This is a genomic window from Variovorax sp. GW821-FHT09D05, from assembly GCF_059416325.1.
Genome location: NZ_JBWKOZ010000005.1, coordinates 466329 through 576774 on the forward strand (window position 1 = coordinate 466329; position 110446 = coordinate 576774).

Here is a 110446-nt window from a genome sequence, read left to right on the forward strand (position 1 = left end):
CCGGGGCTGGCCTTGGCCTTGGTGGCGAGGTCGGCGAAAGTCTTGAGCGGCGAGTTGGCATCCACTACCAGCGCGAGCGGCGCGGCGTTGATCTGCGTGATGGGAATGAAGTTCTTGATCGGGTCGAAGCCGGGCGCCGCATACAGCGTGGGGTTCACGGCCATGATCGACACCTGCGAGGTGAGCACGGTGTAGCCGTCGGGCTTGGCGTCGGCCACGGCCTTGGCGCCGATGTTGCCGCCCGCGCCGCCGCGGTTGTCGACCACTGCCGCCTGTCCCATGATTTCCGGCAGGCGCGTGGTCACGAGGCGTGCGGTTGCATCGTTGCCGCCGCCGGGCGGGAAGGGCGAGATGAACTTCACCGTCTGCGACGGATAGCCGTTGCGCGGTGCGAGCGGTTCGGCTGTGGCTGGCTGCAAGACGAGCGCCGCGAGCCATGCGGCGGCGACGGCAAAACGGGCAAGGTGCGGGATGCGGCTGGCGAACGACATGACGGAACTCCTGGAATAGGAACGGACAAGGACGAACAGAAAGCGAAAGCCGGGCTCAGGCGTGCGATGCGGCGGTGGGAAGGCGGAAGGCGGCCCGCTCCTGCGCATCGAGCTGCGCGACGAGGCCGGTCTCCCATGCGAGGTAGCGGCGCGCGGCTTCCTTGTTGCCGTCGTGCCGGTCGTGCACGAAGAACAGGTAGTCGATGCAGTCGCTGTCGGCGGGCAGCGCGGGCGTGGCCTCGACGGGCAGTCCTGCGGCGCGCCATGCGGCCATGCCACCGGCCAGCAGCAGCGGCGCGGGCGAGTGGCCTGCGAGCTCGGAGGCGGCAGCCCATGCCGCAAGCGCGGCATCGTCGGCGACCAGCACGAGCTGGCGGGTCTCGCTCTTCACGTCGCCTGCGAGGCGAGGGCGAATCGACCAGCGCGCCTGCGGGATATGGCCGGCGCGAAACTGCATGCTGCCGCGCAGGTCGATCACCGCCACCTCGTTGCGCTCGATGCGCGCAGCGAGGGCCTGCGTATCGATGGTGGCCAGTGCGGGTGCACCCGGCGCTGCAGCAGGCGCGAGCGAGAGGCCACTCGCCAGCCCGCCCTCGAGCACGCTCGCGTCATGCCCCATCTGCCGCAGCCAGCTCGCGATGGTCGGTGCGCGCACGCCGTCGTTGTCGAACAGCACGAGCCGGGCACCGCGCACGCCGAAGTACTGGTCGCCTGCCTGCATCAGTTGGCCGCCGGGCGTGTGCTGCGCGCCGGGCAGGCTGCCGGCCGCGAATTCTTCCGGCGTGCGTACGTCGCACAGGAACAGGCTGCGGCTCGTGTCGGCGGCCCATTGCTGCACGGTCTGCGCATTCACCGCCGGCACGTCGAAGCGGGCGGCCAGCGCTTTCGCGGCGGGGCGCAGGTCGGTGTTGCCGCTGTCGTCCGCATAGCGCCGCGTGCCGCCATGCTCCAGCGTGTGGTCGCCCAGGTACCAGCCCTGCGTGCCGTTCTCCAGCGCATAGACGGGGTTGGGCAGCCCGAGGTTGATGAGCGTCTGCGCGCCGATGATGCTGCGCGTGCGGCCCGCGCAGTTGATGACGATGGGCGTGGTGGTGTCGGGCACCAGCTGGCGCACGCGGTAGGCCAGCTCGCCGTTGGGGCAGCAGGTGGCGCTGGGGATGTTCATCTTGTGGAACTCGCTGACGGGGCGGCCGTCGAGCACCACGACCTTGTCCTTGCGCGCCAGCATCTCGGCGAGCTGGTCGGCGCTGACGCGGGGCGTGTGATAGACCTCTTCGGCCAGTTCGCCGAAAGTCTTCGAAGGCAGGTTGACGCCCGCGAACAGCACGTAGCCCGCGGCCTTCCATGCGCGGGCGCCGCCTTGCAGCACGTGCACGTCGGTGTAGCCCAGCACGGCCAGCCGCGCGGCGGCGCGTTCGGCCACGTTGGCATCGCCTTCGTCGTACACCACCACCCGCACGCCGCGGCGCGGCACGAGGCGCGGCGCATCGATTTCCAGCCGGCTGAAGGGCAGGGGAACGCCATAGAACAGATGCGCCTCGCCGTACTGGCCGTGCTCGCGCACGTCGAGCAGCGCGATTTCGCCGCCGTCGTGCAGCCAGGATTTGAGGGTCTTCGGATCGATGAAGGAGGTCATGAGAGCAAGTCGTTGGGACGAACGAAGTCCTGCGAGGCCGCAGCGCGCGGCCCGCATGAGGAAAAGGAAAGCCGGAAAGGGAGCGCTTAGCGGCGCGTCTGCACGCCGATGCCCATGGTCTGGTACGTGCCTGCTGCCAGGTCGTAGGCGGTGCGCTGGTTCAGCGTTTCGAGCGCGCGGCCGTACATGTGAAGGTGGCGAATCACTTGCTCGCCCTGGATCTCGACCGAATGGATGTCTTCAGGCATCAGCGCGATGCCCTTGCCCGGCGCGACGACGACCAGTTCGGTCTGCTTCAGCTTGCCCACGCCCGGCACGTTGCCGTCGTCGGTGCGCTCGTACACGCGGTTGTGCTCGGTGCCCTCCACGGCCGCGATGCAGGCCCAGGTCGTGTGGTTGTGCGGCACGATCTTCTTGCCCGGGCGCATCACGTTCAGGTACAGCGCGTAGCTCTGGTCCGGGTCTTCGGCGATCAGGTAGCGGGCCTGGTGCTCGCCGGCCTCGGGCGGCGGGAAGTCGGCGGCGCCCCAGTATTCGGTGTGCGCGGCCAGGTCTTGCAGCGAATCGAGCACCACATCGAGTTTTTCGCGGGTGGCTTCAGCGCCGCCGATGGCTTTCTTCATGTCGGCGATGGACGCCTCGACGGCCTGGCGGCGTTGCTCGGAAGGGGTGCTCATGCAGTTTCTCCAGTGGGGTTGCCTGTTTGGTGTGCATTCACTGTAGTGACGGGGGCGTGACGCAACAATCCAAGCAGAGCAGGAAACACATCAATAAAATTAATGTATGCCCACGCTCGATCTCGAACTGCTGCGCTCTTTTGCGGCCGTCGTCAGCCTCAACAGCTTTGCGGCGGCGGCCGTGCACCTGGGGCGCACGCAGTCGGCCATCACGCAGCAGATGCAGCGGCTGGAGGAGCAGATCGGTCATCCGCTGTTCGCCAAGCAGGGGCGGCAGAAGCGACTCACGGAGCACGGCGAACGGCTGCTCACCTACGCGCATCACATGCTGGCGCTGAACGACGAGGCGCTGCGCAGCCTGCGGCAGGGGCAGCTCGAAGGCAACCTGCGCATCGGTGCGCCGCACGACGTGGCCGAGACCATGCTGCCGCTGCTGCTGACCGAGGTGGCGCGCACCTCGCCGCTGCTGCAGCTCGACATCCACATTGGCCGCAGCCCCTATCTCATGACATCGCTCAAGAGCGGCGAGGTCGACATGATCATCTCCAACCGCGCCGACGAGCAGTCGCAATTCGAAGGCGTGGTGCTGCGCACTTCGCCCACCGTGTGGCTGTGCGCCGCGAGCTACGTGCACGACCCGACGAAGCCGGTGCCGCTCATCATGGCGGACGGGCCCAGCATCTTCCGCCGCATCGGCCACGAGGCGCTCGACGCGGCGGGCGTGGCCTGGACGCCGCGCTACACCTCGTCGAGCCTGATCGGCATCAAGGCCGCCTTGCGCGCGGGGCTGGGCGTGACGGCGCGCGGCGTGGAGCAGCTCGACGCGGGCTTGCGCGTGCTGGGCGCGGGCGACGGCATGCCGCGGCTGCCCGACCTGGCGTACTACCTCTATGTGCGCAGCCATGTGGTGAACCCGGTCACGCGGCAGGTGTTCGAGACGCTGAAGAAGCACCTGCGGCTGCCGCGTACCGACATGCCGGCGTAGGGCTCCTGCTGTCGCCTACATCATTGCGTAGCTGCCGCGCCCGCCCTGCTTGGCCCGGTACATGGCCTTGTCGGCCGTGGCGAGCAGGTCTTGCGGCGTTTCGCTGCCGCTGCCCAGGGCGATGCCTATCGACACGCCGATGACCATGCTTGAATGCTCCAGCTGCAGCGGTTGGGCAATCGCGTCGATGCATCGCCGTGCCAGCGTCAATGCGGCCTGTTCCGCGGGCTCTTCGAAGTCGGTGGCCAGCAGAACGAATTCGTCGCCGCCGATGCGCGCCACTGTGTCTGTGGGCCGCACCAGGGCCCGCAGCCGGTGTGCGATTTCCCCGAGGGCCTTGTCGCCCGCTTCGTGGCCGAATGTGTCGTTGAGGTCCTTGAACCCGTCGAGGTCGAGGTAGAGCACGGCTACCTGCTGCGCGCGCTGCCTGGCATGGACCAGCGCCTGTTGCAGCCGCTCGTCCAGCAACTTGCGGTTGGGCAAGCCTGTCAATGTGTCGTGGTGGGCCAGGCGAGCCAGCGCCTCCTGGTTGTCGAGCAGCTTGGCCAGCAGCCGGTTGAAGGCTTGCGTCAGGTGCCCGATCTCGTCGTTGCGCACCACCTGCAGCGGCGTCAGCGCGAGTTCGCCGCGGGTCATGCGGTCGGCCTGGTCGGCGGCGCGCAGCAGTGGCCGCAGCAGCCACGCCATGATCAGGCCGATCACGACGAGCACCGCCGTCACGGCGGGCGCGCGTTGCTGCAGGATGAAGGTCTGCATGCGCGACACCGGGGCCAGCGCTTCTGAAACGGGCAGCCTCGCCACCACGAACCAGCCGCTGTTCGGCACCGAGGCAATGGCGGAGATTTCTTCGATGCCCTTGGCGTTGCGCGTCGTCCCGCTGCCGCGAAAACCCGCCATGGCGCGGTCGTGCAATGGGTTCACGCCGTCGGGCGGGGTCGGCGTGAGGGACATCGAGACGTCCGTGGAGGCGACGAAGATGCGGTCGCGCGGCGAGATCACCAGGATGCCGCCGGCCTGGCCCACGCGCCCCTCTTGCAGGTGGTCGAGCAGGCCATCGGCCGAGAGGTCTGCCGTGCCGAGCAGCACGGCGACCACCTGGCCGGCACCGTTGCGGATGGGTGCGGCCATGGGCAGGGCCGAGTGCTGAGAAGCCGTGGACCGTGGGCGGCCTACCGCGCGCTTCCCGGCGGATGCGGCTGTGAATTCCGGACCGCCCGTTTCCAGCTGTACGGCGCTGTCGCGCCCGTCGAGTCGTTTGCCGGTGACATCGGTGACCACCAGGCCGAGGGGGAAGAAGGCGCTCAGCGCGCTGCGTTCCGCCAGCCATGCATGCAGCTGCTCGGGCTGCGCCAGGAGTTCCGGCGGCAGGGCGCCAGCCAGGCGCTCCAGGAACGACAGCCGTTCGTCCAGGTAGTTGTCGACATCGCGGGCCACGTAAGCGGCCAGCGCCATCTGCTGCGTCGCCACCGATTTCGTCAGGTCTTCCCGCAGGAAGCGGGTGAGCTGGATGTAGCTGGCGGCGGTGCCCACGACTGCCATCGCCAGACCCATCACGAGGAGACGAACGACCAGGCTATTGGCGGATTTTCGGAGATTCACTCTGGCTGCGGGTCGAGAGGCGGTTAGGTGCGGGACTGTATCCGAAGCGCTCCTGCGGCCGCCGACGGCGCGACCAGAGGAGGGCCGCGCCCATGGCCAGCACCAGGAAGCCGCCGAAGCCTGCCAGCGTCGGCAGCAGCGGCGCATCGAAATACAGCAGCGCGCCGTACACCCCCAGCATCGCCAGCGAGGCCAGGCTCTCGTTGAAGTTCTGCACCGCGATCGACTGGCCCGGGTGCATGTACAGCAGCCCGCGGCTTTGCAGCAGCGCGTTCATCGGCACCAGAAGCAGGCCCGCGAGCGTGCCGATCACCATCAGCAGCGCGGCGGCCACGGCGGGCTGCGTCACCAGAGTCATGAGCAATATCACGGCGCCCAGTGCCATGCCGATCGGCAGCGCGCGCAACGCACGCCCGAGCGGGAACCAGCGCGAGGCACCGACGGCGCCAGCCGCCATGCCGATGGCCACCGCGATCTGCAGCAGCGCGCCCTGCGACAGGGTGAGCCCCAGCCGCTCGGCCGCCCAGCGCAGCACCAGAAACTGCAGCGTGGCCGACGCGGCCCAGAAAAGGCTGGTAACGGCCAGCGAGATGCGCGCATCGGCATCGCGCCACAGCAGCGCCAGCGAGCCCCCGAAATCACGAAGCAGGCGGCCCGGATGCGCCAGCGCCGCGCGGTCGCGTGCCGGGCTGTGCGGAATCGCGAGCGTGCAGGCGGCGGCCAGCAGGTACACCGCGCCGATGGCGGGCAGGGCAAGGCCCTTGCCGACCAGCGTGCTGCCCAGCGCCACGCCGAACAGGATCGACAGCACCGTGCCTGCCTCGATCCAGCCGTTGGCGGCGACCAGTTCTTCTTGCGGAATCAGCTCGGGCAGGATGCCGTACTTGGCCGGCGAGTAGGCCGCGGCGCCAAGGCCGACCAGCGCGTAGGCCACCAGCGGCTGCACCTGCCACAGCAGCAGGGCGCAGCCGCCCAGCTTGATGAGGTTGGTGGCCATCAGCACGCGGCCCTTCGGCGCCGCGTCGGCCACGGCGCCTGCGAAGGCGGCGAGCAGCACGTAGGAAAGATAGAAGAACAGCCGCAGCGCGGGCGTCATCCAGCCGGGCGCGTGGCGCTGCATGAGCAGGTCGATGGCGACGATCAGCAGCGCGTTGTCGGCCAGCGAACTGAAGAACTGCGCGGCAACCACCGAGCGCAGCGCGCGCTTGGACCGCGCGCGTGGGGCCGCCGCGCTCACGCGGTCATGCCGAAGAAGTGCTGGCGGTAGCGCGGCGACACCTCGTCCACGCGCAGCATCAGCGGCAGGTCGGCGGTGTTGAAGGCCACGTCGAGTGCGGGCGGCCCGAGCAGGCGTGCGCCGCAGCGCAGATAGCCCTTGATGAGCGGCGGGGCGGCGGGAGGCGCTGTGTCGCTGTCGGCATCAGCGTCTGCCCCGTTGTCCAGCGGCAGCGCGACGCGCGGCTCCACGCGCCAGCGCTGCTCGACCAGGTGCGTGCGGCACAGCCGGTGCCACAGCCGCGCGGCCGTCGCGCCCTGGTCGTCGAGCCCGATGCTCGCGCAGCCGATCATGGTGTCGAGCGCGTGGTCGACCATGTACTGCCCCAGCGCTGCCCACAGCGCCATGATGACGCTGCCCGAGCGCCACTCGGCATCCACGCACGAGCGGCCCAGCTCCAGCGCGCGGCCGCGCAGCGGCGCGAGCGGCGACAGGTCGAACTCGGTGTCGGTGTAGAAGCCACCCGCGCGATGCGCCGCCTCGGGCGTCAGCACGCGGTAGGTACCGATGAGCGGGCCGGGGCCGTGCAGCGGGTCGATGGCGCGCACCAGCAGGTGGTCGCAGAAGGCGTCGAAGCGGTCGACGTCGAGCCCGGGCGGCGTGCCTTCGGGTGGCGTGAGGCGCGCGCCCATCTCCTGCCCGAACACGCGAAAGCGCAGGCGCTGGGCGTCGCGCACGTCTTCTTCGCAATCGGCCCAGCGGGTTTCCAGCACGGGCGCAGCGGCCGCGAGTGGCGTGGGCGAACGGTGGGGCAGGGCGTGCGTGGCGGTGATGTCCATGTGCGTGCGGCAATTCACTCAGTTGGAGGGCGGGTAGCGGTCGACCAGGCGGTTCTGCCGCCGATTGAGCCGTGCGAGCGCGAGCAGGCCGATGGGCCGCACGCCGGCCTTGCGCTGCGCCGCGCCAATGGCGAACAGCAGCCGTTGCTTGGCGAAGACCATGCGAAAGCCTTGCACCACGCCGGTGTCGGGGTCCCAGGCCTCGATGGCTTCGGAGCCTGCGCCGTTGATTTCCATGATGGTGAAGCCGCGCCCGGCGCCGAGTTCGCGCAGGCTCTGGTAGCGCACGTCGAAGCGCCCGAAACGGAAGTCGGGCATGTCGCGCGCGATGGCGTCGATGGCGCGCACGAGCTCGGGCGTGATGAGCGCCGCGCCGTCGCGATAGAGGCCGCCCACGCGGGTCGAGCCGATGGTGGCCAGCCGCACCTGCTGGCCGGCCGCGGGCACGCTGTCGGGCGGCACGCTGCATTCGTGGCGCGGCGAGCGCGCGATGCGGCGGGCGCGCGCGTCGGCCGCCACGAGTTGTGCCACGGTGCTGCGACCGTCGCCCGTCACGCGCGGGAAGTAGCGCAGCGCCAGGCCGATGATGCGGCCTTTGCCAGTGTCGGGGTCGCGCGCATAGAAGATGCCGGCCTCGCCTTCCTGTGGCAGGTAGCGCTGCAGCACGACCGTTTCACCGCGAGGAAAGACGGCCAGGTAGGCCAGCAGCGCTGCCATGTCGGACAGCAGGCGCACGCCGTAGCCGCACAGGCCGAGGTCGGGCTTGGCGACCACTGGAAACGCGAGGCCGCCGTTGGCCATGGTGTGCCGCAGCGAGTCTTCGGTTGCCGTGCCGTCGTTGAACACCGCGCAGTAGTCGGCCGTGACCGAGCGCGCCAGCGCCCCCATGCCGCGGAAGTATTCGAGCTTGCCTTCGCCCACCAGCCCGCCGGAAGTGAGGTGCGGGTTGGCCGCCGATGGCACGGTGGCGCCGCCGTAGCGCAGCGACAGCCACAGCCACTGCATCACCAGCGGAACGCAGATGAGCCACTTGGGCATGCGCTCCAGCACGCTGCATTCGCGCACCACGGCCAGCCGGCCGGTGTCCACGCCGAAGTCGAGCCCGGCGGCCATCACGCGGCCTCCGTTGCGCGGGTGGCAATGAGGCCGACTGCGGCGATGCGATCGATGTGCGCATACACCGGCCGCTCCAGCTCCTCGCCGAACACATCGGGGTCGATCTCGGCATACGACCTGTCGAAGCCGGGTGCTGCGAGCAGGGGCTGCAGTTCGGCAAGGAACGGGTCTTCGCCATCGACCATGGCCACGCCTGTGTAGAGCAGCAGTTGCCCGCCCGGCGCCAGCCGCTTCAGCGACTCGGCCGCGATGCGCACGCTGAGCGCTCGCCCGAGCCGCGTGCCGCCGTGGCGGTAGGCGCGCTGCGCGCCGTCGTCGAGGTAAGGCGGGTTCGACACGATGAGATCGAATTCGCCCTCGACCGCCGACAGCGCATCGCCTTGCGCGAGCGTGACGGGAATGCCGGCCACTTCCGCATTGATGGCCGTGTACTGCAGCGCAAGCGGGTTGATGTCGTTCATCACGACGGTCGCCTGCGTGCCCATGGCCGCCAGCCCACGCGCCACCGCGATGCCGCCCGCGCCGCTGCCGCAACCCACGTCCAGCACGCGCACATGAGGCTGCGCCTTGCGCCGGGCGAGCGCGTGGTGGAGAAAGCGCGCGAAGCGGCTGGTGTCCGGCCCGAAGAACACCGCGTTCTCCTCGACCGTCGGATAGGCCGAATGAAAGAACAGGTCGTCGCCCAGGCTGGCGATGCGCACGGTGCTGCGCAGCAGCGAGCCCGTGTGCCGCACGATGCCGGCACGCTCCATGTCGGCCAGCAATTCCGGCGGCACCGCGCGCGCTTCGAACGACAGGTTCCAGCCGAAGATGTCTCGCAGCGTCGCGCCCGGCTCGCGCCCGCGCCGCGCGAGCACGCGCTGGTGGGTCAGCGGGGTGACCGTGGTGAATCGGTAGCCCGTGGCCGCCACCTGGCGCAGCACGCCGGCCGCGTTCAGCATGCGGTGGCCTCCTCGGCGTGCCGCAGTTCGGCGGTGTAGCGCTCGAAGCAGCGTTCGCCGCAGACAAGGCGCATCAGCGCGCCTTCGGCGATGAACTGCCCGCAGGCCGGATCGGCCTCGACCAGCGGCCGGATCACTTCGCGGTTCCATGCGCGCGAATGCGACACGTCGAGCGCCGCATGCAGGTCGAAGTAGGCGCGCGCGCGGCCGCTCAGGCCCAGGCGGCGCATGCCGGCCGCCACTTGCTTCACGCGCCCGGGCGCCGTGAGCTCGATGACGCCGAGCGCGCCTATGGAGTGGTAGCCGTAGCGGCGCGTGGTCGCCAGCCCGACCATGGTGTTGGCGAGCGCGAGCGACTCCCACACGGTGGTGTCGATGGCCGGGTGCAGGTCGAGCTCGCGCACCATGTGCTCCAGCATCTGGCCGTGCATGGCGCTTTGCTTGCCGTGCCCCATCTCGTCCCAGAAGTTGCGCGCGCATTCCAGCTTGGGCTGTGGCGGCAGCTTGACCTGGGTGTAGGCCAGCAGGTCTTCGAAGCCGGCTTCTCCCGCGGCCTCCTGTGTGAGGAACCAGCGCATCTGCGGCAGCGTGGCCTCGTCGGCCAGCCAGTCGAACAGCGGGTGATGCTGGCCGGGGCCGGTGTGCGCCAGCGATTCGAACCAGCCGATGAAGTGGCCCGCGTTGCCGGCCGATGCCGCTGCCGCCTGCACCGAAGCGCGCAGGGCTCCGAGGTATTTGCCTTCGAGCAGCCGGCACGCATGCTCGCGGGCAAGGTCGTCCTGCCACTCGGGCGAGGGGCTGCCGAGCCTGAGTCGCTCGGCGTTGAACCGCGCCAGGTGCCGGTGAAGCTGCGTGTTCGCGTCGGGAGTGTCGTCAGGAGACATGGCCGATCCTCGTCATCCGCTGGGCAAAAGAATCAGGTTGCGCCTTTGCAACGCGGCTGTCCGTCAGACAGTGCCTACAGATTCGCCCCTCGGCGCGGGGGATCGGGGGAGATCGGCCTCAGGTCGCCCAGATGCGCGGCGTGGCCGCGGGCAGCTGCCACAGCTCGCTGCGCCATGCCTGCCAGACCTGGCGCAGCAGCTGCATCGCGGGCTCGACCACGGGTGCCAGAACCCGCAGCACGACCACTTCGGGGTGCGGGCTGGTGGCGCCGGCGCTGTCGAACAGCGGGCTTGCTTCGAGCAGCGTGCGGGCTTGTGCAAGCAAGGCATCGCGCCGGGCGCGCGCCACCGGCGAGCCAGCCACGAAGAACAGCGAGGCCATGCAGCGGTGGCCGCCGAGGCCGATGGGGCTTTGCAGCAGCCGGTGGTCGGCCGCGTCGATGCGCCCGCGCTCCAGCCACACGCCGGGCACCTCGATGTGCTGCAGGTAGGTGCCGCGCTCGAAGGGCTGGTTGGCGTTCGGCAGGCCGAGCGCGGTGACGTCCCAGCCGATCAGCTCGGCGCCGGGCGCGACCTCGATGGAGAGCCGGTTCTCCGCCTGGCAGCCGCTGTAGCAGATGGCTTCGAGCGGCAGCCATTCGAGCCGCGCGCCGGCCGCGAGGCGGATGCGCGTGCGCTGCAGCGCCAGCTCGCCTTCGGAGCGGTAGAAGCGCGAGGCGCCGGGCGTGGTGATCAGTCCGTGACTGCCGTCGGCGGCCTCGATGTCGATGTCGAGCGTGTCGCCGCCCACCAGCCCGCCCGGCGGATGCACCAGCACGTTGTGGCAGACGGTGTCGCCCTCGGGGTACAGGCTTTGCAGGATGCGCAGCGGACCGTCATGGCGAAAGCGGGCGACGGTGCGGGCGGCTTCTTGTTGGTAAGCGAGATGGAGACGGGCGTGCCAGGGCATGCAGCGAGTCTAGTGCGCTCGCTTGCGGTGTCTCAGATCTTCCAGGCGCCGTCGTGGGCCGCACTCGCTTCGTCGATCAGCGCCGGCCCGATGCATTCGATGGGATGCGGCGAGGCGCGGAACACGTCGCGGCACGACAGCTCGGCATCGCGCTGGTCTTGCCGCTCGCCACGAAACACGCGCAGCCGCTCGGCATCGATGCCGAACACCACGCGCCCGATGTTCGACCAGAAGATGGCGCCGGCGCACATCACGCAGGGCTCGCCCGATGCGTAGATCGTGGCGCCCGCGAGTTCTTCGCGAGAGAGCTTGCGCCCGGCCAGCGCGCGCAGTGCGTTGACTTCGGCATGGGCGGTGCAGTCGCCGGTTTCGGCATTGCTGTTGCCGGCTTCGGCCAGTACTTCTCCGGCGGCGGAGACGATGACCGAGCCGAAGGGCCGGTTGCCCCGGCGGCGCGCTGCATGCGACCAGACGATGGCCTTGCGCAGGTAGCGCCCGTCGCGTTCGTCGAGCGTGGTTTCGGCGGGATAGGTGGTGGTGTTGTCGCTGTTGGAGTTCATGCCTTGGGGAGGGAGCGTTCGCTGCGCGATGGAAGCATTGAAGTGTTGAAGATGGCGTCGGACGCGGGCTTGACCTTGAGGCCGAAGACATCGGCCACTTCGTCGACCTGCTGTTCGAGCGTGAGTTTCTTTATATCGCCAAGACCGTGGCCGCGCGTGTCGGCCGCGCCCACGTATTGCGCGGTGATGCCCCAGCGCTCGAGTTCGATCTTCTCGTCGAGGATGGGCTCACGCTGGCGCATGGCCGCGATGCTAGGCGCTGGATTGGCAAAGGTCTCGACGATGGCGCGGTTGCTCGCGCGCAGAAAGGCCGCCACTACCTTCGGGTTCTGCGCGATGAGGTTGCTGCTCGCGAGGATGGCGTTGCCGTACAGGTTGACGCCCGCGTCCGCGTACTTGAGCACCGACAGCTCCTCGGGCTTCATGCGCGCGAACAACGACACGGCCGAGTCGTGGAAGTAGGTGGCGGCGTCGACGTCGCCGCGCACCATGACGTTGTCGCGTGCGCTGAAGTCGGTGGTCTGCCACTGGAAGGCGTCGCCGCGCATGCCTTGCTTGCGCGCGACCATCGGCCAGGCGCGGCGTGTCGATTCGACGGCCGCCGCCGCGACCTTCTTGCCCGCGAGGCTCTTGAAGTCGCCGGTCACGCCGCGGTCCTTGCGGCCGATGATCACGAACGGTGCACGGTTGTAGTACTGGTACACGGCCTGCACCATCGGCGTGCCGGGGTTCTGCGCGTTGAACTCGACCAGCGAGCTGATGTCGCCCAGCCCCAGCTGGTAGACGCCGCTGGCAATGCGAGTGATGGAGGCGACCGAGCCGGCGCCGGTGTCGATGCTCACGTCGAGCCCCTCGTCCTTGTAGTAGCCCTTGGCCAGCGCCAGGAAGAAGGGAGAGGTCTGCCCGTTGATGCGGAAGTCGAGCGTGAACTTTAGCGGGGTGAGCTTGCCGTTGCTGCCTTGAGCGAAGACGGCAGGGGCGGCAAGGGTGGCGGCACTGGCCGCGAGGAAGGATCGACGTTGCATGTGGGGCCTCGGAAGCTTCGGGTCTTGAATCCCCCTGCGCAGGGCAGAAGGCGTTTCAAGAGCAATTTCCGGGCGGGCGCACGTTCGTGGTGCGTGCGCTGCTGAACGCTTCTACTCTTGCAGCAGGTCATGCACGACGCATGCCAAGGGCCCTTTCGAGCATTTTGCTCGGGCATTGAGGGTGAGGGCTTGGAGGGGCAGCCTGGCCGGGCGCACAATCCGGGCGCGCAATTTGCAAGGCATGTTGCGCAGAGTAGAAGCGTTCAGCCGCGCGATGCCCCACGCATCCAGGCAGGAAATTGCTCTTTCACGTTCGTCCCCACGCAACAAAGAAGGAGTCCGCGCATGCTCGTTACCCAACAACCCGTCTTCCGCAAGTTCTGGCATGCCGTCATGCCGCTCACCGAACTGGCACAGGGCCCGAAGCCTTTCAGGCTGCTGGGCGAAGACATCGTTCTCTTCATCGATGCCGACGGCCAGCCCGCTGCGCTGCGCGATCGCTGCTGCCACCGCACCGCGAAGCTGTCGAAGGGCTGGTGCGTGGACAGCGAAGGCCAGGCCTGCGGCACCGGCGCCATCCAGTGCGGCTACCACGGCTGGACGTACGACCGCAGCGGCCAGGTCATCCGCATTCCGCAGTACGAAGCAGATCGCAAGATCTCGCCCGAGTACCGCACCGCTGCCTACCGCTGCACCGCGCGCTATGGCTATGCATGGGTGGCGCTCGAAGAGCCCATTGCCGACATTCCCGCCATTCCCGAATTCGACGACCCGGGCTACCGCACCATCTTCCAGTTCTACGAAGAGTGGCAGACCAGCCCGATGCGCGCGCTCGAAAACTCCTTCGACAACTCGCACTTCAGCTTCGTGCACCGCGCCACCTTCGGCGTGGCCGCGAGCCCGAAGCCGAGCAAGTACGAGCTGGTGGAAAACGAATCGGGCTTCTATGCCGAGACGGTCATCGAAGCGACCAACCCGGTGAAGTTCCATGCGATCAGCGGCGTGACCGACCCGATCACCACGCGCCACATGCGCAACGCCTACTTCCTGCCGTTCTCGCGCCGGCTCGACATCGAGTACCCGAGCGGCGTGCGCCACATCATCATCAACTGCTTCACGCCCATCGACGATGGTCGCATGCAGCTGTGCCAATGGCTGTTCCGCAACGACACCGAGGCCGATTGCACCGCGCAGATGCTGATCGACTTCGACGATGCTGTGACGCGCGAGGACAAAGACATCCTGGAATCGACCGACCCCGATGCGCTGGTCGATACGCGCCGGCGCGGCGTGGAGTACTCGATGGAGTCGGACCGGCCCGGCATGCTGATTCGCAAGCACCTGATGCAGCTGCTTGCGAAGCATGGCGAGGCGGAGGTTTATCGCGGCATGAGCAGTGCCGTGATTCCGATTGCAAAGGCCGCCTGAGCGGCCTCCGCATCAAGCAGGAGCAGTTGCCGGGTTCGGGCGCGTTGCGCGCGACGAGCCCTGTTCGTAGCGGTCCATCGCAAGACCGTCGGTGCGGATCTCCGGCCGCTGCCCCATCACCATGTCGGAGATCAGCTTGCCCGAGCCGCAGGCCATGGTCCAGCCCAGTGTGCCGTGGCCCGTGTTGAGGAACAGGTTGCCGTAGCGCGTGCCGCCGACGATGGGCGTGCTGTCGGGCGTCATCGGGCGCAGGCCGGTCCAGAAGGTGGCGCGCGGTACGTCGCCGCCGGGGAACAGGTCGGTCACGACCTTCTCGAGGGTGGCGCGGCGGTTGGGGTTCAGGCGCAGGTCGAAGCCGCCGAGTTCGGCCATGCCGCCCACGCGGATGCGATTGTCGAAGCGCGTGACGGCGACCTTGTAGGTCTCGTCGAGCACGGTCGATTGCGGCGCGAGCGATTCGTCGAGCAGCGGCACGGTCAGCGAGTAGCCCTTGACCGGGTACACCGGGATGTCGAGGCCCAGCGAGGCGATGGCGGCGCGCGAGTAGCTGCCGAAGGCCATCACGTAGCGGTCGGCCGTAAGGATCTTGCCGGTGGTGGTGCGTACGCCGGTGATGCGATTGCCGTCCGTCTCCAGTCCGTCGATGGTCTGGCCGAAGCGGAAATCCACGCCCAGGCCGCGCGCGATTTCTGCAAGGCCGCGCGTGAACAGGTGGCAGTCGCCGGTTTCGTCGTTGGGCAGGCGCAGGCCGCCTGTGAGTCGGTCGCGCGCGCCAGCCAGCGCGGGCTCGACGCCGGCGAGCGCATCGCGGTCGAGCAGTTCGTAAGGCACGCCGCATTCTTCGAGCACCGCGATGTCGCGCTGCACCGCGTCGAGCTGCGCCTGCGTGCGAAACAGCTGCAGCGTGCCGCCGGTGCGCTGCTCGTACTGCAGGCCGGTGTCGGCGCGCAGCTGCTGCAGGCAGCCGCGGCTGTATTCGGCCACGCGCATCATGCGTTCCTTGTTCACCGCGTAGGCCTCGGGCGAGCAGTTGCGCAGCATCGCGGCCATCCAGCGCAGCTGGAACATCGTGCCGTCGGGGCGAATGGACAGCGGCGCGTGCTTCTTGAACATCCACTTGATCGCCTTCAGCGGAATGCCCGGCGCAGCCCACGGCGTGGAGTAGCCCGGCGACACCTGGCCGGCATTGCCGAAGCTGGTTTCCTCGGCGGGGCCGGCCTGCCGGTCGAGCAGGGTGACCTCGGCGCCCGAGCGCGCGAGATAGTAGGCCGTGGTGGTGCCGATCACGCCGCCGCCGAGAACGATGACTTTCATGGTGTATTCACTGATTCAGATGGAATGAGTGGAATCTAAAGTGCACAATGCAGTGGATTCCATTGTTTTTAGACGTTTGGCAGTGAAATACACTGCCGCCAATCGTCCAAAGCCGCGCGCGAAGTGAAATGCCCGAACTCGACCGAATCGACCGCAAGATCCTCGACCTGCTTCAGCGCCAGGGCCGTGTTTCCATGACCGAGCTGGCCGAGCACATCGGCCTGTCGGCATCGCCCTGCGCCGAGCGCGTGAAGCGCATGGAGCGCGACGGCGTCATCACCGGCTACCACGCGCATGTGTCGCCCGAGGCGCTGGGCAAGACGCTGCTGGTGTTCGTCGAGATCAAGCTCTCGGCCAAGTCCGGCGACGTGTTCGACAAGGTGCGCAAGGAACTGCTGCACATGCCCGAGGTGCTCGAATGCCACCTGGTGTCAGGCAGCTTCGACTACCTCGTGAAGGCGCGGCTCAGCGGCATGAGCGAGTACCGGCACCTGCTGGGCGACATCCTGAAGAAGCTGCCGGTGGCGGCCGAGTCGCACAGCTACGTGGTGATGGAAGAAATCAAGGAAACGCTGATGCTGGCCGTCGACCGCTGAACCGATGAGCACGAACCACGACATTCCCGACATCGCCATCCGGCCCTGGCGCCTCGACGACTTCGACGCGGTGAAGGCCATCCTCGACGACACCTTCGCCGGCACCTGGCTGCCGCAGCTCACGCCCGAGGCCGCGAAGGCCTACAAGGAGAGCGGCGAGCCCGTGGGCTACATCGACGAGATGGGCCCCGCCTTCTTCGTGGCGGAGATCGACGGCGAGGTGGTCGGCATGGTCCATTGGGAGCACGACTTCGTGCATGCGCTGCACGTGCCGGCAGAGCACCAGCGCAAGGGCATCGCCCGTGCCCTGATGGCCTTCGCCGAAGACGGCATGCGCGCCGACGGCGTGGCGCTCGCGCGGCTCGAAACCGACACCTTCAACACGCAGAGCCAGGGCTTCTACCTCGCGCTCGGCTACCGCGAGGCCGACCGCTACCCCGATCTCGAATGGCACAGCGGGTTCACGACCATCCTATACGTGAAGACGCTTTCCTCCTGAACCGCAACTCCCTACCAAGGACACCTGCATGACGATCTCGATCCACCGCGACGGCACCACCGGCACGCGCCACATCCTGAAGATCCGCAACCACGAGATTCCGGTCGATGCATCGCCCGCTGGTGGCGGCAGCGACGCCGGCCCCGAGCCGCATGACCTGTACGACGCATCGCTCGCGGCCTGCAAGGCGCTCACGGTGCTGATCTATGCGCGGCGCAAGGGCATTCCGGTGGAAGACATCGAGGTCGTGGTCGACCGCGACGACAGCGAAGAGCGCAAGGGCGTCTACCGCCTCAAGTCGGGCCTGCGGCTGAGCGGCGACCTGACGGAAGCGCAGCGCGACGAACTGTTGCGCGTGGCCGGCAAGTGCCCTGTGCACAAGCTCATGACCGAGGTGAAGACCGAGATCGAGACCGGCTGGGCGGACTGACCGGGTTGGGTCAATGCAGCACGCGGTAGGTGCGTACCGCGCGCAGCAGCGCCCACAGGCCGGCCTCGGCCGGCACCTTCTTCTCATTGAACGACACGGCGATGTACACATCGTCGGCCGGCACGTAGGCCACGATGCTCGTGAAGCCCTCGATGCCGCCGCTGTGCCCGAGCATCAACCCGGGGCCGTCGGGCACGTCGTAGAGCTGCACGCCCATGCCATAGAACGCGTTGCTCCCGGCATAGGGCCCGAGCATGGCGGGCATGCCGGTGAACATGCGGTGTACCGCTTCGCCGGGCAGCACCTTGCCCGCGAGCAATGCGTGCCAGAACACCGCGAGATCGCCTGCGGTCGATGCCAGCGCGCCTGCGGCGTAGGGTGTGGCGTACTGGTCCGGCGCGTCGACTGGTCGGCCGGCTGCATGGCCCATGGCGACGGGCAGTTCGACGCCCGGCTTGCGCATGGCCGTGTGCTTCAGCGCAAGGGGCTTGATGAGCCGCTTCGTGAGCACGTCTGCGAACGGCGCGCCGTCCACCTTCTCGACGATCACGCCGAGCATTGCGTAGCCGGTGTTGGTGTAGCTCCAATTCGTGCCGGGGCAGAACTGCGGCTTTTGCGACATGCCGAGTGCGATGACGTCGGCGGGCGTGCGGTAGGCCGCTCCCAGCGACGGTAGCGCGTTGAAGCTCACGAGGCCGCTGGTGTGGCGCAGCAGTTGCTCGATGGTTGTGAGCTTCGCATTCGGCGCGTCGGGAAACCACTTGTCTATGGTGTCGTCGAGCCTGAGCTTGCCTTCCTCGACGAGCTGCAGCACGACAGCGGCCGTGAAGGTCTTGGCGGTGCTCGCGACCTGAAAGGGCTGGTCGGGCACGACGGGTTGCGGCGGTTCCTTGCGCGCCAGGCCGCGCGTGGCGGACCAGATGCCTTCGCCGGGAATCGCGACAGCCACGCTGGCAGCGGGAATGTGCGCGAGCATCTTGTCGAGCGCGTCGCCGAGTGCCTTCTGCAGCTCGACAGGCAACTCGCCGTCGATGGAGCGCTTGAAGTCCTTCTGCCATACAGCTTCGGGCGCCGAGCGCATCGGCGGGCCGGCGTAGATGGGCGAGGGCGCGCACTGCGCCTGCGCGAGGCCCCACGCCACCGACGTGGCCAGCAGAACGGCCGATGAAATCTTCCGCAACGACATTCGGTGCTCCCGGTGTGCCGGCCTACTTGGCCGCTTCGGCTTTCGCGCGTGCGGTTTCAATGCGCTTGGCATTGCGGTCGCCCCAATCGGCCAGCGGCCCGAGTGCCGCATTGAGCGTGGCGCCCAGCTTGGTTGCCGAGTACTCCACGCGCGGCGGCACTTCGTGGAATACCTCCCGATGGACGATGCCGTCGGTCTCGAGTTCGCGCAGCTGCTGGATGAGCATCTTCTCGCTGATGTCGGGCAGCAGCCGCTTGAGCTCGCCGAAGCGATAGGCCTGCGCGTTCAGCTCCCAGAGGATGACGGCCTTCCATTTGCCGCCGATGACGTCGAACGCAGGCCCGATGCCGCAGTTGTAGGGTTTCTTAGATTTCATTTCTTATCCGTGGAATGCCCCGTAAATACCCAATACATACGTTTTGGTAAGTACCTGACTTTATTGTAGGTACTTGACCATATGGAAGCGAAATTTCTACGATTCGACCATCTTCACAGACAGTAGTCGAATCGTCATGAACAACAAGCGAGTTTCCGTTCTGGGCCTGGGCTCGATGGGTTTCACCATCGCGCAGCTCTATCTCGATCAGGGCTATGAGGTCACGGTATGGAACCGCACGCCCGGCAAGGCCGATGCGCTGGTCGCGAAGGGCGCTGTGCTCGCACGCGGCGCGGGCGAGGCGTTGCGTGCGAGCCGCGTCGCGGTGATGTGCGTCTACGACTACCGGGGCGCCGATGCGATCCTCGCGCTCGACGGAGTCGCGGCCGCCATGGACGGCCGCCTGCTGATACAGCTGACCACCGGCAGCCCGCAGGACGCGCGCGATGCAGAGGTCTGGGCTCACCGCCACGGCGCTGCGTATCTCGAAGGCGCGATCCAGGCCGCGCCGGATCAGATGGGCCGGCCCGATACGCCGCTGCTGGTGTCCGGCGCAAAGCACGTGTTCGACGAGGCCGAGCCGTGGCTGAAGGTGCTGGCCGGCGGCATCGTCTACCTGGGCGAGAAGGCGAGCGCCGCGGCGGCCATGGACCTCGCCACGCTCTCCACCATCTACGGCACGATGCTCGGCTTCATTCACGGCGCACGCATCGCCGAGCACGAAGGCTTCGACGTGGCGGAATACGGCCGCATCGTCGCGGGCATCATGCCGACCTTCGCGGGTTTTCTTCAGCACGAGGGCTCCGTCATCCAGTCGGGAGATTTCAGCATCTCGCAGAGCCCGATGCGCATCTCGGTCGAGGCAACGCAGCGCATCCTGCAGGCGGCGCAGGCGTCGGGCATCAACACCGAGTTTCCGGCCTTCGCCGCGGGACTCTTCCAGCGGGCCGATGCGGCAGGGCTCGGCGGCGAGGAGCTCGCTGCGTTGATCAAGCTGCTGCGCGCTTGAAAGGCATCGGCATGGCTCAAGCCCATGTCATGAACTGGATGGCACGCAGCACATCGGCCTCGCGCTCCATGAAGAAGTCGGTGTGGTTGCTGTTGTCGAGGGTCAGCCGGTTCGGGGTGTTGAGCGCCGCCACGAGCCGGTTCGAATTCGTGATGGCCGCGCTACGGATCATGCGCACGTAGTCCGAGGCATCTTTCTGCGTCTTGGCATCGAGCGGCAGTTCCAGCCACGGGAACATGTCGCGGGTGTCCGCAGGCAGGGCGGTCACGACCAGCGAAGGTGCGCGCACGGCCTTGTAGTCGGGCGAGAACGAGTGGGCGGCTGTTTCCATGGCGTCATTCACTTCGCTGGGTGTGTTGAGACTCACGCTTCCGTCGGCATGAATGTCGAGGCTGTCGCGCAAGTTCGCTTCCAGCACAGGCCACCAGTTCTTCGAATTGCGGCGGGAGAAGGCGATGGCAGCCTGCAGCGAGCGGCCGTTCTCCGGCTTCGGTTTGGGTTCTTCGAGCAGTGAGTTCGTCGGTACGTCCTCGCCGCCACTGTCTGCGCCCACCGTGTAATCGAAGGTCGTGTCGAGATAGATCAGGCCCTGCGTCCGTTCGGGATACAGGCCCGCGAAGCGCGTGAGCTCGTTGCCTGCGATCGAATGGCCGCCCAGCACCGCGCGCCGTACGCCGAGGGCGTCAAGCACGGCCTTCAGGTCGGCCACGAGCGTGTCCACCTCGTAGTACTGCGTGGCGGTCTTCACGGGCAGCGGCTTGTCCGAGAGGCCGTAGCCGCGGCGGCTGATCGCGATCACGCGCGACTTGGCGGCCAGTGCGGGTGCGAGGCCGTCGAAGCTGCGCGCGTTGGCGCCAAGCCCGGGCAGAAATACAAAGACCGGGCCGGTGCTGCGGGGCGGCTGCCAGTCGCGCACCTGCAGCGAGACTTCGGGCGAGCTCGAGACCTTGATACGGCGGTCGATGACGGAGACTTTGCCTTCGCCACTGTCGTTCCTTGGGCTTCCATCGCCAACACCCGGGTTGGTGTTCGGGGGGGCATCCGGGTTGGCACCTGGGCCGGCAGCGGCGGGAGCAGCAGGACTGGCATCCGTGCCAATGCCGGGCCCGATGCCAACGCCGCCGCGGCCGCCGCCACCACCGCAGGCGGCGAGCCCTGCAGCACTGGTCAGTGCCATGGCATGGAGAATGTCCCGCCGCCGGAGGCGGTTGCGATCCGGCTGGTCGCGAGGGGCCAGGAGGGTGGGCGATCGATTCACGTCGGTGTTCCGTTTCTGTGTGGTGAGGAGTCGCTCCAGTGTCCGGGCCCCACCTGAAGGGCTGCTTCGGCATTCATGAAGATTTCCTGAAGTGCTTCACCGGCGTGTCGCTGATACTCCGGCCACATTCCGGAAACGGAGTGGTTCGTTCACGTGGAGGCTCATGAATCTCTTGCTTGTTGAGGACGACCTTGACCTGGGCAACGGCGTGCGCATCGCGCTGGCCAATCAAGGCATGGATGTGGTGTGGGTCCGCAGACTCGACGACGCCTTGCGCACCCTCGACGGCGGCACCTTCGACATGGTGCTGCTCGACCTCGGCCTGCCCGACGGCGACGGGCTCGACCTGCTGTTCCGCCTGCGCCGCGACCGGCAGATATTGCCGGTGCTGGTGCTGAGCGCTCGCGACGCGCTGACCGACCGGCTGCGCAGCCTGGACGACGGCGCGGACGACTATCTCGTCAAGCCCTTTGCGCTGGCCGAGCTGCTGTCGCGCGTGCGGGCGCTCGCGCGGCGCAGCTACGGCTTCAACGACGAGACCATCCGCATGCGCGGCCTGGCGCTGCACGAGCCCACGCGCGGCGTGATCGTCGATGGCGAGCCGGTGGAGCTTTCGCGCTGCGAGTTCGACCTGCTGGCCTTGCTGCTCAAGCGCACCGGCCGCGTGGTCACGCGCCGCGTGATGGAAGAGCAGGTGCTGCCCGGTGGCCAGGCCAACGGCAGCAATTCACTCGAAGTGCATATCTCCAACCTGCGCAAGAAGATCGGCCAGGGCTACATCCGAACGGTGCGCGGCATCGGCTACGTGATCGACGTGCAGTCGCTCGTGCGGAGCACGCAGAAATGAGGCAGGCGCTGGCGCAGCGCTGGAAGAACTGGAAACAACCTTCCCTGATGCGGCGCCTGCTGCTGGCGCAGATGGGCGTGGTCGCCTTGCTGTGGACCATGGCCATCGCGTTGCTGCTGTACGACTCCTACGACGACCCCGAGCTGCTGAAGTTCGACAAGATCTTCCAGTCGGTGATTGCAATCGCGAAGAACACGGCCGACCAGCCCGACAAGCAACAGGAAACCCTGGCCGCCTTCGAGGCTGCGCTGCTCGAAACCATGGGCGACGGCGACGCCGCTTCGGACACCTCGCCGGTGCTGCAGGTCTGGCAGGGCGACAAATTGATCTACCGCTCGACGGCGGCCGTGCCTGTCATTCTGAATACCGTGCCGAACCGCGTCGAGACCGTGAAGGCGGGCAACCGCGAGTGGCGCGCGCGCACGCTGGCCTCGCCCACCTCGGACGTTCGCGTGATGCTGGCCGAGCCCAGCGTCTGGCGGTTGACGGTCACCGTGATGTACCGCGGCTACTACCTGCTGCCGCTGGTCATCAGCTTGCCTTTTCTGGTGTTTCCCGCGTGGCTGTCGGTGCGCCTTGCGCTGCGGCCGTGGCGCCGGGTGAGCCAGGAAACCGCTGAGCGCGGGCCGGCCGACCTCACGCCGCTGTCGTACGCGCCGCCGCACAAGGAACTGCAGCCGCTGGTGCAGAGCATCAACAGCCTGCTGCAGCGGGTGCGCGACAGCACTTCGCGCGAGCGCAGCCTGATCGCCGACGCCGCGCACGAGCTGCGCACCCCGCTGGCGGCCATGCGAGTGAATGTGGAGGCGCTGAAAGAGCAGAGCACCGACGAACAGCAGCGCGAGCTCATGGGCAATCTGCTGCGCAGCAACGACCGCGCGGCGCGGCTGGTGGGGCAGCTGCTGCAGCTCATGCGCAGCGACGCGGTTTCGGACAACGCGCTACCCGTGATGCTGTCGCTCGACGCGCTGGTGCAAGACCGGCTGGCCATGATCGAAGGGCTGGCCAGCGCCCGCAACGTCGAGCTGGAACTGGTGAGCGAAGACCGCGTGCCGGTGCTCGGCGAGCGCGAAAGCCTGGTCTCGATGATCGACAACCTCATCAACAACGCCATCAAGTACAGCCCGCCGGGGAGTACGGTGGTCGTGCATGTGGCGCGCGAGGGCACCCAGGCACTTCTGACGGTGGCAGACGAGGGGCCCGGCATTCCGCCCGCGTTGCGCGAGCGGGTGTTCGACCGCTTCTTCCGCAATCCCGACCAGAGCCAGAGCGGCAGCGGGCTGGGGCTGGCCATCGTCAAGTCGGTGGTCGACCGGCACTGCGGCGAGGTCGCGCTTGGTGAAACCGCGCACGGCGGCCTGCTGGCCACCGTGCGGCTACCGCTGGCCATGGCCGATACGCCGCAGCCAATGCTCTGCAGCTGAAACCTCGCCCGGCGCACGGCCAAAGGACCAGGGCAGGGCCAATTTGGTGCAAAGAATTACACTACCCGGTGCTGTTTACAGGACACTTTCCAAATGAAGTGGGTCATTCTTGCCATCTTCGCGCTCAGTGCGCTCTACGTTCATTTCCGCGGCCAGGTGCGGCATCGCTTCTTCAGACAGCTCTCTGATCACTCGACCTTCCTGGCCCCGTTGAACGTCTTCATGTACCTTTTCTCGAAGGTGCCGGGTACGCCGTACCTGTCGCCCGCGCAGTTCCCCGAGATGCGCGTGCTCGAAGAAAACTGGGAAGTCATCCGCGAAGAAGCGCTGGCCATGCGCAATGGCGGCAGCATCAAGGCGTCGAGCCAGTTCAACGACGTGGGCTTCAACTCCTTCTTCAAGAGCGGCTGGAAGCGCTTCTATCTGAAGTGGTACGACGAGGCGCATCCCTCGGCCGCGGTGCTGTGCCCGCGCACCACAGAGCTGCTCAAGGGCATCGGCACCATCAAGGCCGCGATGTTCGCCGAGCTGCCGCCGGGCAGCCGCCTCGTGCGCCACCGCGACCCCTTCGCCGGTTCGTTGCGCTACCACCTGGGCCTGTGGACGCCGGGTGTCGAAGGCTGCTACATCGACGTGGACGGCCAGCGCTATCACTGGCGCGACGGTGAAGCCGTGGTGTTCGACGAAACCTTCATCCACTACGCCGAGAACACGACCGACCACGACCGCGTGATCCTGTTCTGCGACATCGAGCGCCCGCTGAAGTACCGCTGGGCCAGCGCCGTGAACCGCTGGTTCGCGAAGAACCTGCTGGCCGCCGCCAGCTCGCCCAACGACGCGGGCGACAAGACGGGCGGTATCAACCGCGCCTTCAAGTACATCTACCAGATCCGCGTGATCGGCAAGCGCCTGAAGGCTTGGGACAAGCGCGTGTACTACCTCGTGAAGTGGGCCATCTTCGGTGGCCTGGCCCTCTGGATCTTCTGGTAATGCCGGCTTTTCACGGCTTTCGCTGAAGGCCGAAGGCGGTTGCGAAGGCCTCTGCAACCGCCTCGACATTGCGGCTGCCTTCGTCCGAGTTTCGCCAGACCAGCGAGAGCTTGCGAAACGGAGCACGACTTCCCAGGCCCACTTCGCGCACCGCATAGGCATCGACCAGCGGACGCCTGGGCTGCGGGACGACGGAAACTCCCAGGCCCTGGGCGACCATTGCAACGATGGCGTCCATCGAGCGCAGCTCCATCACGCAGCGCGCATCGGGTTTCAGGCTGCGCACGTATCGCGCGGCGACGCGTCCTCCCGAAAGAGACAGGTCGTAGCCGATCCAGTCGTAGGCTTCCAGCAGTTGCCTGACGGTTTTACCGGAGGCATTCGGCGGCGCCAGCAACACGTAGGGCTGGCGGTGCAGCTCCCGCCAGACCAGCCGGCGCGAGCCGCCGGCTTCCGGCCTGACGAGCAACGCGACGTCGAGCCGCGCCGCCTTGAGCTCCGAGATCATTTCGTCGCTGTCGTTCAGCGGGGGAACCACCACATCCAGCGACGGATGCTTCCGGCGAAGCTCATGCAGCGCCTGCGGAAGCACGTCGCTCTGCATGCTGGTGATCACGCCGACCCTGATGCGGCCCGCCACTTCCACCACCGGGCGGGAGCGAAGCATCTGCAGCCGGTGGGAGAAGTCGCCCACCGCGCTCACTACCTCATGGGCAAAGACCGTTGGCGCCACCACGCGGGTGGAGCGGTCGAACAGCGGCTTGCCGAAATACTGCTCCAGCTGCTTGACCTGCAGGCTCACCGCGCTCGGGCTGCAGCCCACGACGCCGGCCGCGGCGGTGAAGCTGCCCTGTTCGAGGATGGTGCGCAGGGTGACCAGCATCGTGAGATTCATGAGAAATCCTCACAGTTGATATTTGTATATCTCGCTTTACTCATTTTATGGCGGGCCTAGGATTCGCTGAATTCATTCAACCTGCCCGATCGGAACCACCCGCTCATGAACGACATCCGACGCCATCGTCTCGCGCGCGCCAGGAGCCTGGCATGCACCTTGGGGCTCGCGCTTGCCGCAGCGCATGCGGCCGCCGCGGCGTGGGTGCCCGAGCGTCCCATTCACCTGGTCTCGCCGAGTCCCCCAGGTGGGGGCACGGATGCCGTCTGCCGCCTGCTAGCGGCCAAGCTGGGCGAGCAGGCCAAGTGGCAGGTCGTCGTCGACACCAAGCCCGGTGCCGGCAACAACATCGGCCTGGAGTTCGGCGCGAAGTCGCCGCCCGACGGCTACACCGCCGTGCTGGGCGAAACCAGCAACCTGACGGTCAACCAGTTCCTCTACAAGAAGCTCAGCTTCGATCCCTCGAAGGACCTCGCGCCGGTTGCGCTGGTCGGCACGGGCGTGTCGGTGCTGGTGGTGAATGCCTCCAGTCCGTACGACAGCCTTGCTTCGCTGCTGGCGGGCTCGAAGAAGAAGCAACTTGCGTACGCATCGTCCGGCAACGGAACCGTCGGGCATCTGGTGGCCGAGAACCTGCGCGTGACGGCGGGAGCCAGCGTTTTGCATGTGCCTTACAAGGGCGGTGGCCCGGCCATGACGGACATGCTGGGCGGACAGGTCGACTTCTACATCTCCTCCCTCGTTTCGGCGCTGCCGCTCATCAAGGACCACAAGCTGCGGGCGCTCGCGGTGACTTCGGGAGCGCGGGATCCATCGCTGCCTGACGTTCCCACCTTCATCGAGAGCGGTTTCAAGGGCTTCGAGTACTACACGCTCTACGGCGTCGTCGTGCCCGCGAAGACACCGGAGAACATCGTCCGGACCATGAACACGGAGATCAACCGGGTGCTCGATTCGGCGGATGTCCGGGCCAACCTCGCCGCGCGCGGCATCTACGTGCGGACCGGAACGCCGGAAGCGTTCAATACATTCCTGAACAGCGAGAGAAAAAAATGGGCGGAGGTCGTGAAGGCGACCGGCGCAACTGCCGAATGACCCAAGACAGCATGTATCCGCCGGTGGACCTTCGCAGCGACACGGTGACGCTGCCCACAGAGCAGATGTATGACCGCATCGCCTCTGCTCCTCTCGGCGACGACGGGCTCGACGGCGACCCGACCGCGCTGGAGCTGGAGGCCGAGGCCGCCCGACTGCTGGGCAAGGAGGCCGCGCTGTATGTCCCGAGCGCAACGATGGCCAACCTCCTTGCCATCCTCGCCCAGGCCGGGCGGCAGGAAGTCGTGCTTGCCGAAGCGGCATCGCACATCTACGTGACCGAGCGCGGCGCGGCCGCGCTAACCGGGTCGTTCTATCAGGGCATTGCCGGCGTCGACGGCGTCATGGACCTGGGCTTGCTCGCGCAGGCCTTGGGGCCGGGCCGCAACAAGCTGCGCACCGGGCTCGTCTGTCTGGAAACTTCCCACAACAACGCCGGCGGGGCGGTGCTGCCGCTCACCCACATGCAGGCGGTGTTTGCAGTGGCCAGGGATGCGGGCGCTGCCGTCCACCTGGACGGCGCACGTTTGATGAATGCGGCAGTGGCACTGGGCGTGCCAGCTGCGGAGATCACGGCCTTTGCCGATACCGTTTCGCTGTGCCTGTCCAAGGGCCTGAGCGCGCCCATGGGGGCCGTGCTTGCCGGGCCGGCGGACACCATTCAGCGTGCCAGGTGGCACAGAAAGCTGCTCGGGGGCAGCCAGCGCCAGGTCGGGATCGCCGCGGCCGCGGGGCTGGTTGCCATCACCACCATGGTGGGCCGGCTTGCGGACGATCACGCGGTCGCGCGCCGTCTCGCTCACGGAATCGGCCAGCTCCGTGGGCTTACCGCCAACGAGCCGCAGACCAACATCGTGCAGGTCGACGTGAGCGCCACCGGGCTCGACGCGGCTCAGTGGGAAGCCGCGCTGCGCAAGCTGGGCGTGCTGGCCCGGACTTGGGGCAGGCACAAGCTGCGCTGCGTCACCCATCGTCATACAGGCGAGCGCGAAATTGACACGGCCCTGGAGGTTTTCAGGTCCGTCGCCGCGAGCGCTGCCTGACGCCCTCCGGGCTCAGGCCTCGGTCCACACCAGCCAGTCGCGCGTGGTGCCGGCCCAGCTCACGGCGGCCGCGAGCAGCGTGCCGCCGAGCACATCGAGCAGCACGTGCTGTCGCGTTGCCAGCGTCGAGTAGACGATGCCGAAGGCCCACAGCAGGTTCAGCACGCGCAGCGACACGGGCGCCTGCACGCTGCGAAGCTGGCGCTCCAGCAGCACGGCCGTGAGCACCGCGAACGCGACGTGCAGCGATGGAAACGCATTGCCACCCACGTCGGTGGCCTTCAGAAACTGCAGAGCCGGGTACTGCGCCCAGTCGACCGCAAACACCGGCACCGTCGTAGGAAAGAGCCAGAACACCACGAGGCCGACGGCGGCCATGATGGCGGCGTCGCGCGCACAGGCCCAGAGCTCTGCCTTGTCCTTCGCGAAGGCCGGCGCCAGCGAGATGTAGAACCACAGCGAGCCGTAGAGCACCATCGCGTCGTCGCTCACGCCCACCCAGTGGTCGAGCCGCGTGAGCGGCATCACCATCGGCTCCGATGGCGGGTTGTGCATCACCCAGAAGTACACGACGAAGAAGCCCGAGATGCCGACCGTGGTGCCGATCATCTTCACCACCCAGAGCGTGGCGATCCGCTGGCCCAATGCCACGTACCAGGGCACGAAAGGGTGGAGGGAGGAAGTCGCCGGGCGGGAGGTCATGCAGTGCTCCAGCTTATGCAGCTGCATTGCGTGAACATTGCGCTTTCTGCAATGAGCTGCAATGAGGCCTCTCCTAGAATGGCCCGCTTCTTTTTTGCACACAGCCCTTGTCGCACCCCTCATGAGAATCCTGCTCGTCGAAGACGAAGTCGACCTGGCGCAAGCCCTGGCCTCGGCGCTGCGGCAGAACCAGGCAGTGGTCGACGTGGCGAGTTCGCTGCGCGAGGCCGAGGAGGCAGCGTTGTCGGCGCAGCACGACGTGATCGTGCTCGACCGTGGCCTGCCCGATGGCGACGGCCTCTCGCTCGTGGCCTTCCTGCGGCAGAACCACATCGCCACCGCGGTGCTGGTGCTCACGGCCATGACCGACGTGGCCGAGCGCGTGCTGAGCCTCGACGGCGGTGCGGACGACTACCTCGCCAAGCCCTTCTCGATGGACGAACTGATGGCGCGCGTGCGCGCACTGGCGCGGCGCCCAGCAGTGCGCGCGAACCTCGTCATGACGCTCGGGCAGCTGCGCTTCGACCATCACACGCGGCAGGCCCATGTGGGCGATCTTTGCCTCACGCTGCCGCGACGCGAGCTGCTGGTGCTCGAGGCACTGCTCGAACACCGCGGCCGCACTGTGCTTCGCGAGGCCATGCAAGACCGTGTGTACGGCCACAAGGACGAGATCCAGTCGAACGCGCTCGACACGCATGTGTCGCGGCTGCGCTCCAAGCTCGACAAGGCCGGTGCGCAGGTGGAGATCCATGCGATCCGCGGTGTCGGCTACCTGATCTGCGCGGCCCGCATGGCGGCATGACATGACGCTGAGCCTGCTCTCGCTGCGCTGGCGGCTGATCTGGAGCCTGATCCTGCTGCAGGTGGTGGTCGGCTCGCTGGTGATGGGCGGCTTTCTCGGGCTGGCCTGGGTGCTGGGCCGCGTGGTCGACGAGACCGGGCAGGAGACCGTCACAGTGATCCAGCGCGCGCTGGCGCGCGGCCCCGATGGGCAACTGGTGGTCGAGCCGACGGCGGAAGTGCAGCGCCTACAGAAGGCCGACCCGCCGTTCTGGTTCATCGCGCGCGATGCCCACGGCTCGGAAGTGCGCAGTGGCGACGTGCCGCCTGTCTATTCCACGCTTTTCAACGCGCTCGGCGACATGGAGCGCATGGCCCTCAACCCCGAGGACGACAACACCCGGCCCAAGGCCCGCTTCGAGCGCGCGCAGACGCGTGCGGGCCTGGTGGCCGTGATGGTGCAGACCGGCGGCCCGCTGACGGTGAGGAACACGCTCAAGGGCACGGGCATCGCCTTTCTCTTTCTGGTGGCGCCGATGGCGCTGGTGACCTGCCTCGGCGTGATCCTGGCCACGCCCTTCGTGGTGAAGCGCGGCCTCAAGGGCGTGGTGGCTACGGCCGAGCATGCCGAGAGCATCGACGTGCACGAGCGCACCACGCGCTTGCCGCTGGCCAACGTGGCCAGCGAAATCCGCCCGCTGGTCAACGCCGTGAACCGCGCATTCGACCGGCTCAACGAAGGCTACGACCGGCAGGAGCGCTTCCTCGCTGACGCCGCACACGAGCTGCGCACGCCGATCACCACGCTGCAGATCCATCTCGAAGGCCTGCAGGACGGCCCGCTCAAGGTGAAGCTGATGCAGGCCTCGGCGCGGCTCGCCACGCTGGCCGAGCAACTGCTCGACCTCCAGCGGCTGGACCACGTCGCGGTGCACGACCAGCAGCAGGTCGACCTGAAGGCGCTGTGCGAGCGCGTGGCGGGCGACATCGCGCCGCTGGCGATCATGAATCGTTGCACGCTGTCGGTCGATGCGCCGCAGCCGTTGTGGGTGCGCGGCGATGCGCCCTCGCTCGAACGCGCGCTGAGCAACCTGATCCAGAACGCCATCGAGCATGGCGGGCAGGGCTGCGACATCCAGGTGCGGCTGTGGGAGCCATCGGGCTTCGAGGTGCTCGACTCCGGGCCCGGCATTCCGGCAGCGGACCGCGAGCGCGTGGTGGCGCCGTTTCACCGGCTCGTGCCGCGCGGGCGCGGCGCGGGGCTCGGGCTGCATCTCGTGGCCGAGGTTGCGCGCCTGCACGGCGGGCAACTCACGATCGGGTCGAGCGAGTCGGGCGGGGCGAAGATGCGGCTGGAGCTGAACCTCGAAGCATGAAGATCTGCCCGCCATGAATGCCATCGACCGGCTGCCCGAACCCACGAACCTCGCCGGCGCGCGAGCGCTCATCGCGCGCGTGCACGCATTGCTCGATGCCGCAGGGCTTGCGATGCGCGCACCGCCGCCCGAGCCCACCACCTGCTGCGGTCGCGGCTGCAACGGCTGCGTGTGGGAAGGCTGGCTCGCTGCCGTGGCTTACTGGCGCGACGAAGCTTCGCTGCTGCTCGGCTGATGGCTCAAACGATGCCGGCACCAAGGGCCGGAAACACATCACTGAACAACAAGCCGATCAGCTGCTGCCCGGCGGGCGTGGACCAGTCTTGCGCGATTTCCGCCATCAGCGTGTTGGTGGCGGTGAGCACCACGCCCGCGTCGTGCATGCGCTGGCGGGAAAACTCTTCGGACAGATCGCTGGGCGAGCCCGATGCATCCATCACGGCCTGCACGGCAAAGCCTTCGACTGCGGCGTCGATGGCCGGGAAGATCAGGCAAACGTCGGTGGTGACGCCCGCCATGATCAGCTGCTTGCGCCCGGTTGCGAGCACTGCGTTGCGGAAGTCGGGATAGGCCCAGGCATTGACCACGCCAGGGCGCTTGATGCGTGCAGCGTGCGCTTCGGGCAGGATCTCGGCGATCTTCGGAAGGATCGGGCCCTGGGCGTGGTCTTCCTGGCTGGACGTGATCACGGTCGGGATGTTGAGGATCTTTGCCATCTTGGCCAGCGCAATCGACTGCTTGGCCGCGAGTTCGCTGTCGATGTTCTTGATCAGTTGCATCGTGCCGACCTGATGGTCTATCAGCAGCAAGGCGGTGTTGTCGGCGGTAAATCGTTCGATCTTCATGGTGTAGCTCCAGTTCGGCTTCTGCTTCAGGCAGCCTCGGCCGCAGCCAGCGCCGGATAGTCGATGTATCCCTTGGCGGTCGGCGGTGCGAAGAAGGTGCTGCGGTCGGCTGCGTTGAGCGCGGCGCCCACGCGGAAGCGCTCCGGCAGGTCGGGGTTCGCAAGGAAAGCGCTGCCGAACACCGTTGCGTCGGCCTTGCCTTCGTGCAGTGCGCTTTCGGCGCTGTCCTGGGTGAGGCCGCCGCCGATCAGGTATGCGCCTTCGAAGCGCGGGCGCAGGAGGGCGTGGTAGTCGAACTGCGCACCGAAGAGGGTGACATGCAGATAGGCCAGACCCCAGCCGCGCAGTTGTTCGACCAGGTGGGCGTAGGTCTCCTGAGGCGCAGCATCCGTGATGCTGTTGAAGTTCATCTCCGGCGAAATCTTGATGCCGACGCGGTCGGCGCCGGCCTCTGCGGCCATCGCATCCAGCACGTCCAGCACAAAGCGGGCACGGCCTTCGACCGAACCGCCGTAGATGTCCTGGCGCTGGTTGCTGCCGGAAGAGAGGAACTGCTCAGGCAGGTAGCCGGAGGCTGCGTGCAGCTCCACGCCGTCGAAGCCGGCCTCAAGCGCGCGGCGGGTGGCCTGGCGATAGTCTTCGATGACGTCGGCGATCTCGAGCAGGCTCAGCTCGCGGGGCGTGACGAAGTCGACCTGACCGGCAGGCGTCCACGCCTGGCCCTCGGGCTTGATGGCCGAAGGCGCCACGGGCGTCGCGCCGTCGAGCAGCGAGGGATGCGAGATCCGGCCGGTGTGCATCAGCTGCATGAAGATGCGGCCGCCGCGAGCGTGCACGGCCTCGGTCACCTTCTTCCAGGCTGCGACCTGTGCCTCGGTCTCGATGCCGGGCGTGTGCACGTAGCCCTTGCCCATTGCGGACGGGAACACGCCTTCGGAAATGATCAGGCCGGCGCTGGCGCGCTGGGCGTAGTAGGCGACCGTCAGGTCGCTCGGGACGCCGTCGCCGTCGGCGCGGGAGCGGGTCATCGGGACCATGACGAGGCGGTTCGGCGCAATGTAGCGGCCGATGCGAACGGGGGTGAACAGTTGGCTCATGGTGAATTCCTTGGGTTGTGCGGTGCGATGGACGCATCTTTGATTAATCTGCTTAAGAGATAAATACGTCAAAATGGCTTTCATTGATCCATAAATGGCGCAATCAAGATGGAACTGTTGAACGACATGGCCTTGTTCGTGGAGGTCGCCCACGCGAGGAGCTTTCGCCGCGCGGCCGATGCCTCGGGCGTGCCGAGTTCGACGCTGTCCAGGCGAATCAGCGGACTGGAGAAAGCCATCGGCCTGCGGCTCTTGCATCGCACGACACGCAAGGTCGAGCTGACGGAGGCGGGGCAGCTCTACTTCGAGCGCTGCCGGCGCATCGTCGAAGAAGCGCGCATCGCTCACGAGCAACTGGGCGAGATGCTGGCGCAGCCCAGCGGCGTGCTGCGCGCGTCGCTGCCGGTGGACTTCGCCACCATCTACATGGCACCCCTGGTCGCGGAGTTCGCTCGTCGCTACCCCGGCATCAGCTTCGAGTTCGATCTCACGCCGAGGCGGGTGGACCTGGTCACCGAGCCTTTCGACGTGGCCATCCGCATGGGCGAGCTCGCGGACTCGAACCTGATCGCCCGGTTGCTCGCGCGACTACCCGTGCAGGTTTATGCCTCGCCCCGCTACCTCGAGCTGTCCGGCGAGCCAATGCACCCGAGCGATCTGGCGCGACACGAGTGCCTGGGCCTTCCCAAGGCAAACAAGTGGACGCTGCAGCGCGAAGGAGAGGTCGTCGAGGTCGAGGTGGGAGGACGGTTTCAGGTGAACAGCGTCGGGATGTTCCGGCGCCTGGCGACCCTCGACCTGGGCGTGATCCTGCTTCCGCAGGAGATCGCTTCCGAAGATGTCGCGGCAGGTCGCCTGCGACTGGTGTTGCCGCAGTGGCACGGCACCCCGACTTCCGTCTATGCGCTCACTGAAACCCGCCTGCTGCCCGCAAAGACCCAACGCTTCATCGAGTTCCTGCACGAGCATCTCGGGCAGCGGCCTCGCGGGGCCGAGTGAGCAAAGGGCGCTCGCGTTACTTCGGTGAATCTCCCGCTGGCGCCGTGTCCTTCAGGTGCTCCAGGAACCATCGCCCGGCAGGCCCCGGCGGCAGGTCTTTGCGGTACACGGCAAACATGGCAATCGGCGGCGTGGTGGGTTGAAAGGCCTCCAGCTGCAGCCGGGTCAGGAGCCCTGACTCGATGTCGCTGCGCACCATGGCAAGCGGCATGTGCCCCCAGCCAAAACCCGCGCGAAGAAACGCATGCTTTGCGCCCAGGTCTGCGAGCCGCCATATCGATGAAGTGAACACGCCGAAGCTCTTGCCGCTGGTCAGCGAGGTGCGATCCGTCAGGACGAGTTGAACGTGCTGCTCCAATTCCCGCGACGCGATGACGCGTTTCTGTGCGGCCAGCGGGTGCGAAGAGGCAGTCACGGTCACCATCGGAACGTCGAGCAGTTTCTCGGCATCGAGCTCCTCCGGAACGAGGGGCATGGACCCCATGATGCCGATCCTGCAGCCGCGCTGGAGCACGGGTTGCGCCACGGCGCCCAGTGCCTCGACATAGAGGCGCAGCGGCGTGTGCGGAAACGCGGCCCGAAAGAGACCGACCGCCACCGTCAGCGAGTCCATGGGGTACATGACATCGACCACCACCGACAACTCGGGTTCGAGCCCTTCGGAGATCGTGCGCGCCGTGGCCTTGAAGCCGTCCATGCCGTGGACCACGGAGCGGGCCTGCGCAAGCAGAGCGGTGCCTTCCTCGGTGAGCTTCGGATAGCGCCCGCTACGGTCGAAGAGCTGCACATCGATCTGCCCTTCGAGGTTGGCCAGCGTCTGGCTCACCACCGACTGGGCCCGGCGCAGCCTGCGCCCGGCGGCCGAGAAGCTGCCCTCATCGGCGGCCGCAATGAAGGTGCGCAGTTGATCCATTGAAACGCCGTCCAGCATCTATCGCTCCCATCGATGAAACTCCCGGGAAAATATCTGCTTCCCCGCTGGGTGTCCAGCGAGTTGCCAGGATCGATGCGTTCACAGGATCAGGGCACGAGGATGATCGCCCCCGACTTGCGCCGGGCCGCGATGTCCTCGTGCGCCCGTGCCGCTTCGACGAGCGGATAGCGGGCCACGTCGAGCGTGCCGAAGACACCCTTGCGGTACGCGTCGAACACCTCGCCGGTCGCCTGGGCCACGGCACCTTGCACGTGCTGCGCCATCGGCCCGCCCACGATGCGAACGCCGCGAGCGGCAAGGCCCGCCCGGTCGATGTCTGGCGCGCCGGAAGCCGCGCCGATGGTGACGATGGTTCCTCCATCGCGCACGGCCGCTGCCGATGCTGCAAAAGTGGCCTTGCCGACGAACTCGTAGACCACGTCGACGCCTTCGGGCGCGATGCTTCGAATCTGTGCGGCCAGGTCGGCGTCGCCAGAGAGCAATACGTGATCGATGGTGCCTTCGAGCGCTGCTCGCTTCGACTGCGAGCCCACCGTTCCGATGACGGTGGCGCCTTTTGTCTTGGCCCAGCGCGAGATCATGGTGCCCACGCTGCTCGACGCGCCTTGCACCAACACCTTCTCTCCTGCCTTGAGCTGATGGAAGCCGTTCAGCCCGGCCCAGGCAGTCAGGCCCTTGGTCAGCACCGTGACGGTCTGTTCCGAAGAGAGATCGTCAGGCACCTTGAGTAGCGCGGCTGCATCGACCAGGCGCACTTGTGCGTAGCTGCCCGGCGCGAGGAAGTAAGCCATGCGATCGCCGACCTTGACGTCTGTGACGTCCGGCCCGATGGCCTCGACGATGCCGGCGCCCTCGACCCCAGGCACTGAGGGCAGCGGGACGGGCATCACGCCCTGGCGAAAAGCGGTGTCGATGAAGTTGACGCCGATGGCCTCGTGGCGCAGGCGAACCTGTCCGGGCCCCGGCATGCCGACGTTGTCGTCCTCGACTTGGAGGACTTCGGGAGAACCGTATTGATGGAAGCGGATGGTGGTGGTCATGTCTTTCTTTCGGGTCAAATCACGGCGAGCAGGCCGCCATCGACGAGCAGCGCAGTGCCCGTCACATAGCTCGACAGGTCCGAGCCCAACCACGCGACGGCGTCGCCGATCTCGGAAGGTTTGCCAAGGCGCCGCAGTGGCGTGCGCAGGCGAAAGCCTTCTGCAGCCTCTGCAATGCCGGGGCTCGTTCGCAGCAGGTGCGTGTCGATCGTTCCCGGGGCGACTGCATTCACACGGATGCCATCCGGCCCCAGTGCATCGGCCAGCGACTTGGCCATCAGGACCACGCCGCCCTTGCTGGTGGAGTAAGCCACCGTCATGCCCGCGCCCGAGATGCCGCCCATGCTGGCCATGAGAACGATGCTCCCGGCCTTGCCCCGTGCCTTCATGCTGCGGGCTGCCGCCTGCGCGCTGAACAGCGTTCCGTCGAGGTTGATGCCCATGAGCCGGCGGTAGTCCGCCTCTGCAACGTCGAACCCGTCGGCGCGCAGCGTGATGCCCGCATTGGCGACCATCACATCGACGCCGCCGAACTCGTCGGCTGCTTTCAGAAGGTCGTCGACCTGTGCCCGCTGGCTGACGTCTGCGCGATGAAAGCGCGCCAGCACGCCCAGCTCCTCGATCTCCTCCATCGTGGTGCGGCCTCCTTCGCGGGGCTCTGGCGTCACGTCCGAAACGACCACCGCTTTCGCTCCGTGCCTTGCGGCCTGCACGGCGACTGCCTTGCCGATTCCGCTTGCGGCGCCGGTCACGACGACCACCTTGTCCTGAAGAATGTTGGTGTTCATGACTTGTCTCCTGCGGCGCGGGGCCATGCATCCAGCTGTTGAAGCACGGAGAAGAGATTGGCAACACCCCAGTGCTCCGTGATCTTTCCGTTCTGCACGCGCATCGCGTCCACGGTTTCGAAATGGATCGCGCGGCCGGTCGGCGCGATGCCGAGGAAGGTTCCCTGCTGCGTGCCGTGATAGGTCTTGTAAGTAGTGACGACATCGCCATCGGCGCGTTGCCAATGGATCTCGGCGTGAAAGTCGGGGAACGCCTCCCGCAGGATGCGATACAGGCCCAGCGCACCGGCCTTGTCGGGCGTGCAGTTCGGCTGTGGCGTGTGGTCGAGGAAGTCGTCCGAGAACAGCTCGTCGAACAGGGCCCAGTTTCCGCGCCCTTGCACTTCTTCGGTATTGCGGCGAACGACGGCCTTTGCCATCTCGCCTGCATTCAAATTGCTCATGGTGTTGCTCCTTGTCGGTTCGGTTTGTTCAAAGTTCGAAGCCGCCGATGGTCATTCCACCGTCGACGACCAGCATCTGGCCCATCACGTAGCTCGCGGCATCGGAGGCCAGCCACACGGCGGCGGCGGCCACCTCCGCGGGATGACCGCCTCGCTTGGCAGGAATCGCGGTGGAAACCAGCTTCGCGAAGGCCGGGTTCTGGTCGCTCGCGACCTTCACCATCGGCGTTTCCGTCCAGCCGGGGGCGAGGGCATTGACCCGCACGTTGTGCGCGGCGTTTTCCATCGCGGCGACGCGCGTGAGGCCGTGCACGCCGTGCTTGGAAGCCGCATAGGCGCTCATCCCGCCGGGGCCCGTCAGTGCGGCCACGGACGCCGTGTTCACGATGGCGCCGCCGCCACTTTTCTTGATGAGCGGCAGCTCGTGCTTCATGCCGAGAAAGACGCTGCGCAGGTTGACTGCAATCACCTTGTCGAAGTCTTCGGTCGGGTAGTCCTCGATGCGTTGCGCCTTGCCGGTGATGCCGGCGTTGTTGAAGGCCACGTCGAGCCGGCCGGCCTCGCGTTCGATGCGTGCAATGGCGTTGGCCACTTCTTGCTCGACGGCCACATTGGCGATGAGCGCGCGGGCCTTCCCGCCGATCTCGGTGATGAGATCGATGGTTTCGGCAAGGCCGTGCTCGCTCAGGTCGGCGGCATACACGAGGCCCCCTCGTGTCGCGAAGGCCTTGGCGGCCTCCCGGCCGATGCCGGAGCCCGCACCCGTGACGAGTACCACCCGTCCTGCAAAGTCGTTGGAGACCATGTCTTTCTCGCTTCTACAGATGGAGGGTGCGGGTGCTCAGGCAAAGAGCTTCGCGGCGGTCTTGGCCACCAGCTCGCCCTGATGGCGCGCGCCGGCCAGATCGATCGCCGTCGGTTGCCGCGAGCCATCGCCGCCTGCGACGGTGGTGGCACCGTAGGGCGCGCCGCCGACGATCTCGTCGACGCTCATCTGGCCCTGGTGGCTGTACGGCAGGCCCACGATGGTCATGCCGAAATGCAGCAGGTTGGTGATGATCGAGAAGAGCGTGGTCTCCTGGCCGCCGTGCTGGGTGGCCGACGACGAGAAGGCCGCACCGACCTTGCCGTTGAGTGCGCCGCGGGCCCACAGCCCACCGGCCTGGTCGAGAAAGGCGGCCATCTGGGAAGACATCCGGCCGAAGCGGGTGCCGGTGCCTACGACGATGGCGTCGTAGTTCTCCAGATCGGCAACGCGCGCGACGGGCGCTGCCTGATCGAGCTTGAAGTGCGCAGACTTTGCGACCGCTTCGGGAACCGTCTCGGGGACGCGTTTCACGTCGACCTGGGCGCCGGCTTCACGCGCACCAGCGGCAATGGCCTCGGCCATCTTTTCGATGTGGCCGTACGACGAGTAATACAGAACGAGGACTTTGGGCATCTCTGAATCTCCTGGTTGGACAGCTCGGCGAGCTGCATGACCTGAAGATTAGGGATGCGCGATCTATCCAGGAAGCCTGTTTGTTTCGATGGAATATATCGGTCGAATAGATGGATGCGACGTCACGCGATATCGGTGGAGCGAGTCAGGACCTCGTGCTTCGTCAAACTCGTCTGCATCGCGTCGAGCTTTGCGCTTACCAGCCCGAGCGCGTCGCTGCCGATCAGCAAATGCTCCGGCGGCTCCGGCATGTTCACCAGAGTGAGGATCGCATCTGCAGCCCTGTCCGGATCGCCCAGTTGTTTGCCGCTCTTGTCCATGCGCGATTGCCGGATTGGATCGAACAAGCTGTCGTAGTCGCTGATGGAACGCGCGCTGCGCACCATCGAGCGGCCAGCCCAGTCTGTCCTGAAAGATCCTGGGGCAACAGCAGTGACTGCGATGCCCAGGCCCTTCACTTCCTTCGCCAACGTCTCGGAGATCCCTTCGAGGGCGAACTTGCTGCCACAGTAGTAGCTGATGCCGGGCATCGTGATGTAGCCACCCATCGACGTGATGTTGATGATGTGGCCGCGCCGACGCTGACGCATGAACGGCAGAAACGCCTTGATGACTGCGACCGCACCAAAAACGTTGACGTCGAATTGGCGGCGCATTTCATCGAGAGACGATTCTTCCAGGATGCCCTCGTGACCATACCCTGCGTTGTTGATCACGACATCCACTGGCCCGATCTCAGCTTCGACGACAGCGGCGAGTGGTGCGACAGAGTCGAACTGCGTCACGTCGAGCAGCTTCACATGAGCCTCCCCGCGAAATTGCCTGCCGAATTCGGTTGCTGCCTGCTCGGTACGAACGGTTCCGACGACTCGGTGGCCCGCCCGCAATGCGGCGTTCGCAATGGCGCGGCCGAGGCCGCTACCGACGCCCGTAATGAAGAAAGTCCTGGTGTTTTGCATGCGTCGATCTTAGAAATAGAGGGCGCCCGGAGCCAGTCGCAATCCTATGTTTGGCTTGCCTATTTCTATGAAGTCCAACCGCTCTCGGTTACTTTTTGCCAGGGTTGATGCACAGTACGATGAATGAGTAAATCGCGCGCATCAACCATCGACCGCGCTGGCAGACTCCGCGAGGAGCGCCAGGCCAGCATGGTGGCGCTCTTGAAGCGGCTCGCACCTCGAGAGGGCTACACGCTGACGGCGCTACCGGACGTGCGTTTCCTGCGCTCCGATCGCCCATTGGCCTCGACCCCTGTGCTCTACGAACCCGGGATCGTCATCGTCTGCCAGGGACGCAAGCGCGGCCTCTGGGCAAATCAGGTCTACCTCTACGATGCCCAGCACTACCTCGCGGTGTCCGTGCCGGTGCCGTTCACCATGGAGACCGACGCCAGTGCCGACGAGCCTCTGCTCGCGATTTACTTCAGCCTCGATCTCACCGTCCTCGCGGGTCTTGCGTTGCAGGTTGATGAACTTATCGAGAGTTCGAAGACGGCACCAGTCGGCATGTTCTCGACGCCGATCGACGACGCATTGATGCAGACCGTTCTGCGATTTCTCGAGGCGATGAGTTCGCCCGTAGAGGCTGTGTTGCTCGGGCCGGCGATCGTGCGCGAAATCTACTTTCGGGTGCTCATCGGGGAACAGGGAGCATCGATGCGCGCGGCGCTGGCCAGCCAGGGGCAGTTCGGAAAGATCGCCAAGGCCGTGCGGCGCATCCACACCACGTTCGGCGACCGTCTTACCGTCGACCGCCTGGCTCGCGAGGCGGGCATGAGCATCCCGACGTTTCACACTCACTTTCGTGCCGTCACCCAGAGTTCTCCGATGCAGTACCTCAAGTCGGTACGCCTTCATCAGGCGCGCCTGCTGATGTTGCGAAATGGGAAGACCGCGTCCGCGGCGAGCATCGAGGTGGGATATGAAAGCGCGTCGCAGTTCAGTCGTGAGTTCAAGCGCTTCTTCGGGCTCACTCCGAGCGATGAGGTTGCGCGCCTGAAGTCGAGCTTCGCGATGCCTCCTTTGCCGGGGAAGCAGGGGTGGGTGACGTCGCATTGATCGACGCGGCCAGATTGCTGCAAAGTGGCCGTCTGGCAAGCATCCTGAAAGCCGTTCTTCGCGAACGCCTGCTCCTGGCTGCTAGGCCCGAGCAGGCTTGCCTGCCGGTTGCCGTCGGGTGAGCGCCATGTTAGCCGTCATCATGGCCGCGACCAGCGTGACCAGCCACGAGACGTACACCCACAGCAAGAACATGGGGAGCACTGCGAACGCCCCATATAGCGCCTTGTACGTTGGCACTTTGACGAGGTAGGTGGTGAAGCCGCGCTTGCCGAGCTCGAAAGCCACGCTGGCGATCAGGCCGCCTGCGAAGGCGTCGCGCAGCCGTACCTTGGTGTTCGGAACGAGGTAGAACATGCTCGTCAGTACGGTCACGCCGAGCATGAGCGGCCCGAGGTCGAGCACGAATGCAAGCGAGGATGGCAGTGCGCCGATGAGGCCCATGGAAACGCCCAGCAGATACGACGTCGCCCACAGGCTCAGCCCCAGAACGGGTGGCCCGACGGCCAACATCAGCAGGTACAGGCCAACCCTCTTGAAGAACGGCCGGTTCCTCCGGATCTTCCACATCTGGTTCAGCGCGTTCTCCACAGTGAGCAACATCGCGATGGCCGTGCCCAGCAAGAAGAGCGAACCGACCCAGGTCAGGCCGCTGGCGTTCGCGGCGAACTGGTTCAGGTACTTCAGCACTGTGCGTGCGATGTCCGCGGGAAGCAGCCTGCTCAGAAAGAACTCCTGAAGCGCATCCTTGAACCGCGTGAAGGCATGGAATCGCGTGAGCAGCGCGAGGCTCGCCGCCAGCAGGGGAACGATGGACAGCAAGGTCGTGAACGCCAGGCTTCCGGCGACTTGGGGCAAGCGCTCTTTTCTGGCGCGGTCGATGGTCAGGCGGGTCAGGGCAAACATGTATCGCTGAGGAAGGAGGAGTCGAACGGTTCCGCGGGCGCAAGGACCGCTGCCGCTGCAGCCGATTGTCAGTCCGACTGTTGTTCCGTACGGATCGCATCTCCGTTCGACCATCCCGAAGAGGCCTGCCCCTGAGGCCTCTCACTTTGGGTCAGCTACTGGACTTGCGTATTCCTCTGCGCTCATCATCTCCAGTCCGACGAACGGGGCGTTGCCTTCGACCCATGCGTCGTGCCCCGGCGGGATGGTGTACGACATGCCTTCCTCGATGACGGTCTGCGAGCCGTCATTCATTTGCACGGTGATTCGACCGGAAACCGCATACCCGACGTGAGCCACCTGGCAACTGTCCGTGCCCACGACCGGCTTGATGCACTTCGACCAGCGCCACCCGGGCTCGAACTTGAAGCGTCCGAGCGTGTACCCCTCGAGGCGGACCACTTCGACCCGGGTCTTTTCGGGCTCCCGAACCTCATCCGGTTCGTCATGGGATTTCGTCTGAAGCTTGTTGACATTCATCGGACTTGCCATAGCTACTCTCCTTGCACGAGTGAGCAAACGGTCCGCGGCAGCCTCGTGCGAAACCGCACGTGAACGATTGAATAGTAGTCCTGGGCCATGCTCGCGGTGACCTATTTTTTGCACGACTGCACCGGTGGTGCGCAGTCACAGAAAGTCTTCGTCCACCACCAGCGACAGCAATGACCAGCGCAGTCGCTGGGCCCAGTTCGATTCCGGTTCCCGGTGCAGCACCCAGCGGCGTCCGTCGCGCAGAAAGCTCCATTGCAGGCCGCCTCGCAGCGGTGCTTCGCTCACGGTGAAGCTCGCAGGCATGCGCACGCGCTGGATCAGGTCCGCCAGCTCGCCTGCAAGCGTGGGGCTGTCGACGATCAGGCCCAGTTCAGTGTTGCAGTGCGCCGAGCGCCGGTCCATGTTCATCGACCCCACGTAGAACCAGCGCCGGTCGACCACCGCCAGCTTGGCGTGCAGGCGGCCGAGCGAGCCGCGGTCGCTTTCGGTGTCGCTCCAGGCCGTATGTGGTTCGCCAGTTGGCATCAGCTCGTACAGTGTGGCGCCCATCTTCAGGAGAGCGCTGCGGTAGCGCGCGTAGCCGTAGTGCACAAGCGGCTCGTCGGTGGTGGCGAGCGAGTTGGTCACCACCGATACGCTCGCGCCCTCGCGGCTCGCATGGGCGAGTGCTTCGATCATGCGGGGCATGGGTACGAAGTAGGGCGAGACGACGAGCGCCTCGGAGCGTGCGGTCCGGAAAAGATCGAGGTTCGCGGCCATGACCGCGCTCTCGCGGCCTTGCGGCCCTCCGGCTTCCTCGACGCTTCCGCTGGCATCACTGGCGAAGGGGCCTTGCACCACTGCGTCCGCTACGACGCGCACCTTCGCGGGCACCAGTTCGACCCGCCCCCGCGCCAGCTGCGCGCCGACCGGGCCGCGCCCCAGCGCGTCGCGCTCGTTGGCAGGAGGCATGAAGCGACCGAGGCCATGGACCAGCGCGGCGAAGCGTTCGCGCGCATGGGCCGGCGCCGGACGGTCTCCGGCCGCGATGGCCTCGAATGGGTACGACATCGGTCCGTTCCAGAAGGCATCGAAGCTCGCCGACAGCGCGCGCACCGCTGGCCCGGCCAGCAGCGCGTCCATGTCGATGAAGTTCGCTGGCTTGCTGCGCCCGAAGTACTCGTCGGCGATGTTGCGCCCGCCGGTGATGGCGAAGCTGTTGTCGGCAATGAAGAGCTTGTTGTGCATGCGCCGGTTCACGCGGCCGATCTCGTGCAGCGACAGCAGCACGCGCGTGCGCGGGCCGCCGCTGCGCACCGGCAGCGGGTTGAAGAGACGCACCTCCACGTTGGCGTGCGCGGCCAGCCCGGCCAGCATCTCGTCGTCCCCGCCCGCGTACAGGTCGTCGACCAGCAGGCGCACGCGCACGCCGCGCCGGGCCGCGTCGCGCAGCTCGCGCAGGAATTGCCGCCCCGAGGTGTCGTTGGTCACCACGTAGTACTGCGCGTCGACGGTATGCCGTGCGGCCTGCGTGAGTGCGATGCGCGCGTCGAGGGCCTGGTCGCCGTCCGGCAGCAGGCGCACGCCGGATACGTCGGGTATTTCGGGCGTCGCGCCGTCCGGTTCCGGCAGCGACGCGGCGGCGATGCGCGCGAGCGCGCTGTCCCCGACGTCGGTGCGCGCCTGCGACGCGACCCGGTGCACGTTGTCGGGCAATGCAGCGCAACCCGCCAGCAGCGAGACCGCGACCATGGCCGCGGCGCACAGCGCGCGGGCGAGCACCGCGTGGTGGAGCGCGAAGATGCAGAACCGGCACGCAAGGGGTTCCCATGCGGCACGCAGCGCGGCAAAAGACTTTGGGGTGTTCATGGCGGTCCTCGGTGCATCGCATGCGCAGTGGTGATCGATGCAGCCAGTCTTCCGCGCGGTGCCCGCCGCAACAATTGAACGCAGCGCCTAGGCTGCGGCGCGGTGCCGGCGTGGCCATCCGACTAGGCCGTTGGTGTAGGTGCGCGCACTCGCTTATTGGGGGGCTTTGCGCTAACCTGCATTCAGGACGGGGAGAGCCACCGTAGACGAGAGGTCTGTATGAAGGTTCTTCTGGTCGATGACCACGAGATCGTCTGGAACGGCACCCGACTCCTGCTGGAGCGAATGGCCGCCGAGATCGAACCGGGCCGCCCCTTTCATTTCGAAGCGGTGCGGGACGCCGAGCAGGCCTGCCAGCTGGACCCAGCCGGTGTCGACTTGCTGCTGCTCGACTACCACCTGCCCCAACTCTCCGGGCTCGCTGCGCTCAAGGCCGTGAAGGCGCACTTCGAGGCCACGCCCGTGTGCATGCAGTCTGCGGAAAGCTCGCCGCAGCGCGTGCGCGAGGTCATCGAGGCCGGCGCGGCCGGCTTCATCCCCAAGTCGTACCGGCTCGAGGACATGGAGGCAGCCCTGCGCGTGGTGCTGCGCCACAAGATCTACCTGCCGGCCGAGTTCGTGCTGGCCGATGACGTGACCCGCGCGCGCGACCCCGACGAACTGCCGCGCGAGGATCTCGCCGGCTTCCTGCGCATCGAGCTGTCGCCGCGCCAACGCCAGGTGCTGGCGCTGGCGATGCGGGGCATGCCGGTCAAGCTGATCGCGCGCCAACTGCTGATTGCCGAGGGCACGGTGAAGGTGCACCTGTCGATGGTCTACCGGGCGCTTGGCGCGCGCAACCGCACCGATGCCCTGTGCCGCGTCTTCGACGCGCAGGCGGCATGGGCGCTCGAGGCCACGTGAACATGGCGGCCGCACTCGACGAGCTGGACGAACGGCGCTTGCAGGTGGTCGCCGAGCAGGCCGTGGGGTTGCGCTGGCAGATTCTGCTCACCGCCGTTGTCGTCGCGGCCATCGTCTGGCGCGACGTTTCGGCACCCTGGGTGCTCGGTTGGTTCGCGGCGGTGATCGCCAGCCGCGAGTGGCGTGCCGCCGCGCTCGCGCGCATGGCCGCCGACCGGGCCCGCCCGATCGCCGCGCGACTGCGCGCCACCGTGCGCTGGAATGTGCTGATCGGCGCCTGCAACGGCTCCGCGGCGCTGTTCATGGCTTGGCTCGACCCGACGCTGGACGCGGTTCTCACGATGATCCTGGTGTCCTGGGGCGCGGGTGCCGTGTCCACCAGCGCGACCGTGATGCCCGCTTTCCTGGCCTACGCGGGGCTGCTCTTCATGCCCACTGCGGCCATGTGGCTGGTGGCCGGCGGCTGGCTCGGCTGGGGCGTGGGCGCGCTGGTGCTGATGTTCTTCGGGGTGCAGACGCGCTTTGCCCGGCGCAACCTGCAGACTTTCGAGGAGTCGTTCGGCATCCGCGCCGAGAACCAGGCGCTGGCTACTTCGCTGGAGTTCGAGCGCGCGCAGCTGGCCATTGCCCGCGACCAGGCGGTGCGCGCCAACAACGACAAGAGCCGCTTCCTGGCCGGCGCCAGCCACGACCTGCGCCAGCCCCTTCAGGCGATGGCGCTCAACGTGGGTGCGTTGCGGCACGTGGCGATGGCGCCCGATGCGCGCGCGATCGTCGAAGTGGTCGACAGCAGCCTGGAGCAGCTGCGCGCCATGCTCGACGCCTTGCTCGACGTCTCGAAACTCGATGCCGGCGTGGTGGTGGCTCAGCCCCAGCGCGTGCGGATCGACCGGCTGCTGACAGCCGTGATGGCCAGCTTCGGCGCTGCGGCGACAGCGCGCCGGGTCGGTCTGCACATCACCTGCCCGCCTGGTCTGGCGGTGCGTACCGACCCCGACCTGCTGCGCCGCATGTTGGCCAACCTCGTCGATAACGCGATCAAGTTCTCGCCCGCGGATGGACGGGTCGAGGTGCGGGTCTGCACGCGGGATGCGTCGGATGTATCGGGCGCATCGGACGCCGAGGTCGAGCTGACAGTGCAGGACAGCGGCCCCGGCATTGCACCCGAGAACCACCGGATCGTGTTCGAGGACCTGGTGCAACTCCAGGCGACGGGCCCAGGCATCGCGACCGCCGCGGGGCATGGCCTGGGCCTGGGCATCGTGCGGCGGATGGCCGAGTTGCTGGACGTGCCGGTCGAGCTCGAGTCCAGCCTTGGCGCGGGCGCCTGCTTTCGCCTGCGGCTGCCGCGCGCCGCAGCCGTCGGCGTCGACGGCTGCGAGGGTGACGGCGCAGGTGCGCCGTGGAGTCTGGCCGGGCGCTGCGTGCTGGTGCTGGAGGACGACCCGATGGTGCGCGGCGCCTATCTCAACGCGTTGGGAGCGATGGGCTGCCGCGTGCTGTCCGCCGCCACGCTCGACGAAGCACTGGGGCAGGTCGATGAGCCCGACGCGGTGGTGGTTGACTGCCGGCTCGGCGGCGGCGTCTCGGGCTTCGATGCCGCCGAGCGCCTGCGCGAGCAGCGCTGCGCACAGCCCGCGCTACCCATCGTCATGGTCACGGCCGATACCGACCCGGCGGTGGTCGAGGCGGCGCGGCGACAGGCGCTGCCGCTGCTGCGCAAGCCCGTCGATGACCAGAGGCTCGGCCGCGCACTGGCCGCGGCCATCGAAGGTTCCTGAGTTCGCGACCAACCCGCGAGGAGTCGAACATGAACAACGGAGGCCGCCACCACGACGATGCCCCGGGCGACCGTCTGCTCTCGGAGGGCGCTGAAGTGCTGGTGCGCGAGATCGTCGCGGCACCGCCCGACGCGCTGCACTGCGAGGTGCTGGTCATCGGCAGCGGCTACGGCGGCGCGGTGGCGGCGGCACGGCTGGCGGGCGCGCTGCCGGTGGACGCATCGCCGGGCACCGCACCGAGCGTGGTACCAATCAGGGTCTACGTGCTGGAGCGCGGCAGCGAATACCTGCCGGGCGAATTTCCGGCCACCTTTGCCGAGCTGCCGGGACACGTGCGCTTCAGCATGCAGGACGGCAGGCCCGCGCGCGGCAATGCCTCGGGGCTGTTCGACCTGCGCCTGGGCGGCGATGTGAATGCGCTGCTAGGCAACGGGCTGGGCGGCGGGTCGCTCATCAATGCGGCAGTGATGGAACGCGCAACGCCCGATGCCTTCGAGGGCGGCGCCTGGCCCGCGGGCCTCGACCTCGCCGCGCTGGCGGACGGCTACGACAAGGCCGAAGCCATGCTGGGCCTGGAGCAGATCCCCGAGAGCGTGTCGAAGCTCGATTCCTTGCTGAAAGCCGGTGCGCGGCTGCATGCGGCGCGCGGCAAGGCCCACGTTGCGATCGCCTTCGCCGACGGCACGCGCACGCCGGCCCAGGTTGCGATGCATGGCTGCCTGCGCTGCGGCGATTGCGTGAGCGGCTGCAACCACCGCGCCAAGAAATCGCTGGACACCAACTACCTGGCGCTGGCCCATGCGCGGGGCGCGCGCCTGTTCACTGGTGGCACCGCGCACCGCATCGTGGCCCTGCCGGGGGGGGCCGGCTATGCGGTCGAGTTCTTCTTCACCAACCGGCGCAAGGCACGCACCGACAACGCCCGGCCCTACGTGGTGCGCGCGCGGCGGGTGGTAGTGGCCGCAGGCACGCTGGGCTCCACCGAGCTGCTGCTGCGCTCCAGGGCCGCGGGTCTGCCCGTCTCGCAGGCGCTGGGCGCGGGCTTCTCGGCCAACGGCGACATGATTGCGGTGGCGGCCGGCCAGGACGACGAAGCGCTGTCCAGCGCGGCCGAAGGCGACGCGCCGGCGCAGCGCGGCATCGGGCCGACCATCACCGGGCTGCTGCGCACCCGCGCGAAGCAGGGCGAGCGCCCGCTGGTGATCGAGGAGTTCGCCATTCCCGCGCCGCTGCGCCGCCTGCTGGCCGAAGTGGTGAGCACCACAGACGCCCTGCAGGCGCTCGCGCGCATGGACCTCGACCTGCACGCGCCGGACGAGGTGCACGATCCGCTGGCCGTGGACGACGACATGCTGCGCCGCACGCCGGTCTACGGAATGATGGGCGACGACGGCGCCGCCGGCACCATCGAACCGGTCGGCCAAGGCGGCAGCGACGCGGTGCTGGCCGACGCGCAGGTGCGCGTCGCGTGGAACAAGGTCGCGGCCCTGCCGGTGTTCGCGGCGCAGATGCGTGCGCTGCATGTGGCTCACGACGGCGCCGGCGGGCTCGGCGGACGCGTGCTGCCCAACCCGCTGTGGAATCCGCTCCCGCCGTTTCGCAGCCTCGAGTCCCTGGTGGCTCCGGTGGGCTCGGTGCTCACCGTGCACCCGCTGGGCGGCTGCCGCATGGCCGAAGGGCGCGAGCGCGGCGTGGTCGACAGTTGGGGCCGCGTCCACGACGGTGTTGCCGATGCCGCGTTGTTGCCTGGCCTGGCGGTGCTCGACGGCTCGATCGTGCCGGTGTCGCTCGGCATCAACCCTTCGCTCACCATCGCGGCACTGGCCGAGCGCGCAGTACCGATGCTGGCCGCGGACTGGGGCCTGGCGCTGGCGGATTCGCCGCAACCCCCGGCGTCGGAGCGTCCGTTGCGCCGTGACCTGACCCATCCCCGCACGTCCGCGCCGACGCGTGTCTCGATGTGCGAGCGGATGACGGGCCGCGTGCACATCGACGGCCAGTCCTTCGCTTTGAGCACCGAGGTGGAATTCGAGCCCGTCGACATACCGGCCCTTCGCGCGACGCCGCGCACGCTGGCCCAGCCGGCGGTGATCCTTCGCTTCGGCAAGGGCAACAAAGCGCCCATCGCGCATTGCACCGGCACCGCGTCGATGCTGGTGCGCGAGAAGTGCGACAGCATCGAGCGCATCCTGCGCAGCCACGCGCTGGCGCGCAGGAAGCTGCAGGCGCTGGCGGAGGTCCTGCTGCCTTCGCGCGCGTCCGTGGCGGGCCCGAACGGCGGCAACTGCGAGGAGAACCTGGCCTTCGACGGTCCGGTCATGGCCGACCTGATGGCGCTGTGTTCCCACCTGGGGCAGGTGCGCCTCATCGAATACGACTGGACGGTGGCGCGGGTCGAGAACGGCGCGCCGCTGAAGGAGGGCGATCGGCTGCGGCTCACCAAGCGCATCGCGTTCGTCGAGGGCGGCAACCCGTGGCGGCAGCTGAGCGAGGGCGAGCTGCAGCGGATCGGCCCCCTCGGTGAGGAGCCGCTGGGCCGGATGGTGCTGGACCCTTCCTACTTCGTCGAGAAGCTGCAACCCCTGCTGCGCGTCGAGCACCAGCAGGACATGCCCAACCAGCTGGGCGACCTGGCCGAGCTGGCGCTGTGGGTGCTGCGCATCGTGCTGCACATTCACCTGCTGCACTTCGTGCCGCCGCCCGACTCGCCGAAGCGCGACTGGGAGCGGCTGCCCGGCGAGGTGTACGGCGTACGGCCCGAGCCGGTCGAGCTCGACACCGCCGCCGGCCCGGGCAGCGCGCCGCCGCGGCTGCTGTCGCGCTACCGCCCGCCGGCGCGTCGCGCGGGCACGCGGCCCGTGATGCTGATCCACGGCTACGGCGCGAGCGGTTCCACCTTCGCGCACAAGAGCATTCCCGGCAACCTGGTACACAGCCTGCTCGAGGCCGGGCGCGAGGTCTGGGTGCTCGACCTGCGCACCAGCATCGGCTTCTCGTGCCGGCCGCGGGCCTACTGGTCGTTCGACGAAGTGGCGGAGGCCGACATTCCAGATGCATTGCGCACCGTGCAGGCGGCGTATGCGACGCCCGACGAAGTAGCGCCCGTCCAGGTCGACGTGGTGGCGCATTGCATCGGCGCCGCCATGTTCAGCGTGGCGGTGCTGCGCCTGCCGGGGTTGCATGCGTCCATTGGCGCGGTGGTGCTGTCGCAGGTGGGGCCGCTGCTGCGCGCCACGGCTTTCAACCGCTTCCGCGGCTATGTGGCGGGCTACCTGCAGCAGTTCATCGGCATCGACGAGTTCGACACGCGACCCGCGCTGACGCACACGCAGCGCCTGCTCGTCGACGGCCTGCTGGCGACCTTTCCCTACCCTGATGAAGACGGCGAAGCGCAGCGCCTGCGCAAGGCACCGGGCTTCGCGGCCGTACGGCACCGGGCCGACGCGATCTTCGGCCAGACCATGCGGCTACACAACATCGGCAAGGACACGCTCGATGCGCTCGATTCGATATACGGCTTCGTGAAGCTGCGGGGCCTCGCCCAGGTCGGCAACTACGCCCGCGAAGAGGTGCTGACCGACGCCGGCGGACAGGGCCACGCGGTCGGCTTCGAGCAGCTCGGCGAGCGCTTCGACTTTCCGGTGTTCATGCTGCACGGGCAGCGCAACGCGGTGTTCGACTGGCGTGGCTCGTACGAGAGCTTCTGGCTGCTGAAGCGCGTGTTCGGCAAGGACGGTGGCCTGCCGCGGGAGCCCCCGGAGCTGCCGGACCCGCCAGACTCCTCGAACCTTTCGGGGGGCGACCTGTTCCTCGGCGAAGGCACCCCGCACCAGCTGCTGGTGCTCGGCGCCTACGGCCACCAGGACACGCTGATCGGCGAGAAGGCCTGCAGCGACGTGTTTCCGCGCATCGTGCGGTTCCTCGAGGCCTTCGACAAGAAGCCCGGCCCCGACACGCCGGTGCCGCCCGACTGGCGGGCCAGCCTGCCGTGGACCGGCCCATGGCTCGGCCATGCGAGCCGCGTGGCCGGCAACGCGGGCCGGCTGCATTGCCGGCTGGCGCTGCGCCCGCCGCCCGCGCATGTGTCGGCGCGCGCCGTGGTCTTCGTGCCCGCGTGGCGCCGCGGCGGGCGATGGTGCTTCGACTTCGCATGGATGGTGGGACTGCAGACCACGCGCGAAAAACTCCTGCAGGAGGCGGTGGAAATCGACCTCTTCGACGACCGGCTCGCCGAGTACCAGGGCTTCGCGGTGCTCACGGCGCACGACGACCTGCCCATGGCACGCGGCCCCGTCGACGTGCTGGGCCGGCGGCTGGAGGCCGGGCTGTTCGCGCAGCCGCAGGACGAGCCGATCGAGCCCATCCGCCGCCAGGTGATGCAAACTCTGGACGCAGCGACCGACGCGCAGCGCGAGCGTGCCGTGGTGCGCCTCGACCCCGCATGGACGAGCGCCGTGCAGCGCGAGGGCGAGCCCGCACAGGCCGCGCTGTGCTTCGCGCTCGCCAGTTGCCAGTACGTGCCGGGCCTGGTCGACCGGGTGCCTGCACAGGCGTCGTACCGGCGGCTCGCGCAGCGGCTCGAGGTGCTCGCGCCACCGCACAAGCCGCAACTGCTGGTGCTGGCCGGCGACCAGGTGTATGTCGACCAGACCGCGGGGCTCTTCGTGCCGGCGGGCGGCGACGACGTCGGCCAGGCCTATGCGCTCACCTTCAGGCTGGAGGCGCTGCGCCAAGTGATGGCCTCGCTGCCGACCTATCCGCTGCTCGACGACCACGAGGTGATGGACGACTGGGAGCCGGGCCCCGACCCCTATGGAACGCCGGCCGTGCGCGCCGCGCTCGACGGCTACTTCGCGCAACAGCACAAGCTGGTGCACGACATCGGCCCGGGCCGCGACCAGCGCCCCTTCGACTACCGCATTGCGCCGGCCGGCTTTCCGTTCTACATGCTCGACACGCGCAGCACCCGCCAGCAGCGGGCGCTGCGCACCGCAGCGCAAGCCGCGACCCCTGCCGCGCCGCTGGACCAGGCGGCGATCCGTGCCGAGGCCGGCATGGGCGACCTGAAGAAGTGGCTGGAGGCCGCGCCCGCCGGACTGCCCAAGTTCATCGTGTCGCCGGTGGCGCTGTTCCCGATGCCGCGTGCGGCCGTCTTCGGCGACCCCGCGCAACGCCTGGGGTTGGACGACTGGAGCGGGTACCCGGCCTCGCAGCGCGCGTTGCTCGAACTGCTGCGCGACACCAGCGCGCGCCACGTGGTGGTGCTGTCGGGCGACCGCCATATGTCGAGCGTGTCGAGCCTCTGGCTGCAGGCGGCGGGCGAGCCTGTGGAGGTGATCTCGGTCGTGTCCTCGGGCCTGTATGCACCCTGGACCTTCGTCAATGCGCGGCCCGACGCGTTCTGGCTCGACGGCCAGGTCGACCTCGGCGCCACGCCAGGAGCCTTCGGCGCCACCATGGTCACGGCGGCCGTGAGCACCGGCAACGGCTTCGCCGTGCTGCAGGTGGAGCGCGGCGCCGCCGGCCATTGGCGGATCGGCGTCACCCTCGACCTGGACGACGGGCTCACGCAGTGCCATCGCGACCTCGATCCGGCCTGCGGCAGCGGCTGGACAGTGGAGGGACCGGCGCGCTTCGCTCGCGTGTAGCGCCTGTGTGTCCTCGGCCTGCCGATTTAGATCGCTGCCGCCGTCAGCGCGTGAGCCAGCCGTTGAGCTCGTCAATGACTTCGGCTTTGGCGCCGCCAGAGAGTGCCTGCAACCGTATCCGCGACATCAGGTAGACGAAACGGGCCTGCGCTAGATCACGCTGGGCGGAAACCTTCTGATGTTCCGAGTTCAGCACGTCGGGCAAGGTGCGGCTGCCGGCCTCGAACGAGCGGCGATTCGAGATGACGACCTGCTCCGCGGAGCGCACCGCCTGTTCAAGGGCCTTGACCCTCAAGATGCCTTCGGTCACGCCGCGGAACTCGCGATGCAGTCGCACCCCGAGGTCGCGGCGCAGGGCTTCGAGGGCCTCTTCTGCCCGCTGCTGGTCTGCGAGCGCCTGCCTCACGGTGGAACTCACATGGCCGCCCGAATAGAGAGGAATATTGAGCTGCAAGCCGATGGACCTGTTGTTGTAACGGGTCTTGATGCTGGTGATCGTGTCGCTGTCGTTGCGGGACCACTGGGCGATGGCGTCCAGCGTCGGGTAGTGACCTGCCTGTGCCTTCTCCAGCTCGTGCCGGGCTGCTTCAACCTGGGCGCCGAGCGACCGGAGTTCCGGGCTGTTGAGCTCGGCCCGCTCGATCCAGTCTTCCACCCGGTCGGGCGCCGGCCGAACGAGCCGCATCCTGGACGGGTCCAGCGACGCCAGCCCGTCGATCGGGCGGTTGACCAGGCTCTGGAGTTGCCTGCGTGTGAAGTCCAGGTTCTGGCGCGCCTCCAATTCCTGTGCGACGTTGAGGTCCAGGGCCGCGCGTGCTTCATCGATATCGGTGCGCGTGCCGAAACCTGCACCGAGCCGCTTCTGCGCGGCATCGAGCTGGGTCGTGTAAGCCGTCTTTTGCGAGAGCACCAGCGCGAGATGCTCCTCGGCCAGCAGTGCCTCGAAATAGGCGCCGCTCACCCGAACGCCGACGTTTTGCAATTCGCGTTCGAGAATCGCCTCGGCATCGTCGACCTGCGCCCGAGCCTGGCGGTAGTCGGCCATCTGGTACATGCGGAAGATGGGTTGCCTCAAGCTCAGCACTTCGCTGCTGCTGGTGTAGCGCAGGTTGGACGTGACGAGGTGCCCGGAGGCGTCCGGCGAAGTTCTCTCCAGCCAGTTCCGATAGCGCGAGACGCTTGCCGACAAGTTGGGAAGCAGTTGCGCGCGGGCCTGCGGCAGGCGTTCGCGCCGGGCATCCGTGGCTGCCCGCACCGACCGGATCGTCGAGTCCTGTTCCAGTGCTTCCCCGTAGGCCTGAGACAAGTCGAGCGACCAGGCCGGCCCCCAGAGAAGGCCGGCAGCAGCGAATGCCAGCGCGGTTTCTTTCACTGCTCACTCTTCCGTCATGGAGGCTGCGATGCGCTTGGTGAGCGGATGCAGGAGGTAAATGAGCAGCGAGCGTTCCCCCGTCTTGAAAACCACCTCGACCGGCATGCCAGGCTGCAGCGAACGTTTGCCCAGCTTTCTCAGGCCCTCTTGCGTCACCGCCACTCGCGCGAGGAAATAACTCGTGTTGGTCTGGGGGTCCGTCAACAAATCGCCGGAGACCGAAACCAGCTTGCCCTGCACCACGAGCTGCGGAGAATGGGCGAACGTAGAGAAACGCACGTCCACCGGTATGCCGGCGTGGACGCGGTCGATCAGATGAGGCGGCACTCTCGTTTCAAGCAGCAAGGGCTCGTTGGCAGGCACCACATCCATCAGTTTTTGCCCCGGTGCGATCACGCCGCCCACGGTCTGCGCCACCAGTGCCACCACCTGGCCCGAAGCGGGCGAGCGGATCTCGGTGCGGCCCAGTTCGTCCCGCAAGGCGAGGAACTTCTCGAAGTCCCCAAGCACCTCGCGGCTGACTTCCGCCTGCTGCGTTTCCACTTCCTTATGGTATTCCTGCTGCCTGGCAATGGCACGCTGGCGAAGCTCCGCGACCGACCGCCGGGCCCGGCCCGTGTTGCCGATGAGTTCGGCAATGAATGTGCTCGACTCCGCGATTTGACGCTCCATCTCCAGCTGGCGATTGCGCGGGGCATACCCTTCGGCGACCATCTTGCGTGTCTGGGTCAATTCCTCGTCGAGAAGCGAAAGCTGGGTCCGGCGGCTGCTCAACATGCTTGCGTAAGCCTGGGACAACGCTTGCTGGCCCTGGATGTTCTCTTCGATCGATTGCAGGTCGGCGCGCAAGGCGGCGCGGCGCGACTTGAGCAGTTGCTCCTGGTTGAACATCTGCTGCCGGATCAGCGGGTCCGTGGCTGCCGCCTGCAAGTCCGGATGGAAGTCGATGGCGTCCTGTCCCCCCTGTTCGGCCAGCAGGCGGCCTTGTATGGCGCGAAACCCCAGGTAGCGCTGCCGCACGGTTTCGAAACTCGCTCTGGCTGCGGCGTCGTCGAGCTTGAACAGCAGCTGGCCTTCCTGGACTTGATCGCCTTCGCCGACCCGCACCTCCTTGAGGATGCCTCCGATCTGGTGCTGGACAACCTTACGCTTCGTGTCGATGGCGACCTGCCCCTGGCTGGGCACGCCTTCGTCCAGCGGAGCAAACGCGGCCCACAGCAGAAACCCGCCGAATCCGGCGACCAAGGCCCACACGCCGATTCGCCCTGCGCGTCCGAACTCGTTCCCGAGTCCATCGGCATCCTGCGACCGATCGTCCTTGGCAGGTGAGGGGATGGAAGTCACGTCTCTGAGAAGATTCGGTTTGGCCATTTGGAACTCCTTGCGAGATGAGTCGAGTACAGGACGGCGCCGGATCAGGCCGACTGCACCAGGGCCGCCGGTCGCACGTCAGGCTGAGGGCGACGAAAAGACGCGAGCACGGCATCTCGTGGTCCGTCTGCTGTCAATTCGCCATCGCCCAGAACCATGAGGCGGTCGGCCACGGCAACCGCGCCCTGGCGGTGGGTTACCAGGAACACCGTTTTCCCCTTGGCCTTCAATTCCCGTATGGCTCGCAGCAGCGCTGCTTCCCCGTCATCGTCCAGGTTGGCATTCGGCTCATCCAGAACAATGAGCGACGGGTCACCATAGAGCGCCCGGGCCAGTCCGATTCGTTGCCTCTGCCCTCCGGAAAGCAGGTGGCCCGCGTCCCCGATGAGGGTGTCGTAGCCTTTGGAAAAGCGCAGGATCGTCTCGTGCAGGCCGGCGCTGCATGCGGCCTCTATGACCTTGCGCGAGTCGACCTCGCCGAGCCGCGCAATGTTCTCGGCAATGGAGCCTGCGAACAACTCGACGTCCTGCGGCAGATAGCCAAGATGCGGACCCAGCTCCAGACGGTTCCAGCCTCGGATCGGCACGCCATCGAGCAGCACCGCGCCGCGGGATGCGGTCCAGATTCCGACCATGACTTTCACCAGCGTGGACTTGCCCGAACCGGAAGGTCCCAAGAGCGCGACCACTGTTCCTGCGGGGACCGCAAAAGAAATGTTCTTCAGGATGGGCGCCGCGCGCCCCGCAGCCCCCGCAAAGATGCCTTGCAGGCTGATCTCGCCGGTAGGTCCGGCCCGGGGAGGGACAGGGGCCTGCCCGGGGAAGTCGGCCAACAGCTTTTCGAGACGCTCGAGTGCAGCGCTGCACGAGACAAAACCCCGCCACGTGCCGAGCAACTGGTCGATGGGCGCGAGGGCGCGGCCCATCAGCACATTCGCCGCAATCATGGCGCCCGGCGACAACTGGCCATCGATCACCAGCAGCGCGCCCGCCCCCAGCGCGAGCGACTGTTGGCTGTAGCGTATGAATTTGCTCCAGCCGGCGACGCGATTGACAAAGCCATGAGCGGAAGTGCTCTTGTCCATGCAGGCCGCATGCTGGCGGTTCCAGCGCTTTTGCAGATTGGCGACCATGCCCATCGATTCGAGCACCTCGATGTTGCGAAGCTTGCCCTGCAGGTCGCTCATCGTCTCGCTCGCGGCTTTCAGGGCCGCTTCCGATGGCGCGACGGTCTTCCTCTGTCCGAACCAGGCCAGTGCGACCTGGACCAGGGCGAACCCGAGCGCCAGGACGCCGAGCCAGGGATGAAGAAAGAAGATCACCGCGATGTAGATCGGCGTCCAGGGTGCATCGAAGAGCGCAAAGACGCCCATGCCGGTCAGAAACTGGCGGATCTGGTTCAGGTCTGCGAACGGCCTTGACACGGTGGATACCGACTGGCCGAGGTAGGCCTGAAAGCTCCCGTTGAACACCCGGGTGCTCAATTGCCGGTCGAAGCGCAGGCTGGCCCGCACCAGCAGACGCGAGCGCAGCCATTCCGACAAGGCCAGCGCCCCGAAAAGAAGCAGCGTGATCAAGGAAACCGCGAGCAAGGTCAGTTCACTCTGACTGGCAAGCACGCGGTCGAATATCTGCAGCATGTAGATGGTCGGCGCGAGCATGAGCAGATTGGTCAGGAAGCTCAACGATCCAACCAGCAAGAACTCTCTTCGGAACCCCCAGAGAGCGCGCCCCAGTTCGCTGCGGTTGAAGAACGCAGGTTTCTTCATGGCAGTGGGTGCGGCTGAAGCGCGATGCTTGCAGCGTTTCCGGCATCGCGCCGCTTCGATGCAAGGCTGCTTTCTGCCTTGCGCATCCGATCCGCCGCCTGCTCGGTGGCTTGCCGCAGCGCAGCCAGGACCTCGTCGCGTGCGCCGAACGCCTGCATCGTGCCGTCGCACAGCACCAGCATCTTGTCCGCCACGGCCAGCACACTGGTGCGGTGCGTCATGACGACGAACGTCGTGCCGCGCGCCTTGAGATTCAGGATGGCGCTTGCCAATGCTGCGTCGCCGGCGTCGTCGAGGCTCGAATTCGGTTCATCGAGCACCACCAGCGCTGGCTCGTCATAAATCGCGCGCGCCAACGCGACCCGCTGCCTCTGCCCGCCCGACAGCACGGCCCCTTCGGGTCCGATCGGGCTGTCGTAGCCCAACGGAAGGCTCGTGATGTACGCGTGCAGGTCGACGGCCAATGCTGCCGCTTTGACCTTCGAAGGTCGCACCTCCCCGAAGCGCGCGAGGTTCTCGGCCAATGTGCCGTCGAGCAATTCCACATCCTGCGGCAGATAGCCGATGTGCGGGCCGAGTTCGCTCTTGTCCCACGCGAACACGTCTGCGCCGTCCAGCCGCACCTTGCCGCTCGCTGCAGGCCAAAGGCCGACGATCAGGCGTGCCAGGGTCGTCTTTCCCGCGGCAGAGGGACCCACGACGGCAAGCACCTCGCCGGGCGCCAGGGCGAAGGCCACGTTCTTCAGGATGGCCGGACCATTGCCTGGCGCGCCTGCCACGAGGCTTTCGACTTGCAGCGCGCCTTTGGGTGGTGGCAAGGACATCGTTTCCGGTCTCGGGGCAATGGCGCTCAACAGGCTGTCCAGGCGTTGCCATGCATCGCAGACATTGACCACCGCGCGCCATTGCGTCACGAGCTGCACCAGCGGCGCCAAGGCACGGCCGCCCAGGATCGAGCCGACAACCATCATTGCGGCATTGCCATTGAGCGGGTTCTTCAGCAGCAGCCAGGCGCCCAGGCCGAGCAACAGGGAACCCATGGTGACCTGCAGGAACTTGCTGACGGCCTGGCAGGCCCCAGCACGGTCCGAAGCCAGGGCCTCGCGCTGCAGGAAATCGCGTCGCTTGCCCATCCAGCGGCGATGGACGTCCTGCAGCATGCCCATCGACTCGATGACCTGCGAGTTTCTCAGCGCAGCGTCCGCATACTGCTGTGCTTCGATCGCGCATCGATTGGCCGACACCAGCGGCGGCCGCGTGTTCCGGTCGTTGATCCAACCGACAAACACCTGCAGCAGCGAGCCCACGACAGCCGACCAGCCCAGCACCGGGCTGATGGCGAACAGCAGCCCCATGAAGACCAGCGAAACCGGCGCTTCCATCAGCGCCAGCAATGGCGGCGAATACAGGAATTCCCGCAAGGTCCGCAGGTCGTTGAGCGGTTGCACGGTTCCGCCCGGCAACCGCTTGAGCCCCGCTTCGAAGACGGCGACGAACACGCGGTTGCGCATCTTCTGATCCAGTTTCTGCCCGGCCCGGTACATCACTTCCGAGCGAGCCCAATCGAGTACTTCCATCAGGCAGTAGGCGGCCAGAACCAGCAATGTCAGCATGGCCAGCGTGAGCGTGCTGCGACTGTTCACGACGCGCCCGTACACCTCCAGCATGTACCCGCTCGGAGCCAGCAGCAAAAGGCCGGAGCAAACACTGAACCAGGCCGCCCGTACGAAGTAGGAGTGGAGCGTTGTCACCGCCTGCCGCAATTCGCCAGACTTTTCCTGAGGCTTCATACCACCCCGTAGGTTCGACATCAGTACGCCTGAATACAGGCCAAGTGAGAAGGGGCAGCATTTCTGCTGCCCCCTTGCTCCAGAGCTCGTTACGCGATCGCCTCCGTTTGCTGGGTTGTGCCTATCAGGTTGGCCACGCCATCGATCTCCAGGTGGACATCGAAGTTGAAGCCTGCGAAGTCGGCATCGCCGTCGATCACCTGACCCACAAAGTTCAGGTCCACGTCCGAATTGATCGTCGCCGACGTGATCACATCGATCTTGATGATCTTGAACACATCGTTGTCCGCCGTATCGGCATAGTTCGAACCGGTCGCGGTCAGATTCACCGCGTTATGGCCGCTCAGGCTGATACCCGTGCCAGTGATTTCTTCGGTGCTGCTCAGGACCTGCACGCCCGTGATCTGGAAATTGGCGCTGTCGTAGTCGTCCTCGCCGATGCTGACGACCTTCAGGCCTCCTCCGGCCGATTGATAGTCCGCCGCGGAGTTGGCGATCAGAAGCCTGGTCGTGGTGGTGTTGGTCGACGCATTGAACAGCTTCAGCAGAACCGCCACATCTTCGCCGTCCGTGATCTGATCGATCGTGATGTTGATCGCGTCAGCGTAGGCCGTGTCCGTACCGACGATGGTCGCCCCGGGTCGCTGCGGCGGGCTCGTCAGATTGGGGTTGCTCACCGGATTCGATTTGTAGAAGTCGAAGTTCAGCAACTCGCCGGCTTGGACGGTATCGGAGTTCACCCCGAGGGTGTTGGTTGCGACGTTGACAAAACCCGCGGTCTGGCTGGTGAAGGTTTCGCCCGTCAGGAACGCGTGATTGCCGCCCGCCAACAGATCGCTGGAATCACTCGGAGGCGAGGAGGCCCTGGCTGACAGCACGCCGAAAAAGTCGTTGCTGTATTTCTGGACCACGATCTCCGGCGAGTTGTTGCCTTCCGTGTCGTAGTTGAAGGATGCCAGCGGCGCACTCGTGGAGAACGTCGTTTGTCCTCCGAAGACCTGATCCAGATCGAAGGCGTAAGTACCGTCTGTCTTGTTGAAGACGACCGTGCCTGTTGCCGCCTGCGTTGTCGTCGACGTTGGCCCGGGGTAGTAGTTGAAGCTGAAGTTGTAGGTGACGGTCGTGGCGTCTTCGGCAAAGTGAGAGACGGCTGTATCGGTGATGGGCCGCCCGCCGCCGGTCGTTCCGGTCAGGCTGTTCAGCACGATGCCGTCGGTCGACGAGTTGTCCACGTCGTCGGCGCCAATGGAGAAGTTGTAGGTTCCCGCAATGGGCTGCGCGTCGTTCGCTCCGGTGAGGTCGGAGATGGCGGTCACCGTCGGGCCGTCGTCGTCGAACTTGATGTTGGCGCCGATGTTGAGCACCTTGGAATCGGTCGCGGTGTCGCCATCGCCATCGGTGAGCGTCACGGCATTGGTCAGGGTGATCAAGGTGTCGGCCAGCGTGGCCTGCTGGGCCGCGTAGTTCGACGAAGCACCCGGCAGCGCGTGGTCGATTTCTGCAAACTGCTGCAGCGTTACCGAACCGGCGCCACTCACGGCGACATCGAAGATGATGTTGGCTGCCGAAATACCGGCCTCGGTGGCGGAGGTCGAACCTATGACCGTTCCGGCAACCAGGTACAGCCTGATGACCGCACCGTCACTCGTGAGCCCGGATGCGCCGCCCTGCGTTGCCACGCCGAGCGCGAAGGTCGATGCGGTGCTGCCCGCCCCGTCGGCGCCATAGCCACTCGAGGTCACGCCGAAGGCCGTCGCGAAGTCCTGGGTGGCGGAGTCGGTGGCTGCCCCGATGGTCTGTGCGTCCTGGATATTGAGCAGCGTCGTGTCGGTGGGCGCTGCCAGCACGATGGACGGGCCGTCGTCGTCGAACTTGATGTTCGCGCCGATGTTGAGCAGCTCGGAATCGGCGGCGGTGTCGCCATCGCGATCGGTGAGCGTCACGGCATTGGTCAGGGTGATCAGATCGTCGGCCATCGTGGCCTGCTGGGCCGCGTAGTTCGACGAAGCACCCGGCAGCGCGTGGTCGATTTCTGCAAACTGCTGCAGCGTTACCGAGCCGGTTGCGTTCACGGCCAGGTCGAAGACGGTGTTGGCTGCCGAGACGCTGGCCTCGGTGGCGGAGGTCGAGCCGATGACCTTGCCGTTCAGCAGGTACAGGTAGATGGTGGCGCCATCGCTCTTGAGCCCGGAGTCTTCGCCCTGCGTCTTCACGCCGAGCGCGAAGGTCGAGTCGGTGGTGCCTGCCCCGTCGGTGCCGAAGCTGCTCGAAGTTGTGCCGAAGGCCGTCGCGAAGTCCTGGGTGGCGGAGTCGGTGGCTGCTCCGACGGTCTGTGCGTCCTGGGTGTTGAGCAGCGCCGTATCGGTGGGCGTTGCCAGCACGATGGACGGGCCGTCGTCCTCGAAGACCATCATGGAGCCGACCTCTGCCGTTGCGTTGGAAACCCGCAGCAGCCGGAAGCCTCCGATGTCGAAGTCCGCGTGGGTGTTGCCCGAGGCATTGAGGTCGGCCCCGTTTTCGATGAGTACGCGGTTGTGGTCCGCTGACGTCGTGTATTCGATCGAGTAGCCGGACTTGACGCCGGTGATTGTTGCGATGCCGCCGGTGACGCTGATGACGATGGCCGAACTCTGTCCGCCCTCGGCGCCGTTCGAGAAGGTTTCCAGGGCCGCCCCGGTGACGGAGTCGAGCACGCGCACGCTCGTGATCGAAATCACCTGGTCGCCCGAATAGCCCTCGATGAAACTGTTGCCGGCCTCGAGCGCCGTGCTGTATGCGGTGATCTTGACCTGGGCGGTCTTTCCGCTTTGCAACTGCACAACGTCGAAATCGGCAGTCCTTGCTCCGAACATGCCGGTGAAGTCGATGTTCGATTCCAGATCGGCCTCGTTCTGGTCCAGGGTCGGAATGGTGACGTCCGCCCTGGCGCCGGTCACGAACGTGAAGCGGATGCCTTCCTGCTCGGTGATCATCTGGCTGTTGGTGCCAAACGTGGTCGGCCCGCCGGCCTTGCTGGTGTTGATCGTGTCGCCGGTCGTGATGTTGATATCGTCGGCGGTGCTGTTGGGGTTGGCCCCGGACTGATTTGCCGGGTCCTTCCCCGTCGCGATGATCGACACGTCGGAAATCCGGCCGTTGACGATCGTCGGATTGTCCTTTGTGAACATCAGGAACAGGTTCTGGCCGGATGGCGCGCCTGCGAGGTTGAACTCCGTATCCTGGCTGACACTGACGAAGACCTTGTCGAGCAGGTTGACTGCATCGTCGGGGTTGGTGGCATCCGGGTCCGATATCGCTTCGTACTGGACCATCCAGATCTTGGCGCCGGTCACCGGGGTTCCCGTTTCCTCCAGGTAGGCGGCGAACACGACGACATTGAGGGCGGTCTTCCCGTAGACGACGTTGTTGTTGGTCGTGTCGGTGTAAAGGAAGATGTCTTCGCCGTCGGCTGTATTGAGGCCGCTGTCGAAGCCATTGAGCGGAGCGCCGTTCGTGTCCGTGAAGGACACATCGGTGACCGTGCCGGAGATGCTGAATGTGAATGCGTTGGTGCCGGTATTGGACCCGTTGTAGCCACTCAACGCGGCGTTGATGGCGGTCCCGACACTCTGGGCCGCCAGGCGGCTGCTGAAGGCAGTCGGCAGCGAGCTTGCGGAGATGTCATTGTCGTTACTGTCGCCGGCAACGGCGGGAGTAGCGGCAAGGTTCTGCAGATTGGCGGATTCGTCCAGGGTGACGGTCGAGCCAGCCGTCAAATTTAGCGCGGGCATAAACACTCCTTGGTTGAGAAAAAACCCGCCGATCGGAATCAGTGCACCCGATTGAGGCGCGTTCGCCGTCAATCAACCAGGCTCACGTATCAGCAGAGGAGGCATGCTGTGCCGTCAGACGGCGCCTTGTCCATGGGATAAAAGTTGTCACCCAAAGGATGACGCGTCGTGCCGGGCGTGCGCTCTCATGCCCTTAACCTTTTGATACCTTGGGAGGTCCGCGGACCTATCTGCACGATGGTGCGGTCTTTATCATTAACCTCCGGATACCTCCAAAACAAGTGCCCCGGGGGAAGCCATGGAAGAAATCCCACTGTCGTCTGCTGGGCTGGAACCTGCGTGGAACGCAGATCCGCGGCCGTTCACGCAAGACTTCCGCCCCCCGTCGCCATTTGCGCCACCCACGCTGTGGACATCGAGCTGTTTTCAGCCGGCTTGCCTGGAGATTCCATCTCCTGCCCCGTGCCCTGCGGTCGAAGTCCGTGTTCCGGTTCTCGTCGCAACCTGTCCAGGTCGCGCATCGCCGCTGTCCGGGCTGGGCCTGTTGGCCTCGAGGCAATGGGCCGAGCAGATGTATCAGGTCGAGTACGCGGAAATGAACAGCATCTCTGACCTGGAAGCCTGCTGCCGGCAGCAGGCGCCTCGTTTGCTGTTGGTGGACATCGCGTTGATTTCGCCGGAGAGAGTCAACAAACTGGACGATCTGCGCCGCCGCTTTCCAGCCACCGACTGGCTCCTCGGCTGGGAGGAGCCCTCCATGCTGGGGCTGGATGCAGCGATCCGGAGTCAGGCGCGCGGCTGCGTCGAGTGGGCAGCGAGCGCAGAGCAGTTCGCGCAATCGCTGGATGCCGTGCTGGCGGGCACCTTGGGCTTCCCGGGCCCGGTGTTGCAGGCACTCTATCTGTCTGTGCTGCGATTGAAGGCAGGCGGCGGGCGGCCGGCGTCCTGCGCGATATCACCTGCAATCAAACTGACCGCACGCGAGGACCAGGTGCTTTCGCTGATGTACCGGGACATGACCAACAAGCAGATCGCCGAGCGACTCGGCATCAGTGTCAACACAGTCAAGAAGCACCTCGCCCACGTGTTCGCGAAGCAGGGGCAGCACAGCCGGCGCTGGCATCTCACCTGATCCGTGGCAGGCACCGATGTTGAATCCGGCGCGGCCTACTTACTGATTCTGCGAACCCCGGTGCGCCCAACCCGTGGTGTGCTTCTCGATCACGCTGAAGAGCTCGTACATCAGCATGGCCATTGCGCCCACCACCATCAGGCCCGCGAAGGCCAGGCCCATCTGCATGGCCGAGCCGGCGGAGATCAGCAGGTAGCCGATGCCTTCGTTGGCGGCGGTCATCTCGCTCACCGTGGTGCCGACAAAAGCCAGCGTGATCGCCACCTTCAGCGAGCCGAAGAAGTAGGGCATGGAACGCGGCAGGCCGATCTTCATGAGCACGTCCCAGCGCTTGGCGCCGAGCACGCGCAGCACGTCTTCGAGTTCCGGCTCCAGCGTGGCGAGGCCGGTCGCGATGTTGACCATGATCGGGAAGAAGCTGATCAGAAAGGCCGTGAGAATCGCCGGCCCCACGCCGATGCCGAACCACACCACGAGGATAGGCACGAAGGCCGCCTTGGGCAGTGCGTTGAAGGCGGTCATCAGCGGGTAGATCGCCGCGTACGCGATGCGCGAGCTGCCGATCACGAAGCCCAGCAGAACGCCCACCACGATCGCCAGGCCAAAGCCGGCCATCGTGACCCAGAAGGTGCGCCATGCGTGGCCCGCGATGATTTCCTTGTATTCCCAGAACTGCGTCCAGATGCGCCAGGGGCTCGGGAAGATGAAGTCCGAAACCTCGAAGCCAGCGCAGATGACCTGCCACAGGATGAGCACCGCGACCAGCAGCAGCCATGGCGACCAGCGTTCGATTTGCTTGGTGTTCTTCATGGTGCGCCCGCTCAGTGAGACACGGCCGCGGCCGTCTGCGCCGCGCTGATGCCGGTATTGCGGATGGCTCCGATGTGCCCGCGCAGCTCCAGCACGATGTCGGTGAACTCCTTCGTGTAGGTGAGCTCGAGTTCGCGCGGACGCGGCAGGTCGATCTCGCGCTTGACCACGAAGCGTCCCGGGCTCTTGCTCATCACGTACACCGTGTCGGCGAGGAACACCGATTCGCGCAGGTCGTGCGTCACCAGGATCACGTTGAACTGCTGCTCGGTCCAGAGGTCGCGCAGGATGCACCACAGCTCTTCGCGCGTGAACGCGTCGAGAGCGCCGAAGGGCTCGTCGAGCAGCAGCATCTTGGGCTCGTGGATGAGCGCGCGGCAGATGCTCGCACGCTGCTGCATGCCGCCCGAGAGCTGCCACGGAAACTTGTCTTCATAGCCCGCAAGGCCCACCTTCTGCAGCAGTTTGCGTGCGCGCTCGACGTATTCCTTGCGCTTGGCCTTGAAGTTCGAGCGGTAGGGCTCGACGATTTCCAGCGGCAGCAGCACGTTGTCGACCGTGGTGCGCCACGGCAGCAGCGACGGCGCCTGAAAGGCCATGCCCGATATCTTGAGCGGCCCGGTTACAGGCTGGCCGTCGATGCGGATGCGGCCCATCGACGGCATCTTCAGCCCGGTGGTCAGCTTCATGAAGGTCGACTTGCCGCAGCCCGAGGGGCCGACGATGGCGATGAATTCGCCGCGCTTGACCTTCAGGTCGATGGCCTCGACCGCGAAGTGGTTGGCGCGCAGCAGCTCTTCGTTGTAGGCGAGCCAGACGTCCTGGAAGTCGACGAAGGGGGCAGCCGCGTCTTGCGATGCGTCCGCCATCACTTGCGCAGGATGTTCAGTTCAGCGGCGGGCGGCAGCAGCGAAGCGGTCCACACCGCGTCGGGGCTCACGCGCGTCTTGGTGTTGAAGGCGTCCGACACCTGCGAGGCCATCAGCGACATGCGGCCTGCGTTGACCGCGCCGAAGCCTTCGGCGCGTGCGTCAGGGCTGTTGATGACGGTGTCGATGGCCAGTTGCAGGCGGCGGGTTTCGAGCTTGCTGTCGATGATGCCGTCGCGCGCCTTCACCGATTCGATGGCCACGGCCGGGTTGGCAATGACTTCCTTCGCGCCCTTGGCAAAGGCCGAGAGGAATTTCTTCACTGCCGCCGGGTTCTCCTTGATGAGCTTGGGCGAGGCGATGATGACGTTGCCATACAGCTTCACGCCGTAGTCGGGGTAGGGCAGCACCACCACGTCGGCCGTCTTGGCGCCGCGCGCCTCGAGGTTGAGCAGCGAGGTGAAGGTGAAGCCGGTGATGGCGTCGATGTCGCCGCGCATCAGCATGGTTTCGCGCAGCGTCGGGTCCATGGCGGTCCAGTTGACGGCGCCGATGTTGTTGGCCTTGGCGAAGATCGGGAACGCGCGGCGGCCCGCGTCGAACACCGGCGCGCCCAGCTTCTTGCCGGCAAGGTCGGCCGGCTTGGTGATGCCGCTCTTCTTGAGCGCCATGACCGAGGCCGGCGTGTTGTTGTAGACCATCATCACCGCGACCGGCTTGTTGGGGCTGTCGGGGTTGTTGGCGTGAAATTCCATCAGCGCCGCGAGGTCGGCAAAGCCCATGTCGTAGGCACCCGAGGCCACGCGCGTGACGGTGCCGCCCGAGCCGTTGCCCGCGTCGATGGTCACGTCGAGCCCGGCCGCCTTGAAGTAGCCCTTGGCCGCGGGGTGCAGGAACAGCGCGGCCGGCCCTTCGAAGCGCCAGTCGAGCTGGAACTTGATCGGCGTCGGGCTCTGTGCAAGGGCCGGTGTGAGGCCGAAGCAGATGGCCGAGGCGGCGAGGAAGGACTGGAGCAGTTGGCGCTTGTTCATGCGGAGATCGATCCGTTAGGGGAAGGTGAATGCTTCGGCATTCAAGCAAAAACGGTGCCCGCACGCGATTGGTGCGAACCCTTCCAGTGGATCGAGACGGTGCGCCTTTGCACCCCTCAAATGCAAAAACGCGGCGAGGCCGCGTTTTTGGCACCGAAGGCGGGCAAAAACACCCACCGACTGAAGGCTCTTACTTGTCGACCGTGACCTTCGCCACCGCCAGCGCCGTCATGTTGATGATGCGGCGCACCGTCGACGACGGCGTCAGCACGTGCGCCGAGCTTGCGGCGCCCAGCAGCACCGGGCCGACGGTGATGCCGTTGGCACCCGTCATCTTCAGCACGTTGTAGAGGATGTGCGCCGAATCGAGGTTCGGGCACACCAGCAGGTTGGCTTCGCCGCTCAGCGTGGTCTCGGGCAGGGCGGTGCGGCGGATTTCTTCCGACAGCGCCGCGTCGCCGTGCATTTCACCGTCGCATTCGATGTCGGGCGCCATCTGCGCGAACAGGTCGCGCGCCAGCCGCATCTTGCGGGCCGAGCCGCGGCTGGAGGTGCCGTAGTTCGAGTGCGACAGGAAGGCCACCTTCGGCGGCAAGCCGAAGCGGCGCACTTCCTCGGCGGCCATCAGCGCGATGCTGGCCAGCAACTCGGCGCTGGGGTCTTCGTTCACGTTGGTGTCGGTGATGAACACCGTGCGCTTGTCGAGCGTGAGCGCGTTCAGCGTTGCGAAGCCTGGCGCGCCGCGCTTCAGGCCGATCAGGTTGCGGATGTGCTCCAGGTGCACGTCGAAGCGCCCGACCAGGCCGCAGATCATGGCGTCGGCGTCGCCCAGGTGCATCATCAGCGCGGCGATGGTGGTGTTCGAGCGGCGCACCATCGTCTTGGCGGCCTCCGGCGTCACGCCGCGGCGGCCCATGAGCTTGTGGAAGCTTTCCCAGTAGATGCGGAAGCGCGGATCGTCCTCGGGGTCGACGATCTCGAAGTCGATGCCCGTGCGGATGTGCAGGCCGGCCTTCTTGATGCGCGCCTCGATCACTGCGGGGCGGCCCACCAGGATGGGCTTGGCCAGGCCTTCGTCCACGGCCCACTGGGCGGCGCGCAGCACGCGCTCGTCTTCGCCTTCGGCGTAGGCCACGCGCTTGGCGGTGGCGATCTTGGCGGCGCTGAACACCGGGCGCATGAACATGCCGGTCTGGTAGACGAAGCGCGTCAGGTGCTGGCGGTAGGCGTCCATGTCTTCGATCGGGCGCGAGGCCACGCCCGAGGCGGCGGCGGCCTTGGCCACGGCCGGGGCGATGCGCAGGATCAGGCGCGAGTCGAAGGGCTTCGGAATGATGTAGTCGGGGCCGAAGGCCAGCTCCTGGCCGGCGTAGGCGGTGGCCACCTCTTCGCTGATGTCGGCCTTGGTGAGGTCGGCGATCTCGCGAACGCAGGCCAGCTTCATTTCTTCGGTGATCTTGCTGGCGCCGCAATCGAGCGCGCCGCGGAAGATGTACGGGAAGCACAGCACGTTGTTGACCTGGTTCGGGTAGTCCGAACGGCCCGTGGCAATGATGCAGTCCGGCCGCACGGCCTTGGCCAGCTCGGGGCGGATTTCAGGCTCGGGGTTGGCCAGCGCCAGGATGATGGGCTGCGTGCCCATGGTCTTGACCATCTCAGCCGTCATCACGCCCGGGGCCGAGCAGCCCAGGAACACATCGGCGTCCTTCACCACGTCGGCCAGGGTGCGGGCGCCGGTGTCTTTCTGGGCGTAGCGTGCCTTGGATTCGTCGAAGCCGCCCGCACGGCCCATGTAGATCAGGCCCTTGGAGTCGCAGGCGTAGATGTTGGCGGGCTTGGCGCCCAGGCCCACCATCACGTCGAGGCAGGCGATGGCGGCGGCGCCGGCGCCCGAGACGGCGATCTTCACGTCCTCGATCTTCTTGCCGACCAGCTCCAGGCCGTTGAGCAGCGCGGCGGCCGAGATGATGGCCGTGCCGTGCTGGTCGTCGTGGAACACCGGAATGTTCATGCGCTCGCGCAGCTTCTTCTCGATGTAGAAGCACTCGGGCGCCTTGATGTCTTCGAGGTTGATGCCGCCCAGCGTGGGCTCCAGCGCCGCGATGATGTCGACCAGCTTGTCGGGGTCGTTCTCGGCCAGCTCGATGTCGAACACGTCGATGCCGGCGAATTTCTTGAACAGGCAGCCCTTGCCTTCCATCACCGGCTTGGCGGCCAGCGGGCCGATGTTGCCCAGGCCGAGCACGGCCGTGCCGTTGGTGATGACGCCCACGAGATTGCCGCGCGCGGTGTATTCGGAGGCCGTGGCCGGATCCGCGGCGATGTCGAGACAGGGGTACGCCACGCCCGGCGAATAGGCCAGCGACAGGTCGCGCTGGTTCAGCAGGGGCTTGGTCGGGGTGATCGAGATCTTGCCCTTGACGGGCGAGCGGTGGTATTCGCGCGCTGCCTCGCGAAGTGCTTCTTCTGCAGGGGAAAGGGGTGCAGCCATGAAAGTCTCCTTGTTTCTGACGGGCAATGAGGCTACCGCAAAAGCGTGGCCTCTTCTTACAGGGTGAATGCCGAAAACGCCTGGATCTATATCTTTAGCTTGATAAGGAGGGCTGGCCGGTTCGCTAAACTGCAGATCGTTACCTACGGTTAACAGGGTATTGGCCGGGGAATCTCGAACAACGACAAAACCAATGAGGGGCAACAGCGCATGACATCCGGACCTTTCACCAGCAACGACCCCGATGTCGTGGTCATCGGCGGCGGCCCTTCGGGCTCCACGGTGGCCGCGCTGCTCGCGGACAAGGGGCACGACGTGGTGCTGATCGAGAAGGCGCAGCATCCGCGCTTTCACATCGGCGAATCGCTGCTGCCGATGAACATGCCGCTGTTCGACCGGCTGGGCGTGCGCACCGAGGTCGAGGCCATCGGCATCCGCAAGCACGGCGCCGAGTTCGTCTCGCCCTGGCATGACCACACCAGCCACTTTCACTTTGCCGAGGCGATGGACAAGAGCTTTCCGTACGCGGTGCACGTGCGCCGCTCGGAGTTCGACGAACTGCTGTTCCGCCACGCCGGCAATCGCGGCGCGCGCACCTTCGAGGGCCAGCGCGTCACAGGCGTGGACATGGAGGCCGGCAAGGGCACGCCAGACAACCGCCCGCTGGTCAAGGTCAAGGCCGACGACGGCGCTGAGACCACCTGGCGCCCGCGCTTCGTGATCGACGCGAGCGGGCGCGACACACTGCTGTCGAACCAGTTCGACGCCAAGCGCCGCAACCGCAAGCACGCCAGCGCCGCGCTGTTCGGCCACTTCGCCAACGCCGAGCGCCGGCCGGGCCGCTTCGAGGGCAACATCACGCTGTTCTGGTTCGACCACGGCTGGTTCTGGTACATCCCGCTGAAGGACGGCACCGTGAGCGTCGGCGCGGTGGCTTCGCCCGCGTACTTCAAGAACCGCAAGGGCACGCTCGAAGAATTCCTGATGGAAACCATTGCGCTCGCGCCCAAGCTGGCCGAGCGCCTGAAGAACGCCACGCTGATGGAAGGCGCCACCTCCACCGGCAACTACGCCTACGACTCCGCGTTCTGCCGCGGCGACCGCTTCATGATGGTGGGCGACGCCTACGCCTTCGTCGACCCGATGTTCTCCTCGGGCGTGTACCTGGCGATGAACAGCGGCTTCGAGGCCGCCACCGCGGCCGACCACTGGCTCAAGGGCGAGGCGAAGGAAGCCGAAAAAGCCTTCCGCCATTACGAGAAGGTGATGAAGCGCGGGCCGCAGATGTTCTCGTGGTTCATCTACCGCATCACCTCGCCGGCCATTCGCCGTCTGTTCATGAACCCGCGCAATGTCTGGCGGATGCAGGAGGCGCTGCTGTCCATCCTGGCCGGCGACCTGTTCCGCAACACGCCCATCGGCCCGCGCTTCTGGGGCTTCAAGGTGACGTACTACGCGTCGTGCCTAGGCATCCTGCCGCAGGCCATCAAGACCTGGGCATGGCGCCGGCGCAACCTCAAAGAGTCTCTAGAGGCTGCTGCGAAACCCTGAGGCTCAGTCTGGAGTGACGGTGTGCTGGGCGAGCGCTTCCAAAGCCCGCACCAGCGCCGAGTGGTCGAGCTGGCCGTAGCCCAGCGCCGCACACGCATTCATCAGCTGCGCGGCTCCTGCTGTCTGCGGCAGCGCCACGCCCAGCGAGCGCGCGCTCTGCATTGCGAGGTTCAGGTCCTTCTGGTGCAGCGCGATGCGGAAGCCCGGCGCGAAGGTGCGCTTGATCATCCGTTCGCCATGCACTTCGAGGATGCGCGAGCTGGCGAAGCCGCCCATCAGCGCCTGGCGCACCTTGGCCGGATCGGCGCCGGCCTTGGAGGCGAACACCAGCGCCTCGCCCACGGCCGCGATGTTCAGCGCCACGATGATCTGGTTGGCCACCTTGCAGACCTGGCCGTCGCCCGCGCCGCCCACCAGCGTCACGTTCTTGCCCATCTTGTCGAGCAGCGGCTTCACGCGCTCGAAGGTGCCTTCGTCGCCGCCGCACATGATCGTGAGGCTGGCGGCCTTGGCGCCCACTTCGCCGCCGGAGACCGGCGCGTCGATGTAGCCGGCGCCGAGCGCGATGATGCGCTTGGCGAAGCCCTTGGTGGCAATCGGGTCGATGGAGCTGCAGTCCACCACGATCTTGCCGCGCGAATCCTTCAGGCCCTCGGCCACGCCTTGCGTGCCCGGCTCGCCGAACAGCACTTTTTCAACGTCGGGCGTGTCCGGCACCATGATGAAGATGATGTCGGCCTGGCGCGCCACCTCGGCGGCCGAGGCGCAGATCGTGGCCTTCGAGATGAAGGGCTCGGGCGTGTTGCCCTGCGTGTTCACGAAGAGCTGGTGGCCTGCGTCGAGCAGGTGGCCCGCCATGGGCGCGCCCATGATGCCGAGGCCGATGAATCCGATTTTTTGTTGGGTCGTCATGTCTCTGGTTTCCTTATCCGATGTTCTCGAGGTTCGCGATGTTCATTGCTACTGCGTGAGAGCCTGGCGCCAGCCGAGGCCTTCCACGGTGGTCGCGCGGGGCTTGTATTCGCAGCCGATCCAGCCGTCGTAGCCGAGCGAATCGATGTGCTTGAACAGCCATGGGTAGTTGATTTCGCCCGTGCCCGGCTCGCCGCGGCCCGGGTTGTCGGCCAGCTGGATGTGGCCGATCTGCGCGAGATGCTTGGTGAGCGTGTTGCCCAGCTCGCCTTCCATGCGCTGCGCGTGGTAGATGTCGTACTGCACGCGCAGGTTGGCCGAGCCGACTTCCTCGATCAGCACCAGCGCCTGGTCGGTGCGCGTGAGAAAGAAGCCCGGAATGTCGAAGGTGTTGATGGGCTCGATCAGCAGGCGCAAACCTGCCGCTTCGAGTTCGCGTGCGGCAAGGCGAAGGTTGTCGACCACCGTCTTGTGCGCAAGCTCCCTGCTCACGCCGGCAGGCACCTTGCCCACGAGGCAGTTGACCTGCGGGCAGCCGAGCGCCGTTGCATAGTCGATCGCCACGCCGATGCCTTCGGCGAACTCGCCCGTGCGGTCGGGGTGGCAGGCGATGCCGCGCTCGCCCTTGTCCCAGTCGCCAGCCGGCAGGTTGTGCAGCACCTGCCGCAGGCCGTTGTCGCGCAGGGCGGCGGCAAGCTCCTTCTTCTCGAAGGGGTAGGGGAAGAGGTACTCCACCCCCTCGAAGCCCGCCTTGGCGGCAGCCTCGAAGCGCTGCATGAAAGGCAGCTCGGTGAAGAGCATCGTGAGATTGGCTGCGAACTTTGGCATGTCGTTTTTCTTTCTTGCAGTCTCAATCCAGCATGGCCGCAACAGCGGTCGGCGCATCGGCGATGGTCTCGGCCAGCGGCTCGAACTCGGTGATGTTGTCGATCTCGGTGCCCATCGCGATGTTGGTCACGCGCTCGAGCATCACTTCGATCACCACCGGCACGCTGAACTCGGACATCAGCGCCTCGGCGCGGCGGATGGCCGGCGCGATCTCTTCCTGCTTGTTCACACGGATCGCCTTGCAGCCCAGGCCCTCGACCACTTTCAGGTGGTCCACGCCGTAGCTGCTTTCGATGCCTGCATCGGGGCCCGCGTTGATGTTGTCGAAGGCGAGCTGTACGCAGTAGTCCATCTCGAAGCCGCGCTGCGCCTGGCGGATCAGGCCGAGGTAGGAGTTGTTCACCACGATGTGGATGTACGGCAGCTTGAACTGCGCGCCCACGGCCAGCTCTTCGATCATGAACTGGAAGTCGTAGTCGCCCGAGAGCGCGACGATCTTGCGCGTCGGGTCGGCGGCGCGCACGCCCAGCGCGGCGGGAATGGTCCAGCCCAGCGGGCCGGCCTGGCCGCAGTTGATCCAGTGGCGCGGGTTGTACACGTGCAGGAACTGCGCGGCGGCGATCTGCGAGAGCCCGATGGTGCTCACGTAGCAGGTGTCGTTGCTGAAGTTGTTGTTCATGCACTGGTACACGCGCTGCGGCTTCATCGGCACGTCGTCGAAATTGGTCTTGCGCAGCATCGTCTTCTTGCGCTCGATGCATTGCTTGGCCCAGCCGCGGCGGTCGGGCAGGCGGCCTGCGGCCTTCATTTCCTCCGCCACTTCAACGAAGAGTTCGAGCGCGGCCTTGGCGTCCGAGACGATGCCGAAGTCCGGCGTGAACACGCGGCCGATCTGCGTGGGTTCGATGTCCACGTGCACGAAGGTTCGGCCCTTGGTGTACACATCGACCGAGCCCGTGTGGCGGTTGGCCCAGCGGTTGCCGATGCCAAGCACGAAGTCGCTCGCCAGCATCGTCGCGTTGCCGTAGCGGTGGCTGGTCTGCAGTCCGCACATGCCGGCCATCAGCGGATGGTCGTCAGGGATCGCGCCCCAGCCCATCAGCGTGGGAATCACCGGCACGCCGGTGGCTTCGGCAAAGCGCACCAGCAGGTCGGCCGCATCTGCGTTGATGACGCCGCCGCCGGCCACGATCAGCGGGCGCTCGGTCGCATTCAGCATGCCGATGGCTTTTTCGATCTGGGCGCGCGTGGCGGTCGGCTTGTAGGGCTTGAGCGGCTCGTAGCTGTCGATGTCGAATTCGATCTGCGCCATCTGCACGTCGAAGGGCAGGTCGATCAGCACCGGGCCCGGGCGGCCCGAGCGCATCAGGTGAAAGGCCTGCTGGAACACCTGCGGCACCTGGCCCGGCTCGCGCACCGTGACCGACCACTTGGTGACGGGCTTGGAGATCGACTCGATGTCGACCGCCTGGAAGTCTTCCTTGTAGAGCCGCGCGCGCGGCGCCTGGCCGGTGATGCAGAGAATGGGGATCGAATCGGCCCAGGCCGAATACAGGCCCGTGATCATGTCCGTGCCCGCCGGGCCCGAGGTGCCGATGCACACGCCGATGTTGCCGGCGATGGCACGGGTGTAGCCCTCTGCCATGTGCGAGGCGCCCTCGACGTGGCGCGCGAGGATGTGCGAGATGCTGCCGCGCTGGCGCAGCGCCGAATACATCGGGTTGATTGCCGCGCCTGGAACGCCGAAGGCCTGCGTCACGCCTTCTTTTTCCATCACCAGAACCGCGGCTTGCACCGCTGTCATCTTTGCCATTTGAGTCTCCTTGAGGTGGTCCCACTGTAGGAAGCGGGGGGCATTCGAAGAAGACGGCTGGGGACCATAAAACCTATTCCATGGCGGAATAAGTGACTACCATCCGGCCCATGGACAGATTGTTGGCAATGGAAATGTTCGTGCGCGTGGTCGAGACCGGCAGCTTCTCGAAGGCGGCGCGCGAGTTCAACACCACGCAGCCCACCGTGACCAAGCAGATAGCGGCCACCGAAGAGCGGCTGAAGGTGCGCCTGCTCAACCGCAACACGCGCGGCGTGAGCCTCACCGAGCCGGGCGCGCTGTACTACGAGAAGTGCAAGACCATCGTGCGCGAGGCCGAGGAGGCCGACAGCATCGTGCAGCTGCGGCAGAACCAGGCTCAGGGGCTGCTGCGCGTGGGCACGTCGGTGGCATTCGGGCGGCGCGTGGTGGTGCCGCTGGCACTCGAATACATGCGCCGGCATCCGCAGGTGCAGCTCGACCTGAGCTTCGAGGACCGCTACGTGGACCTGATCGCACAGGGCATCGACGTGGCGATCCGCATGGGCAAGCTGGCCGATTCTTCGCTGGGCGCACGCTACCTGGGGGTCAATCCGTGGGCGATGGTCGCGTCACCGGCCTACCTTAAGAAACACGGCACGCCGAAGCGGGCGCAGGACCTGAGCGCGCACGTGGCGCTCATCTACAGCAGCGTGGTGGGCGACGAGTTCTGGCGCATGCACACGCCCAAGGGCGAGCCGGTGACGGTGCCGGTGTCCGGCCGCTTCCGCTCCAACAATCTTTCCGCCGTGCTGGCCGCGGCGCGCGACGGGCTGGGCATTGCGCTGATGCCGCGCTACGTGGCCAGCGACTCGCTGGCCACGGGCAAGGTGCGCGAAGTGCTCGGCGACCACGCGCTGCCCGAGCAGGAGATCCACGCCGTCTTTCCCTCGCCCAAGCTGGTGCCGGGCAAGGTGTCGGGCTTCGTGGCCTTCCTGCAGGGGCGCTTCGACGAAGGCTGGTGGGCGGCCTGAGCTTCTTCAGGCAGACACGAAGGCGCCGTGCAGGCCCAGCGGCAACGCATAAGGCAGCGTGGCCTGCGCCACCGGCCCCGCCGCCAGGTGGTCGGCCGCGAAGCACGACAGCACCGTCTTCTGCCGGCCGAAGTCGAGCACCGTGCCCAGCACCCAGCCCGGCTTCGAGCCGTCTGGCACGAAGACATGCTCTTCCACCATGGCCTGCGCGCCATAGTTGAAGCGCTGGCTGCGGCCGGTTTCGACGTCGGTGCGCGCGATGGAGCCGAAGCCCGGAATATCAGGGCGGATCTGCGTGGCATGAACCACGTTGCGGTGGCGCATGCCCACGCGGCGCGGGTCGATGCGCGGAAACTCGGCCTCCAGCGGCAGGGCCTTCTGCGTGGCCTCCCCAGTGCCGAGATTCAGCGTGGCGACGGTCAGGTGTGGATGGGTGCTTCTCACAATGCGCGCGCGCATCACTTCGCGGTTGGTCGTGAACACCGAGTCGGCGGTGTCCGAACGCACGTAGTCGATGTGGATCTGCGTGCCGCGCGGCGTGTCTTCTTCCCAGGCATTGCCGACGTGAAAGAGGAAGCCGGCCGGCAGCGTGAGCATCTGGCGCTTTTCCCAGTTCTGCTTGTCGACCACCAGCGCGCGCATGCCGAGTTCGGGCCGCCAGACGTGGGCGTCTAGGAAGCTCGCGCCGGCTTCCTTGCGCTTGCCGTCGTAGACCAGTGGCGGCATCAGGAACACCAGGTGCCGCTCGGTCACGGCGAAGTCGTGGACCATCGGCATGTCGGCCACTGGCACTACGGCGGCGCGCCGCAGCATGCCTTCGGGCGCGATCTCGTACAGCGCCAGGAGACCCTGGCCGGAGCTCACGCCGAAGTTCCAGATCGTGCCGTCCGGGTCGACCTTCGGGTGGGCCGAGAACGGCATGCCCGCTAGGTCGGCGCGCCAGGTCTTCACGCCCAGCGTGTCCAGCGTGCGCGCATCGATGCGCGTGGCCGAGCCGCCTTCCCACAGCGCCAGCACCTCGCCGCGCATCGGCAGCACGCTGGTGTTGGCGACGTTGATGCTGTCGGCCGAGGTTGGCGGTTCCACGCCCGGCGGCATGGTGCCGAAGGCCTCGAACAAGCGGCGGCCGGCCTTCGCCTCGGCCACGCGCTTGGGCGTGGCGACGTAGCGGCCCTGGTGGCGCACGTCGGCGCCGTCGATCACGAAGCTGTGCACCATGCCGTCACCGTCGAACCAGTGGTGGTAGCGCTCGCCGCCCAGGTCGTGGCCGGCCGGGCCGATGCGAAACAGCGTGCCGGCAACGGCATCGGGAAAGCGCCCGCGCACCGTGGCGCGGGTCAGCGGCAGGTCGCCTGCGGGCGTGGCGAAGCCGGTCTTCCAGGGCGCGCTGGCGGCTTCGAACTGGGCTTGCCAGTCGTCGGTGCCGGCGGCGCGCGCCAGCGGTGCCAGCAAGGGCAGGGCGCCGGCCGAAACCAGCAGGCGCAGGAGTTCGCGTCGTTCCATGGCGGTCTACTCCTCAGTGCAGGTGAATGACGGTCTGCAGGTCGGCGTCGACGCTGATCGCCGCGGCTTCGAAGGAGGGCGGGGCGCGGTTGCCCTTGGCGTCGTTCGAGAAGCCGTAGCGCTCGGTCGGCATGCCCATGAGGTTGGTGTCGAGCTTGCCGTTGCCGTTCTCGTCGGCAAACACCCGCAGCGCGTAGCGCCCTGGCGCCAGCCCCGCGAATACGAGCCGGGCCTTGCCTTCGCGCATCGGCGCGGTCTGCGAGGCCACGGCCTTGCTGTCGGCGTAGCCGGCGGCGTCGTTGTACAGCGCGACGTAGAGCGTGGCTTCGGCGGTGGGGCCGTCGGCGACGCTCAGGCTCAGGTCGGCGGCAAGGGCGCCGAAAGGCGCGAGGGCCACGGCGGTGCACAGGGCGCGCACGACCGGGCGGGACAGGAGGGCGGGAAGTTGCATGGCAGGCCTCGTTGGAAGTTGGAGGCCCGACGATCTCGCAGGCTGGGCGCGGTGCCCAGCGCCATGTGACGAAACGCAGGTTTGCGCGCGTGAAATGCGCGCGGGCGGGGGCAAACGGGCCGGCGCCCGTGCCTGCCTCAGCCCTTTTTCTTGTCTCCGGCGCTTTCCGCGCCCTCAGCCGCCTCGTGGCCGTTGCCCACGTGCCCCGAATCCGCGAACAGGCTCCACGCGGCCATGAACAGCGCCGCGATCACCGGCCCGATCACGAAGCCGTTGATGCCGAAGATCGCCATGCCGCCGATGGTCGACATCAGCACGATGTAGTCGGGCATCTGCGTGTCCTTGCCCACCAGCACGGGGCGCAGGATGTTGTCGACCAGGCCGATCACGAACACGCCAACGAAGATCAGCACGCCGCCCTGCCAGAAATGCCCCGTGGCCAGGAAGTAGATGGCCACCGGCCCCCAGATCAGCGCGGCACCCACGGCGGGCAGCAGCGAGAGGAATGCCATCAGCACCGCCCACAGCAGCGCGCCCTGCACGCCGAGGAACCAGAAGGCCAGCCCGCCGATGGTGCCCTGCGCAATGGCCACAGCCACGTTGCCCTTCACGGTGGCGCGGATCACGGTGGTGAACTTGTTGAGCAGGTAGTGCGTGTGCGGCTTGGCGAGCGGCACGGCATCGCGCATCGTCTTCGACAGCGTCGCGCCGTCGCGCACCAGGAAGTACAGCAGGTACAGCATCACGAAGAAGCTGACGACAAAGTCGAAGGTGTTCTGCCCGATGGTGAGCGCCTGGCTCGCGATGATCTGGCTGGCCTGCCCCGCGATGGCCGACACGCGAGCCTGCCAGGCCGCCATGTCGCCGAGGTTGAAGCGCTCGACCAGGTTCAGCAGCCATTGCGGCGAGGCATCGAGGATCTGCTGGAAGTAGGCCGCGAAGTTGATCTGGCCCGAGCGGATGTTCTGCGTGACCAGCGCGATCTCTTGCACCAGCGACACGCCCACCATCGCCAGCGGCAGGATCACGATGAACAGGCAGATGGCCAGCGTCGACAGCGCAGCGGCATTGGGCTTGCCACGCATCTTCTTCAGCAGCCACTTGTAGAGCGGCGTGAACAGGATCGCCAGCGCCACCCCCCACAGCACTGCGCCGAAGAACGGCATCAGCACCCAGAGGAAGGCGGCGGTCACGGCGGCGAGAAGGGCGAGGAACACGCCGCGCTGGAGTTGGGGTGAGTTCATAGTTGTCTCGGACTGTAGCCGAGCCGGAACCCATGGCCGTGTCAGCGGGCGCGCCCTTGTGCGGCGCAACAGGACTGGGGAGGAAATCCGCCGGAAGCGATGGCCCGGCGGGCTATGCCTGCTATCGAACAGATAGCTACCACCGGTATTAATGCACGGCTTCAGCGCTTGGCGCGCGGCAACGCCACAGGCGCCAGCGTGGCGCGCAGCCGGCTCGGCGCGTCCGGCTCGGCGGCAGCATCGACCTCGAGCGAGCGCTCGACATTGCCGATGTGATCGAGCATCAGCCGCCGCGCCCCGGCGGTGTCGCCGGCTTCGAGCGCCGCGACGATGGCGCCATGCTCCGAGCAAGACTGCCCCGCCTCGTGCTTCGACTGGTAGAGCGTGGCCGCCAGCGTGGTGCGCGCCGTGAGGTCGCGCAGCACGTCGACCAGCAGCTGGTGTCCCATCTGCTCGGCCAGGCACACGTGGAAGTCGGCCAGCAGGAAGGCGCGCGTGGCGGCATCGGCGCCTTCGATGGCGCGCTGCTCGTCGGCGATGTGGTCACGCAGCTTGCGGATCACCTTCGACAGCGGCCGCCCCTCGCTCGCTTCGAGGATGCCGGCCTCGACGATGCGCCGTGCGGAGAAAGCATCGCGCGCCTCTTCGGCCGAAGGCTCCACCACGTACCAGCCGCGGCGCGATTGCACTTCGACAAAACCGCGCGCCTGCAGCTGCATCAGCGCCTCGCGCACCATCGTGCGGCTCACCGAGAAGTTCTCGGCCAGCGCCTGCTCGCCGAGCCGCTCGCCCGGCGCGAGCTTCTGCGCGAGGATGGCCTCGACGACGCGTTCGGCAATGACGGTGGGGCTGACGTCGGCGGGCATGTTTCTTTTCTTTTTCTTCTTCAGTGGGCGCTCGAGGCGGTGGAGGTGCCTGCGGTGTTCACCACGGCCTCGGCCAGCGGCTCGTCGTCGGGCGAGTAGCGGCCGTCGAGCACTGCGTGTGCGCGTTCACGGTCGATGTCGCCTTCCCACGCCGCAATGGCCACAGTCGCCACGCAGTTGCCGATCAGGTTGCCCAGTGCGCGGGCGATGCCCATGAACCAGTCGACCGACAGCACCAGCACCAGCCCGATGGCGGGAATCGCCGGAATGGCGTGCAGCGTGGCGGCCAGCACCACGATGGCCGAGCCCGGCACGCCGTGCGCACCCTTCGACGTGACCAGTGCGATCGCCAGGATCGTCAGCAGGTCGGTCATCGAGATCGGCGTGTTGGTGGCCTGTGCGATGAACACGGCCGCCAGCGTGATGTAGATGGAGAACGCGTCGAGGTTGAACGAGTAGCCCGTGGGAATGACCAGGCCGACCGTCGAGTCGCGGATGCCCATGCGGCGCAGCTTGGCCATGATCTGCGGCAGCACGCTGTCCGACGAGGTGGTGGCGAAGACGATGGTGAGCTCTTCGCGCAGGTAGCGCAGCAGCTTGATCAGGCTGAAGCCCGACATGCGCATCACCAGCCCGAGTACCACGAACACGAAGATCAGCACCGCGCCGTAGAAGAGCGCAACCAGCATGCCCAGCTGCTTGAGCGAGCCGATGCCGTACTGCCCGACCGTGAATGCAATGGCACCCAGCACGCCCAGCGGCGCCAGCTTGATGATGATCCCCATGATCTTGAACAGCACCAGCGAGAGCGCATTGACCACTACGGCCACAGGCTTGCCACGCTCGCCCAGCAGCGTGAGCGCGCAGCCGAAGAGCACCGCGAACAGCAGCACCTGCAGCACGTCGCCAGTGGCGAAGGCGTTGACCACCGTGGTCGGAATGAGCTTCATCAAAAACTCGACCGTGCCGCCGCTCGTGAGCTTGTCGGCGTTCGAGGCATAGGCGCTCATCGCGGCCGGGTCGAGCTTCGACGGGTCGACGTTCATGCCCGCGCCGGGCTGGAACACGAAGGCCAGCACCAGGCCCATCGCCAGCGCGATGGTGGTCAGCACCTCGAAGTAGATGAGCGACTTCACGCCCACCCGGCCCACGCGCTTCAGGTCTCCCGCGCCGGCAATGCCATGCACCACCACGCAGAACACCAGCACCGGGATGATCATCTTGATCAGCTTGATGAACCCGTCACCCAGCGGCTTGAGCTTGACGGCGTACTCGGGCGCGAAGAGCCCCGCGAGCACGCCGAGCACCAGCGCGATGACCACCTGACCGAAAAGCGATTTGGCGAAGCGAGGCATGGAGTCTCCTGTCTGTCTTGTCTAGGTTTTGCATGCAAGCAGCGCCTTGTCTTGCATACAAGAAATGTAGGCAAGAAGACTTTGGGGAGGTCAGAGGGTATTCCCGGGCCCGCCATTTGTTGATTGGAGTGAACTACTGCGGCTCGTCGTCCATACGCGGTTGTGACTCTCTCGTCAGCGTCTTGGCCAGCAACCGCAAGGTACTCGCGGAGGCTGCAGTGGCCTCGGAAAGAACGGCTCCGCGCCGGTAGGCCAGCCCCAGGTCCATCGAGGGCACCGCGCTCGACACCACCGTCCTGCGAATTCGCCCGCCGTCGTGAGACCAAGGGCGAAACACCAGGTCCGACAAGATGGTCACACCCACGTTCTGTGCAACGAGGCTGCGCACGGCCTCGATCGATTTGGTGCGGAACACGACCTTGGGCTTGAGCTTCATCGCGCCCCAGTAGCGGCCAACGGTGTCCACGTGCTCGTCCATGTCCAGCAGCACGAAGGGCAGCTGCGCGATCTCACGCAGCGACACCGACTTCTGCGCCACCAGCGGATGGTCGAACGACGTCCACAGGCGGCGCTGCGACTTCAGCAGGTTCTCGCGCCGGATGTCCGGCGCGCGAGAGAGGTTCGACACCAGTACCACGGCCAGGTCGAACTCGCCGCTGCGCAGGCCATCCTCGATCTCGAGCCGGTTGCGCTCCACGGGCTCGAACTCGACCAGCGGCAGTTGCCTGCGCATCGCGCCGATGATCTTCGGCAGCATGTATTCGGACACGGTGTCGGTGATGGCGATCTGCACCCGCCCCTCGACCGAGGACACCGAGTTGCGGGTTTCCTCCACCGCTGCCTCGAGCGTGTGCAGCATGTGCTCCGCGTGCCGGAGAAAGCCCTCGCCCTGCACCGTGAGCCGCAGCCCGTCGGAGTGCCGCGTAAAGAGCTGCACCTTCAGCGTGGACTCCAGGTTCTTGAGCGAAGTGGTCAGCGACGGCTGACTCACATAGCAGCGCTGGGCCGCGCGGGACACCTGCCCCGTGTGCGCGGCAGCCACGAAGTGTTGCAGCTGCTTGATCGTTATCGACATAGATACATCCTATATCGCTCTATTGAAAATAGAGATTATGAATTGTCGATGGTAGTTCCTAACATCCGCGCAGCACGCCATGTCAGGCGTGTGACGAGGACGCCCACAGTTCCAGCAGCAGTAGCAGGAGAAACCCATGCCATCGACATCACAGACTTCCGCCGGCCCCGGCATCCACCCTCCTGTACCCCAGGACGCCCAGGCCGATGCCGGGCTGCTGAGCCGCCTGGGCCTGCGCTTCACGGCCTGGGCCGAGCGCTGGTTTCCCGACGCCTTCGTGTTCGCGGCCATCGCCGTGGTGGTGGTCGCGGGCGCCGCGCTGCTCAACGGATCGAGCCCGCAGGCGGTGGCCAAGTCTTTCGGCGACGGCTTCTGGAGCCTGATTGTTTTCACGATGCAGATGGCGCTGGTGGCCATCGGCGGCTACGTGGTGGCGACCTCGCCGCCGGCCGCGCGGCTCATCCGCAAGCTGGCCGCACTGCCCGTGTCGGGGCGGCAGGCCATCGCGTACGTGGCAGCGATCAGCATGATCCTGTCGCTCTTCAACTGGGGCATTTCGCTGATCTTCAGCGCGCTCTACGTACGCGCGCTGGCCGGCCGTCTCGACCTGCGCATGGACTACCGTGCCGGCGGCGCGGCCGCCTACCTCGGCATGGGCGCGACCTGGGCGTTGGGGCTCAGCTCGTCGGCGGCGCAGTTGCAGGCCAACGCCAGCAGTCTGCCCAAGAGCATTCTTGACATCACCGGCGTGATCCCGTTCAGCCAGACCATCTTCCTGTGGCAGTCGGTCGTCATGGCGCTGGTGTTGATCGTCGTGTCGGTGGCCATCGCGCTGTGGTCGGCGCCCGACGCGAAGCACGCGGTCACGGCGCAGGATCTGGGCGTGGACCTCACGGAAGCGAAGCCGGCCTCCCCCGAGTCCGCTGGGCGCCGCCCCGGCGAGTGGTTCGAACGCAGCCCGCTGCTCACGCTGCTCCTGTGCGCGCTGGGCTTCGGCTGGCTGGCGCAGGAGTTCATGGCCAAGAGCCCGTTGATCGCGATCTCGGGCCTCAACACCTACAACCTGCTGTTCCTCATGATCGGGCTGCTGCTGCACTGGCGCCCGCGCAGCTTTCTCGACGCGGTGTCGCGTTCGGTGCCGTCGACGGCGGGCGTGATCATCCAGTTCCCGCTGTACGGTGCCATCGCGGCCATGCTGACCGCCGCCAAGGGCGACGGAGGCATCACGCTGTCGGACCGCATCGCGCACCTGTTCGTGAGCATCTCCAACGTCGACAGCTTCGCCGTGGTGATGGGGGCGTATTCCGCCGTGCTGGGCTTCTTCATTCCCTCGGGGGGCGGCAAGTGGATCATCGAGGCGCCCTACGTCATGCAGGCGGCCAACGACCTGAAGGTACACCTGGGCTGGGCCGTGCAGGTCTACAACGCGGCCGAGGCGCTGCCCAACCTGATCAACCCGTTCTGGATGCTGCCGCTGCTGGGCGTGCTCTCGCTCAAGGCACGCGACATCGTGGGCTTTACCTTCCTGCAACTGCTGGTGCATGCGCCGCTGGTGCTCTTCATGCTCTGGGTCTTCGGTCGCACGCTGAGCTATGTCGCGCCGGTGATTCCTTGAATGCCTTGAATCACGCAGGTTCCGGATGCAAGTGACGACGACGGCGGCAACGCAAACCAAGCAGGGCTACTGCACGCTCTGCCGTTCGCGCTGCGGCACGCTCAACGAGGTGCGCGACGACATGCTGGTGTCGGTACGGCCCGACGCCTCGCACCCTACCGGCCAGGCGATGTGCATGAAGGGCAAGGCCGCGCCCGAGCTTGTGCACAGCCCGCACCGCCTGCGCTACCCGATGCGCCGCACCAGGCCCAAGACCGAAGCGGATCCGGGCTGGGTGCGCATCGGCTGGGACGAGGCGCTGGCCGAGACCGCGCAGCGGCTGGGCGCCATCAAGGCCGAGAGCGGCGCCGAGTCGGTGGTGTTCGCCGTGACCACGCCCAGCGGCACGCCACTGACGGACAGCATCGATTGGATCGAGCGCTTCGTGCGCCTCTTCGGCAGCCCCAACATCTGCTACGCGACCGAGGTCTGCAACTGGCACAAGGACTTCGCGCACGCCTTCACCTTCGGCTGCGGCATGCCCGCGGCCGACTACGCGCAGGCCGAACTGATCGTGCTGTGGGGTCACAACCCCGCGAACACCTGGCTGGCACAGGCCAATGCCATTGGCCGGGGTCGTGCGAAGGGGGCGAAGATGGTGGTGATCGATCCGCGCCCCACCGCGCTCGCGCGGCAGGCCGACACCTGGCTGCCCGTGCGACCCGGCACAGATGCGGCACTGGCGCTGGGGCTGATCCACCTGCTGATCGCGGACGCGCGCTTCGACGAAGACTTCGTGCGCGCTTGGACCAATGCCCCGTTGCTGGTGCGCGGCGACAACGGACACTTCCTGCGTGAGCAGGACCTGTGGCCCGATGCCGAGGGCAACCGCTTCGTGGCGTGGAACGAGGCGCTCGCTTGTGCGGTGCCTTATGACACCGCGCAGGCGGCGCAAGCCCAGGACGCAGCCCACTTCCGCCTGCGCGGCGCGGTCGAGATCGATGTGGGCGGGCATCGCCTGTCGTGCGCTCCGGCTTTCGAGCTGCTGGCCCAGGGCTGCGCCGCCTATACGCCGTCGGATGTCGAACGCATCACCGGCGTTGCTGAAGCCTCGTTGCGCGCGGTCGCTGACCTCTTCGGCACTTGCCGCCGCGTGGCCTATCACGCCTGGACTGGCATCGGCCAGCACACCAACGCCACACAGGCCGAACGCGCGGTCGCCACGCTGTATGCGTTGTGCGGCAGCTTCGACCGCATCGGCGCGAACCGCGTTCGCGTCGGTCCGGGCGTCAACGCCGTCAACTCGCTCTCACTGCTGCCCGACGCGCAGCGCGCCAAGGCGCTCGGTCTTGCGGAGCGCCCGATCGGCCCCCCCGCGCACGGCTGGGTGACGGCGCGCGACACCTACCGCGCGATTCTCGAAGGCGAGCCTTACAAGGTGCGCGCGATGATGGCCTTCGGCACCAACCTGCCCGTGTCGCAGGCCGACACCGCGCTCGCGCACCGGGCGCTGTCGCAGCTCGAATTCCACGTGCACTGCGACTTGTTCGAAACACCCGCCGCCAGGTACGCTGACATCCTGCTGCCGGTCAACACGCCATGGGAGCGCGAAGGCCTGCGCATCGGCTTCGAGATCGACGACCGCGCGGCCGGTTGGGTGCAGTTGCGCCAGCGCATGGTTGCGCCGCGCGGCGAATCGCGCTCAGACAACGATGTGATCTTCGAACTGGCCACCCGCCTTGGCATGGGTGACGGCTTCTTCGGCGGCCGCCTCGACGCTGGCTGGAACCACATGCTCGAGCCGCTCGGCCTCACGGTCGACCAGTTGCGCGCCCGGCCCGAAGGCATTGCCTGCGCCATCGACGCAAGCGAGCAGAAATACGCCCGCGCCACGCCCACCGGCGTGCGCGGCTTCGACACCCCGACGCGCCGCGTCGAGCTCTATTCCGAAACCCTGCTGCGCCACGGCCAGCCGCCGGTCGCCACCTTCGTCGAACCGGCCGACACGCCGCGCGATGCGGAGGCCACGCGCCAGGGCCGCTTCCCCTATGTGCTGAGTTCGGCCAAGAACGGCTTCTATTGCCATAGCCAACACCGCAGCCTGCCTTCGCTGCGCAAGCGCGCGCCCGATCCGGTGGCCGAGCTGAGCCCCGCACTGGCGGCCGCCAAGGGCATCGCGGACGGTGACTGGATGCGCATCCGCACGCGCGTGGGCGAAGCCCGCTTCGTCGCACGCGTCACGCCTCAACTGGCGGACGACGTCATCGTTGCCGAGTTCGGCTGGTGGCAGGGCTGCCCCGAGCTCGACCGCGACGGCCTGCCGATCGAAGGAGCACTGGGCAGCAACTTCAACGCGCTGATATCCGCCGACAGCTGCGACCCGGTGAGCGGCTCGGTGCCGCACCGTTCCTTTCTCTGCGACATCGAACGCGACCCGGCTACCGGGACGCGGCAGCGCAAGTGGTCCGGCTACCGTCCCTTCCGCGTCAGCGAGCTGCGGCCCGAGGCCGATGGCGTGCTGGGTATCCACTTCGAGCCGGTCGACGACGGCAAGCTGCCCGACTATCGCCCAGGGCAGCACGTCGAGATGCAGTTGCATCTCGACGACGGCACGCAAGTCACGCGCGCCTATTCGCTCACGGGCGCGGCCGAGGTGCCGGGCCGGCGCAGCTACAGCGTGGCCGTGCGCCACCAGCGCGGCCGCTCGGCCGACGGCACGCCGCACGAGGGGCGCGTGTCGAGCCATCTGCACTGCGCGCTGAAGGTCGGCGACGCCCTCACGCTACGTGCGCCGTCAGGCAGCTTCGTGCTGCCGCGCCACTCGCCGCAACCGCTGGTCTTCTTCGCGGGCGGCATCGGCATCACGCCCTTCATCAGCCTTCTCGAATCGCTTCCCGATGGCACGCAAGGACCGGCCATCTGGCTCTACTACGCGAACCAGAACAGCACGACACACGCCTTTCGCGAGCGTATCGCGCAGCACCGCGCGCGTCTGCCGCAGTTGCGGGTCGTTGACCACTACAACGCACCACGGCCGCAGGAGCGCCTGGGCATCGACTACCAGTCGAACCGCTACATCGACGCAAGCGTGGTGGACGATGCGCTGATCGCGCAGCGCGCCCGTTTCTACATGTGCGGACCACCCGCCATGATGGACGCCGTGACCGACGGGCTGATGGCGCGGGGCGTTCCGCGCTTCGACATCTTCAGCGAAGTGTTCCGCTCGCCCACTGCGCCGCCCACCGACGGCGACCAGCGCTTCACCGTCAACTTCGCGCGCTCGGGCCATGCCCCCGCGACGTGGACGCCCAGACAGGGCACGCTGCTGACTTTTGGCGAATCGCTCGGCCTGCAGATGGCCAGCGGCTGCCGCGTAGGCCAATGCGAGAGCTGCGCCGTGCGCCTGCTGGCCGGCAAGGTCCGTCATCTGCACGGCAGCGAGCCGGAAGACCCGTCCGTGTGCCTCGCCTGCCAAGCCGTCCCTCTCGAAGACGTGGTGCTCGAGGCATGACTGCGGGCACTTCCATCCACTTGATTCCATCCGCAACCCTATGAAAATCATCGATACGGAAAGCACCCGCCGTGCGCTGCCCTTCGAACGCTTGATCCCGGCGCTTCGGGAGATGTTCGTCGCTGGCTGCGAGGTGCCGTTACGGCACACGCATTCGCTCCAGGCCGGGGCGGACGACCCGCCCCGCACCGTGCTGGTCATGCCGGCGTGGCAGCGCGACCGCTACCTGGGCATCAAGACCGTGACCATCTTCCCGGGCAACGCGCAGCGCGGCCTGCCCGGACTGTTCTCGACCTATGTGCTGTACGACGCAAGCACCGGCGAGCCGCTGGCGCAGATCGACGGCAACGAGATCACTTCGCGGCGCACCGCTGCCGCATCGGCCCTGGCCGCGTCCTATCTCGCGCCTGCGGGTGCGCGCAGTCTGCTGGTCGTCGGCTGCGGGCGTGTCGGCAGTCTTGTTCCCGAGGCCTACCGTGCCGTGCTTCCCATCGAACGAGTAGTGGTGTGGGACCGCGACGAATCCGCAGCGAAGGCACTCGCTGCGCGGCTGTGCGCGCAGAACATCGAGGCGGCTGTCGCGCCGGACCTCGCCAAGGCGGTGAACGATGTCGACGTCGTGAGCTGTGCCACGCTCGCCACGCAGCCACTGGTGCAGGGCGCGTGGCTGCGGCCGCGCAGCCACCTCGACCTGATCGGCAGCTTCACGCCGCAGATGCGCGAAGCCGACGATGCCTGCTTTGCTGGCGCACGCCTGTTTGTCGATACGCAAGAAGCGTTGCACAAGAGCGGCGAACTGCTCGGGCCCATGTCGCGCGGCGTGTTCGCCGCCGCAGATGTAGCGGGAGAGTTGGCCGATCTGGCCGCGGGCAGGATTCAGGGACGAGCCGAAAGTGACGGACGGACCGTCTTCAAGGCTGTGGGTACCGCGCTGGAGGACTTGGCCGCTGCAGTGCTGGTCTACGAGGCTTCCGATCCGACCTGAGGCACTTACCTTCGCAGGCCGTCGCTACATGATCTCAAACAATCGCTTTTCTCGAACTCCCGCGTCCCAAACTTCACAGAAGTCGATCTGTCCCGTCGTTTCTGGACATGTCTTCTGGTCCATCGGTTTGTTCCCCTTGGGCAAGAAGACGCAATGAGCCATCGGGTTGAGTTCAGCGCAAGACAGCCGAATCAACGGCGCGGAACACTGGCTCGCCAGATTCCCTTCACGATCAGCACTGCGAGCAGCACGCCTGCTCCGGCAAAGACGACGCAGGCAAGCACAAAGCGAAGCGGCGCCTGTGCCAGCACGATGTCCGGTGCTCCCCATGGCGCGGAAATGACGCCTTTGAAAAGGCCTCGAACGGCAATGTAGACAGGTGCTCCCCCGAAGAGGAGAGCCAGGAAAATGCCGAAGGCCTTCAACTGCCACGGCGACAGCACGGTGTTTTCAAAACCGCTGTCCTCGAATCGGGCACTTCCCAGGATCGGGAGGTTGAATATGACGACGACGAGCGCGAAGAAGGCGACAAGCACTGCGGGGATGAGGAAGATCCCTCCCAGCGCAGAGCTACTGCCCGAACGCATCTCGATCGCGCTGTAAGTCGCGCCGAGGAAGATGACAAGCGCAATTGCCCTGCGAAGCAAACCCATCGATTGATCCTGATGTGTCAAGTAAGGTCGAGATCCACGTCGTCGTCATTCCAGCGGCGCTCGATAAGCCAGGCAGCCAAAGCGGCGGTTGCCAGGCCCAGCAGGACGCTGCTCCAGCCCCATGGCCCCACGCGCCAGCGAGGCACCATCAGCAGGCATAGAGCCCAGAGCAGCGGGGCGCGCACCAGTGCCCGCAGGATTGCTCCGGGTACGAGGAACGTCATCAGGAAGATAAACGCCAACCCCAAGGCCCAGGCCACCAGCTGACCCAGGCCCATGACTGCAGACCAGCCCAGCATGCGAAAGAAATCCGCAACAGGTTCTGCATGCACGGACAGGCTTGTGAACGCCAGGAAGGCACCCACCCAGCGGGTGGGTCGAAGGTGCGATATCAGGGGCGGCGCGAGCATGGGCGCAGTATGCATACCCACGCCGTGTGCCGGATATCAGAGGCAGGAAGGCGCAAAGGCCGCAACCGGCAGGTGCATGGCCCGATACCGAAGACAGTTGTTCCTGGCCGATCAAGCGCCGCGCCGTGACGCGTATTTCTCTTGAGAGGCACGGGCGACAGCAGCGAGTGGCGCTTCGAAACAAAAATGACCCGGACCTTGCCCACTGTTGACCTATAGAGTCGAGCTTGGCGCAGGGTGGCAGTTCCATCCCGCTGGCGGCTTCCCCATCTTGTAAGGAAGGACGATGCGATGAGTAAGGATCAAGCTCGCCTGCAGCACCTCCTGGTGCGAATGCAGGCCCTGTACGGAGAGCACGATGCCGATGTTCTTCAGCTCCGTGACGCGGTGCAACGGCTGGAACTCGACGAGACCCGTGTACACGGGACGCTACGCTATTCCGATGCGCCGCTGTTTTCCGACCGGGCGGCACGCCTGGCGCGCGCGGGCCAGGACGCAGGCCTTTTGTAGAGCATGTGGCTTCGGTGTCCCGGCAACAGCAACGGCTACATCCGATCTGCGGTCGGCAGGTTGTCCGGCTCGTACTGCAACGCGGGCCCGTGGCAGTTAATGGAGTCTTGAAGGGAGTGGGCGAGCCAGAGATCGAGCATGTTGCTTGAAGGTGCGACGCTGCGTTCGTCTTGAGGCGGCGCACTGACAACATCACGCCGCTGGTCATGCCCCACCACCTCGCTGGCGAACCATCGGAAGATGTTGTTCCGGCTTTTCAGCCCATCGCTGGATCGAACGAAGAGAAAGCCTTGCAGCTCATTGCTCTCCGCGTCGACCGGGATGCCGGCGGCTCGCAAGGCTGTGACCTTCGCGCCGGTGTCCATGTCGAACGGCAGCTTCGGGGTGATGGTTGCGTTGTGGACCGTCCGTCTCGACATGGCTTTGCCCTCATGTTTCCTGGTGGCTCCGCAGACCCTGGAGAGCTTCTTCTCCGAAGGTCCGTCCTGCGTTGTCGCTCTCTCTACTTGTCGTGATGCAGGTATGTGGCCTGCTTCGGCAGCAGCAGGCTGACGAGGAAAGCCACTCCCATCATCCCTGTCACGTACCAGTAGAAGTACGACTCGTGCCCGATCGACTTCAGCCCCAGCGCCACGTATTCCGCGCTGCCGCCGAAGATGGCATTGCCCACCGCGTACGACAGGCCTACGCCCAGTGCACGAATCTCGGGCGGGAACATCTCGGCCTTCACGATGCCGCTGATCGAGGTGTAGAAGCTCACCACCGCCAGCGCGAGCGTGATCAGCATGCCGGCCACCAGCGGGCTGCTCACGTTCTGCAGGTTGCTCAGCACCGGCACCGTCATCAGCGCGCCCAATGCGCCGAACAGCAGCATGTTGGTGCGGCGGCCGATGCGGTCCGACAGCGCGCCGAACAGCGGCTGCATGCACATGTAGATGAACAGGCATGCCGTCATCACGTTGCTTGCGGTCTTGATCGACATGCCGGCCGAGTTCACCAGGTACTTCTGCATGTAGGTGGTGAATGTGTAGAAGATCAGCGAGCCGCCGGCCGTGTAGCCCAGCACCACGAAGAAGGCGCGCTTGTGGTTCGTGAACAGTTCGCGCATCGAGCCGGCGCCCTTGGCGGCGCGGGTCTTGGTGCTGGCGGTTTCGGTCAGCGTGCGGCGCAGCATGAGTGCGACCACCGCGGCGATAGCGCCGATGACGAACGGAATGCGCCAGCCCCAGCTCTTGAGCTCGGCCTCGTCGAGCACCTGCTGCAGCACCACCACGACAACCACCGCCAGCAATTGGCCGCCGATCAGCGTGACGTACTGGAACGACGAGAAGAAGCCGCGCTGTCCGCGCATTGCCACTTCGCTCATGTAGGTGGCGGTGGTGCCGTATTCGCCACCGACCGACAGGCCCTGCAGCAGCCGTGCGGCCAGCAGCAGCGCGGGCGCAGCGGCGCCGATCTGTGCATAGGTCGGCAGGCAGGCGATGACCAGCGAGCCCACGCACATCATGACGACCGAAGTCACCATCGAAGTCTTGCGACCCTTGCGGTCGGCCAGGCGGCCGAACAGCCAGCCGCCGATCGGGCGCATGAGGAAGCCGGCAGCGAACACGCCAGCGGTGTTCAGCAGCTGCACGGTGGGGTCGGACTTGGGGAAGAACGCCGGCGCGAAATAGATGGCGCAGAAAGCGTAGACGTAGAAGTCGAACCACTCCACCAGGTTGCCGGACGAGGCGGCAAAGATGGCGAAGATGCGCTTGCGCTTTTCTTCGAAGGTGTAGGGGGTGTTGTTGGCGGTGGTCGCGTCGGGGCTGGAGGCGCCGGCGGTCGCACTGCTTGCGATGGCGGTCATGGAAAGGGGTCCTTGCTTGTCTCTTGCTGCGGCCCGCCGCAAAGCCGCGCGAAGCCGTCCCGCCGAGTCTGTCCGGCCGCCGCCGGGTTGTCGTCCGTAGCCTGCCGCCGGGCGGCTACGTATCGGTACGCAAGGGTAAATACCTAGAATGGGGTGCCGCAAGCAAACGGGCTCGCAATGGAGGTCGATGATGGAAGAGCAGATCATCCGGACGGCTATCGACAGACATTGGGCTGCGTCCGCCGCAGGCGACCAGGTCGTCGAGCATGAGATCTATCACGACGATGCCGTGTGCACCTACCCGCAGTCAGGCGAGATCATCCACGGCCGGCACAACCTGCAGGCACTTCGCAGCCATCACCCCGGCAAGCCATCTGGGTTTGTGGTCCGGCGGATCGTGGGGGAGGGCAGTCTCTGGATAACCGAGTATGCGATCGACTACGGTGGCAAGAGCGCCTTCACCGTGAGCATCATGGAGTTCCGGGGTGGAAAGGTGTCGCGCGAGACTCAATACTTTGCCGATCCCTTCGACGCCCCCGCTTGGCGCGCCCAGTGGGTCGAACGGGCAGCGTGATTGCGCACAAGCTGATGTTCAAATTCAGGAGACACCGCGCCCCGCCAGAAGGAGTTCTCGCCGCCATGACATGGTCACTGTTCTACCGCTTCGACAACGAGGTGCCCACCGACTTCCACGAATTGCGCCAGTTCGGCAGCTCACTGTGGGCCGCGAGTGGCAAGGTGAAAACCATGGGGCGCTCCAGCGTCGCCGAGTTTGCCAGTCCGCAGGCCGCGAAGGACGCCCTCGTGCAGCGCAGCAGCGAGATCGAGGCCCAGGGCTACAAGCGGGTGCGCCAGGGCACACACGACCCGGCTCGCATCGACTTCCCCCTGCTCAGCGCCGAGATTCGCGATGGTGCTCGCCGCGCCTTCCAGGCCATTCGCGCGGCCCACCCCGACGAAACCATCCGCCTCTTCGCGCTCGGCAGTGACGACAGCGCGATGACCATCGTCCACGCCGCTGGCATTCTTGCGCTGGGCGAGCCCGGCGACATGGACGACGAAAGCGAGATCTGGTGCTCCGCCGAGTGGCCCCATTCGGAGGGCGACGAGTTCCTCGACATCGCCTACCGCATGATTCTGCCCTGCCACCGCAACGACTTGCCCTGCAGTGTTGAGTTCGACGTCTTGCACGCGGGCCTCTTCGAAGCCTGCGTCGCTGCGATGGAACAACTTGATCGCGAAGGGTTCTTTGGTACTGGCGCGGTGCGTGAAGAGGTTGTACTGCTGTGCCAGAGCGAAGGCGCCGAGGACATGGAAGGGTCGATTGCCCGGCTCAATACTCCGCGTGTGGTGGGGCGACTTGAACGCTGGATCAAGCTCTGCGAGTGAGTTCCGATGGGGATGGTCTTGGCGGGTTAACGGTCAGCGGAAACGTCGAAATCCGCAAAGCGGTCATCTTTCAGCGTGTGCAAGAAACTGGACTGGCTGATCTAGGCAGGGGAGGAGCCAAGGGTCGGCGAGGAAAGCCTCGACAGGACTGCAGTGCGGCAGACATCCAGAATTTCATCGGCGAGTGGTGAGTCGTCAGGACACGCCCGTGACAGCACTATTGCGCCGATTACCTGTGCAATGACGTCGATCCGCTTGGCACGCGCGTCGCCGCACTGATCGCCTTCCTCGGTCGCGCCGCACTGGTTTGCCAGGTTCGCCAGCAAGCTTTCAACGCCGGCCGCAAAAGCCGTCTTGATCGACTCCGTCTGACGCGCGGCATCTCCGCATAGTGCGGCCATCGTGCAACCGTCACCAGGAGCATCGCGGTGCTCACGGGACAAGTAGTGCTTGACGAACTCCATCGCATCGACGCCTTCGGCCTTGGCCGCCGTCTGCGCAAAACCGCATGTTGCCGCTTCTGCCATCAGGTCGGCCTTGGACCCGAAGTGCTTGTAGAAGCCACCATGGGTGAATCCTGCGCCCGCCATCAAGTCCGCAATCCCCACCCCGTCATAGCCTCGCTCGCGAAACAGCGTGGAGGCCGTCTCGACGATGTGTGCCCGGTTCGCCTGGGCCTGCGCTTTGGTGACCTTCATGTCCAGGATCTCTCTAGATGTGCCATCAGTGAAGTCATGAATATACATTGATGTTAATCATCATCAAACCCCTTGACAACAAAGATGACAATCGACATCATTAAGCCGACTCACCTCGGAAGGCTTCTGGAAATGAGCGATGCCCACCTGACTGCCCCCCTTCTTCGAGGTGGATGACGACAAATTCGCCTCTAGCCGCTGGGGCAACACGCGATCCAGTTCCTGAAGGAGTGATGCCGCCCGCACCCCCTTTTTCTGCCTGACCAACGACCTTTTCGATCAAGAGAAAACACATGACATCCCATTCCACTGTTCTCATCACGGGCGCCTCGACCGGCATTGGCGCCATCTATGCCGACCGCTTCGCACGCCGCGGCCACGACCTTGTGCTGGTGGCACGCGACAAGGCGCGGCTGGAAACGCTCGCTGCGCGCCTGCGCGAGGAAACCGGCGCTGCCGTCGATATCCTTCCGGCCGACCTGACCCAGCCCGGCGATTTGGCCGCAGTCGAGACACGCCTGCGCGAAGACGCCAGGATCGAAACCCTGATCAACAACGCCGGGGCTGCACTGTCCGGTCACTTCATCGACCAATCGACAGACGATGTCGCCCGCCTGGTCAGCCTCAACACCACCGCACTCGTAAGGCTGGCGAGCGCCGTCGCCCCGCGCCTGGCGCGGGCCGGCAAAGGCGCGATCGTCAACATCGGCTCGGTGGTCGGCCTGGCGCCCGAGTTCGGCATGTCGGTCTACGGCGCGACCAAGGCCTTCGTGCTGTTCCTGTCCCAGGGGCTGAGCCTGGAGCTCACGCCCAAGGGTGTCTACGTGCAGGCGGTGTTGCCAGCCGGAACCCGTACCGAGATCTGGGAGCGCGCGGGCATCGACAGCAGTTCGATGCCTGATCTGATGGGAGTGGAAGAACTGGTAGATGCCGCACTGGTCGGATTCGACCGCCGCGAACTCGTGACCATCCCGCCGCTGCATGATGGCGCGCGCTGGGAGGTGCTGAACGCGGCACGGCAGACCTTGATCGGGGACATCCGGCAGGCGCATGTGGCAGAGCGCTATCGAACCGTCGCCTGAAACGGCAAAAAGCTTCAGAACGGAACGGACGGCACATGACATTCAAGGCACTGCTCGCCAGCAAGACTGGCGACACCATTTCAAGCAGCCTGGTCGACTTCAAGGACGAAGATCTGATGCCGGGTGACGTCACCGTCGCGATCGAGTACTCGACGGTGAACTACAAGGACGCGATGGCGCTCAGTGGCCGGTCACCGGTCATTCGCCAGTTTCCGCTGATTCCGGGCATCGACTTTGCCGGTGTCGTCGAGTCGTCGACCTACCCCGGCCTCGTCGCCGGCGACCGTGTGCTGGCGACCGGCTGGGGACTGAGCCAGACGCACCACGGCGGCTTCGCGCAGAAGGCGCGGGTGAGCGGTGATTGGCTGGTCAAGATCCCGGAGGTCTTTTCGACCCGGGATGCCATGGCCATCGGCACCGCCGGGTTCACCGCCATGTTGGCCGTGCTCGCACTGGAGCATGGCGGTCTGACGCCCGAGCGTGGAGACATCCTGGTGACCGGCGCCAATGGCGGCTCCGGCTCTGTGGCCATCGCATTGCTGTCGGGCCTGGGCTATCGCGTGATCGCGTCGACCGGCCGACTCGACGAAGCCGCCTACCTGCGTGCGCTGGGCGCGGCGGACGTCATCGACCGCAAGACCCTGTCCGAAGCGGGCGCGCCGATCGCCAAGGAGCGGTGGGCCGGGGCCATCGATTCGGTGGGCAGCCATACGCTGGCGAACGTCCTGGCGCAGACCCGGTATCGCGGGGTGGTCGCGGCTTTCGGTCTTGCACAGGGCGCGGATCTGCCGGCATCCGTGCTGCCGTTCATCCTGCGCAACGTCACCCTCGCCGGCATCGACTCGGTCAATGCGCCGCAGCCTGTGCGGCTGCAGGCGTGGTCGCGCCTGGCCAGCGACCTGGATCTGGGCAAGCTTGCACGGACCATCAAGGTGATTGGCCTGGCAGAGGTGCCTGATGTCGCCAGTCAAGTCCTCGCAGGGAAGGTCCAGGGGCGCACCATCGTCGATGTGAACGCCTGACCGCCAACACGATGACGATGACGTTGACCCCTACCGACCGGCACCCAGGATCGAGCGTGCCCTACATCGACACCGCCACCCGATCGATCGATGTCGACGGGACTGCATTCGCGTACCGTGACCTCGGGCCGCGTAGTGGCGTGCCGCTGGTTCTGCTCAACCACTGGGGCGCGGTACTCGACAATTTCGACCCGCGTATCGTCGATGGGCTTTCCCGCAGGCATCGCATCATCGCCATCGACTACCGGGGAATTGGCGCTTCGGGCGGAACGGCACCTGTGACCATCGACGCGATGGCACGGGATGCGATCGCACTGATCCACGCGCTGGGTTTCGAGAAGGTCGATCTGCTTGGCTTCTCCCTCGGAGGATTCGTGGCGCAGGACATTGTGCTGAAAGCCCCCGGCCTGGTGCGCCGGCTCATCCTGACCGGTACGGGGCCGGCGGGCGGCAAAGGCATCGACCAGGTAGGGGCGGTCTCCTGGCCGCTGATGGTCAAAGGCTTGTTGACACTGCGCGATCCGAAGACCTACCTGTTCTTCACCTCCACGGCCAATGGTCGTCAAGCCGCCAAAGCCTTCCTGGAGCGGTTGAAGGAGCGCAAGACGGATCGGGACAATGGGCCAACGCCCAGTGCCTTCCTGCGACAGTTGAAGGCAATCAAGGCCTGGGGCCGGCAGGTGCCGCAGGATCTGGGCGGCATCCGCATCCCTGTGCTGATCGCCAATGGCGACAACGACATCATGGTGCCCACCGTGAACAGCCATGACATGGCGCGTCGCATTCCTGGCTCACAACTGGTCATCTACAAGGACGCCGGACATGGCGGGATTTTCCAGTACCACGGCGAGTTCGTGCCCAAGGCGCTGGCCTTCCTCAATGACTGAAAAAAGTACCCCATGAAAGCTTTCATCATCGATCGCTACGGAAAGAAAGAAGTTGGCCGCATCGGCGAAATGCCCGACCCCGAGGTCCGGGACGATGACGTCCTGATCCGGATCCACGCGGCGAGCATCAATCCCCTGGACACGAAGACCAGGAGCGGTGAATTCAAGCTGATTCTTCCCTACCGCCTCCCCCTGATCCTGGGCAACGACATGGCCGGAACGGTCGTGCGGGTCGGCGCTCGCGTTCGCAACTTCAAGCCCGGTGATGAGGTCTATGCACGCCCTGACGACGATCGCATCGGCACCTTCGCCGAGTTCATTGCCGTCAAGGAGTCGTCGCTGGCGCTGAAGCCCGCGAATCTCGGCATGGTCGAGGCCGCCTCCGTTCCTCTGGCGGCCCTGACGGCCTGGCAGGTGCTGGTCGAAACTGCCAAGCTGAAGAAGGGGCAGAAGGTGCTGATCCATGCCGGCTCCGGCGGCGTCGGCACCACCGCCATCCAGCTTGCCAAGCACCTCGGCGCGTTCGTGGCCACGACCACCAGTACGGCCAACATCGGCTGGGTGAAGGCCTTGGGCGCGGACGTCGTCATCGACTACAAGCAGCAGGACTTCGCCACGGTGCTTCGCGGCTACGACGTGGTGCTGAACAGCCTCGGCACCAACGAGCTGAACAAATCCCTCCAGGTTCTCAAGCCGGGCGGGCATCTCATCTCCATCTCCGGGCCACCCACCCCGACGTTCGCCATCGCGCGAGGACTGGCCTGGCCGCTCCAGCAGGTGCTGCGCCTGCTGAGTTTCGGCATCAGGAAGAAGGCAAAAAAGATCGGGGGTGAATACACCTTCGTCTTCATGCGGGCTGATGGGGCGCAGTTGCGCGAGATCACCGCCCTCGTCGAATCTGGTGCGATCCGTCCGGTCGTCGACAAAGTATTCCCGTTTCAGGACACCCACAAAGCTCTGGCTTACGTCGACAGTGGGCGCGCCAAGGGCAAGGTCGTGGTGCAGATGATTTAGCTGCCGCGCGATGTTGCGCGGAAAGCGCACGGTTGTGCCCGGGCTGTTCAACAAGCTGTCGTGCTTCGGCGTGCGTTTCTTGATACGGCGGTTCGCATCGCGGGTGGCGACTCAAGTGCTTGGCAAGCCGCGGTTCGAGCTGCCGACACGCTCCAAGCAGACAAGCCGCGTGGTCCAAGTAGCGAGTACGAGCAGCTCACCTTTAGCTTCGGTGGAAATGCCGTCCAAACCGCTGGCGTATTGAGTACCCCGGCGGCAACGAGAGAGATGCCGGTCTGCGGGCCGATTGCTCAATACGCCCTGCAATGAGATGTCCCGAAGGCATATGCCCTTCTGCCTATGCCTTTCTCTATTTGCGCGGCAATTGAACCTCTGCGTCACGAGCGTCAGCGCCAAACCGAACCGGTAGTGAGCAACGAGAGAGCGGCTTGATCGCTCATCAGTTCGATCAGGACTGTGTGGCTCTCCGGTGGAGACATGCGTGATTTCAATGCCGCCCTGCTGCTTAAGGCGTTCCATCCAAAGATGCAGGATGGTGTCGATATGGGGAAACGTCGCGCGATGTTGTGAAGCCCGAACCTCCTACCGATGGCAGATGTTGCTCATGGCAGAGCCGCGGATCTCATGACTTTGGTCATTTCAGGTTCGCAGCCATCCGCACTAAGATGCCCGGACCATGGCTACTGCCACCCCCCTGCCGCTGCATGCCGCGCCGTTGCGTAGCGAGGCCAGCGTTGCCATACCGGCGCGGGGCATCCTGGTGGTCGACGACCACGAGTTGGTGCGCCTGGGCCTGAGGGCGCTGCTGCTTGCGGAGACCGGCAGCGTGCCGGTGTACGAGGCACGCTCCCTGGCCGACGCATTGCGCTTGTACGAGTTCCATCTCACGTCGCATCTTCTGGTGCTGCTCGATCTCGATCTGCCCGACTCCCAGGGCCTGGATACCCTGGTGCGTTTCAGGCGTGCCTTTCCTGCATCGCGCGTGGTCGTGCTATCGGGCAAGGACAGCCATGCGTTGATGCAAGGGGTGATGGCGCTCGGGGCGCAGGCCTTTCTTCCCAAGACAGGTCACCTGGGCGAGGTGTTGCGCTACGTGAGGGACAACGATCTGGTCGCTCTGCCAGCCTCGCCGTCCACGGCCCCTGTCGCTGTCCGCACGACGCCAGCGACGGCGACGACTGAGTTGCAGCCGCAGCTCAATGCGCGCCAGGTCGAAATCCTCGACTGGCTGCTGGCCGGCAAGTCGAACAAAGAGATCGCACAGCTGTCGCACCTGACCGAGGGCACGGTCAAGAACCATGTGTCTACCCTGTTGTTGCTGTTCGGCGTGCGCTCGCGAGCCCAGCTCATCAGCAGTCTGAAGTGAGCCCACCGCGCCGTGCGGCCTTCGACGTGGCGATGCCCCGCATGCCTGCAATGAATGACTTGCATCCGCCCGAGTTGGCCGAGCGGGTGCTGCGCGAACAGGTGGCCGCGGTCCATGCCAACGCGCCGGCAGCCTATCTCGCGGACTTCCTCACGGCACAGTCGCTGGGCATCGGCCTGTTCGTGGCCACGTGGCGCTGGCAAGTCCTGCTGTGGATGGCACTGCACCTGGCGTTAACGCTGCGACGAGCCTATCGGCGCTACCAGCGCAGTCCTGATGCTGCCGCCCATCCCGAGTACTGGGCACGCTTCAATGCGCGCAACGTGTTGCTGCGCTCCTGTGTCTGGGGCCTGGCGCCGTGGCTGTGCGTTCCGCCGGGGCGCAACCTGGGGCTCTGGGTCATGGTCATCGTGATGATGATGGGCGGCTGCGCCGGCGGAGCACTGTCGCTGGCAGTTCTCAAGCGCAACATTCCACGCTTCATCGTGCCCAGCATGGCGAGCCTGACCTTGGCGCTGGCCTGGCGCGGCGATAGCACGCACCTGTTCCTTGCCACCGGCTGCCTGCTGTACATGTGCGTCATGATCATGTTCGCGCTGCAGCATCATCGGCTGCTGACAGCTGCGCTGACCATGCGTTTCGAAAAGGAGGCGCTGGCCGAGCAGCTGAGCCATCAGATTGCCGCAACCCAGCGTGTCAGCGAGGAGAAGACGCGCTTTCTTGCCGCGGCGAGCCACGATCTGCGCCAGCCTCTGCACGCCATCGCATTGTTCGGAGCCGTCATTGAGAAGAAGCTCAAGGGCACCGAGGAATGGAATCACGCGGTGCGGTTGATGGACGCGGTTGGAACGCTCGGCGATTCGCTCGACATCCTGCTGGATATCTCGCGACTTGATGCTGGCGAGGTGGCGCCGCAGATTCGACCCGTGGAGCTCAATCCGCTGTTCCTCGCGCTCAACAATGTGTTCGTGGCGCAGGCGGCCGATCGGGATCTGCAACTGCGGCTGCGTGCCACGCCTTGCTGGGTGCTGAGTGATCCGCAGCTGTTGCAGCGGCTGCTGTCCAATCTCGTGGACAACGCGCTCAAGTACACGGCGCGTGGCGGCGTGGTGGTGGCAGCCCGCGCGCGCGGTCCGCTGGTGTGGATCGACGTATGCGATACCGGCATCGGCATCGCGGATGAGCACCTCGGCCGCATCTTCGACGAGTTCTACCAGATCGGTAATCCGGGGCGCGATCGAGCACAGGGACTGGGCATCGGCCTGTCCATCGTGCAGCGGCTCTCACGCCTGCTGGCGCACCCGCTGCAGGTGCGCTCGCGCCTGCATCACGGCAGTCGCTTTCGCCTGGTGCTTCCGGCGGTGACCGCCTCGGGTGTCGTGCCACTCGCTGCATGCCCAGGCGCTGCCTTGCCATTGCCGCAGCGCGTGCTGCTCATCGATGATGAAGCCGCGATCCGCCAGGCCGTTACCGGGCTGCTGCAGGCCCACGGCGTAACCATCGATGCAGTGGCCAGCGAGGCCGAAGCCGAGGCCGTGCTGGTGCAAGCCGCACATGGAAGTACCCCTGTCGAAGTTCTGTTGTGCGACGTGCGGCTGGCCGACGGTGCCGACGGACTTGCCGCGGCGCAGCGACTGAGCGCGCGCTTCAGCCCTGGCTTGCAGGTATTGTTGATCACCGGGGAAACCGCGCCGCAACGACAGCGGCAGATGCTCGACTCCGGGTTGCAGGTGCTACTCAAGCCGGTGGCTGCCGACAGGCTGCTGCAGGCCCTTGCATCGCTGACGCGGCACGATACGACGCACGCTTGCATGCGCTCCTGAGCATCTTTTTTTGCTGCTCGGCGATGACCTTCGACACTAGATCGCAGGCGTTGCCGACCCTACCGTGGAGGCCTTCTCGTTCACTCCACTTGAAAAAAGGAAGGCCCATCATGAATACCACTCGTACCGTTTCCCGCGCATGGCGTGCACCTGCCGCGCTGCTGATGATGAACCTCGTGCTGGCCGCCTGCGGCGGTGGTGGGGGAGGAGGCGGCGGCTTCCCCGGCTTCGCTGTCGCTCCTGCACCTGCTCCTCAGGGAACGCAGACGCCGGCACCGACGCAGGAAGACACCGCGCCCTCCATCACGACACAGCCATCGGATACCACCATTGGCCAGGGCGTGACCGCCATGTTGAAGGTACAGGCTGTGCGTGCCACGACCTACCAGTGGCAGCGCAGCGTTGATGGCGGTGCCAACTGGACCGATGTTTCCGGCGCCACCAGCGACAGCTTCACCACAGCTGCCAATCAACTGGCCGACAGCGGCCAGCAGCTGCGCGTGCAAGTGACGGGCCCCAATGGCAGTGTGACCAGCCATGCCGCCACGCTGACGGTCAAACCCTGGGTCGCCAACGTGCTGGCGACCACCGGGGTGACATACAACCGTCCCTATCAACTCGTTCTGGATGCCAGCGGCGCGAACCTCTACGTGGCCATGGGAGGCAATGGTTCGGTCTACAGGATCGACACGGCCAGCGGCAGCGGCGCGGAAGTAACGCCGGGGACGACCATGAACACGCCGTATGGCCTGGCACTGGCCGCCGACGGTACCCTGTACGTGAGCGACCAGCATCGCATCAACAAGATCGCCCCCAACGCCACAACCTACAGCACCTGGGTGGGCAGTGGCACCAGCGGGTACGCCGACAGCCCGGCCGCTGCAATGTTCAACGACCCCGCCGGCATTGCGCTGGACAGCGCAGGCAACCTGTTCGTGGCAGACCTGGAAAACAAGCGCGTGCGCAAGGTCGCAGCTGATGGCACCACGAGCACGCTCGCGGGCGACGGCACGCAGGCCTACCTCGACGGAGTCGGCACGGCCGCCCAGATGGCGCGCCCGCAGGGCCTGGCGATCAGCCGTGATGGCAGCACGCTGTACGACACGGACACCGACGGCACATGCTTGCGCAAGATCGATGTGGCCAGCGCCACAGTGAGCACGCTGCTGGGCGATTGCAACGGCAACGCTGTTTCCAATGTGGTCGACGGAACGGCCGCCACGCCGGCCAAGCTCGGCTATTCCTACGGCGTAACGGTGGATGCACATGACAACGTGTTCCTGACGCATGCCTGGGATGGCGTGGCGCGAGTGGTCACGCCTGCGGGCGAGATCAGCACACTGCGGGACAGCACCGGCGCGGCGATCATCTTCAATTTTCCGATTGGTGTGGCGGTCGCCAGCGACGGGACCATCTACGTGGGCGCATCCAACGGCAACCAGATCTTCAAGCTCACGCTGGCGCCCTGAGCCGTTGATCTTGTCTGCCCGATGCGGCTTCGCACGCCCGCTTCGCCGCGGATCAGGTGGCCTGCCTCTTTGGCCGAGCAGATTTTGGCGCCTCGCTTCGCGCCAGCCACAGTCCGCTCGCAACGATCAATGCCCCGCCGCCCAGCGTCCATGCGTCGGGCGCGGCCTGCCAGAACACCCAGTCCAGCACAAGCGCCCAGGCCAGGGCGCTGTATTCGAAGGGGGCGATGGCGGCGGCCTGACCGTGACGGAAGGCCTCGGCGATAGCCATCTGGCCCAGAAAGCCGCTGATGGCCAAACCCGCAAGCACCCACGTGTGTTCAGCCTGGATTGGCACCCATTGCGGCGCCGACAGCAGACCGCCGCCCACTGCCATGCCGGCCGTGGTCCAGAAGACCAGCGCGGCGCTCGATTCGGTGCGGCTGATGAGCCGGCCCAGCATGTTCGACAGCGCATAGCAGACTGCGGCCACCAGAATCGCCAGAGCGCCCACCGAGAGGAAGGCACCCTGCTCAGGCCGCAGTGCGATCACGACACCGATGAAGCCCAGCCCGATCGCGATCCAGTGCCGCGGCTGGACCGACTCGCCCAGCATCGGCACGGCGATGAGCACCATCAGCATCGGAGCGATGAAAGTGAGTGTGTAGGCCTCTGCCAGGCCCAGGGTCTTCAGGCCATGGACGAAGAGCACGAGCATCGTCATGTTCAGCGCAGTGCGCAGCAGGTGCAGGCGCCAACGCAGCCGGCGGCTGAAAACGCCGGCTGCCTCGCGCCGCCAGGCGATGTACAGGCACACCAGGGGCAGAGCCGTGAGACCGCGCAGTGCCATCACCTGCACCGGCGGGTAGTGCCCGGCCAGGTTCTTGAGCAGCGCGTCCATGCAGGCAAAGAAGGCGCAAGCCAACAGCATCGCGGCGATGCCGCGCAGGGTTCCGGTCGAGTGCATGGTCGGGTTGTCTCGCGGCAGTGGCCGGGGAGGGAACTTGTTCTTGACCGCCTAGCATAGGCGCTGCGAACGCTTGGTCCTCGCCGAAAGTTGCCATCAACTCGAGAGCAGCGCTGCGATGCAACGACACTGAAACGGCACGGCCTTGGTGAGGTCCCCGGACCAGAAGACGTCGCAAAGCCCGCCCCAGGTCAGTTCGATATGCCGCCGAGAAATGTCAGGTCTTGTTGTCAGCCCGGCTCTGCTTCAGCCGGCGAATCTCGGCGAGCTGGAACCTGAAGGCATCGACCGCTTCCTTGGCCTTGGGCTCCCAGGTGTCGGTCTTCATGTGCGCGAGAACCGCCTCCAGCGCATCACCGAGTTGTCCAATCTGCCGTCCGTAGCTTCCGACGTCATCCAGAATCTGCTGCTCCAGAGCAGGGTCTGACGACTTGCCCATATTGATGTTGATGAACCCAAGCTGCCCATTGGCGATCTTGGTAAACCAAGTCCAGGGATTGATTTCCTGGCGCACATTGCCAGAGAGCGGCAAGTAAAAGTTCGGCATCGGAGTCCTCCTGCGCAACGCGACTGGCTGCGGCGATGAGGTCAAGCAAGAAGCTCGCCGAGCCACTTCCGGTCCTGCCATGGGCTCGCGCATTGGGCCCCCTTGCTTCCAGTCGGGTCGCTACAGGGCGTGTTCCCGCAGGAACCGGTCCAACTGATGGCTGTTCGCCAATCCCAGCTTGGCGAACACATGCGCGCGGTGGGTTTCCACGGTGCGCTGCTCCAGCGGCGCGAGCTCCTGCGCGATTTGCTTGTTGGGCTTGCCCTCGGCCACCAGCCGGGCCACCTGCATCTCGCGCGGCGTCAGCTTGTCCCACAGTGCCTGCGCGGCCTGGCGGGCCTGCCGGCGCGCGGCGATCTCGCCGGCTTGCTTCAATGCTTTGGCAATGCTGTCCAGCAGGCGTTCGTCGTTGCACGGTTTTTCCAACCAGCCGAAGGCGCCGTTCTGCACGGCCTCGACGGCCATCGGTATGTCGCCGTGGCCGGACAGGAAGATCACCACCAGCGGGCTGTCTTGTGCGCGCAGCGCATCGAACACCTGCAGGCCACTCACGCCGTCCATGCGCAGGTCCAGGATCACGCAGCCCGCGCGCTGCAAATCGGCGCCGGCCAGAAAGGCCTCGCCCGAGGCAAAGGTCTGCACCGCATAGCCGCGCGACAGCAGCAGCAGGCCCAACGAGCGGCGCACGGCCTCGTCGTCGTCCACCACGCACAGGTTGTTGGCAAGAGCGCTCATGGCGTTCATTGGGGTGTGATTTCCAGTTCGAGGGTGAAAACTGTGCCACCGCCGGCCCGGTTGGCAAAGGACAGCCGGCCGCGATGGGCCTCGACGATGGTGCGGCAGATGTTCAGGCCCAGCCCCAGCCCGCCGGTCTTGGTGGTGAAGAAGGGCGCGAACACCTGCTCGGCCAGCGCGGCGTCGATGCCCGGCCCGCGGTCGGCCACGCGGATGTGCATGCGCCCTTCGAGCACCTCGGCCTCGATCTCCACCAGCCGCTGTTCCGGTGGCGTGGCCTGCATGGCGTGCAGGCTGTTGGACAGCAGGTTCAGCAGCACCTGTTCGAGCAGCACGCGGTCGCCGCGCACCTCGGGCAGCCCTGCCGGTATGCGAACCTCGGCGCGCGCCTGGCGCATGCGCATCTCGCCCTGCAGCAGCGCCAGCGCGTTGCTGACCAGCGCCGCCACCGCGCAGTCTTCGGTGCCTGCGGTGCGCTGGCGCACGAAGCCGCGGATGCGCCGCACGATCTCGGCGCTGCGCTGGGCCTGGGCCATGGTCTCGTCGAGGCTGCTGACCAGCAACTGCTGGTTGCCCTGTTCCGCAAAAGCCTTGGCGGCGCTCGCGAAATTGCTCAGCGCCATCAGCGGCTGGTTCAGCTCGTGGGCCAGCGTAGAGGCCATTTCGCCGAGGCTGGCCAGGCGCTGGGCGTGCTGCAGCTGCTCGTCGTTCTGGCGCTGGCGCAGTTCGGCGCGCTTCTGCTCGGTGATGTCCACCACCGAGCTCATCCAGCCGCTGTGCTTGCCGTCGGCGTCGATCAGCGCGGCGGTGTAGACCATGGTGATCACCTCGTTCCCGTCGCGGTGCCGCAGGCGCGACTCGAAGCCCGCATGTGCGGGCTCGCCGCTCATCATGGCGTCGTAGTGGCGCCAGTGCAGCGTCACGTCGTCAGGGTGCCAGTAGGGGTAGGGCGGCAGCCGGCCGAGCAGTTCGTCGGCGCCGTAGCCGGTCATTTCGCAGAAGGCCAGGTTGACGTAGATGATGCGGCCGTCGAGGTCGCGTGCGCGCATGCCCACCAGCAGCGAATCTTCCATCGCCTTGCGGAAGGCGTGGGCCTCGTCGAGTTCGTGGGTGCGCTCGCGCACGCGCAGTTCCAGGTCGCGCCGCGCATCGCGCTGCTCGGCGAAGCGGCGTTCGCGCAGCTGCCAGTACAGGCCGCCCAGCAGCAGCAGGCTGGCACACAGCAGGCCCAGCATCCAGGCGCGTTCGCGCGCGCGAGTGACTTCGGCATGGTCGGCCATCACCGTCAGCGTCCAGCCGAGATCGGGCAGCGGCTCGTCCACCGCCAGGAAGCGGCGCGGCTGGCCGCCGAGGTCGGTGCGCACGAGGTAGCCGGGCCCGCCTTCGTCGCGATCGACCTTCCACGGCAGCGCCGGAAAGTTCGTGCGCGCGCCGTACTGCTGGTCGCGCCGCATGCCTTCGATCTCGGCGGCGCCCAGGGCTCGCGTGGCCTGGTACATCCATGACTGCACCGAACTCAGGAACACGATGCCGCGCGCGTCGGTCAGCAAGATGGGGTCGCGCGCGAAGGTCCAGGCATCCTGCAACTGGCGCAGGCTGACCTTGACCGTCACCACGCCCAGCACTGCGCCGCCGTCCGGCCGCACCGGTGCCGAAATGAAGAGCCCCGGCTCGCCGGTCGTCTGGCCCACACCGTAGAACAAGCCGTTGCGTCCCGCGCGGGCGTCGATGAAGTAGGGCCGGTTGGCATACGACTCGCCGACGAAGGTCTGCGGCGTCGCCCAGTTGCTGGCCGCCAGCGTCATGCCCTGCAGGTCGATCAGGTAGAGCGCATCAGAGCCCGCCTGGCGGTTCACTTCCTCGATGTAGCGGTTGGCGCGCTGCTTCACCGCCGAGTCTTGCGGATGGGCCAGCGCGGCCAGCACATCCGGATGCAGGCTTGCCGTGAACGGGAGGTAGCTGTACTTGCCGGCGGCATCGCGCAGGCCCAGCACGTGGACTTCCATGGCGCGGCGGATCGAGTCGGCCTGGAAGTTAGCTTCGCGGCTCGCGGCCCATTGGGCTGCGAGGCCGATCAGCAGCAGCGCCAGTGCGAGTACGGCCGCCCATGCGGCTGCCGCGCGGTAGCGGCGGCGCGGGCGGGTTGGGGGTGGCGCAGGAGCGGGCGTGATTGGCGGCATGGGAGACAGGGGCCGACCGGCGCGGCGATCAGAATTTTGCCCTGATCGCCGGCAGGCCCCCTCGAATGCCGCTGGCTCGGGGCTCAGGCCGCCACGGGTTGCGCCTGCTGCGGGGTGCGTGCACGGGCGGCTGGCGCCACGTCCAGCTGCTTCACCAGCGCACCCCATCGCACGCGCGCCGACACCACGCTCTCTTCCTTCACATGCCCGAAGCCGCGGATCTGCTCGGGTAGCCGTGCCAGCGACAGCGCGGTGTCGAAGTCGATGCGATCGAAACGCGCAAGCACGTCCTCGACCATCGCACGGTAGTCCTCGATCAGCTGCCGCTCCATGCGGCGCTCGGCGGTACGGCCAAACGGGTCGAGCGCCGTGCCGCGCAGGCCGCGCAACTTCGCGAGCAGGCGGAACGCGCTCATCATCCACGGCCCGAAGCTCGTCTTCACCGCGCGGCCCTCGGCGTCGCGGCGGCCGAGCACCGGCGGGGCGAGGTGGAAGCGCAGCACCGGTTTGCCTTCGAACTGCTCGCCCAGCTTTTCCATGAAGCGCTTGTCGGTGTACAGCCGCGCAACCTCGTACTCGTCCTTGTAGGCCATGAGCTTGAACAGGCCCGATGCCACGGCCCTCGCCAGCTGCATGCTGCCGCGCTCGCGCTGTTCGACCACGCGCACGCGTTCCACCAGCTCGGCATAGCGCTGCGCATACGCCGCGTTCTGGTACGCCGTGAGGAATGCGGTGCGGTCCGCCACCAGCGCCTCGAAGCTCTGCGGCCGCTGCAGCGCCACCACCTTCGAAGGCGCGGCTTCAAGCGTTACTGCGGCAAGATCCAGCGCCGCCTTGCGGCCCCAGCGGAACGCAGCCTGGTTCGCCTTCACGGCTACGCCGTTGATCTCGATGGCCTTGTTCAATGCCTCGGCGGACAGCGGCACAAAGCCCTTCTGGAACGCAAAGCCCAGCAGGAACAGGTTTGCCGCAATCGCATCGCCCATGAGCCGCGTTGCCAACTGCGTCGCATCGATGAAGTCCGCGCGGCCTTCGACCGATTCTTCGATCAGCGCGCGCACCTGCGCGGCCGGGAAATCCCAGTCGGGTTGCTGCGCGAAATGCCCCGTCGGCTGCTCGAAGGTGTTGACCAGCGCATAGGTGCGCCCCGGCCGCATGCGCGCGATGGCATCGGGCGCGCCAGCTGTGAGCATGTCGCAGCCCAGGATCAGGTCGGCCTCGCCGGTAGGAATGCGCTGCGCCTTCAGCTGCGCCGCGTCGCGCGCGATGCGCACGTGCGACGTTACCGAGCCGTTCTTCTGCGACATGCCCGTCATGTCGAGCACGCTCACGCCCTTGCCCTCGAGGTGCGCCGCCATGCCGATCAGCGCGCCGATGGTGATGACGCCCGTACCGCCGATGCCGGTGATCAGGATGTTGTGCATGCCTTCGAGCGCGAGCGGTGCCGGATCGGGCAGGGCGGCCTCTTCCGCCGGAGCCTTTGCCGCCACCGGCGCCTGCTTGCGCGGCTTCACGCCTTCCACCGTCACGAAGCTCGGGCAGAAACCCTTGATGCACGACTCGTCGGCATTGCACGCGCTCTGGTCCACGCTGCGCTTCAGGCCCAGGTCGGTCTGCTTTGGCAGCAGCGCGGTGCAGTTCGACTGCTCGCCGCAGTCGCCGCAGCCTTCGCACACCGCGTCGTTGATGAACACGCGCCGCGCGGCCTGCGGAAATTTGCCCTTCTTGCGACGGCGGCGCTTCTCGGCTGCGCACACCTGGTCGTAGATGAGCACCGACACGCCCTCGAACTCGCGCAGCTCACGCTGCACCGTGTCCATGTCGTCGCGGTGGTGCACGGTGAGCACGAAGCCGTCGCGCTCCGGCGGCAGCACGCTGCGGTCGGCCCAGCGCGTCGGGTCTTCTGCCACCAGCGCAAGGCGCTTCACGCCTTCGGCCGCCATCTGGTGCGCGATGCGCGGCACGGTGATGGGCCCGTCGACCGGCTGCCCACCCGTCATTGCGACCGCGTCGTTGTAGAGGATCTTGTAGGTGATGCTCACGCCAGCGGCCACGGCCGCGCGTATCGCTAGCGAGCCCGAGTGGTAGTACGTGCCGTCGCCCAGGTTCGCGAACACGTGCTTGCGCTTCGAGAACCACGCCTGCCCCAGCCATGGCGCACCTTCGCCACCCATGTGCGTCGTCGTCTTGTTGTGCTCGGGGTAGATGGCCGTTGCCATCACATGGCAGCCGATGCCCGCGAGCGCGAGGCTGCCTTCGGGCACCTTGGTCGAGGTGTTGTGCGGGCAGCCCGAGCAGTACCAGGCTGGCCGCGAGGGCGTGGCCACGGCCTTGCCCAGCACCACGTCCTTCGCGTCAAGAATGGCGAGCCGCATGCGGATGCGGTCGCTGGTGTGAAAGCGCGCCACGCGCCCTGCGATCACGCGCGCGATCTGCGCCACCGAGAAATCGGCCGTTGCCGGCAGCAGCCAGCGGCCACGCGGATGCACCCACTCGCCCTGTTCGTCGAACTTGCCGATCACGCGCGGGCGCACGTTTTCGCGCCAGTTGTAGGGATGCTCCTTGAGCTGGTACTCGACGATCTGGCGCTTCTCTTCCACGACCAGAATCTCTTCGAGCCCGTCGGCAAACTCGCGGATCGAATCGGGCTCCAGCGGCCACGGCATCGACACCTTGAAGAGGCGAATGCCGATGCGCGCGGCCTCGTCTGCATCGATACCGAGTTCTTCCAGCGCTTCGAGCACATCGCGGTACGACTTGCCCGAGGCCACGATGCCCAGCCGCGCCTTGGGCGAGTCGATGGTCACGCGGTTCAGCCGGTTGGCGCGCGCATAGGCGATGGCGGCGTAGATCTTGTAGTCCTGCATCAGCGCTTCCTGCTTGCGCGCCTGCACGCCGAGCGTGTCGGTCGACAGGCGCGCGTGCACGCCGCCGGGCGGGAACACGAAGTCCGAAGGCAGCCGCGTGTGCTCGTCGAGCGCGCCGGCCGGTATAGAGCCGGAAGATTCGACCGTGTCGGCCAGCGCCTTGAAGCCCACCGGCAGCCCTGCGAAGCGCGACATCGCGAAGCCGTGCAGGCCCAGCTCGATGTATTCCTCCACGCTCTGCGGATAGAGCATCGGGATCATCGAGGCGGCGAACAGGTGGTCGCTCTGGTTGGGCAGCGTGGAAGAAGACGCGCCGTGGTCGTCGCCCGCCACCAGCAGGATGCCGCCGTTGGGCGAGGTGCCCGCATGGCTCATGTGCTTGAACACGTCGCCGCAGCGGTCCACGCCGGGTGCCTTGCCGTACCACATGGCAAACACGCCATCGACCGTGCTTTCGCCGGTCAGGTGCACCTGCTGCGTGCCCCAGACGGCGGTGGCGGCCAGCTCCTCATTCACGCCGGGCAAGAACTTGACGGCGTTGGCTTCGAACTGCGGCTGCGCCTTCCACAGCGCTTCGTCCAGGCCGCCGAGCGGCGAGCCTCGGTAGCCCGAAACAAAGCCCGCGGTGTTCAGCCCCGCCTTCTGGTCGCGCCATTTCTGTACGAGCATGAGGCGCACCAGCGCCTGGATGCCGCTGAGGTAGATCCGGCCTTCTGTGGCCGTGTATTTGTCGTCCAGCGCAACGCTGGCCAGTTCGTGGGATGCCATGACTGAAAAAGACTCCGGGTAGGACTCGTTGAAATGCGGGCGTGGCCCCGGTAGAGGGCCGGCTCGCGAGATGCCTCGCCGGGGTAGACGGCGAGGCAGCAACGATTCTTCCGCCTTGTCTTCTGAAAGTGCTTCTTCGTTTTGGCAAAGCGCGGCGCTTTACGGAAGATCTGTCTTTTGCAGGTGCGATCGACCGAAAGGATTTCGGCCGTCTCGAGCCGGCCCGCTGGCCCGCTGGCCCGACAATGGCGGCCCCCGCAGCACGACGAGAACCCGATGAGACCCGACCTCGATTCGCTGGCGCTTTTCCTGCGCGCCATTGAGCACGGCAGCCTGTCGAAGGCCGCCGCCGAGAGCCACATGGTGCTGTCGGCCGCGAGCCGCCGCCTGTCCATTCTCGAAGGCCACCTGGGCGTCGCGCTGCTCAACCGCACCTCGAAGGGCGTGACGCCCACTGGCGCCGGCGAATCGCTGGCCATGCATGCGCGCCAGATCCTGCGCGACGTCGATCGCATGCGGGCCGACCTGTCCGACTACGCACAGGGCGCCACCGGCCGCGTGCGGCTGCATGCCAATGCCTCGGCCATGGGCCAGTTCTTGCCCGACGACGTGGCGAGCTTTCGCCAGCGCTACCCCGAGATCCGCGTGAGCGTGGAAGAGCACCGCAGCGTCTACATCGTGCAGGCCATCCGCGACCGGCAGGCCGACGTGGGCGTCATCACCAGCGAGGCGGCCGACCCGGCGCTCAACTTCATTCCCTACCGCACCGACCGGCTGGTGGCCATCGTGCGGCAGAAGCATCCGTGGCGCGGGCGCGAGGTGTCGTTCGAGGAACTGCTCGACTTCGATTTCGTGGGGCTGGAAGACGACTCCGCCATCTCCCGAACGATGGAAGACGCCGCCATGAGCGCGCGCAAGGTGCTGAAGCTGCGTGTGCGCGTGAAGAGCTTCGAGGCGGTGTGCCGGATGATCGAAGCGGGCATGGGCGTGGGCATCCTGCCCGAGGGGGCTGCGGTGACCTATCGCAAGGAGATGAAGCTGCGTTTCATCAATCTCACCGATGCTTGGGCTTCACGACGGATGTATCTGTGCACGCGGCAGGAGGCGTTGAGCTTTCCGCAGCGCCGGTTGGTCGACCATCTGTTGGCGCGCGGGATGCCGTAGGGCTCGGGTTCATTCGGGGCGACGCTCACGCCGATGGGGTACCTTGCTCCGCGAATGTCCCCCGGCCTGCGGCCTCCTCCTTTATTTCGCTGCGCAAGGCACCCCGTCGGCGTGATCGTTCAGAGCCGCTGCGGAAGCTGCATTTGTTGGCGGTCGCCGAGACTTCATGTCGCATGTAGCGGCTATTTCGCCGGGTTCTTCTCTAGAGTGGATGCCCCTGTCACTCGATACCCCAACAAGGGAAGAAGAAAGGCGCAACACACCCAAGCCACCTAGATGTTCGAAGGCTGCTTGCCTCGCGGCAGGTTGTCGGTGCGAAAGCAGCGATGCAGATGCGAGGTATCAAAAGGCGACGGCCGAGGTGTTACGAGCACCCCAGCCGTCTAACCAAGTTCGTGCACTTGCCTTGGAAGGAACGCACAAAAATGGCTACCAAGACTATAGCCCGGCCTCACACGCCGGTAGCTTCCGAAGACAACGCCCAAGACCCGGCGGATCTTCTCGAAAACACCCTCTCTCAGCTTGAAGCTC

General features: G+C 66.3%; 94 protein-coding genes (1 of these 94 running past the window's edge). 36 read left to right on the top strand and 58 right to left on the bottom strand.

Features of this window, described 5'->3' with window-relative positions:
* The 3 genes from AC07O3_RS16480 to AC07O3_RS16490 form a co-directional block, all read right to left on the bottom strand.
* Positions 1 to 491 carry the 5' portion of a Bug family tripartite tricarboxylate transporter substrate binding protein gene (locus AC07O3_RS16480; RefSeq protein WP_093058090.1) on the bottom strand. The gene continues 520 nt to the left of window position 1, outside the view, so the window shows 491 of its 1011 coding nt (coding positions 1–491); the start codon lies at positions 489 to 491; its stop codon lies beyond the left edge, outside the window.
* Positions 492 to 546: 55 nt separating this feature from the next.
* Positions 547 to 2127 (bottom strand): rhodanese-like domain-containing protein, encoded by a 1581-nt coding sequence (locus AC07O3_RS16485; protein WP_495339826.1) that lies wholly within the window; start codon positions 2125 to 2127, stop codon positions 547 to 549.
* 86 nt (positions 2128 to 2213) lie between these two features.
* The gene (locus tag AC07O3_RS16490) at positions 2214 to 2804 is read right to left on the bottom strand and encodes a cysteine dioxygenase family protein (RefSeq protein ID WP_093058092.1); all 591 of its coding nucleotides are present in this window, start codon (positions 2802 to 2804) and stop codon (positions 2214 to 2216) included.
* 106 nt (positions 2805 to 2910) lie between these two features.
* Between AC07O3_RS16490 and AC07O3_RS16495 the strand changes: the two genes are divergently transcribed.
* On the top strand, positions 2911 to 3789 hold the full coding sequence (locus AC07O3_RS16495) for a LysR substrate-binding domain-containing protein (protein WP_093058093.1): 879 nt from the start codon (positions 2911 to 2913) through the stop codon (positions 3787 to 3789).
* Positions 3790 to 3804: 15 nt separating this feature from the next.
* On the opposite strand, the gene AC07O3_RS16500 is transcribed toward AC07O3_RS16495, so the two are convergent.
* The 9 genes from AC07O3_RS16500 to AC07O3_RS16540 form a co-directional block, all read right to left on the bottom strand.
* Entirely contained in the window at positions 3805 to 5328 is a 1524-nt protein-coding gene (locus AC07O3_RS16500; RefSeq protein WP_495339827.1) for a diguanylate cyclase domain-containing protein, read from the bottom strand.
* A 34-nt stretch (positions 5329 to 5362) separates the two neighbouring features.
* Positions 5363 to 6625 (bottom strand): lysophospholipid transporter LplT, encoded by a 1263-nt coding sequence (gene lplT / locus AC07O3_RS16505; RefSeq protein ID WP_495339828.1) that lies wholly within the window; start codon positions 6623 to 6625, stop codon positions 5363 to 5365.
* The gene (locus AC07O3_RS16510; protein WP_495339829.1) at positions 6622 to 7443 is read right to left on the bottom strand and encodes a GNAT family N-acetyltransferase; all 822 of its coding nucleotides are present in this window, start codon (positions 7441 to 7443) and stop codon (positions 6622 to 6624) included. Before AC07O3_RS16510 ends, lplT begins: the two co-directional genes overlap by 4 nt.
* Positions 7444 to 7461: 18 nt before the next feature.
* Positions 7462 to 8556, bottom strand: a complete 1095-nt coding sequence (locus AC07O3_RS16515; RefSeq protein ID WP_495339830.1) for a hypothetical protein — start codon at positions 8554 to 8556, stop codon at positions 7462 to 7464.
* On the bottom strand, positions 8556 to 9500 hold the full coding sequence (locus tag AC07O3_RS16520) for a methyltransferase (RefSeq protein WP_495339831.1): 945 nt from the start codon (positions 9498 to 9500) through the stop codon (positions 8556 to 8558). Before AC07O3_RS16520 ends, AC07O3_RS16515 begins: the two co-directional genes overlap by 1 nt.
* Positions 9494 to 10384: an iron-containing redox enzyme family protein gene (locus tag AC07O3_RS16525; protein WP_495339832.1), complete on the bottom strand. Its 891-nt coding sequence runs from the start codon at positions 10382 to 10384 to the stop codon at positions 9494 to 9496. The genes AC07O3_RS16520 and AC07O3_RS16525 overlap by 7 nt, the downstream gene beginning before the upstream one ends.
* Positions 10385 to 10502: 118 nt before the next feature.
* Entirely contained in the window at positions 10503 to 11333 is an 831-nt protein-coding gene (locus AC07O3_RS16530; protein WP_097198430.1) for an urease accessory protein UreD, read from the bottom strand.
* A 32-nt stretch (positions 11334 to 11365) separates the two neighbouring features.
* A complete protein-coding gene (locus AC07O3_RS16535) occupies positions 11366 to 11893 on the bottom strand; it encodes a nucleoside deaminase (RefSeq protein WP_489017623.1) in 528 nt (175 codons plus the stop codon).
* Positions 11890 to 12918 (bottom strand): ABC transporter substrate-binding protein, encoded by a 1029-nt coding sequence (locus tag AC07O3_RS16540; protein ID WP_093080619.1) that lies wholly within the window; start codon positions 12916 to 12918, stop codon positions 11890 to 11892. Before AC07O3_RS16540 ends, AC07O3_RS16535 begins: the two co-directional genes overlap by 4 nt.
* A gap of 345 nt (positions 12919 to 13263) precedes the next feature.
* Between AC07O3_RS16540 and AC07O3_RS16545 the strand changes: the two genes are divergently transcribed.
* The gene (locus AC07O3_RS16545; RefSeq protein ID WP_093058101.1) at positions 13264 to 14346 is read left to right on the top strand and encodes an aromatic ring-hydroxylating dioxygenase subunit alpha; all 1083 of its coding nucleotides are present in this window, start codon (positions 13264 to 13266) and stop codon (positions 14344 to 14346) included.
* A 12-nt stretch (positions 14347 to 14358) separates the two neighbouring features.
* Here AC07O3_RS16545 and AC07O3_RS16550 read toward each other — a convergent pair whose 3' ends face one another.
* A complete protein-coding gene (locus AC07O3_RS16550) occupies positions 14359 to 15660 on the bottom strand; it encodes a D-amino acid dehydrogenase (protein WP_354339233.1) in 1302 nt (433 codons plus the stop codon).
* Positions 15661 to 15788: 128 nt separating this feature from the next.
* Here AC07O3_RS16550 and AC07O3_RS16555 point away from each other — a divergent pair, with 128 nt between their 5' ends.
* The 3 genes from AC07O3_RS16555 to AC07O3_RS16565 are packed head-to-tail and all read left to right on the top strand — an operon-like array spanning position 15789 to position 17185.
* Positions 15789 to 16256, top strand: coding sequence for an Lrp/AsnC ligand binding domain-containing protein (locus AC07O3_RS16555; RefSeq protein ID WP_093058103.1), 468 nt, complete (start codon positions 15789 to 15791; stop codon positions 16254 to 16256).
* 4 nt (positions 16257 to 16260) lie between these two features.
* Positions 16261 to 16755 carry a GNAT family N-acetyltransferase gene (locus AC07O3_RS16560; protein ID WP_093080611.1) on the top strand — a complete coding sequence of 165 codons (495 nt, stop codon included), beginning with the start codon at positions 16261 to 16263 and terminating at the stop codon, positions 16753 to 16755.
* A gap of 28 nt (positions 16756 to 16783) precedes the next feature.
* Positions 16784 to 17185 (top strand): OsmC family protein, encoded by a 402-nt coding sequence (locus AC07O3_RS16565; protein WP_093178054.1) that lies wholly within the window; start codon positions 16784 to 16786, stop codon positions 17183 to 17185.
* Between the two features lie 10 nt (positions 17186 to 17195).
* Here the strand turns inward: AC07O3_RS16565 and AC07O3_RS16570 are convergent, their stop codons facing one another.
* Together AC07O3_RS16570 and AC07O3_RS16575 are read right to left on the bottom strand one after the other, a co-directional pair.
* Complete coding sequence (locus AC07O3_RS16570) at positions 17196 to 18371, bottom strand: serine hydrolase domain-containing protein (RefSeq protein ID WP_495339833.1); 1176 nt, start codon at positions 18369 to 18371, stop codon at positions 17196 to 17198.
* Between the two features lie 22 nt (positions 18372 to 18393).
* Positions 18394 to 18747 carry a winged helix-turn-helix transcriptional regulator gene (locus tag AC07O3_RS16575; protein ID WP_093058107.1) on the bottom strand — a complete coding sequence of 118 codons (354 nt, stop codon included), beginning with the start codon at positions 18745 to 18747 and terminating at the stop codon, positions 18394 to 18396.
* A 136-nt stretch (positions 18748 to 18883) separates the two neighbouring features.
* Here AC07O3_RS16575 and AC07O3_RS16580 point away from each other — a divergent pair, with 136 nt between their 5' ends.
* On the top strand, positions 18884 to 19756 hold the full coding sequence (locus tag AC07O3_RS16580; RefSeq protein WP_489017612.1) for an NAD(P)-dependent oxidoreductase: 873 nt from the start codon (positions 18884 to 18886) through the stop codon (positions 19754 to 19756).
* Positions 19757 to 19772: 16 nt separating this feature from the next.
* On the opposite strand, the gene AC07O3_RS16585 is transcribed toward AC07O3_RS16580, so the two are convergent.
* Positions 19773 to 20933 carry an alpha/beta fold hydrolase gene (locus AC07O3_RS16585; protein ID WP_495339834.1) on the bottom strand — a complete coding sequence of 387 codons (1161 nt, stop codon included), beginning with the start codon at positions 20931 to 20933 and terminating at the stop codon, positions 19773 to 19775.
* A gap of 244 nt (positions 20934 to 21177) precedes the next feature.
* On the opposite strand from AC07O3_RS16585, the gene AC07O3_RS16590 reads away from it, so the two are divergent.
* From AC07O3_RS16590 to lpxO, 3 genes are all read left to right on the top strand, one after another.
* Positions 21178 to 21861 (top strand): response regulator, encoded by a 684-nt coding sequence (locus AC07O3_RS16590; RefSeq protein WP_093058110.1) that lies wholly within the window; start codon positions 21178 to 21180, stop codon positions 21859 to 21861.
* Positions 21858 to 23285 (top strand): sensor histidine kinase, encoded by a 1428-nt coding sequence (locus AC07O3_RS16595; protein WP_495339835.1) that lies wholly within the window; start codon positions 21858 to 21860, stop codon positions 23283 to 23285. The genes AC07O3_RS16590 and AC07O3_RS16595 overlap by 4 nt, the downstream gene beginning before the upstream one ends.
* 93 nt (positions 23286 to 23378) lie before the next feature.
* Positions 23379 to 24275: a lipid A hydroxylase LpxO gene (gene lpxO, locus AC07O3_RS16600; protein ID WP_093058112.1), complete on the top strand. Its 897-nt coding sequence runs from the start codon at positions 23379 to 23381 to the stop codon at positions 24273 to 24275.
* Positions 24276 to 24285: 10 nt separating this feature from the next.
* Here the strand turns inward: lpxO and AC07O3_RS16605 are convergent, their stop codons facing one another.
* Positions 24286 to 25170, bottom strand: coding sequence for a LysR family transcriptional regulator (locus AC07O3_RS16605; protein ID WP_495339836.1), 885 nt, complete (start codon positions 25168 to 25170; stop codon positions 24286 to 24288).
* 105 nt (positions 25171 to 25275) lie between these two features.
* Between AC07O3_RS16605 and AC07O3_RS16610 the strand changes: the two genes are divergently transcribed.
* Together AC07O3_RS16610 and AC07O3_RS16615 are read left to right on the top strand one after the other, a co-directional pair.
* The gene (locus AC07O3_RS16610) at positions 25276 to 26265 is read left to right on the top strand and encodes a Bug family tripartite tricarboxylate transporter substrate binding protein (RefSeq protein ID WP_495339837.1); all 990 of its coding nucleotides are present in this window, start codon (positions 25276 to 25278) and stop codon (positions 26263 to 26265) included.
* Positions 26262 to 27308, top strand: a complete 1047-nt coding sequence (locus tag AC07O3_RS16615) for a threonine aldolase family protein (RefSeq protein WP_495339838.1) — start codon at positions 26262 to 26264, stop codon at positions 27306 to 27308. The genes AC07O3_RS16610 and AC07O3_RS16615 overlap by 4 nt, the downstream gene beginning before the upstream one ends.
* Positions 27309 to 27320: 12 nt before the next feature.
* Here the strand turns inward: AC07O3_RS16615 and AC07O3_RS16620 are convergent, their stop codons facing one another.
* The gene (locus tag AC07O3_RS16620) at positions 27321 to 28010 is read right to left on the bottom strand and encodes a phosphatase PAP2 family protein (protein WP_495339839.1); all 690 of its coding nucleotides are present in this window, start codon (positions 28008 to 28010) and stop codon (positions 27321 to 27323) included.
* A gap of 121 nt (positions 28011 to 28131) precedes the next feature.
* Between AC07O3_RS16620 and AC07O3_RS16625 the strand changes: the two genes are divergently transcribed.
* From AC07O3_RS16625 to AC07O3_RS16635, 3 genes are read left to right on the top strand one after another with little or no spacing between them, the layout of a single operon-like run.
* Positions 28132 to 28815 (top strand): response regulator, encoded by a 684-nt coding sequence (locus AC07O3_RS16625; RefSeq protein WP_093058116.1) that lies wholly within the window; start codon positions 28132 to 28134, stop codon positions 28813 to 28815.
* A 1-nt stretch (position 28816) separates the two neighbouring features.
* Positions 28817 to 30169 carry a sensor histidine kinase gene (locus AC07O3_RS16630; RefSeq protein ID WP_495339840.1) on the top strand — a complete coding sequence of 451 codons (1353 nt, stop codon included), beginning with the start codon at positions 28817 to 28819 and terminating at the stop codon, positions 30167 to 30169.
* Between the two features lie 13 nt (positions 30170 to 30182).
* Complete coding sequence (locus tag AC07O3_RS16635; RefSeq protein ID WP_495339841.1) at positions 30183 to 30404, top strand: oxidoreductase-like domain-containing protein; 222 nt, start codon at positions 30183 to 30185, stop codon at positions 30402 to 30404.
* Between the two features lie 4 nt (positions 30405 to 30408).
* Here the strand turns inward: AC07O3_RS16635 and AC07O3_RS16640 are convergent, their stop codons facing one another.
* A complete protein-coding gene (locus AC07O3_RS16640; RefSeq protein ID WP_093058119.1) occupies positions 30409 to 31014 on the bottom strand; it encodes an isochorismatase family protein in 606 nt (201 codons plus the stop codon).
* A gap of 26 nt (positions 31015 to 31040) precedes the next feature.
* Positions 31041 to 32111 carry an alkene reductase gene (locus AC07O3_RS16645; protein ID WP_495339842.1) on the bottom strand — a complete coding sequence of 357 codons (1071 nt, stop codon included), beginning with the start codon at positions 32109 to 32111 and terminating at the stop codon, positions 31041 to 31043.
* 108 nt (positions 32112 to 32219) lie between these two features.
* Between AC07O3_RS16645 and AC07O3_RS16650 the strand changes: the two genes are divergently transcribed.
* On the top strand, positions 32220 to 33110 hold the full coding sequence (locus AC07O3_RS16650; RefSeq protein ID WP_495339843.1) for a LysR family transcriptional regulator: 891 nt from the start codon (positions 32220 to 32222) through the stop codon (positions 33108 to 33110).
* 16 nt (positions 33111 to 33126) lie between these two features.
* On the opposite strand, the gene AC07O3_RS16655 is transcribed toward AC07O3_RS16650, so the two are convergent.
* From AC07O3_RS16655 to AC07O3_RS16685, 7 genes are all read right to left on the bottom strand, one after another.
* The gene (locus AC07O3_RS16655; RefSeq protein WP_495339844.1) at positions 33127 to 34041 is read right to left on the bottom strand and encodes a LysR family transcriptional regulator; all 915 of its coding nucleotides are present in this window, start codon (positions 34039 to 34041) and stop codon (positions 33127 to 33129) included.
* An 89-nt stretch (positions 34042 to 34130) separates the two neighbouring features.
* Positions 34131 to 35084, bottom strand: coding sequence for a quinone oxidoreductase family protein (locus AC07O3_RS16660; RefSeq protein WP_495339845.1), 954 nt, complete (start codon positions 35082 to 35084; stop codon positions 34131 to 34133).
* 14 nt (positions 35085 to 35098) lie between these two features.
* Positions 35099 to 35872, bottom strand: a complete 774-nt coding sequence (locus AC07O3_RS16665) for an SDR family NAD(P)-dependent oxidoreductase (protein ID WP_495339846.1) — start codon at positions 35870 to 35872, stop codon at positions 35099 to 35101.
* Positions 35869 to 36315 carry an ester cyclase gene (locus tag AC07O3_RS16670; RefSeq protein ID WP_097198444.1) on the bottom strand — a complete coding sequence of 149 codons (447 nt, stop codon included), beginning with the start codon at positions 36313 to 36315 and terminating at the stop codon, positions 35869 to 35871. The genes AC07O3_RS16665 and AC07O3_RS16670 overlap by 4 nt, the downstream gene beginning before the upstream one ends.
* Before the next feature lie 28 nt (positions 36316 to 36343).
* Positions 36344 to 37120, bottom strand: a complete 777-nt coding sequence (locus AC07O3_RS16675) for an SDR family NAD(P)-dependent oxidoreductase (protein ID WP_495339847.1) — start codon at positions 37118 to 37120, stop codon at positions 36344 to 36346.
* 36 nt (positions 37121 to 37156) lie between these two features.
* Positions 37157 to 37756: an NAD(P)H:quinone oxidoreductase gene (gene wrbA, locus AC07O3_RS16680; RefSeq protein ID WP_426389822.1), complete on the bottom strand. Its 600-nt coding sequence runs from the start codon at positions 37754 to 37756 to the stop codon at positions 37157 to 37159.
* Positions 37757 to 37878: 122 nt separating this feature from the next.
* Positions 37879 to 38715, bottom strand: a complete 837-nt coding sequence (locus AC07O3_RS16685) for an oxidoreductase (protein ID WP_093080559.1) — start codon at positions 38713 to 38715, stop codon at positions 37879 to 37881.
* Between the two features lie 189 nt (positions 38716 to 38904).
* Between AC07O3_RS16685 and AC07O3_RS16690 the strand changes: the two genes are divergently transcribed.
* Positions 38905 to 39813 carry an AraC family transcriptional regulator gene (locus AC07O3_RS16690; protein WP_093058189.1) on the top strand — a complete coding sequence of 303 codons (909 nt, stop codon included), beginning with the start codon at positions 38905 to 38907 and terminating at the stop codon, positions 39811 to 39813.
* 81 nt (positions 39814 to 39894) lie between these two features.
* Here AC07O3_RS16690 and AC07O3_RS16695 read toward each other — a convergent pair whose 3' ends face one another.
* From AC07O3_RS16695 to AC07O3_RS16705, 3 genes are all read right to left on the bottom strand, one after another.
* Positions 39895 to 40719: a YihY family inner membrane protein gene (locus AC07O3_RS16695; protein WP_093058129.1), complete on the bottom strand. Its 825-nt coding sequence runs from the start codon at positions 40717 to 40719 to the stop codon at positions 39895 to 39897.
* 141 nt (positions 40720 to 40860) lie between these two features.
* Positions 40861 to 41250, bottom strand: a complete 390-nt coding sequence (locus AC07O3_RS16700) for a cupin domain-containing protein (RefSeq protein WP_495339848.1) — start codon at positions 41248 to 41250, stop codon at positions 40861 to 40863.
* Positions 41251 to 41385: 135 nt separating this feature from the next.
* The gene (locus AC07O3_RS16705) at positions 41386 to 43098 is read right to left on the bottom strand and encodes a phospholipase D-like domain-containing protein (protein ID WP_097198448.1); all 1713 of its coding nucleotides are present in this window, start codon (positions 43096 to 43098) and stop codon (positions 41386 to 41388) included.
* A 219-nt stretch (positions 43099 to 43317) separates the two neighbouring features.
* Here AC07O3_RS16705 and AC07O3_RS16710 point away from each other — a divergent pair, with 219 nt between their 5' ends.
* Genes AC07O3_RS16710 through AC07O3_RS16720 form a run of 3 tightly spaced genes read left to right on the top strand, consistent with a single transcriptional unit; the run spans position 43318 to position 51430 of the window.
* A complete protein-coding gene (locus tag AC07O3_RS16710; RefSeq protein ID WP_093058132.1) occupies positions 43318 to 44001 on the top strand; it encodes a response regulator in 684 nt (227 codons plus the stop codon).
* On the top strand, positions 43980 to 45782 hold the full coding sequence (locus AC07O3_RS16715) for a hybrid sensor histidine kinase/response regulator (RefSeq protein WP_495339849.1): 1803 nt from the start codon (positions 43980 to 43982) through the stop codon (positions 45780 to 45782). The genes AC07O3_RS16710 and AC07O3_RS16715 overlap by 22 nt, the downstream gene beginning before the upstream one ends.
* 29 nt (positions 45783 to 45811) lie before the next feature.
* Positions 45812 to 51430 carry an alkaline phosphatase D family protein gene (locus AC07O3_RS16720; protein ID WP_495339850.1) on the top strand — a complete coding sequence of 1873 codons (5619 nt, stop codon included), beginning with the start codon at positions 45812 to 45814 and terminating at the stop codon, positions 51428 to 51430.
* A 43-nt stretch (positions 51431 to 51473) separates the two neighbouring features.
* Here the strand turns inward: AC07O3_RS16720 and AC07O3_RS16725 are convergent, their stop codons facing one another.
* The 5 genes from AC07O3_RS16725 to AC07O3_RS16745 form a co-directional block, all read right to left on the bottom strand.
* Positions 51474 to 52802, bottom strand: a complete 1329-nt coding sequence (locus AC07O3_RS16725) for a TolC family outer membrane protein (protein WP_495339851.1) — start codon at positions 52800 to 52802, stop codon at positions 51474 to 51476.
* Between the two features lie 3 nt (positions 52803 to 52805).
* Entirely contained in the window at positions 52806 to 54173 is a 1368-nt protein-coding gene (locus AC07O3_RS16730) for an HlyD family type I secretion periplasmic adaptor subunit (protein ID WP_093080546.1), read from the bottom strand.
* A gap of 44 nt (positions 54174 to 54217) precedes the next feature.
* Positions 54218 to 55942: a type I secretion system permease/ATPase gene (locus AC07O3_RS16735; protein ID WP_093058137.1), complete on the bottom strand. Its 1725-nt coding sequence runs from the start codon at positions 55940 to 55942 to the stop codon at positions 54218 to 54220.
* Positions 55939 to 57732 (bottom strand): type I secretion system permease/ATPase, encoded by a 1794-nt coding sequence (locus AC07O3_RS16740; RefSeq protein WP_495339852.1) that lies wholly within the window; start codon positions 57730 to 57732, stop codon positions 55939 to 55941. The genes AC07O3_RS16735 and AC07O3_RS16740 overlap by 4 nt, the downstream gene beginning before the upstream one ends.
* A gap of 89 nt (positions 57733 to 57821) precedes the next feature.
* On the bottom strand, positions 57822 to 61574 hold the full coding sequence (locus AC07O3_RS16745; RefSeq protein ID WP_495339853.1) for a DUF5801 repeats-in-toxin domain-containing protein: 3753 nt from the start codon (positions 61572 to 61574) through the stop codon (positions 57822 to 57824).
* Positions 61575 to 62097: 523 nt separating this feature from the next.
* Here AC07O3_RS16745 and AC07O3_RS16750 point away from each other — a divergent pair.
* Positions 62098 to 62634, top strand: coding sequence for a LuxR C-terminal-related transcriptional regulator (locus AC07O3_RS16750; RefSeq protein ID WP_495339854.1), 537 nt, complete (start codon positions 62098 to 62100; stop codon positions 62632 to 62634).
* 39 nt (positions 62635 to 62673) lie between these two features.
* Here AC07O3_RS16750 and AC07O3_RS16755 read toward each other — a convergent pair whose 3' ends face one another.
* The 4 genes from AC07O3_RS16755 to AC07O3_RS16770 form a co-directional block, all read right to left on the bottom strand.
* The gene (locus tag AC07O3_RS16755) at positions 62674 to 63444 is read right to left on the bottom strand and encodes an ABC transporter permease (protein ID WP_093058140.1); all 771 of its coding nucleotides are present in this window, start codon (positions 63442 to 63444) and stop codon (positions 62674 to 62676) included.
* A gap of 11 nt (positions 63445 to 63455) precedes the next feature.
* On the bottom strand, positions 63456 to 64313 hold the full coding sequence (locus tag AC07O3_RS16760; RefSeq protein ID WP_093058141.1) for an ABC transporter ATP-binding protein: 858 nt from the start codon (positions 64311 to 64313) through the stop codon (positions 63456 to 63458).
* Positions 64313 to 65344: an ABC transporter substrate-binding protein gene (locus AC07O3_RS16765; protein ID WP_093058142.1), complete on the bottom strand. Its 1032-nt coding sequence runs from the start codon at positions 65342 to 65344 to the stop codon at positions 64313 to 64315. Before AC07O3_RS16765 ends, AC07O3_RS16760 begins: the two co-directional genes overlap by 1 nt.
* A 190-nt stretch (positions 65345 to 65534) precedes the next feature.
* Complete coding sequence (locus AC07O3_RS16770; protein WP_093058143.1) at positions 65535 to 67835, bottom strand: NADP-dependent malic enzyme; 2301 nt, start codon at positions 67833 to 67835, stop codon at positions 65535 to 65537.
* A 210-nt stretch (positions 67836 to 68045) separates the two neighbouring features.
* Between AC07O3_RS16770 and AC07O3_RS16775 the strand changes: the two genes are divergently transcribed.
* Positions 68046 to 69386, top strand: a complete 1341-nt coding sequence (locus tag AC07O3_RS16775; RefSeq protein ID WP_097198455.1) for an NAD(P)/FAD-dependent oxidoreductase — start codon at positions 68046 to 68048, stop codon at positions 69384 to 69386.
* Positions 69387 to 69389: 3 nt separating this feature from the next.
* Here AC07O3_RS16775 and AC07O3_RS16780 read toward each other — a convergent pair whose 3' ends face one another.
* The 3 genes from AC07O3_RS16780 to gcl are packed head-to-tail and all read right to left on the bottom strand — an operon-like array spanning position 69390 to position 72939.
* Positions 69390 to 70298 carry a 2-hydroxy-3-oxopropionate reductase gene (locus tag AC07O3_RS16780; protein ID WP_093058145.1) on the bottom strand — a complete coding sequence of 303 codons (909 nt, stop codon included), beginning with the start codon at positions 70296 to 70298 and terminating at the stop codon, positions 69390 to 69392.
* A 48-nt stretch (positions 70299 to 70346) separates the two neighbouring features.
* Positions 70347 to 71126 (bottom strand): hydroxypyruvate isomerase, encoded by a 780-nt coding sequence (gene hyi / locus AC07O3_RS16785; protein ID WP_495339855.1) that lies wholly within the window; start codon positions 71124 to 71126, stop codon positions 70347 to 70349.
* 22 nt (positions 71127 to 71148) lie between these two features.
* The gene (gcl, locus tag AC07O3_RS16790) at positions 71149 to 72939 is read right to left on the bottom strand and encodes a glyoxylate carboligase (RefSeq protein ID WP_495339856.1); all 1791 of its coding nucleotides are present in this window, start codon (positions 72937 to 72939) and stop codon (positions 71149 to 71151) included.
* 110 nt (positions 72940 to 73049) lie between these two features.
* Between gcl and AC07O3_RS16795 the strand changes: the two genes are divergently transcribed.
* Positions 73050 to 73952 carry a LysR family transcriptional regulator gene (locus AC07O3_RS16795; RefSeq protein WP_093058148.1) on the top strand — a complete coding sequence of 301 codons (903 nt, stop codon included), beginning with the start codon at positions 73050 to 73052 and terminating at the stop codon, positions 73950 to 73952.
* 6 nt (positions 73953 to 73958) lie between these two features.
* Here AC07O3_RS16795 and AC07O3_RS16800 read toward each other — a convergent pair whose 3' ends face one another.
* The 6 genes from AC07O3_RS16800 to AC07O3_RS16825 all read right to left on the bottom strand — a co-directional run bounded on the left by AC07O3_RS16800 (position 73959) and on the right by AC07O3_RS16825 (position 80446).
* Positions 73959 to 75455 carry a carotenoid oxygenase family protein gene (locus tag AC07O3_RS16800; protein ID WP_495339857.1) on the bottom strand — a complete coding sequence of 499 codons (1497 nt, stop codon included), beginning with the start codon at positions 75453 to 75455 and terminating at the stop codon, positions 73959 to 73961.
* A 13-nt stretch (positions 75456 to 75468) separates the two neighbouring features.
* Complete coding sequence (locus AC07O3_RS16805) at positions 75469 to 75906, bottom strand: DUF2141 domain-containing protein (RefSeq protein ID WP_093058150.1); 438 nt, start codon at positions 75904 to 75906, stop codon at positions 75469 to 75471.
* 137 nt (positions 75907 to 76043) lie between these two features.
* Complete coding sequence (locus AC07O3_RS16810; protein WP_093080517.1) at positions 76044 to 77150, bottom strand: AI-2E family transporter; 1107 nt, start codon at positions 77148 to 77150, stop codon at positions 76044 to 76046.
* Between the two features lie 161 nt (positions 77151 to 77311).
* Positions 77312 to 78016: a GntR family transcriptional regulator gene (locus AC07O3_RS16815; RefSeq protein ID WP_093080515.1), complete on the bottom strand. Its 705-nt coding sequence runs from the start codon at positions 78014 to 78016 to the stop codon at positions 77312 to 77314.
* A gap of 20 nt (positions 78017 to 78036) precedes the next feature.
* On the bottom strand, positions 78037 to 79371 hold the full coding sequence (locus tag AC07O3_RS16820) for a C4-dicarboxylate transporter DctA (RefSeq protein WP_495339858.1): 1335 nt from the start codon (positions 79369 to 79371) through the stop codon (positions 78037 to 78039).
* 133 nt (positions 79372 to 79504) lie between these two features.
* Positions 79505 to 80446: a LysR family transcriptional regulator gene (locus AC07O3_RS16825; protein WP_093058154.1), complete on the bottom strand. Its 942-nt coding sequence runs from the start codon at positions 80444 to 80446 to the stop codon at positions 79505 to 79507.
* A 136-nt stretch (positions 80447 to 80582) separates the two neighbouring features.
* On the opposite strand from AC07O3_RS16825, the gene AC07O3_RS16830 reads away from it, so the two are divergent.
* The 3 genes from AC07O3_RS16830 to lhpI are packed head-to-tail and all read left to right on the top strand — an operon-like array spanning position 80583 to position 86536.
* Positions 80583 to 82061 (top strand): short-chain fatty acid transporter, encoded by a 1479-nt coding sequence (locus AC07O3_RS16830; RefSeq protein ID WP_495339859.1) that lies wholly within the window; start codon positions 80583 to 80585, stop codon positions 82059 to 82061.
* A 25-nt stretch (positions 82062 to 82086) separates the two neighbouring features.
* The gene (locus AC07O3_RS16835; RefSeq protein WP_495339860.1) at positions 82087 to 85551 is read left to right on the top strand and encodes a molybdopterin-dependent oxidoreductase; all 3465 of its coding nucleotides are present in this window, start codon (positions 82087 to 82089) and stop codon (positions 85549 to 85551) included.
* Between the two features lie 40 nt (positions 85552 to 85591).
* A complete protein-coding gene (lhpI, locus tag AC07O3_RS16840) occupies positions 85592 to 86536 on the top strand; it encodes a bifunctional Delta(1)-pyrroline-2-carboxylate/Delta(1)-piperideine-2-carboxylate reductase (protein WP_495339861.1) in 945 nt (314 codons plus the stop codon).
* A gap of 191 nt (positions 86537 to 86727) precedes the next feature.
* Here lhpI and AC07O3_RS16845 read toward each other — a convergent pair whose 3' ends face one another.
* Together AC07O3_RS16845 and AC07O3_RS16850 are read right to left on the bottom strand one after the other, a co-directional pair.
* A complete protein-coding gene (locus AC07O3_RS16845; protein ID WP_495339862.1) occupies positions 86728 to 87189 on the bottom strand; it encodes a hypothetical protein in 462 nt (153 codons plus the stop codon).
* A gap of 17 nt (positions 87190 to 87206) precedes the next feature.
* The gene (locus tag AC07O3_RS16850) at positions 87207 to 87599 is read right to left on the bottom strand and encodes a hypothetical protein (RefSeq protein WP_426389795.1); all 393 of its coding nucleotides are present in this window, start codon (positions 87597 to 87599) and stop codon (positions 87207 to 87209) included.
* 291 nt (positions 87600 to 87890) lie between these two features.
* Between AC07O3_RS16850 and AC07O3_RS16855 the strand changes: the two genes are divergently transcribed.
* Positions 87891 to 88109, top strand: a complete 219-nt coding sequence (locus AC07O3_RS16855) for a hypothetical protein (protein WP_307616515.1) — start codon at positions 87891 to 87893, stop codon at positions 88107 to 88109.
* Between the two features lie 35 nt (positions 88110 to 88144).
* On the opposite strand, the gene AC07O3_RS16860 is transcribed toward AC07O3_RS16855, so the two are convergent.
* Together AC07O3_RS16860 and AC07O3_RS16865 are read right to left on the bottom strand one after the other, a co-directional pair.
* Positions 88145 to 88528: a hypothetical protein gene (locus AC07O3_RS16860; RefSeq protein ID WP_495339863.1), complete on the bottom strand. Its 384-nt coding sequence runs from the start codon at positions 88526 to 88528 to the stop codon at positions 88145 to 88147.
* An 83-nt stretch (positions 88529 to 88611) separates the two neighbouring features.
* Complete coding sequence (locus AC07O3_RS16865; protein ID WP_093080502.1) at positions 88612 to 89958, bottom strand: MFS family transporter; 1347 nt, start codon at positions 89956 to 89958, stop codon at positions 88612 to 88614.
* Between the two features lie 190 nt (positions 89959 to 90148).
* Between AC07O3_RS16865 and AC07O3_RS16870 the strand changes: the two genes are divergently transcribed.
* Both AC07O3_RS16870 and AC07O3_RS16875 read left to right on the top strand, forming a co-directional pair.
* On the top strand, positions 90149 to 90532 hold the full coding sequence (locus AC07O3_RS16870) for a nuclear transport factor 2 family protein (RefSeq protein ID WP_495339864.1): 384 nt from the start codon (positions 90149 to 90151) through the stop codon (positions 90530 to 90532).
* On the top strand, positions 90529 to 91347 hold the full coding sequence (locus AC07O3_RS16875; protein ID WP_495339865.1) for a DUF4303 domain-containing protein: 819 nt from the start codon (positions 90529 to 90531) through the stop codon (positions 91345 to 91347). Before AC07O3_RS16870 ends, AC07O3_RS16875 begins: the two co-directional genes overlap by 4 nt.
* Before the next feature lie 101 nt (positions 91348 to 91448).
* On the opposite strand, the gene AC07O3_RS16880 is transcribed toward AC07O3_RS16875, so the two are convergent.
* Positions 91449 to 92045 carry a TetR/AcrR family transcriptional regulator gene (locus tag AC07O3_RS16880; RefSeq protein WP_354339209.1) on the bottom strand — a complete coding sequence of 199 codons (597 nt, stop codon included), beginning with the start codon at positions 92043 to 92045 and terminating at the stop codon, positions 91449 to 91451.
* Between the two features lie 293 nt (positions 92046 to 92338).
* Here AC07O3_RS16880 and AC07O3_RS16885 point away from each other — a divergent pair, with 293 nt between their 5' ends.
* The 7 genes from AC07O3_RS16885 to AC07O3_RS16915 all read left to right on the top strand — a co-directional run bounded on the left by AC07O3_RS16885 (position 92339) and on the right by AC07O3_RS16915 (position 100708).
* A complete protein-coding gene (locus tag AC07O3_RS16885) occupies positions 92339 to 93127 on the top strand; it encodes an SDR family NAD(P)-dependent oxidoreductase (RefSeq protein WP_495339866.1) in 789 nt (262 codons plus the stop codon).
* Positions 93128 to 93162: 35 nt separating this feature from the next.
* Positions 93163 to 94149, top strand: a complete 987-nt coding sequence (gene acuI, locus AC07O3_RS16890; protein ID WP_495339867.1) for an acrylyl-CoA reductase (NADPH) — start codon at positions 93163 to 93165, stop codon at positions 94147 to 94149.
* 56 nt (positions 94150 to 94205) lie between these two features.
* Positions 94206 to 95036 carry an alpha/beta fold hydrolase gene (locus tag AC07O3_RS16895; protein ID WP_495339868.1) on the top strand — a complete coding sequence of 277 codons (831 nt, stop codon included), beginning with the start codon at positions 94206 to 94208 and terminating at the stop codon, positions 95034 to 95036.
* A 12-nt stretch (positions 95037 to 95048) separates the two neighbouring features.
* A complete protein-coding gene (locus AC07O3_RS16900) occupies positions 95049 to 96050 on the top strand; it encodes an NADP-dependent oxidoreductase (protein ID WP_495339869.1) in 1002 nt (333 codons plus the stop codon).
* Between the two features lie 676 nt (positions 96051 to 96726).
* Positions 96727 to 97416 (top strand): response regulator transcription factor, encoded by a 690-nt coding sequence (locus AC07O3_RS16905; protein WP_495339870.1) that lies wholly within the window; start codon positions 96727 to 96729, stop codon positions 97414 to 97416.
* Between the two features lie 74 nt (positions 97417 to 97490).
* Positions 97491 to 99239, top strand: coding sequence for an ATP-binding response regulator (locus AC07O3_RS16910; RefSeq protein ID WP_495339871.1), 1749 nt, complete (start codon positions 97491 to 97493; stop codon positions 99237 to 99239).
* A gap of 110 nt (positions 99240 to 99349) precedes the next feature.
* The gene (locus tag AC07O3_RS16915) at positions 99350 to 100708 is read left to right on the top strand and encodes a DUF8696 domain-containing protein (RefSeq protein ID WP_495339872.1); all 1359 of its coding nucleotides are present in this window, start codon (positions 99350 to 99352) and stop codon (positions 100706 to 100708) included.
* Positions 100709 to 100760: 52 nt separating this feature from the next.
* Here AC07O3_RS16915 and AC07O3_RS16920 read toward each other — a convergent pair whose 3' ends face one another.
* From AC07O3_RS16920 to AC07O3_RS16940, 5 genes are all read right to left on the bottom strand, one after another.
* Positions 100761 to 101654, bottom strand: a complete 894-nt coding sequence (locus tag AC07O3_RS16920) for a DMT family transporter (RefSeq protein WP_097198472.1) — start codon at positions 101652 to 101654, stop codon at positions 100761 to 100763.
* 217 nt (positions 101655 to 101871) lie between these two features.
* Positions 101872 to 102201, bottom strand: a complete 330-nt coding sequence (locus AC07O3_RS16925; RefSeq protein WP_093058168.1) for a hypothetical protein — start codon at positions 102199 to 102201, stop codon at positions 101872 to 101874.
* A 120-nt stretch (positions 102202 to 102321) separates the two neighbouring features.
* A complete protein-coding gene (locus tag AC07O3_RS16930; protein ID WP_307616502.1) occupies positions 102322 to 102936 on the bottom strand; it encodes a response regulator transcription factor in 615 nt (204 codons plus the stop codon).
* 5 nt (positions 102937 to 102941) lie between these two features.
* Complete coding sequence (locus AC07O3_RS16935) at positions 102942 to 105116, bottom strand: sensor histidine kinase (protein WP_495339873.1); 2175 nt, start codon at positions 105114 to 105116, stop codon at positions 102942 to 102944.
* Between the two features lie 83 nt (positions 105117 to 105199).
* Positions 105200 to 108751 carry an indolepyruvate ferredoxin oxidoreductase family protein gene (locus tag AC07O3_RS16940; protein ID WP_495339874.1) on the bottom strand — a complete coding sequence of 1184 codons (3552 nt, stop codon included), beginning with the start codon at positions 108749 to 108751 and terminating at the stop codon, positions 105200 to 105202.
* A 276-nt stretch (positions 108752 to 109027) separates the two neighbouring features.
* Between AC07O3_RS16940 and AC07O3_RS16945 the strand changes: the two genes are divergently transcribed.
* A complete protein-coding gene (locus AC07O3_RS16945; protein ID WP_093058171.1) occupies positions 109028 to 109915 on the top strand; it encodes a LysR family transcriptional regulator in 888 nt (295 codons plus the stop codon).
* Positions 109916 to 110446: the final 531 nt, after the last annotated feature.

What these genes read in the sequence shown, in the direction of transcription:
- AC07O3_RS16485 (WP_495339826.1), bottom strand. Translation starts at nt 2,127, where the DNA reads ATGACCTCCTTCATCGATCCGAAGACCCTCAAATCCTGGCTGCACGAC.
- AC07O3_RS16490 (WP_093058092.1), bottom strand. Translation starts at nt 2,804, where the DNA reads ATGAGCACCCCTTCCGAGCAACGCCGCCAGGCCGTCGAGGCGTCCATC.
- AC07O3_RS16495 (WP_093058093.1), top strand. Translation starts at nt 2,911, where the DNA reads ATGCCCACGCTCGATCTCGAACTGCTGCGCTCTTTTGCGGCCGTCGTC.
- AC07O3_RS16500 (WP_495339827.1), bottom strand. Translation starts at nt 5,328, where the DNA reads ATGGCAGTCGTGGGCACCGCCGCCAGCTACATCCAGCTCACCCGCTTC.
- AC07O3_RS16510 (WP_495339829.1), bottom strand. Translation starts at nt 7,443, where the DNA reads ATGGACATCACCGCCACGCACGCCCTGCCCCACCGTTCGCCCACGCCA.
- AC07O3_RS16515 (WP_495339830.1), bottom strand. Translation starts at nt 8,556, where the DNA reads ATGGCCGCCGGGCTCGACTTCGGCGTGGACACCGGCCGGCTGGCCGTG.
- AC07O3_RS16520 (WP_495339831.1), bottom strand. Translation starts at nt 9,500, where the DNA reads ATGCTGAACGCGGCCGGCGTGCTGCGCCAGGTGGCGGCCACGGGCTAC.
- AC07O3_RS16525 (WP_495339832.1), bottom strand. Translation starts at nt 10,384, where the DNA reads ATGTCTCCTGACGACACTCCCGACGCGAACACGCAGCTTCACCGGCAC.
- AC07O3_RS16530 (WP_097198430.1), bottom strand. Translation starts at nt 11,333, where the DNA reads ATGCCCTGGCACGCCCGTCTCCATCTCGCTTACCAACAAGAAGCCGCC.
- AC07O3_RS16535 (WP_489017623.1), bottom strand. Translation starts at nt 11,893, where the DNA reads ATGAACTCCAACAGCGACAACACCACCACCTATCCCGCCGAAACCACG.
- AC07O3_RS16540 (WP_093080619.1), bottom strand. Translation starts at nt 12,918, where the DNA reads ATGCAACGTCGATCCTTCCTCGCGGCCAGTGCCGCCACCCTTGCCGCC.
- AC07O3_RS16545 (WP_093058101.1), top strand. Translation starts at nt 13,264, where the DNA reads ATGCTCGTTACCCAACAACCCGTCTTCCGCAAGTTCTGGCATGCCGTC.
- AC07O3_RS16550 (WP_354339233.1), bottom strand. Translation starts at nt 15,660, where the DNA reads ATGAAAGTCATCGTTCTCGGCGGCGGCGTGATCGGCACCACCACGGCC.
- AC07O3_RS16555 (WP_093058103.1), top strand. Translation starts at nt 15,789, where the DNA reads ATGCCCGAACTCGACCGAATCGACCGCAAGATCCTCGACCTGCTTCAG.
- AC07O3_RS16560 (WP_093080611.1), top strand. Translation starts at nt 16,261, where the DNA reads ATGAGCACGAACCACGACATTCCCGACATCGCCATCCGGCCCTGGCGC.
- AC07O3_RS16565 (WP_093178054.1), top strand. Translation starts at nt 16,784, where the DNA reads ATGACGATCTCGATCCACCGCGACGGCACCACCGGCACGCGCCACATC.
- AC07O3_RS16570 (WP_495339833.1), bottom strand. Translation starts at nt 18,371, where the DNA reads ATGTCGTTGCGGAAGATTTCATCGGCCGTTCTGCTGGCCACGTCGGTG.
- AC07O3_RS16575 (WP_093058107.1), bottom strand. Translation starts at nt 18,747, where the DNA reads ATGAAATCTAAGAAACCCTACAACTGCGGCATCGGGCCTGCGTTCGAC.
- AC07O3_RS16580 (WP_489017612.1), top strand. Translation starts at nt 18,884, where the DNA reads ATGAACAACAAGCGAGTTTCCGTTCTGGGCCTGGGCTCGATGGGTTTC.
- AC07O3_RS16585 (WP_495339834.1), bottom strand. Translation starts at nt 20,933, where the DNA reads ATGGCACTGACCAGTGCTGCAGGGCTCGCCGCCTGCGGTGGTGGCGGC.
- AC07O3_RS16590 (WP_093058110.1), top strand. Translation starts at nt 21,178, where the DNA reads ATGAATCTCTTGCTTGTTGAGGACGACCTTGACCTGGGCAACGGCGTG.
- AC07O3_RS16595 (WP_495339835.1), top strand. Translation starts at nt 21,858, where the DNA reads ATGAGGCAGGCGCTGGCGCAGCGCTGGAAGAACTGGAAACAACCTTCC.
- lpxO (WP_093058112.1), top strand. Translation starts at nt 23,379, where the DNA reads ATGAAGTGGGTCATTCTTGCCATCTTCGCGCTCAGTGCGCTCTACGTT.
- AC07O3_RS16605 (WP_495339836.1), bottom strand. Translation starts at nt 25,170, where the DNA reads ATGAATCTCACGATGCTGGTCACCCTGCGCACCATCCTCGAACAGGGC.
- AC07O3_RS16610 (WP_495339837.1), top strand. Translation starts at nt 25,276, where the DNA reads ATGAACGACATCCGACGCCATCGTCTCGCGCGCGCCAGGAGCCTGGCA.
- AC07O3_RS16615 (WP_495339838.1), top strand. Translation starts at nt 26,262, where the DNA reads ATGACCCAAGACAGCATGTATCCGCCGGTGGACCTTCGCAGCGACACG.
- AC07O3_RS16620 (WP_495339839.1), bottom strand. Translation starts at nt 28,010, where the DNA reads ATGACCTCCCGCCCGGCGACTTCCTCCCTCCACCCTTTCGTGCCCTGG.
- AC07O3_RS16625 (WP_093058116.1), top strand. Translation starts at nt 28,132, where the DNA reads ATGAGAATCCTGCTCGTCGAAGACGAAGTCGACCTGGCGCAAGCCCTG.
- AC07O3_RS16630 (WP_495339840.1), top strand. Translation starts at nt 28,817, where the DNA reads ATGACGCTGAGCCTGCTCTCGCTGCGCTGGCGGCTGATCTGGAGCCTG.
- AC07O3_RS16635 (WP_495339841.1), top strand. Translation starts at nt 30,183, where the DNA reads ATGAATGCCATCGACCGGCTGCCCGAACCCACGAACCTCGCCGGCGCG.
- AC07O3_RS16640 (WP_093058119.1), bottom strand. Translation starts at nt 31,014, where the DNA reads ATGAAGATCGAACGATTTACCGCCGACAACACCGCCTTGCTGCTGATA.
- AC07O3_RS16645 (WP_495339842.1), bottom strand. Translation starts at nt 32,111, where the DNA reads ATGAGCCAACTGTTCACCCCCGTTCGCATCGGCCGCTACATTGCGCCG.
- AC07O3_RS16650 (WP_495339843.1), top strand. Translation starts at nt 32,220, where the DNA reads ATGGAACTGTTGAACGACATGGCCTTGTTCGTGGAGGTCGCCCACGCG.
- AC07O3_RS16655 (WP_495339844.1), bottom strand. Translation starts at nt 34,041, where the DNA reads ATGCTGGACGGCGTTTCAATGGATCAACTGCGCACCTTCATTGCGGCC.
- AC07O3_RS16660 (WP_495339845.1), bottom strand. Translation starts at nt 35,084, where the DNA reads ATGACCACCACCATCCGCTTCCATCAATACGGTTCTCCCGAAGTCCTC.
- AC07O3_RS16665 (WP_495339846.1), bottom strand. Translation starts at nt 35,872, where the DNA reads ATGAACACCAACATTCTTCAGGACAAGGTGGTCGTCGTGACCGGCGCC.
- AC07O3_RS16670 (WP_097198444.1), bottom strand. Translation starts at nt 36,315, where the DNA reads ATGAGCAATTTGAATGCAGGCGAGATGGCAAAGGCCGTCGTTCGCCGC.
- AC07O3_RS16675 (WP_495339847.1), bottom strand. Translation starts at nt 37,120, where the DNA reads ATGGTCTCCAACGACTTTGCAGGACGGGTGGTACTCGTCACGGGTGCG.
- wrbA (WP_426389822.1), bottom strand. Translation starts at nt 37,756, where the DNA reads ATGCCCAAAGTCCTCGTTCTGTATTACTCGTCGTACGGCCACATCGAA.
- AC07O3_RS16685 (WP_093080559.1), bottom strand. Translation starts at nt 38,715, where the DNA reads ATGCAAAACACCAGGACTTTCTTCATTACGGGCGTCGGTAGCGGCCTC.
- AC07O3_RS16690 (WP_093058189.1), top strand. Translation starts at nt 38,905, where the DNA reads ATGGTGGCGCTCTTGAAGCGGCTCGCACCTCGAGAGGGCTACACGCTG.
- AC07O3_RS16695 (WP_093058129.1), bottom strand. Translation starts at nt 40,719, where the DNA reads ATGTTTGCCCTGACCCGCCTGACCATCGACCGCGCCAGAAAAGAGCGC.
- AC07O3_RS16700 (WP_495339848.1), bottom strand. Translation starts at nt 41,250, where the DNA reads ATGGCAAGTCCGATGAATGTCAACAAGCTTCAGACGAAATCCCATGAC.
- AC07O3_RS16705 (WP_097198448.1), bottom strand. Translation starts at nt 43,098, where the DNA reads ATGAACACCCCAAAGTCTTTTGCCGCGCTGCGTGCCGCATGGGAACCC.
- AC07O3_RS16710 (WP_093058132.1), top strand. Translation starts at nt 43,318, where the DNA reads ATGAAGGTTCTTCTGGTCGATGACCACGAGATCGTCTGGAACGGCACC.
- AC07O3_RS16715 (WP_495339849.1), top strand. Translation starts at nt 43,980, where the DNA reads ATGGGCGCTCGAGGCCACGTGAACATGGCGGCCGCACTCGACGAGCTG.
- AC07O3_RS16720 (WP_495339850.1), top strand. Translation starts at nt 45,812, where the DNA reads ATGAACAACGGAGGCCGCCACCACGACGATGCCCCGGGCGACCGTCTG.
- AC07O3_RS16730 (WP_093080546.1), bottom strand. Translation starts at nt 54,173, where the DNA reads ATGGCCAAACCGAATCTTCTCAGAGACGTGACTTCCATCCCCTCACCT.
- AC07O3_RS16735 (WP_093058137.1), bottom strand. Translation starts at nt 55,942, where the DNA reads ATGAAGAAACCTGCGTTCTTCAACCGCAGCGAACTGGGGCGCGCTCTC.
- AC07O3_RS16740 (WP_495339852.1), bottom strand. Translation starts at nt 57,732, where the DNA reads ATGAAGCCTCAGGAAAAGTCTGGCGAATTGCGGCAGGCGGTGACAACG.
- AC07O3_RS16750 (WP_495339854.1), top strand. Translation starts at nt 62,098, where the DNA reads ATGAACAGCATCTCTGACCTGGAAGCCTGCTGCCGGCAGCAGGCGCCT.
- AC07O3_RS16755 (WP_093058140.1), bottom strand. Translation starts at nt 63,444, where the DNA reads ATGAAGAACACCAAGCAAATCGAACGCTGGTCGCCATGGCTGCTGCTG.
- AC07O3_RS16760 (WP_093058141.1), bottom strand. Translation starts at nt 64,313, where the DNA reads ATGGCGGACGCATCGCAAGACGCGGCTGCCCCCTTCGTCGACTTCCAG.
- AC07O3_RS16765 (WP_093058142.1), bottom strand. Translation starts at nt 65,344, where the DNA reads ATGAACAAGCGCCAACTGCTCCAGTCCTTCCTCGCCGCCTCGGCCATC.
- AC07O3_RS16770 (WP_093058143.1), bottom strand. Translation starts at nt 67,835, where the DNA reads ATGGCTGCACCCCTTTCCCCTGCAGAAGAAGCACTTCGCGAGGCAGCG.
- AC07O3_RS16775 (WP_097198455.1), top strand. Translation starts at nt 68,046, where the DNA reads ATGACATCCGGACCTTTCACCAGCAACGACCCCGATGTCGTGGTCATC.
- AC07O3_RS16780 (WP_093058145.1), bottom strand. Translation starts at nt 70,298, where the DNA reads ATGACGACCCAACAAAAAATCGGATTCATCGGCCTCGGCATCATGGGC.
- hyi (WP_495339855.1), bottom strand. Translation starts at nt 71,126, where the DNA reads ATGCCAAAGTTCGCAGCCAATCTCACGATGCTCTTCACCGAGCTGCCT.
- gcl (WP_495339856.1), bottom strand. Translation starts at nt 72,939, where the DNA reads ATGGCAAAGATGACAGCGGTGCAAGCCGCGGTTCTGGTGATGGAAAAA.
- AC07O3_RS16795 (WP_093058148.1), top strand. Translation starts at nt 73,050, where the DNA reads ATGGACAGATTGTTGGCAATGGAAATGTTCGTGCGCGTGGTCGAGACC.
- AC07O3_RS16800 (WP_495339857.1), bottom strand. Translation starts at nt 75,455, where the DNA reads ATGGAACGACGCGAACTCCTGCGCCTGCTGGTTTCGGCCGGCGCCCTG.
- AC07O3_RS16805 (WP_093058150.1), bottom strand. Translation starts at nt 75,906, where the DNA reads ATGCAACTTCCCGCCCTCCTGTCCCGCCCGGTCGTGCGCGCCCTGTGC.
- AC07O3_RS16810 (WP_093080517.1), bottom strand. Translation starts at nt 77,150, where the DNA reads ATGAACTCACCCCAACTCCAGCGCGGCGTGTTCCTCGCCCTTCTCGCC.
- AC07O3_RS16815 (WP_093080515.1), bottom strand. Translation starts at nt 78,016, where the DNA reads ATGCCCGCCGACGTCAGCCCCACCGTCATTGCCGAACGCGTCGTCGAG.
- AC07O3_RS16820 (WP_495339858.1), bottom strand. Translation starts at nt 79,371, where the DNA reads ATGCCTCGCTTCGCCAAATCGCTTTTCGGTCAGGTGGTCATCGCGCTG.
- AC07O3_RS16825 (WP_093058154.1), bottom strand. Translation starts at nt 80,446, where the DNA reads ATGTCGATAACGATCAAGCAGCTGCAACACTTCGTGGCTGCCGCGCAC.
- AC07O3_RS16830 (WP_495339859.1), top strand. Translation starts at nt 80,583, where the DNA reads ATGCCATCGACATCACAGACTTCCGCCGGCCCCGGCATCCACCCTCCT.
- AC07O3_RS16835 (WP_495339860.1), top strand. Translation starts at nt 82,087, where the DNA reads ATGCAAGTGACGACGACGGCGGCAACGCAAACCAAGCAGGGCTACTGC.
- lhpI (WP_495339861.1), top strand. Translation starts at nt 85,592, where the DNA reads ATGAAAATCATCGATACGGAAAGCACCCGCCGTGCGCTGCCCTTCGAA.
- AC07O3_RS16845 (WP_495339862.1), bottom strand. Translation starts at nt 87,189, where the DNA reads ATGGGTTTGCTTCGCAGGGCAATTGCGCTTGTCATCTTCCTCGGCGCG.
- AC07O3_RS16850 (WP_426389795.1), bottom strand. Translation starts at nt 87,599, where the DNA reads ATGCTCGCGCCGCCCCTGATATCGCACCTTCGACCCACCCGCTGGGTG.
- AC07O3_RS16855 (WP_307616515.1), top strand. Translation starts at nt 87,891, where the DNA reads ATGAGTAAGGATCAAGCTCGCCTGCAGCACCTCCTGGTGCGAATGCAG.
- AC07O3_RS16860 (WP_495339863.1), bottom strand. Translation starts at nt 88,528, where the DNA reads ATGTCGAGACGGACGGTCCACAACGCAACCATCACCCCGAAGCTGCCG.
- AC07O3_RS16865 (WP_093080502.1), bottom strand. Translation starts at nt 89,958, where the DNA reads ATGACCGCCATCGCAAGCAGTGCGACCGCCGGCGCCTCCAGCCCCGAC.
- AC07O3_RS16870 (WP_495339864.1), top strand. Translation starts at nt 90,149, where the DNA reads ATGGAAGAGCAGATCATCCGGACGGCTATCGACAGACATTGGGCTGCG.
- AC07O3_RS16880 (WP_354339209.1), bottom strand. Translation starts at nt 92,045, where the DNA reads ATGAAGGTCACCAAAGCGCAGGCCCAGGCGAACCGGGCACACATCGTC.
- AC07O3_RS16885 (WP_495339866.1), top strand. Translation starts at nt 92,339, where the DNA reads ATGACATCCCATTCCACTGTTCTCATCACGGGCGCCTCGACCGGCATT.
- acuI (WP_495339867.1), top strand. Translation starts at nt 93,163, where the DNA reads ATGACATTCAAGGCACTGCTCGCCAGCAAGACTGGCGACACCATTTCA.
- AC07O3_RS16900 (WP_495339869.1), top strand. Translation starts at nt 95,049, where the DNA reads ATGAAAGCTTTCATCATCGATCGCTACGGAAAGAAAGAAGTTGGCCGC.
- AC07O3_RS16905 (WP_495339870.1), top strand. Translation starts at nt 96,727, where the DNA reads ATGGCTACTGCCACCCCCCTGCCGCTGCATGCCGCGCCGTTGCGTAGC.
- AC07O3_RS16915 (WP_495339872.1), top strand. Translation starts at nt 99,350, where the DNA reads ATGAATACCACTCGTACCGTTTCCCGCGCATGGCGTGCACCTGCCGCG.
- AC07O3_RS16920 (WP_097198472.1), bottom strand. Translation starts at nt 101,654, where the DNA reads ATGCACTCGACCGGAACCCTGCGCGGCATCGCCGCGATGCTGTTGGCT.
- AC07O3_RS16925 (WP_093058168.1), bottom strand. Translation starts at nt 102,201, where the DNA reads ATGCCGAACTTTTACTTGCCGCTCTCTGGCAATGTGCGCCAGGAAATC.
- AC07O3_RS16930 (WP_307616502.1), bottom strand. Translation starts at nt 102,936, where the DNA reads ATGAGCGCTCTTGCCAACAACCTGTGCGTGGTGGACGACGACGAGGCC.
- AC07O3_RS16935 (WP_495339873.1), bottom strand. Translation starts at nt 105,116, where the DNA reads ATGCCGCCAATCACGCCCGCTCCTGCGCCACCCCCAACCCGCCCGCGC.
- AC07O3_RS16940 (WP_495339874.1), bottom strand. Translation starts at nt 108,751, where the DNA reads ATGGCATCCCACGAACTGGCCAGCGTTGCGCTGGACGACAAATACACG.
- AC07O3_RS16945 (WP_093058171.1), top strand. Translation starts at nt 109,028, where the DNA reads ATGAGACCCGACCTCGATTCGCTGGCGCTTTTCCTGCGCGCCATTGAG.